Raw genomic sequence first — 94,814 nt, forward strand, 5'->3', positions numbered from 1 at the left:
CGAGACGATGGAGGAGCAGGCTTATCGCTTCTACGTCGAGGCGGCAAAGCAGACTTCGGATGCCTCGACGCGCCAGCTTCTCGGCGATCTCGCGCTCGCCGAACAGGGTCACGAAGACATTGCCAGGATGCTCGGCGACAAACATACGCCGGAGGGCGTAAAAGACGCCGAGGACGATACGGCGCGGCGGCAATTCGTGCTCACCTATGTGCAGCCCGGCCTTGCAGGCTTGATGGATGGTTCGGTCTCGACGCTGGCGCCGATCTTTGCCGCCGCCTTTGCGACGCAGGATACGTGGCAGACCTTCCTCGTCGGCCTCTCGGCCTCGGTAGGCGCGGGTATATCGATGGGCTTCACCGAAGCTGCGCATGACGACGGCAAGATTTCCGGGCGCGGTTCGCCAATCAAGCGTGGTCTCGCCTGCGGCATCATGACAACGCTCGGCGGTCTCGGCCACGCACTGCCCTATCTCATTCCGCAATTCTGGACCGCGACGATCACTGCTGTCGTCATCGTCTTTTTCGAGCTCTGGGCGATCGCGTTCATCCAGAACAGATATATGGAAACGCCATTTCTGCGCGCCGCCTTCCAGGTCGTGGTCGGCGGAGGCCTTGTGCTAGCTGCCGGCATCCTGATCGGCAATGGGTGAGGCGCCGGTCCGGCGCGCAGCCGAAGCAATCGACCCCAGTGACACGATTGCAGCGCCGAACGTCTTGAACTCAAGCGAAGGGCGGGAGACCATGCGGCAAACAAAGTCTCATAAAGCGGCCGACGGTCGCAGGCCTTAGTGCTGAAGGTTGAATTTCTTACTTCAGAGCGCCGACCAGGACGTCGCGGCCGTTTTCGATCGTTACCCAGCGGCCGGCATTGTAGCTCGACTGGCGCTTGACGAAGGAATAAGCCGTGTCGAACCAGGGCTTCACGCTCGAAGCGAGGTTGTCGAGAATGAAGTCGCCTTCTGCTGTGCGAAGCGTCAGCACGGCATGGCCTTCGCCATCCGGTTTACGCACCACCGTCATCAGAAGGTTTGCCGGCTCAAAGCCGCGCTGGATCAGGATGCGGCGCTTCAGGAGTGCAAAATCTTCACAGTCGCCCGCCGTTGTCGGATAAGCCCAGATTTCGTCCTTGCCGTAGATTTCCTTGTCCGTCATCGGGGTGATGGTGCTGTTGACGGTGGAATTGACCGAGCGGACAAGAGCCCACTTCTCGCCATTCATTTCCGCCGGCCCTGCGTTGCGGTCCGCACCGCATTCGATCCGGTGCAACTGGCAGAAATCATAATGGCCGATTGGCTGCGAGGTGGCGCCGCCGGTAACCATCGAGAGGTTTCTTGTGGGGGCCGGTAATGCGGCCGAAGACATCGCAAACATGGCCATCATGACCATCAAGTAACCCTTGATCCGCACGCCCGTTTCCCTGCATCGCCCTTGTATTTGTTAACAAAGAGTTAACGGAGAGGGCGTTGAGGAGTCAATCATTACTTCTCGAAGGGCTGCCCTAACAACCCGACATGGTTAAAATGCCACACAACCGGCGGTTTACAGCCGGGCCCGGTCTCGAACTCTGGTGGAGGCGGCAGGCGCCTGCTTCGACTAACGAATGAGGCCTTTAGCGGCAGATAGTATCCGCTCGATATCCTGCGGTCGTGAAAGCCGATGGTCGCCATCGCGAATGAAGGTCAACACGACATTGTCGGCGGGTAGGTGTTCAACCAGCTTCATGGCGTGACTGTAGGGAACGTCCGGATCTTTCATGCCCTGCAGGACATGCACCGGGCAGCCTGTGTTGATGATGCCGGTCAGAACCCGGTTTTGGCGGCCGTCTTCCAGAAGTGCACGGGTGTAAATGTTGGGCTCCGGGCTATAGTCGGACTTTTCTTCGAAAAAGCCGCGTTCGGCAAGCGAGGCGCGATCCTTTTTCCTCAGATGCGGCTCGATGAGGTCCGATGTGAAGTCGGGTGCCGGCGCGATCAGCACCATACCGTCGAGCTTTGGCGTCCCCTCCAACTTTGCAAGTTCCTGCGCCAGCCGCAACGCAATCCATCCGCCCATGGAGGAACCGACGATGATGACGCGTTCGGGTCTTGCATGGAGGAGGACGGCGAGCGCTTCTTCCAGCCAGCGGGAAATCGTTCCATCCTTAAACTCTCCACTGGAAAGTCCATGCCCCGAATAGTCGAGGCGGATGCAGGCAAGTCCGAGTTCGCCGGCCAGCCGATCGAGCTCTATCGCCTTTGTGCCGCTCATGTCCGACCGATAGCCGGAGAGCCAGACGAAGGTCGGGCCGCGATCGTTCGAGGCGGCTTGACGAATGATGAAAGCGATCTTTCGCTCCGCGTCGCCTTCGCCCACCGTCAGGAACTGCGGCTCGGATATGGCTGTTGCTTCGGACATAAGCACAAACTCCCATTGTTCGTGCCTATAAAACAGATTCTCGATAGGCTGACAGCAGGTGATTTTTCCGCTAAAGCGTGTTATTGACGACATCGCAGCGATAGCGAGACTTCGTTGCGCCCCAATGGAGCGCGAAGCTGCGATCTGAAACAACTCGAGGAGAGTACGACCATTCGCAGACCTTTTAAAACCGACGCGCCCGTGAAGGAAGGGCCGCGTTCGAACCGGGAAATCCGTATTCCTAAGGTTCAGTTGATTGATGCTGAAGGACAGAATTTGGGCGTGGTGCCCACCGATCAGGCCTTGAGAATGGCTGAAGAAGCCGGCCTCGACCTTGTGGAAATTTCTCCCAACGCCGAACCGCCTGTGTGCAAGATTCTCGATCTGGGCAAGCTGAAGTACGCCAACCAGAAGAAGGCCTCCGAGGCGCGCAAGAAGCAGAAGATTGTCGAAGTCAAAGAAATCAAGATGCGTCCGAACATCGACACCCATGATTATGAGGTGAAGATGAAGGCTATGGGCCGCTTCTTTGAGGAAGGCGACAAGGTGAAGGTGACGCTGAAGTTCCGTGGCCGCGAAATGGCCCACCAGGAACTCGGCATGAAGCTTCTGCAGCAGGTCAAGGCCGACACACTGGAATTTGCAAAGGTCGAAGCCGAACCGAAGCTTGAAGGCCGCCAGATGATGATGGTGCTCGCGCCGAAGTGAGCGGCCCTCATCAATGCATCAAAGCCGTCTGTAAGGGCGGCTTTTGTGTTTTTCAGCGCGCCTGAAGAATCCTCGTCTGCCCCGTTGCACTTTCGCGGCGCTGCGGGTATAAGCGCGCGTCCGAACTGACCGGCAGGGCATGCCGTGGCAGTTTCGAATGCTTGCGGGACGGTCTCGTCGCCATGCCGCAGATCAACAACAAACGCTCCCGCACCTTGTTGCGACGGCCGGAAGACCGGACATCGCAGGAGGGCTTTTTTGAAGAAGCGCGCAGGGAGGATAGAAACGGAGTAGCAAAATGCCCAAGATGAAGACGAAGTCCTCGGCCAAGAAGCGGTTCAAAATTACCGCGACCGGCAAGGTCAAGGCCGCTGCTGCTGGCAAGCGCCATGGCATGATCAAGCGTACCAACAAGTTCATTCGCGACGCACGTGGCACGATGGTTCTCGCAGAACCCGATGGCCGCAAGGTTGTGAAGAACTACCTGCCGAACGGTCTCTAAGACTATTCCGCGAACGCTTTAGATTAAGGAGATCATGAAATGGCACGTGTAAAAAGAGGCGTTACAGCCCATGCCAAGCACAAGAAAGTTCTGAAGGCAGCAAAGGGCTTCTACGGCCGCCGCAAGAACACCATCCGTACCGCCAAGGCTGCCGTCGATCGCGCCAAGCAGTACGCCTACCGCGACCGCAAGGTTAACAAGCGCAATTTCCGCGCGCTTTGGATCCAGCGCATCAACGCTGCCGTCCGCGAATTCGGCCTTACTTACGGCCGCTTCATCGACGGCCTGAACAAGGCTGGCATCGAGGTCGACCGCAAGGTCCTCTCCGACATGGCGATCCATGAGCCGGAAGCATTCGGCACGCTCGTCGCAGCCTCCAAGAAGGCCCTCGAGTACCTCAAGGATGCCGGTACGAAGAACGAGTTTGAAAGCGCGGTTCGTTAACCAGCGCTTCCCAAGCTTGACGCTTTTTGAATTTTGGGAAACCCGCGCTGGTTTGGGCTGGCGCGGGTTTTTCTTTCTCTCTATTGCTTGCCCGGCCGGTTCTAACCAGCCTCCGATTGCCCGCCTGATCCCGGACGGAAAGAATTGACGATGTCAGATATCGACCAGCTCAAATCATCGCTGCTTGCGGAAATTGTTGCCGCCAACGACGAACCGGCACTCGAAGCCGTGCGCCTTTCGGCCCTCGGGAAAAAGGGCTCCGTTTCCGAGCTCCTGAAGACGCTCGGCACGATGTCGCCTGAAGAGCGCCAGACCAAGGGCGTTGCAATCAACGTCCTCAAGAATGAGGTCGCAGATGCGCTTGCCGCTCGCAAGGCGACGCTCAAGGAAGCGGCGGTCAATGCCCGCCTGAAGGCCGAGACGGTCGACATCAGCCTGCCGGTCCGCTCCTCGCCCGCCGAGCGCGGCCGCATTCACCCGATCAGCCAGATCGTCGACGAAATCACCGCGATCTTCGGCGACATGGGCTTCTCGATCGCCGAAGGTCCGGATGTCGAGACCGACTATTACAATTTCACGGCGCTGAATTTCCCCGAAGGCCACCCAGCCCGCGAAATGCACGATACCTTCTTCTTCCAACCGGATGAGAACGGCGAGCGAAAAGTGCTGCGTACGCACACCTCGCCCGTACAGGTGCGCACCATGGAAGCGCAGAAGCCGCCGATCCGCATCATCATCCCTGGCAAGACCTATCGTCAGGATTCGGACGCGACCCATTCGCCGATGTTCCATCAGGTCGAGGGACTGGTGATCGACACCAAGGCGAATGTCGCCAATATGCGCTGGGTGCTCGAAGAGTTCTGCAAGGCCTTCTTCGAGGTCGACAGCGTGACGATGCGTTTCCGCCCGTCCTTCTTCCCGTTCACTGAGCCGTCCTTTGAAGTCGATATCCAATGCGACCGCTCAGGCCCGATCGTCAAATTCGGCGAGGGAACGGATTGGATGGAAATCCTCGGCTGTGGCATGGTCCATCCTAACGTGCTGCGCTATGGCGGTCTCGACCCGGACGAATATCAGGGCTTTGCCTGGGGCATGGGCCTCGACCGCATCGCTATGTTGAAATACGGCATGCCCGACCTGCGCGACTTCTTCAACGCCGATGTCCGCTGGATGACCCACTATGGCTTCCGCCCGCTCGACATGCCGACGCTGTTCGGCGGCTTGAGCGTGTAAGGGAGGATTGAGATCATGAAATTCACGCTCTCCTGGCTGAAGGATCATCTGGAAACGGATGCCACCCTCGATGAAATCTGCACGCGCCTGACGATGATCGGGCTGGAGGTCGAAGGTGTCGATGACAAGGCGGCCTTCAGGCCTTTCATCATCGCCAAGGTTCTCTCCGCTGAGAAACATCCACAGGCCGACCGCCTGAAGGTTCTCTCGGTCGATACCGGCAAGGGTGCGCCGATCCAGGTCGTCTGCGGGGCGCCGAATGCGCGGGCGGGCCTCGTCGGCGCATTTGCCGCATCGGGCACCTATGTTCCCGGCATCGATGTGACGCTTTCCGTCGGCAATATCCGCGGCGTCGAAAGCCATGGCATGATGTGCTCCGAAAAGGAACTCATGATTTCTGACAATCATGAGGGCATTATCGATTTGCCCGAAGACGCGCCAATTGGGACCAGCTATGCGGCTTATGCCCATCTCGACGATCCTGTCATCGAGATCAACCTCACCCCGAACCGTCCGGACTGCACGAGCATTTACGGCATCGCCCGCGATCTGGCCGCTTCGGGTCTCGGCACGCTGAAGACGCGGCCTGCGCCGTCCTTCGCCGTCGAAGGCGAGACACCTGTCAAGGTGAAGCTCGATCTTGACGACGAAAAGCTCTGCCCGGGTTTTGCGCTCCGCCTCGTGCGCGGCGTCAGGAACGGTCCGAGCCCGCGCTGGATGCAGCAGCGGCTGCTGGCGATCGGTCTGCGTCCAATTAATGCGCTGGTCGATATCACCAACTACATGACCTTTGATCAGGGCCGGCCGATGCACGTCTTTGACGCTGCCAAGGTAAGCGGCAATCTGACCGTCCGCCGTGCGAGGGAAGGCGAGACGGTGCTGGCGCTCGACCAGCGTGAATACAAGCTTGGCCCTAACAATGTCGTGATCGCCGATGCGGACGGCATCGAGTCGATCGGCGGCATCATGGGCGGCGAGCATTCCGGCTGCGACGAAAACACGACCGACGTGCTGATCGAATGCGCGCTCTGGGACCCGATGAACATCGCCAAGTCCGGCCGCGGTCTGGGCATCATCACCGATGCCCGCTATCGCTTCGAGCGCGGCGTCGATCCGGAATATATGGTTCCCGGTCTGGAGCGCACGACGGAACTCGTTCTTGAACTTTGCGGCGGCACGCCGGCGAAGGCGGATGTCGTCGGCTACAAGGGCTATCAGCCGAAGACCGTCGATTTTCCCTACTGGGAAGTCAGGCGCCTGACCGGCCTTGAAGTCTCGACTGAGGAGAGCAAGGATATCCTGACCCGCCTCGGCTTCGGGGTGTCGGGCTCGGGCGAAAGCGTCTCGGTCGCCGTTCCTTCCTGGCGTCCGGACGTCGGCGGTAAGGCCGACCTCGTTGAGGAAGTCATGCGCATCCACGGCGTCGACAACATCAAGCCGGCGCCGTTGGAAAGCCATGCAGCCGTGAACGGCAAGATTCTGACGACACTGCAGATCCGCACGCGTATGGCCAAGCGGGCGCTCGCCTCGCGCGGCATGCTGGAGGCCGTCACCTGGTCCTTCATTTCGGAAGAGCAGGCGAAGCTCTTCGGCGGCGGCTCGCTGGCACTCAAGCTTGCGAACCCGATCGCAGCCGAAATGTCCGACATGCGCCCGTCGCTCCTGCCGGGTTTGTTGATGGCTGCGCAGCGAAACGCCGACAAGGGCTACGGCGATGTGGCGATCTTCGAAGTTTCCGGAACCTACGAGAATGACAGGCCGGACGGCCAGCGCCGTGTTGCCGGTGGCATTCGCCGCGGCACGGCGTCGCTCACCGGCGCCGGCCGCATGTGGTCGAACAATTTGAAGGGCGGCGGCAAGCCGGTCGATGTCTTCGACGCCAAGGCCGATGCGCTGGCGGTGATCGAGGCCTGCGGCCTGCCGATGGGCAACATCCAGATAGAGCAGGGCGGACCGGAATGGTATCACCCCGGCCGTTCCGGCACCATCAAGATGGGTCCGAAGGTCGTCCTCGGCTATTTCGGCGAATTCCATCCTTCGACGCTCGAAGCGCTCGATGTGTCAGGCGCGCTCTGCGGCTTCGAGGTCTATATCGACGCTATGCCCGAGCCGAAGAAGAAGGCGACACGCACCAAGCCGGCGCTGGAGCTTTCGCCCCTCCAGGCCGTCAAGCGCGATTTCGCTTTCGTCGTCGACAAGGCGGTTGAAGCAGGCGCGATCATAAAGGCTGCGAGCGGTGCCGACCGCAAGCTGGTCACCGGCGTCAATGTCTTCGACATCTTCGAAGGCGGATCGCTTGGCGAAGGCAAGAAGTCGGTTGCGATCGAAGTGCAGATCCAGCCCGTCGAGCGGACGTTGACGGACGAGGATTTTGAGGCTTTGACGCAGAAGATCGTGGCGAGCGTGACGAAGTTCACCGGCGGTGTGCTGCGAAGCTGACGAAGCATACGATGGGCGGCACTCCGGCCGGTGGCTGCGCCGGCCTGAATCAGTGAAAGCTGCGCCGCCTAGGAATGCAGGTAGTAGAGCTTGTTGACGATGGTCCATCGACCGTCGATCTTCAGCATCGACAGATAGTCGGTAAAGCGCATCCCGGCGAATTCGTCAGTCACCTTCGCCATCGCGGCATCGCCTGCGACATCGATCATTGTTATATCCATATACGGTTGCGTTCCCGGCGGGGCGGCGCCTTCAGCGGTGATCGCAGCGATGAATTCGTCGCGCGTCAGCCATTCGACCGCATGTTCATAGTGACCGATGATTGTGCTTTGCGGATGGAAGGCCTTTCGCAATGCGGCTTCGTTGGCAAAGGTCATGCCTTCGACGTAGAGATGGACGACTGCTTCGATTGCCTGCTGTTCGGACATATCTTGCACCCTCCGTATCGGCGTCATGATAACGCTGAAGGATTTAGAGGCGGGCGGTTCTTTGGCAAGCCGTGCCAAGTCTGAAGCAGCCGGTAAGACCGGCTGCTTCAGAGGATTGTCGTCAAGCTGCGCGGGCCGCTTTCTGGTTTGCGGCGGTGACGGCGAGTTTCGTGAGCAACTTGTCAGTTGCCGCTTCTTCCTGCAGGGTCTGGTCCAACAGCACGACGGCGTCCTTGTAGCCGAGGTTCTGCGCCCAGGTCTTCAGTGTGCCGTAACGGGCGATCTCGTAGTGCTCCACGGCCTGCGCCGCAGAGATCAGGCCGGCGTCGACCGCGGCCGTCCCCTTGAATTCTTCCATGATCTCTTCGCCCTCAGCGATGATGCCCTGAATTGCTTCGCACGTCTTGCCTTGAGCACGTTTGCCGGCAATCTCGAACACCTGCTGCAGGCGTTCTACATGGACTTCGGTTTCTTCCTTGTGCTTTTCGAAACCGGTCTTCAGATCGGCGGACTGAGCAGCGCGGGCCATCTTCGGCAGGGCGCGCAGAATCTGCCGCTCGGCGAAGTAGATATCCTTCAGAGTGTCGTAGTAGAGATCCTCAAGTGTCTTTCCCTTGGCCATTTCTTCGATCCTTGTTCTCGTTTTTGGAGTCACGCAGTCGTGAACCCTTAGAGAAGCGACCTAGTTGGAAATTGTTCCGCTGGAGCCCGCAATTTCCGGGTGGCATGAGCCGGATGACGGGATAGGTTCGTGCCGGCGGATGGAGGAGAGACGCATGAAAAAGCCTGGGTCGATGAAATCGCTCGAGGATCTGGGCCGGGCGCGGCTTTCGAAAAATTTCTTCCTCCGCGATTTCCTGCATTCCGAGATCGCCGATTTCTATCGCATTCCAAATATTCCAGACGACCCGGATCTTGCAATTGAGGCAGGTAGGCGGCTTTGCAAGGAACTGCTCGAGCCGCTTCAGGCGACGTTCGGCAAGCTGCACATCCGCTCGGGCTACCGTTCTGCCGCCGTCAATGAATTTGGAAACAAAAACAAGCTCAATTGCTCGACCAATGCCTCGAGTGCGGCGGACCATATCTGGGACATGCGCGATTTCGATGGCTGCATGGGGGCGACGGCCTGTGTCGTCGTACCCTGGATGATCGATACTTATCGTGATGAGGAAGATTGGCAGAAGCTCGCGTGGTGGATCCACGATCATCTGCCCTATGCATCGCTCTGCTTTTTTCCAAAGCTATGGGCCTTTAATATCCAATGGCACGAGCGGCCAAAGCGTGCGATCCAGAGCTATGTGCGGCCGCGCGGAACTCTCACCAAGCCGGGCATGGCGAATTGGCAAGGCGATCATTCGAAATTCTACCAGGGATTTCCGCCGCTCAGAAACTGATGCGATAGCGGATGTGTCCGTCGCTTTCGACATAGCTGTCGTAGAGCGCACGTGCCGTCTTGTTCTGTTCGTTCGTGTGCCAGTAAAGCCGCGACCAGCCGTACTGCTTGCAGAGCAAAATCAGGTCATCCATAAGCGCCCGGCCGACCCCTTTGCCGCGGGCGCCTGGGTGGACGAACAGGTCTTCGAGATAGCAGTCCTTGCCGCGAATCCATGTGCCTTCATGCGTCAGTGAGAGGGTGAACCCCATCACCTCTCCGTCGACTTCCGCAACGCGCATGAAGATTGCCGACGCCGGATCGAAAACCCGGCGCCACGTTGAATCGGTAATGTCCCCATCGACCGTGACTTCATAAAAGGCGAGGTAATCCTTCCAGAGTTCGCGCCAGCGCGCTTCGTCTTCCGGTCTCGCATCGCGGATCGTCACGGTCATGTCATCCCCTCAGGCGCCTGCCCTGTCGAGCAGTCTCATTGCTTCATCAGAAAGCTCAAGCTCCGCCGCCTTCACCAGGCTATCGAGCTGTGAGGTGCTGGTAGCACTGGCGATCGGTGCCGTCACGCCTTTCTTGTTGAGCAGCCAGGCGAGCGAGATCTCGGCAGGTTTCGCGCTCGTTTCGGCGGAAATCTGATCGAGTGCGGCGAGAATGCGCATGCCCTTAGCATCGAGGTATTTCGCGACCCTATCTTTGCGGGCCCTGCCCTGCGTATCGGCCTTGCTGCGGTACTTACCGGAGAGAAAGCCGGCTGCGAGGCTGAAATAGGTGATGACACCGATATCTTCCTTCACGCAAAGATCGGCAAGCTGGCCTTCGAAGCTCGATCGCTCATAAAGATTATATTCGGGTTGCAGCACATCGTAGCGAGGAACGCCAGCCTTCTCGGCGGCATCGAAGGATGCCTGAAGCTGGCCGGCATCGAGATTGGAGCAGCCGATCGCTCGGATTTTTCCCTGCTGCTTCAGCTTGGCGAAGGCGCCGAGCGTTTCTTCATAGGGTGTATTTTCGTCGGGCCAGTGGGAGAGGTAGAGGTCGATGTAATCCGTCTGCAGGCGGCGGAGCGAATCCTCCACGGCCTTGAGGATATATTGCTCTTTCAGCGACTTGCCTTGGCCCATGTCGGAGCCGACCTTGGTGATGATGACCGCCCTGTCGCGGGAGACCTTTCCGTTCTTCAGCCACTTGCCGATGATCTCCTCTGAATCGCCGCCTTTGTTGCCGGGCACCCAGGATGAATAGACGTCGGCCGTGTCGATGGTATTGAGACCTGCGTAGAAGAATGCATCGAGAATATCAAAGGACGTTTTCTCGTCGGCCGTCCATGCGAAGACATTGCCGCCGAAGACGATGGGCGAGATTGAAAGACCTGTTTTTCCGAGCCGGCGCATTTCCATGGCGCTTTCCTAAATTGCTGATTTGATTGAAAGTACGGATGCGGCAGAGCGTCGCCGAAAGTAAACTAGCGCAGGTTCCGGCAGAGGAAAGCCAAACTTTCGTGATTTGCGCGCACGCCATTGCGTCACCCGCCACCCCTGAATAAGGTTGCACCCATTCAAGCTCTGGGAGGCTAAGCCATGCTCCGTTTCGGTATTATTTCGACGGCAAAGATCGGCCGTGAACTCGTCGTTCCGGCCATTCAGGACGCGGAAAACTGCGTCGTCACCGCGATTGCCAGCCGCGATCTGAAAAAGGCGCGCGAGATGGCCGACCGCTTTTCCGTGCCGCATGCCTTCGGCTCCTATGAGGAGATGCTCGCCTCCGACGTGATCGACGCCGTCTACATTCCGCTGCCGACGTCGCAGCATGTCGAATGGACCATCAAGGCGGCAGACGCCGGCAAGCACGTCCTTTGCGAAAAACCGATCGCGCTCAATGCCGGCGAGATCGACAGCCTCATCGCTGCGCGTGATCGCAGCAAGGTCCTGATTTCCGAAGCCTATATGGTGACCTACGCGCCGGTCTGGCGAAAGGTCCGCTCGCTGATCGCCGACGGCGCGATCGGCAAGCTTCGCCATGTCCAAGGTGCCTTTACCTATTTCAATCGCGATCCCGGCAACATGCGCAACATTCCCGAACTTGGCGGCGGCGGCCTGCCCGATATCGGCGTCTATCCGACGATCAGCACGCGCTTTTCGACGGGCAAGGAACCACTGCGCATCCAGGCCGTCACCGAACGTGACCCGGAATTCGGCACCGATATCTATTCGAGCGTGAAGGCCGACTTCGGCGATTTCGAGCTGAGCTTCTACATCTCCACCCAGATGGCAAACCGCCAGGTCATGGTGTTCCACGGCACGGAAGGCTATATCGAGGTGAAATCGCCTTTCAACGCCGACCGCTGGGGGCCGGAGGAACTGGAACTCGCCAACCGCAGCCACAACGAGTCGACCATCTTCCGCTTCCAGGACAGCCGCCAATACAAATGTGAAGCAGAAGCTTTCGCCCGCGCTGCCAAGGGCGAGAAGGAAGAGGTCGTCACGCTCGAAAGCTCGAAGCTGAACCAAAAGGTGATCGACGCGATCTACCGCGCCAGTGAGAAGGACGGCTGGGAGCCTGTTTGATTATTCGCGAAATGCGAAACGGATGTAGCCGAAAATTGCAAAACACAGGGTAGAGGCGGAGGCGAGAACCATTGCCGCCAACGGCTGCAGCGACGGCAATACCGTTATGAGCGTGGCGTAGAGACCATAATTCAAGATCGCCGCAATCAGCACGATGGCGACGATCCCTGCGCGGCCGACCGACAGCCGACCGCCCGTCGTGAAATCGATGCGTCGCAGCAAAGCGAGCATAATGCCAAGGATTGCAACAAGGCTCACTGCCCGCGTCAAAAGCGGGCCTTGCACCACCTTCAGCAGCAAATGGAAGAGTAGCGTTTCGGCCGCCAGTCCAAGCAGCGACAATGCGGCAAAGCGCAGAAGCGACCCGCTTCGATTGAGAGAGGCGTCAGCCATTGATCGCGAGCATGCCAGCAATGATGAAAGCCGCGCCAATGGCGTAGCGAACAGTGAGGGCTTCCCCAAGAAAGACCTGCGCCAGCAAAGGCACGAAACAGAAGGTCAATCCCATAAAGGAGTAAGCAATCGTCAGCGGGACGGCTTTCAGGACGTAAATCCAGATGATCGTTCCGAGACCGTAAAGGAGTAGCGCTGCAAGCAACACCGGATTGAGAAGCAGAGCAAGAATATTGCGGACACTGAGCTCGCCTGTAGCTGCGCTCGCCAGCTTGAACAGCACCTGGCCCGAGGCAATCAGCATTGGCGTGCCGATAAGCCCAATCCATGTTGCGGTCGAAAAAGTGGAAAGCATCGAACCGTCCTTCAATCCGCTGCACCTCTTTCTTCCGAATAGAAGATGTCGCGACCGATATCCTCGCAGACAAAGGCTGGAGGCACTGGGTGAACAGCTCTCAGGAAGGAGTGCGTGTAAGGGAAGAAGTTGAAGTGCGGATTGAACGTGTAGCGGTATTCGCGTTCCCTCGGCACAACGATGATCAGGCGGCGTTTTGCAATCCGGCGCAGTTCCGCAATCGCTTGCCGGTAGTCGAGAATATGCTCGATCACATGCGTGCAGATGACCGTGTCGAATTCCGCGTTTGCAAAGGGGAGGTTTTCGACCTTGGCCGCGACATATTCGATGCCAGGCAGCCGTGATGCGTCTTCAATTACGAAGTCGACGCCTGTAAGGCGGTTGAGCCCAGGATGCGTCGCCTGGATGCTGCGGAGCAGCGCACCCGTGCCGCAGCCGATATCGCAGACGCTCTTTCCCGCGATCGATCCGAGGATGCGGCTGATGCAGGCCGCAGAATTGTCCGTGCCTTCGTGAACACGGGGATGCTTGCGGTAAAGCTCGGCATATTCCTCTGCCGAAAGAAACGGTGCTCGCTCGCGAAATTTCGCCAAGTGCGTGATGTGGTCGCCCCAGACGCGCCGTGCAGCCCAGCGAAACGCACCGGAATCACGGACAAACGGCGGCAGGATATCTTCCAGCACGAAACGAATACGGTTTGTGGTTTCTCTGTTCATGGAAAGGGCGTCACCTTTGAGCGGAAGCAACTATGCGATACGCGTGGTCCTGCCACCTCGCGCGGTTTCAATGGACTTTTCCGGCGCTAAACCCTGGCTCGGCGCGGCGACGTTGAGGTAATGAATGCGAAGCTGCTCGGCACGCGAGCGTGCGACGGAATCAAGGATCAGACCCGCGGTAAAGACCATGAAGGAGATCATCATCAGCGCCATGGAGAGAACCCATGTCGGCATGCGGTTGACAAGCCCGGTTTCGAAGTATTCCGCCAGCACAGGCGCCATGAAAGCCATGCTCGACAGCATGAAGAACGCGCTGATGAGGCCGAAGAAGGCAAAGGGCCGCGTTTCCTTCATGAGCATGGCGAACATCCAGAGAATTTTGCCGCCGTCCTTCAAGGTCGAGAGTTTCGAGTGCGAACCTTCCGGGCGGCGGCCGTAATCGAGTTCCAGCTCGGCGACCGGCAGCTTGAGCCGAGAGGCGTGGACGGACATTTCGGTCTCGATCTCGAAACCGGCGGAAACGGCCGGGAAGCTCTTGACGAAACGGCGCGAGAAGGCCCGGTAGCCTGAGAAAATATCGGTGAAGTCCGGACCGAAGATCGTGCGGTAGAGAATGTTGAAGATGCGGTTGCCGAAAGCATGCCCGTTGCGCCCGGCGTCGGAATGAACGCCGCGCCGTGTTCCGACCACCATGTCGGCGCGTTCGGTCAGCAGCGTGCGGATCAGCTCTTCGCCGTCTTCCGGCGCATAAGTGCCGTCGCCATCCGCCATCAGATAGATGTCGGCGTCGATATCGGCGAACATGCGGCGCACGACATGGCCCTTACCCTGGCGCCGTTCGCGCACGACAGCGGCGCCGGCCAGCATCGCATGGAGCGCGGTGCCGTCTGTCGAATTGTTGTCGTAGACATGAATCTGCGCTTGCGGCAGTGCCGCTTTGAAGCCGCGGACGACTGCACCGATCGTGGCCGCTTCGTTGTAGCACGGAAGCAGCACAGCGATGTTTAGCGTTTTGGTCTGCGATCGTGTCATGATGCCACTCGCCATTCACAATTGGCGCGCAGTCTAAAACATGCAGCGTTAATAAGACCCTATAACGCGGGACGAATCGGCAGCCATCCGGACGCTTTACACTTTCTTGATCTGCAAAAGCTAAAGTTCGCGCAGCTTAGGACGGGACAACAGGAATGGCGAACGCCGCAGGAATGACCGGCAATTCAGCTTCTAAATCTTCGCCGCCCATCGTGTCGCTTGCCGCTGTCCGCATGCTTCTCACGCGTCTGTGGCCGTCCGTGTCGCTTTATAGCGCGGTGCTGATCGCGTGCATTTTGCCCGTGAAGCTGATCGGGACGAAAGACTATGTCGGTCCTGACAATGACGACGGCATGCGGCTCGTCGAAGTAAGGGATTTTCTCTCCGGGCAGAGCTGGTTCGATTTGACCCAATACCGGCTGGGCGTTGATGGCACGCTGATGCACTGGTCGCGGCTGATCGATTTGCCAATCGCAGGGCTCATCAAATTCTTCGGTTTGTTTCTGGCGGGCGAGCAGGCCGAGGCCGTGGCGCTCGCGATCTGGCCCGTCTCACTCGTTATCCCTCTCATGCTTGCGATGGCGATTGCGGGCCGCCGCATCGGCGGTGTGCCTGCCATGCATGTCTCTCTGGTGATGACCGCACTAGGCGTATGGACCAGCAACCGTTTCGTTCCGGGTGCGATCGATCATCACAACGTGCAGATCGGGCTTGTCGCGATGATGACGGCAATGCTTCTCGATGAGGAGCATCAGGCCTGGAGCTATATCGTTGCAGCCTCGATGGCGGCTCTCGCGATCGCCATTGGGGTCGAGACAACACCTTTCGTCGCAACGGTTTGCCTCGTTGTCGCTCTTCATTGGGCTTGGGTGGGGCAAGCCTTTCAGAAGGCTGCCAAAGCATTCGGGCTGACGCTCACGCTGGCCGTCAGTATTCTGTTCTTCTCGACCATGCCGCCCCGGCTTTATTCGACCGTGACCTGCGATAATTTTTCGCTTGGTTTTTACGGCCTCGCTGCGATCGGCGGTGGGATGCTTTCCGTTGCGGCTGTTTTCGCAAGCCGCGCGTCGAGAATAGGACGCTTCGCTGCACTCGGTGGTATCGGCATCGCTGTTGCAGTTTCGGCCATGGTGATCGCGCCCCAATGCCTGCATAATCCGCTTGACGATCTCGATCCAATGCTCGTTGAGCTGTGGCTGAACAATATTTCAGAAGCGCGCTCCATGCTCGACATGATCCGCGACGAGCCTTTCGGCGTCGGTGCCTTTTACGCAGCCGGTCTTTTGGGCATTGCTGTCAGCGCATTCCGAATCCTCTATCGCGACAGGGTGCGGATTCACGCCATCCTGCTTTTCCTGCTCGTCCTCTGCTGGGCCATCGGCCTCATGCAGGTGCGCGGGGCACCCTTTGCAAACCTGATCGCTACCCTGCCGCTCGCGCTGCTGATTGTCGATATCCGCCGTATATCGAACAGCGATCGCGAAAATGTCGCTGTCGCATTCTGTTACATCATGCTTGTGCTTGCCAGCGTACCTGCTGTTTGGGCCGTTGCTGGAGCCTTCGTTGAGCTGCAGAGGCAAACGGAGGAAGACAAGAACGAAGCGAAAGACAAGGAAAACAAGCCTTCGTGTATCTCAAGAGAGGCTCTTGCGCCGCTGAATGCGATGCCTGTCGGCATGGTGGCGGCCTCATCTGAACTCGGCGTGCCGATCCTCCGCTTTACGAGCCAGCATGTCCTGACCGCACCTTATCATCGCAATCCCCGGGGTATGCTGACCGAAATGCATATCGGCCTCTCGGAACCGAAGGATGCAGAGGCCTTCCTGAGGGGGGCGGACGTTCATGTTTTGGCTTTCTGTCCCGACGATTATCCGACGATGCAGTTCGCAAAACTGAAGCCGGAGGGTCTTTATTCTCAATTGGCGAAGGGCAATGTGCCGTCCTACCTCCAACCGCTTCCCAAGGCCGCGGGCGTTGGGGTGCAGTTCTTTCTCTTCAAGCCGGAAAATTGAGCGCTAACCCGATGCTCTACTGATCTTTCCCTCCGCTTTCGCTAGAAAGGAAGGATGAGCAATGTCTTCGACACCGATTCGCCCACCAACCTGACTGAATATTCGGTCTCCGAACTTTCGGGATCGATCAAGCGCACGGTCGAGACTGCTTTCGACCAGGTCCGGGTGCGTGGCGAAATTTCCGGCTATCGCGGCCCGCATTCATCGGGGCATGCCTATTTCTCGCTGAAGGACGATCGCGCGCGTATCGACGCCGTCATCTGGAAAGGCACGTTCTCGCGGCTAAGGTTCCGGCCGGAAGAAGGCATGGAGGTGATCGCCACCGGCAAGGTGACGACCTTTCCTGGCTCGTCGAAATACCAGATCGTCATTGAAACGCTGGAGCCCGCGGGTGCGGGCGCGCTGATGGCGTTGATCGAGGAGCGCAAGCGCAAGCTTGGTGCTGAGGGTCTTTTCGACGCGGCGCGCAAGAGGCGGCTGCCGTTCATGCCGAGGGTCGTCGGCGTCGTCACGTCGCCAACGGGCGCCGTCATTCGCGATATCCTGCACCGCATTTCCGATCGTTTTCCAGTCCATGTCATCGTCTGGCCTGTCAAGGTGCAGGGAGATGGTTCAGGCGAGGAGGTGGCCAATGCCATCCGCGGTTTCAACGGCTTCCAGCCGGGCGGCGAAATGCCGAGGCCTGATGTGCTGATCGTCGCGCGTGGTGGCGGCAGCCTGGAAGATCTCTGGAGCTTCAATGACGAGATTGTCGTGCGCGCCGCTGCTGAAAGTGAAGTTCCGCTTATCTCGGCGGTTGGCCACGAAACTGACTGGACGCTGATTGACTATGCGGCCGATGTGCGCGCGCCGACGCCGACGGGGGCTGCGGAAATGGCCGTTCCCGTCAAAGCCGAACTGGACGCCCAGGTTTCTGCGCTTTCGGCCCGCCTGCAAGGCTGCATGAGCCGGCAGATGGATCACAGGATGCAGTCCGTTCGGGCATTGATGCGAGCGCTGCCGTCCCTCGATCAGTTGCTGGCGCTGCCGCGCCGACGCTTTGATGAAGCGGCCGCAGGTCTTGGTCGCGGGCTGGAGCTCAACACCATCAATAAGCGCCGGAGCTTCGAGCGTACCGCATCGCATCTGAGGCCGGACGTTCTTTCGAACCGCATTGCCGAGCGCCGCCAGATGCTTGCCGAGCGGATGACGCGCGCCGAGCGCACGGTGGAGCGACTGATCGATCGCTCCAGGTCCCGTGTCGGGCGGGCCGATGCCGTCTTTGGGTCCTTGCCGGCGCGGCTGAAGACGCAGACGGCACGCATGCGCGACCATCTGGCAAACCTGTGCCGTCACGCCGATACCGCTGTCCGCCATCAGTTGACACGGGCAAGGGGCGAGCTTTCGGCACAGGACCGCGTATTGCAGTCGCTTTCCTACAAGAACGTTCTGAAGCGCGGTTATGCAGTCATCCGCGACGATGAGAACCGGCCGGTCTCGCAGGCCGCGGCTCTTTCGGCCGGCGTGGGCATTTCGATCGAGTTTGCCGACGGCCGCGTCGGCGCCGTGACAACCGAAGGCGGTGCGCCACCGAAGAAACGCTTGCCGAAGGCTGAAGAGCCCACCATGCCGCCGAAGCAGGGTAGCCTGTTCTAGGGGGACCGATGCGTATCCTGCTGGTGCTCGCCCATCCGCTTAACGAGAGTTTTGCTGCCGCTGTTGCAAAGACTGCGAGTGAAGCTCTGGCAGAAGCTGGTCATGCGGTTGATCTGCTCGATCTCTACGCCGAGGATTTCGACCCTCGCCTCACGAAGGCCGAGCGCGGCGGCTACTTCGACATCCCCTATGACACCTCCGGCGTCTCAAAGATTGTGGAGCGGTTGAAGGCGGCCGATGGATTGATCCTCGTCTTTCCGCAATGGTGGTTCAATTTTCCGGCGATCCTCAAGGGGTTCTTCGATCGGGTCTTCGCGCCCAGTGTTGCCTTCTCGCATGATACGGCCGGCGGGCGGATCGTTCCGCAGCTGACAAATATTAAGCTGCTTTGGGCTCTGACGACGACGGGCTCGCCATGGTGGCTGGTTCATCTCTACATGGGCGATCCGGTGCGCCGGCTACTGAAGCGCGGCATTGCGAATTTCTGCTCCAAGGGCCTCAATTTTCGAATGCTCAGCCTGCACGACATGGATCGCGCGACGGCCACCAAACGCCAAGCTCATCTTGATCGCGTGCGCAAGGCGTTGAGCGCGATCTGACTATTCGAATTTCGCGAGGAACTTGCGCAGCAGCGCATCGAGCGCTGCCTTGTCTTCATCGCTGAGGTTTTCGATAAGCCGCTGCTGATTGGCGACGTGGGCACCGACCGCGGTCTCGACGGCCGCAAAACCATTCTCCGTCAATGCAATCAGCACGCTTCGCCGGTCGTCGGGGTTGAGAACGCGTTCGACGAAACCTGCTTTCTCGAGCTGGTCGATGCGGTTGGTCATCGTACCGGAGCTCACCATCGTCATCGCCAGCAGATCGCCAGGCGAGAGGCGATAGGGTTTTCCGGAACGCCGCAGCGTTGCAAGCACGTCGAAGGCGGATGTCGAGAGCCCGTGCTGCAGCAGGACTTGCTCTATCTCGCGTCCGAGATGTGTCGTCAGCCGTTTCAGGCGCCCCAGGATACCCATGGCTTCGACATCGAGGTCCGGCCGCTCACATTGCCATTGGGACAGGATTTTATCGACGCGGTCCATTGCTTCTTCATTCCTTCGATAAACAAGCGATAGCACGATATATCTTGACGTCAAGATAAATGCTGTTATGTTGAATTTATCTTGAAATAGAGATTCTTGATATGAAGAAAAATAGCGCATATGCAGCCGATGTCCTGATGACGGCCATTGCGCCCGCCATCTGGGGCAGCACCTATTTCGTCACGACCGCCTTCCTGCCTGCCGGCTATCCGCTGACCGTTGCAATGCTGCGCGCTTTGCCTGCCGGTCTCCTCTTGCTCGCCACCATCCGTCGCTTGCCGTTTGGTATCTGGTGGGGGAGGGTCTTCATCCTCGGCGCGCTGAATTTCTCGTTCTTCTGGGCAATGCTTTTCGTTTCGGCTTACCGGCTTCCAGGCGGTGTCGCCGCGACGGTCGGGGCTATTCAGCCTCTGATCGTTATCGCGTTATCGCGCCTCTTTCTTGGCAAGCCGATTAAGCTTCTTGCCGTCGTTGCCGGTTTGGGCGGAATGGCTGGCGTCGCGCTGTTGGTGTTGACACCCAAGGCTGCGCTCGATCCGGTCGGCGTTGCCGCCGGTCTCGCGGGCGCCGTATCAATGGCTTTCGGCACGGTGCTGACGCGCCGTTGGACACCGCCGGTCTCGAACCTCGCCTTCACGGCATGGCAACTGACGGCTGGTGGGCTTTTGCTCGTGCCAGTCGCGCTGATGTTCGAGCCGGCTCTTCCGATGCCGACAACTGCAAATGTGCTGGGCATGGCCTATCTCGGACTGATTGGCGCGGCCTTCACCTATGTCCTATGGATCCGCGGCCTGTCGAAGATCGAGCCAGCGGCGGCCGCGTCGCTTGGCTTTTTGAGCCCGCTCGTGGCGACGTTTCTCGGTTGGCTGGCGCTTGGCCAGAGCTTGACGCCTGTGCAGCTCTTCGGTTTCCTGCTTGTGCTGGCGAGCGTCTGGATCAGCCAGAGAGCGATGGCGCCCGTCAGGCCCATTCTCCCTGCCGCATCACCGGAACCCGCGAGCCGTCCGGCTTGATGCCATCGATATCCACTTTGTCGGAACCGATCATCCAATCGATATGGATAAGGCTGGAATTTCCGCCCTGCGCCTTGATCTGGTCCTGGTTGAGCTTTGCGCCGTCGAGGAAGCACTTCGAGTAGCATTGTCCGAGCGCGATATGGCACGAGGCGTTTTCATCAAAAAGCGTATTGTAGTACAGGATACCGCTCGCCGAGATCGGTGATGAATGCGGCACGAGCGCCACTTCGCCGAGGCGGCGCGCGCCGTCGTCGGTATCGAGCACCTTGTTCAATACCTCCGCGCCACGCGAAGCCTTGGCCTCGACAATCCGGCCTTCTTCGAAACGAACCTGGATGTTGTCTATCAGCGTGCCCTGGTGCGAGAGCGGCTTGGTGCTTGAGACATGGCCCTCGACGCGCAGCGCGTGCGGGGTCGTGAAGACCTCTTCGGTCGGGATGTTCGGGTTGCAGGTAACGCCGTTCTTGGCGACGGAGGCGCCGCCATGCCACTCATGACCGTCGGCAAGGCCAACGGTCAGGTCGGTACCCGGTCCCTTGAAATGCAGTGCTGCGAAGCGCTGACCGTTCAGCCAGGATGAGCGGGTGGCAAGGTTCGTATTGTGCTCCCTCCAGGCTGAGACCGGATCGTCGAGATCGACGCGCGAGGCGGCAAAGATTGCCTTTGCCAGTTTCGCGACCGCAATCGGCTCTGGATCGTCGGCAAACACGACCTTCGCCCAGGAGGGATTCGGATAGGCAACGATGTTCCAGTTAATGTCGAAATTCGAGATCTTTTCGAGCGCTGGTTTGTAGGCAGTGGAATTCGCCCGGTTCGCGCGGCCGACCTTGCCGGGGTCCTGTTCGGAAAGCAGCATTGGATTGTCGCCGGCAATTGCAAGGCGTGCCGCACCGTTTTGATATGCCTTTGCCATACCTTCGTAGAGCCAGCCGGAGGCACGGTCGAAGCCTTCGTCGCTGCCGTATTGATAGCGGGCAAGCGTCGTTTCTTCGTCCGAGTAGAAAGTCGTAACAAGCCCCGCGCCGGCCATGTAGGCGTGGTTGGTGATCAAGCGAACCAGCGGCATTGCGACAATCGGCGCGGTCATTACCAGATCCTGACCCCTTTGAAGCTGCAGGCCTACCTGGACGGCGACCTCGGCGAGCTTTTCCAGCTTGATCGGATCGACGGAATTCTGGCTCTGGGGCATGAACGTCATGGCCGGCTACCTCCTGAAATCGACTCTCTGAAGATGCCAGACTTAGACCCCTTTACGGCGAAAATGAAGCTCGCCAGCGTGAAAATGCAGGGCCGCAAGAGACCACCCGATCTTAGGCAGCCGCCTGTTCAAGCAATGCCGACTGATGTTTCTCAAGGAACGCGATGAGCCGCTCGTGATAATCGGTAGCGGCGGCTTGCCTAACACTCGGCCGCTGCACAAGCGTGCTTCGCCAACCCTTCACCTTTTCCAGGCCATCAAAGATGTGGCTGTCGCTGATTGTGTCGAAGACATCGAAGTATCGGAAGATCGGTGCGAAGACGGCATCCACGAGGCTGAAGTTCTTCCCGACGAAAAGTGGTCCGCCGGAAAGCTCGGTTTCGATGATAAGGAATTTCGATGCAAGGACCGTTCGTTTGGTCTCCAGCACCCGCCGGTCGCTAGTCGTTTCGTACATCCAGAGATCGGCAAGGATCGACGAGCCGAACTCCATCCATCCGCGATGCCGGGCGCGTGTCAGGGCATCTTGGGGATGAAGCCTCGGCCCGGGTTGCGTTTCGTCGATGTATTCGCATATTGCCGCACTCTCGAAGAGGGCGACCTGCCGCCCGTCTTCCTCGATCAGCAGAAGCGGAACCTTGCCGAGCGGAGAAATCTTCAAAAACCAGTCCGGCTTGTCATCGAGATCGATGAAAACGCGCTCGAAGGCCGCACCCTTCTCACCAAGGGCAATCGCAGCCCGCTGCACATAAGGGCACAGGTGGTGCGAGATGAGGGTAAGCTTTTGCATGGCATATTCCCTTAAGAGGCTTTTGCAGGTGCAAGCGGTTGCGAAGGGCGAAGCGCGAAGGCGCCGTCTCCGAGCATGGCCTGGGCGATCGAAAGCACGATCAGATAGAGCGGATATTCCCAGCCGCCGCCGGGCGCAGTAAAGACCCAGCCGTTCGCGCCATGCGCCCAGATGATCGCGCCGGCAAGGGCCGGTACGAGCGCCAAGGCGGCGATGCGGCTCTGAATGCCGAGAACCAAGAGCGCCCCGCCGACCGCTTCGGCCGCAAAGGTGAGGTAGGCCAGCCAGCCCGGCAAGCCGATCGACGTAAAATATCCGGCGGTCCCCATCAGTCCGAATGTCATCAGTTTCAGGACGATGCTGTGGGCGAGGTACATCGTGCCGAGGCTGATCCGTAGCAGGGCAGTTGCATAGAGGATGGATTTATCTGTGTTCATGTTCGTCAGTTTCCCATGATAGATGTAAATGCATATAATTTATCTTGCTCCTTCGTCAAGGTAAATGTAATTGCATCTATATGGGCAAAAAACCGCGATCCGAGACAACTACGCAGGCGTGGATCGCCATCATGCGTGCTCAGCAGCGCCTGCTGCGGGAAATCGAGAGCGACCTCAAGAAAGCCGGCCTGCCGCCGCTTGGCTGGTATGATGTGCTCTGGGAGTTGGCGCGCGCGGAGGAAGGCAAACTGCGCCCCTTCGAAATCGAAGAGCGGACGCTGCTCGCGCAATACAATCTCTCGCGGTTGATCGACCGGCTCGAACGCGAGGAGCTCGTCAGCCGCGAGACGTTCGCCGAAGACGGGCGCGGCCGATGGGTTGTCATTACGCCGGCCGGCCGGGCGCTTCGCGAACGCATGTGGACCGTTTATTCCAAGGCGATCGAGGTCCATGTCGGCTCGAAGCTTGACGAACCAGCCGCCACGGCGCTCGTGAATCTGCTAGCGCGATTTTCCGCCTAAGCGATGAGCGAGGCAGCTTTGGCATTCAGCGTCGTGAGCGCCTCCTTCGGCGCAAGGCGCACCTGCAGTCCGCGTTGACCGCCGTTCATGTAAACCAGAGGCTCAGTGAGCGTGGCCTCCTCCAGCGCCGTCGGAACCAGCTTTTTCTGGCCGAACGGGCTGATGCCGCCGACATGATATCCGGTCAGCCGCTCGGCATCGGCAGGCTTCATCATGTTTGCCGTCTTGCCGCCGAAGGCGCTGGCAAGCTTCTTCATGCTGACGTCGCGATCGGAGGGCACGACGACACAGACTGGCTTGCCGTCCACTTCCGCCATCAGCGTCTTCAGCACGCGATGCGGCTTTTCGCCGAGCGCTTGGGCGGCCTGGAGGCCGACGCGTTCGGCATCCGGATCATAGTCGTAGCGATGCACCGTGAAACTGACACCGGCTTTGGCAAGAACCTGCGTGGCGCGCGTCGTCTTGGACATATTATTTTTCGAATTCCGCCCCGTAGCTCTCAGGCTTGAAGCCGACCAGCAGCTTGCCGCCTGCTTCCAGAACCGGCCGTTTGATCATCGACGGCTGGCCGAGCATCAGGGCGATCGCCTTCTCCCGCGTGAGGTTTTCGCGGGCGGCGTCCGGCAGTTTGCGGAAGGTCGTTCCGGCGCGGTTGAGCACGGTTTCCCATCCGGCTTTGTCGACCCATTGCTCCAGATGGGCGCGGTCGATACCCACGGCCTTGTAGTCGTGAAAATCATAGGCAACACCATGCTCTTCCAGCCAGGCGCGCGCCTTCTTCATCGTGTCGCAGTTCTTGATACCATAAATGATGGCAGTCATATTAATCCTCGAGGGTTCCGGCTTTGCGCACCACGCTGCTGGGCTGGCTGCAGGCGATCTTCATCAGGTCCGCGCGCCGGCGTACCAGGCGGTCGGAAACGCGGGTGACGACAAGGCCGGCTTGCGGCGCGCGAACTTGGATGCTGCCGTCCGCCATGCCGGGACGCGTGATGATCGTTGCCAGCAGGTCGCCTTCGGCAACCACTTCACCGATGCTGCGATGAAAGAGGACCGTGCCGGACTCCGGCGAGCGGATCATCTCGATATTGTCCAGCGGCACGGCTGGACCGGCGAACGTGCTTGGCAATACACTCTCGTCTCTGATGATCTCGCGTGCAGTGAGGAAGCGCCATAGCCCTTCTGCATCCGCTTTGGCCATATCCGGATAGACATCGCGTTTGCCGCGAAGTTCCAAGGTGACGGAAAGCTTGCCGGGCAGACGGGTGCGCTTCTCGCCAGGCACTGCATATTTCCAGGCAAAGCTGATTGCCTCCTCGAAGGCCGAGCTCTCGCCATCGGAAAGGAGCACCGCGTCCATCACCAAGGCCGCGGCAAGGTCGCTCGCCTCCGGCCAGAACGCCTCGTCGATGTAGGCATATTGCAGGGATTCGTCGTCGCAATGCAGATCGAGCACGAGATCGGCGCCAAGCGCCATATGCATCAGCTGCCGCTTTAGCCGGTCGATTGCCGGGTAACGATCGAGATCGTCGATCAGGTTGTCGCGGTCCCGCAGAGAAATCAGCGGGAAATCCCGGTTGAAATTGGTCCGCGAGCCGAGATCGAAACGGCCCTGAAGCTCGCCGAAATGCGACTGTGCTGCACCAATCGGATTGGCCTGGGGTACGATTGTGATGTCGCCCGCAATGCTGTCGGCACTTTCTGCATCACGCAGCGTCCCGCAGAGAAAATGCAGAAGTGCTGTGCCCGGGAGTTCGTCGGCATGGAGCGCCGCCTGGATATAAACCTTCGGTGCGGCCGGGTCGTTGCCCTTGAACCGAAAAACCGGCAGACGCCACTCGATGCCGGGTGTGTCGCCCGGAATGATGATTTCGGAAATATCCACGCTACGTCACTCCGCAAATTCTGCTTAACGGAGCTTTATGCGAGTCCGGCGGGCAAGTGCAAGGCGGCAGATGACGCACTTCGTTTGAAGCAAGAGGCATTTCGCTATTTTCCTGCTGTCCGATCAGTGGTCACGGGCCGATATGCTCATGTTCGCTCTCGCCGGCTGGCGGTCAGGCAAAATCGCACGAACAAAATTCTGATCTTGGCCAAGGCTGTGCGAAATGGCAAACTGTTGCAAGAAACGGGTGGAACTCGAGGTCCGGCCGTACGATTTTAGGGTTCAAGTGAAGCACGGAGGCGATTTCATGGCTGAGAAAGCGCACCAATATCTGATCTTCGAAACGGTTGGTGGTTTCTGCGGAATTGCCTGGAACGAGATCGGCATCACACGTTTCCAGCTGCCGACAAAAGCCGCTGACGCGACGGAGCGACTTCTGCTGCGCCGCCTTCCGGCAGCCGAATCGGGTACCCCGACGCCTGAGGTTGCCGAGGCGATCGCTGCGGTAAAGCGTTACTTCAACGGCAAAGAAACAGATTTTTCAGGCGTAAAGCTCGACCTTGAGGGGCAGGATGCGTTCTTCAAGGACATTTATGCTGCTGCGCGCCGCGTCGGCTGGGGCCGAACGACCACCTACGGCGCGTTGGCGAAGGAACTTGGCGCCGGCCCGGAAGCGGCGAAGGACGTGGGTCGGGCGATGGCAAAGAACCCGGTTGCCCTCATCATCCCGTGCCACCGGGTGCTTGCCGCAGGTGGCAAGATCGGCGGGTTTTCAGCGCCGGGCGGCTCGAATTCCAAGCTCAGGATGCTGGAACTGGAAGGCGTCCGACTTGCGCCGCCGCAGCCGGCGCAGCAATCCCTGGGATTGTAGTCAGTGGGGATAAAAATCATTCCCACTCCATTATTTGCAAGCACCGTAACCCATTGATTGTGCTTCTCAAAGAACTGTCTCCTACGTCGTATCGTCAAGCACCTCTTCCTGGGGTGTGGCCGTTCGAGGTGTTCAAGCTATTCTTAAGAGCCTGGCGTGGAGGTTTGTAGCATGGCGAAACTCATCTTTGGAATGAACCAGTCCCTGGACGGTTATGTCGACCACCTTAAAATGCGGGCAGGTCCCGCGCTCTTTCGTCACTGGATAGAGCACGTGCACGGCCTGACCGGCAGTGTGTACGGCCGCCGCATGTACGAGATCATGCGTTATTGGGACCAAGACCATCCTGAGTGGAGTGCGGAGCAACATGAGTTCGCGGCGGCGTGGCGGCGCCAACCGAAGTGGGTCGTGTCGCGCTCGTTGAAGTCGGTCGGCCCCAACGCCACACTTGTCGAGGATGGCATCGAGGGGGTGATACGTGGTCTGAAGGCTCGGCTAGTTGGGGAGATTGCGGTTTCCGGGCCAGACCTAGCACGAAGCCTGACCGACATTGGACTTATTGACGAGTATCGACTTTACTTCCATCCCGTCGTGCTTGGTCGCGGCACGCCATTCTTCGCCGGCCCGCGGCCGCCGCTCCGCCTTGTTTCCACCGATCCCGTTGGCGAGGATGTGATTAGGTTGACGTACGTTCCTGCTTAATCGCGGGCGGCTGGTTCGACGGACTGCGCCGACGCATCAGGTCCGCAATCGGGTCGATTCCGGAACGGCGGCTTTTGGTCAGGGCTTCGCGCTACCAGAGTTATTGAGCCATTGCTGATCCAGGCGACAGAATTTGTGCACGCGGCCTAGGCGACGCCGAGCTTCCCGTCACCGGGCGTCGAGAGCTCCTCGGGCGTCAGAAACGCGGCCAGATCCGCCGCCTCAGCGCCCATTTCAGGCTTGCGCACAGCACCTTGCCGGTAGCCATCTCGCCACTCATGGCAGGAAAGGTACGGCTAACCGCTTCGAGTTGACATTCTTCCTACTAGTTGGTAGGCATCAATCATGAGAAACCCACCGACCAAGGCTGATGAGATTCTTCGCTGTGCGCGCTCCCTAATTATCAGGGGCGGCTACAACAGTTTTAGCTACGCCGATATTTCCAGTGTGGTCGGCATTCGCAATGCGAGCATTCACCACCATTTTCCCAGCAAATCAGATCTGGTCCGCAAACTGGTTGCACAGTACCGGGAGGAGGCTGAAGCCGGGATCGCCGAACTGGAACGAAATGTCTCCGATCCGCTTGAACAACTTCGCGCTTATGTCGGCTATTGGGAGGGGTGTATCGCTGACGAGACTCACCCCTTCTGCGTCTGCGCGTTGCTCGCCAGCGAGATTCCGGTTCTTCCCGAAGCAGTCGTTCTTGAAGTGCGCGCGCATTTTCGAAGGCTCTCGGACTGGCTCACCTCCGTGCTGGAGCGTGGCGCCGCACAAGGCCGACTCGCGCTGACCGGGACCGCCAAGGCCAACGCTGAAATGTTCATGGCCATCGTGCATGGCGCGATGCTTTCAGCGCGCGCCTACGGCGATGCCACGACTTTTGGCGCAATAACCCATCCCTTGCTGAAGCGCATCGCCGCCTAAATATTGGAACTTTCCCAGGGAGGTGGACGCATGATCACGACCTACCGACTAATAGATAGACAACGCTACGCTCGCAGATTTTGTCAGCGGCAGTCTGCTTGCTCGACCAACCCCGTCCCTTTGGATGAGAAAGGCAATCTCTCATGTTCGGAATTTCTCCGCTCGGCTGGATCCATACACTCGGTAGCCTGCCAGCCATTCCTGTGGCCTTTTACATGTTTGCCCGTCATGGTCGAATCGTTCCCCGATCCACGCTGGGCGCCGCCTATTTTGTTTCCATGCTTATCGGCGCCGCAACGGTCTTCCTCGTGGCACATCAGCCGGTCAGCTACGGCATCGGCACCCTGACCATCCTGCTCCTGCTTGCAGGTTACGGAATCGAATGCATTCTGGGTTCAGCGCGCATAGCCAGATACATTGAAACCATCTGTCTGAGCCTGAGTGCGTTTCTTTTGATGGTGCCGACCGTTAGCGAGACCCTGCGCCGTGTTCCGGACGGCCACCCCTTGGTTACCAACTTGAAATCGCCGCTGCTTCTCGGCGCTCAAGGGGGGCTGTTGGCTATTCTCGTAGTCGGCTTGACAGCCCAAATCATCTACCTGGCAAGGCAGGGAAAGACTGCCGCGAACTAGTCGGAGCGCCATATCGCCCGCGGCAGCTGTTCTCTCTACCCACCTTGTGGCAACCGCCTTTTCTGGCTATATTACTGGAAATCGGCAGGAGGTCACCATGGGCAGCTCTCAGAAGCGTGCGATCCAGAACTATAGGTCTCGTCTAAGCGAGCGTGGACTCGCCCGTTTCGAGGTGCTTGGTCGCGATGCTGATCGTGATCTCATCCGGTCGTTGGCACGTCGCTTGGCCGAGGATGGTCCGGAGGCGTCAAGGCTCCGTGCTGCCGTTAATCAGACTATCACTGGAGAGCCACCCAAGAGAGGCGGAATTCTCGCGGCGCTCCGCCGCTCCCCTCTGGTCGGCGCTGACCTCGACCTGACTCGCCCGCGCGAAGAAGGCCGCAAGGTCGATCTTTAATGCGTTATCTGCTCGACACAAACATCCTCAGCAATGTCACCAAACCCGCGCCGTCAGAAGCCCTGCTGGCGTGGATGGCTGACCAAACCGATACAGACCTATTCATCTCCTCGCTAACCGTCGCCGAAATCCGTCGCGGCATCCTCGAGAAACCTGCTGGCAAGAAACGCGAACAGCTGGAGGTATGGTTCTCCGGCGCCGAAGGTCCACAGGCCCTTTTTGCCAGTCGTATCCTCCCTTTCGATGAGAAGGCTGGCTTAGTGTGGGCGCGACTGATGGCGGACGGAAAGACCAAAGGCCGCCCCCGGAGCGGCCTCGACACCATCATTGCAGCCATAGCCGAGGCCAATGAATGCGTGGTTGTCACTGACAATGAAAGGGATTTCGAGGGGATCGATATCGTTAACCCGCTGCGGGGGCGTGCTAGATGAGCATAGCCACGCTCGCGTGTTCATGTTGTGTTCTCATCGGCACCGACTCGCAATGCTCAGCTAGCTTGCCGCCCTCAACCCGAAAGAGATCGATCACCACCTGCGATTCGTCTGCCCAGCCGCGGATGCGGCCGTGGATGGCAACGAAATCGCCTTCAGCGACGATCAGGCCGGGCTCGTAGTAGACGGCCGGCGATAGGTCAGCGACGAGCGCTTGCAACGCGTCGCGACCCTGGGGAATGTTGGGATTGTGTTGGATGTAATCTGGAGCGTAGAGGCGTTCCACTGCCGACGCATCATACCGCTAGAACAGTGAGGTCATCGCCTCGAGCACCAGCGCCTTGTTGCGCTGGGGACGATCATCGAAAACTCGATCAGCAGGGCGAGTGACCGCAAATGTCCCGGTCATTCGCAGAAACTGTCGCCAGGAAGCGTTGCGTACGAGTAGATCAGGCCGCGATCATAGTCTTGAATATTCGTGACTGTCGCACGGTCCTTCTCCTACCAGCTTACAGCGAAGATGCTGTTGCCGAGTGGTAAGACTTTGAATATCGACGATCTCGGTCCGAGTAAATGGCCCTTCCTTGATCTCGAACCTCAATTGCGTAACTGATAGTAGCGTCAGACTGACTTGGAAGTTCGGATAGGAGACATCCATTTCCAATCCGGTGGCGAAACGATCCGCCGACATTTTTATGGTCCTTTCTCTGGGGCGATGGATTGCCCGGCTGAGCCGGCTGCAGTCGCGGGCAATGGCTAACGGAGTTCTGCACCATGCGCGTCCAGAGCCCACTGAATCCGACGCTGAAGCAATTCGCTAGGTCGGCCTAAGGCGCGTTTGGCCGCGGGCCTCCGCGTGACTCAAGCAGCGCGGCTCGTGGTCGTTGATCATGCCGACCGCGTGCATCCAGGCATGGACGGCCTTCCTATTGAGAGGGGGTGACGAGGTTCGATAAGCGATCCGCTTTTTCGCAACGCGTCGCTCGAAAACCTCTGCACCCCCGCCCAGATCAGCCCGCGGTGCTCGGCACCGGCGTGTTAAGCAACTGCTGCTCCCACAGGTACGCGATGCCGCTGCCAGCGGCGTGCTGCTTGAGCACTTCCGTCAGCTCGCCGGCGTGCTCGGTGCGCGCCCAGTCGCGCTGCCACTCCGATGCCAGCGCCAGCCAGGTCATCATGTTCGCGCCGGCCGCGATCATGCGCTGGATGGCGACCTCGTGCGCTTCGACCGACGTGCCGCCCGAGGCGTCAGTGATGACCGTGACATCCCAGCCTTCGCCCAGCGCCTGGATCACCGGCATCGCGACGCAGATCTCGGTCCACAGGCCGGCGATGATGAGCTGCTTGCGGCCGGTCGCCTTGACCGCGTCCACGACCTTCCTGTCTTCCCAGGTGTTGATGAACGTCCGGTCGATGACCTCCTGGCCGGGAAACACGTCGGTGATGTGAGGGAAGATGGGGCCGCCCCGTTCGGCGACGACGCTCGTCAGGATGGTGGGGACGCCGAACGCCTTGGCGGCCTTCGCCAGCGCCGTCGAGTTGTTGACCACCGCATGCGGGTCGTGGCTGTTGAGGTTGGCAAGCTGGTAGGGCTGGTGGTCGATGAGGACGAGTACCGAATCTTCGGGACGAAGAAGCGAAGCAAGGCCATTACGAAAGGTCATTGTTACATCCTTTGCTGCCGTGTGAGCGGCATTGGTTTTTCCGGGAGACATGCGCCAGGGGCGACGTTGCCTGGAAGCAGTCTTGCCGTTCCCGTGCATGATGCGGTAGTAGCCTTTTGTGGCAAGCTGTGTCGCGAAATGGGGAACGCTGAATTGGACATCGAAGAGCTGCAGACCTTCGTAGAAGTTGCTGATGCTGGGGGAGTTTCGCCTGCTGCGCTCCGGCTCGGCGTCTCCAAGTCAATCGTCAGTCGACGGCTCTTCCGGCTTGAAGCGGAACTTGGTGTCCAGCTTCTTGCACGGACCACCCGGGGCGCCGCTCTCACGGAAGCAGGGGCCACGTTCCGAGACTATGCAGCAAGAGTCTGCGCCGAGATCGACGTGGCCAGGGAAACGATCCTACCCGCCGGTGACCTTCGCGGCCGCTTGCGAGTTGCAGTGCCGCTTTCTTTCGGCCCGACTCACTTCGCTCCCATCCTCGCGGAAATGGCGCGACGCCACCCCCAGCTCCAAATCCACACCTGCTACAGTGATCGCTTCGTCGATCTCATCACAGAGGGTTATGATTGTGCGATACGGGTAGGCTATCTTCAGGACTCTAATTTGATCGCAAGACGTGTCGGCCCGATCTACGGGAAGCTCGTCGCGAGCCCGGACTACATCAAGGCGCATGGGTCGCCCGAGACGCCGGAGGAACTCGTCGCTCATGAGGCCCTCATGCAGGGCACCGAAGCCTGGCAACTCATGGATGGCGACAAGATCATCACGGTTCGTCCGCAGGGGCGCTTTAAAGCCGACAACGGCACTGCTCTAGTCGCCGCCGCGGCAGCAGGACTCGGGATCGCTTACCTGCCCGATTGCCTTACCCATGAATATATAGCCTCCGGTGCGCTTGTGCCGGTCATGACGCACTATCCACCACCCCCGGCAGGTGCATATGTCATCCGCCCGCCAGGTCAGGATCCCGCACGGAAGATACGGGTCCTCACCGAATTGCTGATTGAGTATTGCGAACCTGCTCCGCACCTCGCGGGACGTGCCCCTGTCTGGGATACTGGGCGACCCCGAAGCCACCGCTGTCCTTATCGACCATGTCGCCGCACTCGCGGCACAGCCAGAGGCCGTTCCCCCCGACCGACGTGCAGCCTCGCTTTGGTCAGGATCGTACCACGGGCCGCCGCACAGATGTGCGCGGCATGTCCGGTTCCGAGGCCGCGCTCACCGCCCGACCGCGGGCCTGCGGTCAATCTAAGGCGATGGGGGTTTGAGCAAAATTTCGCGGCCCGCATTGCGAGTTCACGCTTCACCAGCAGGCTGAACTCATGACGTGGTATCGGGTCTCCGTCGATCGTGGACGACGACCCATAGCCGCTCTGCTGCCCCACTTCGCCGAGTTTCGGCCTGATTTTGAAGGATGGTGCGGGTGGTCGGAATCGAACCGACACTCCTTGCGGAACCGGATTTTGAAGGGAGTCGCGTTTACAAAAAGCGGCGCCGTTGCCGTAGTCCGGTGCTTCATCAGATCCCGATTTCCGTGATCCACGCACCTGTGCGGCACCTAGTTCAATGACGACGTCACCGTCCTATGTGCACGCCATAGCCCTCTATTTCCCGATTGATCACCGTGAGGGCTTCCACCGTTCGCGATCTATTGTTTTCTATCTCCTCACTACGAGCCTCATTGCCCGTGACGGTACTTTTAAAAATGCGGCTAAGCAATATGCCCGAGGTCCGTCAGATGGACCGCCAGTGCCAAACTCCACCCACCGATAGCTGTCGATCGTTATCGACATGATTTATTTTTATTTTCAGTGGCTTACGTCGCACCATGGCGTAAATTAGGCGGGGTTCGGATAGGCCTGAATCATTCCCACTCGATCGTGCCGGGCGGCTTCGAAGTCACGTCGTAAACCACACGGTTGATGCCGCGCACTTCGTTGATAATGCGGGTTGCGGCGCGGCCGAGGAATTCCATGTCATAGTGATAGAAATCCGCCGTCATGCCGTCGACCGAGGTGACGGCGCGAAGCGCGCAGACGAATTCGTAGGTGCGCCCGTCGCCCATGACGCCGACGGTCTGGACCGGAAGCAGCACCGCGAAGGCCTGCCAGATCGCATCGTAGAGACCTGCTTTACGGATTTCGTCGAGATAGATGGCATCGGCTTCGCGCAGGATGTCGAGCTTCTCGCGAGTGATGCCGCCCGGGCAGCGAATTGCGAGCCCCGGGCCTGGGAAGGGATGGCGGCCGATGAAGCTATCGGGCAGGCCGAGCTCCTTGCCGAGTGCGCGCACTTCGTCCTTGAAGAGCTCACGCAGCGGCTCGACGAGCTGCATGTTCATGCGCTCCGGCAAACCGCCGACATTGTGGTGCGACTTGATAGTAACCGATGGGCCACCGGTGAAGGATACGCTTTCGATCACATCCGGATAGAGAGTGCCCTGGCCCAGGAAATCGGCGCCGCCGAGCTTCTTGGCTTCTTCCTCGAAGGTCTCGATGAACAAGCGCCCGATGATCTTTCGCTTGGTCTCCGGATCGCTGACGCCTTCGAGCTCGCCGATGAACCTGTCCGAGGCATCGACATGTAGCAAGTGTAGATTGTAATGCTCGCGGAACATCGCAACGACGCTCGCTGCCTCGTCTTTGCGCATCAGGCCATGATCGACCAGGATGCAGGTGAGTTGGTCGCCGACGGCTTCATGAATGAGGAGAGCTGCGACCGAGCTATCGACGCCGCCGGAAAGCGCGCAAATGACGCGCTTGTCGCCGACCTGCTGGCGGATTTGCTCGACCGCCTTCTGGCGATAGGCCGACATCGACCAGTCGCCCTTGATACCGGCGATGTTGTGAATGAAGTTGCCGATAAGCTTCGCGCCGTCCGGGGTATGCACGACTTCCGGATGGAACTGCACGCCGTAATATTTGCGCTTTTCGTCGGCGATGAAAGCATATGGCGCGTTGGAGGAGGTCGCGACGACCTCGAAGCCTTCCGGCAGCGCCGTGACGCGGTCGCCGTGACTCATCCAGACCTGATGGCGCGAACCCTTCGACCACAGCCCTTCGAACAGCGGGCAGTCCTTGTCGACGTCCAGGAAAGCGCGGCCGAATTCGCGGTGATGGCCGCTCTCGACCTTGCCGCCGAGCTGCATGCACATCGTCTGTTGGCCGTAGCAGATACCGAAGACCGGCAGGCCGCTGTCGAAGATGATCTGCGGTGCGCGGGGCGAACCTTCATCGACCGTCGAAGCCGGGCTGCCGGACAGGATTACGGCCCTCGGCTGAAGGCGCTTGAAGCCCTCTTCGGCGGACTGGAAGGGAACGATCTCGCAGTACACACCCGCCTCGCGCACGCGGCGTGCGATCAGCTGGGTCACCTGGCTGCCGAAATCGACGATGAGGACGCTGTCGGGATGTGCTGTCTGGGTCATGGCGAGCCTTTAATGAAAAGCACCCGTCCTGGCAATCCAGGAAATCGGCCGAGCCGGGATTTTATTGTCTTGATTGTCCCTGCTTTAGAGGGTTTCAGAACCAGAAAACACCATCCTCGAGCGCGGTGAATAGGCTATCGACGGCATAGGAGAGCTTGCGATCAATCACGTGCAGATACTCCGTCCAGCCGGAAATGTGCTGCAGTTCTTCAGCGCCGTCGGAGATTCCGCGAAGGCCGATCAGCGGCAGCTTATAGCCCTGGCAGGCGCGCAGAATCGCGAATGTTTCCATGTCCACCATGTCGGCAGCGATATTCCTGTAGGCCGACCCCGAAATGACGTTGCCACCGGTGGAAAGGCTGGCCTCAGGAATACCGGGAATGCGGAGCGGCAGATCGATGACCGCTGGAAGATCGAGGAAGGGTGTGTGGCCCTTCTCGAAACCAAGCGGCGACGCATCCATGTCGCGGTAGGAAACGGAAGAAACCTGATAGACTTCTGTCTGCTCAAGCGTCGCGGAACCTGCCGAGCCGAGAGAGACGACAAGCTGCGGCAGGTCGTCGGCCTGATCGAGCCGGGAAAGCGTCTTCGTCATCGCGACCGCCGCCTCGACCGGACCGACGCCTGTCATCAGCGGTTCGAAACGGGAGCGCAGGAAGGGGCCATATTCGGCTTCCGCCGCCATGACGAAGAGGATGGACTTGCCGGCGACCGGCTTCAGTTCAAATTTCATCCCGTGATTCCCTCTCTGCCGCGAACGACCATCATCGTTCCCGTCATGGAGGCGATCAGCTTGGCCGGTCCGTCGCCGATCGCATAGCCGCGCCCGTCGGCGACGATGATATTGGAGCCTGGTTTGGTGATCTCGCCGCGAAACAGGAAGCGCTCGCCGCGCCCAGGCGACATCAGGTTGACCTTGAATTCGATCGTCAGGATCGAGGCATCGGCGTCGATGACACTGTAGGCGGCAAAGCCGCAGGCGCTGTCGAGAGCTGCCGAAATGATGCCGGCATGAAGAATGCCATGCTGTTGCGTGAGCTTGACGTCGAAGGGAAGTTCGATCTCCACCACGCCGTGCTCGACGCGCGTCAGCTCGGCGCCGATCGTTTCCATTGCCGCCTGGCGGGTAAAATTCTGACGGATCCGTTCGCGGAAGTCGCCGTTGTTCCTAACGCTCATGCATTTGTCCCCTTGCGGCCGCGAAAGTGGCACGGCGCGTCGGTTTCGACAAGGATGAAAGGGAAGCAGTTCCGATATGCGATCGAGCCGAGTGCCGCAAAGACGGTCCGCAGCACAAGTACTGGCTGAAGATCAAGCGCGCTCGCGGGCAATCCTGACGATATGCTGATCCCATGCCACATTGCTGCGCGTCGCAAGGAACTCACCGTCATAGGAAGAGACAGCAAATCCATGCCGGGCGGGCGCGATGCCGGCAGCGTCGGGGATGATGTCTTCGGCCAAGACCTTGCCGGAGTTGGCGTCGATGATCGCCGATGCACCCTTCGGCGACGTCACGCCGACGAGGGCGTCCTTGCGGTTGACGGCAATGGCGCCGACATAGTTGCCGAGCTGGCGGGTCGTTTTCTCCGGCAGATCGACGAAGGTTAGTTCCTCGCCTTTGGCGAAGTGGCCGACGAGCGGCGGCAGGTCGTTACGGTGGCCCTCGTACTGGCATGCGAACCACACGCGGCCATTGGCGTCGATATCGACGTGACGGGTCGAGACCTGCGACCATTGCCGCGGCATCACATGTTTTTCGACGAGCGTGCCATTGGACGCATCGATCAGCGTCAGCGATGGCTGCATGTTGCCGAGGTTGAGCTTCGTGCGGCCGAAATCCGGATGGGTCTCGATGCCACCATTGGCGATGACAAGCCAGCGGCCGTCATCGGAGACGGTCATATCGTGCGGGCCGACCCCATAGGTCTGGAACTCGCCGATGCGGGCGAAGCGGTTTGTCACGTCGTAGAGACCGATCATGCCGCGATTGCCGTCAAAATCGTTCTCACTGGCATAAAGCAACCGGCCGTCCTGCGAAAAGGTACCGTGTCCGTAGAAGTGGCGGCCTTCGGCGGAGGTGATAACGACCGGCTCACCCCTGTTCCAGGGATCGAAGATCATTGCGTAGGTGCCGGGACGGCGAGCGAAGGCGACGGTCTTGCCGGTGGTTGGGCTGAAAGCCATGCCATGGGCACGTGCGGGCAGGGCGACCTGATCGACGATTTCGCCGCGTTCGGTCACGGTCGCGACCGCGAAGGAGCCGTCGGCGGCGCGGATGCCCGAGGCATAAAGCGCATCCGCGCGCTCAAGTGCCAGCAGCCCGCGCGGCTGCAATGCGGCGAGAAAGCTCAGGCCTGCTGCCTTGACGAAACTGCGTCGGTCGATCGCAGCGCTCCGCCACATCGGCTCAGTCCCCGTCGGAGAAGGAGAAGCCGGCCGAAAGGCCGATCGCGCCGCCATATTCGTCGCTGATGCGGGTGATCAATTCACGGCTCGTCGCCAGAAATGCGTCGAGCTTGGCTTTCTCCGCATCGCTGGTTGCCACGTCGATATCCGGATTGAGCTTCGGGACGGTATCAAGCAGGGTCTTGAAGTTCGCCTCGATTGCATCAGCAACGGGTTTCTTGTCGGCAGGCAGAAGTTCTGCCATTCCGGCCTTCTGCCAGAGCGTGCGCAGTCCCTCGAGGTTTGCCGTCATCGATTTCCAAGTGTTTTTCGAGCGCCAATAGATAGCCATGCGCGGGCGCGGTGCCGTGTCATCCCGGCCTTTGTAAAACAGCTCAAGCCGCTGATCGCGGACGGTTTCGACGCCGTGGACAAGAATGCCGAGAAGCGCGGTCACCGCTTCCTTGTTATCCATGAAATCTTCGCTTTGGGGACCGGGACGTTTCCAGCTTGCCTGCACGCCGTCCGGCTTTTCCCAAGCCGCAACGACTTCGCCTGCCTCGCGCTGGATATTGCCCGCAACAGCAGCGCCATATTGGCAGCGGAACCCGTTCTTTTGTTTGAGGAGATCGTCTGAGCCGTTGCCGTAAAGCACGTATTCAAGCGCCGTCAGACCCTGCAAGGCGACGCTCTTTTCCCCGATCGAGTCGACCGTTGCATCCTTCGGGTCGGCCTTGGCGAGCAGTGCCTGTACCTGTCTAAGGCCGACGCCCTTTCGGTCAGGGAAGAAGAGGATGTGTTCGAAGAGATTGTCGTGCATTACCGGGCCGGTTTGCACGATCTCGATGATCGACCAATAGCGGATCGTATCGTCGAAAGCAGATTTGGCCTTGTCCAAAGTCTGCTGTGTGCCACCGTCGCAGAGGTCCTTCATCGCCGTCGTCAAGCGTGCCGTAGACTGTTGCATGTTGCGGTAGCCGGGGCGGATCACCTCGTCGACGGCCCGCGCCATCACGCCAGGCACCGCTTCCTCGTTCAGCCCCGTCGGCGTCGACGCAGTCTGTGCAATTGCCGATGCCGCAAGCATGAATGAAAGCACGAGAGGTTGCCAAAGGCGCATTACAGGGACTCCAGGAATCGGATCAGGGCCTCTCTATCGTCTTTCGGCAGAGAGGAGAATGCATCGCGGGCTTTCTCGGCTTCGCCGCCGTGCCAGAGGATCGCTTCGGTGAGATTTCTGGCGCGGCCGTCGTGGAGGAAAAAGCTGTGTCCGCTGACAGTCCGGGTCAGTCCTATACCCCATAGCGGCGGCGTGCGCCATTCACGTCCGCTTGCGTGGCCAACTTGCTGGGCATCGGCAAGACCTTCGCCCATATCGTGCAGCAGGAAATCCGAATAAGGCCAGATAAGCTGAAAGGACTGAGCTTTTTCGGCGGCATCCCGACGTGTGACGAATTTGGGTACGTGGCAGGATATGCAGCCGGACTGATAGAAAAGTTCCTTACCCCTCAGCGTGTCGGGGAAGCTTGCCTTTCGCCGCGCCGGTACGGCTAGATTCGCGGAATAGAAGGTCACGAGATCGAGGACAGGCCCGGGCGCCTCTTCATTGCCCAGGCGCTTTTGAACACCGGTTGGCATTTTTTGGCATTTTATCTCGGCCTGCATGCAATCCCCATGTGCATCCGGCCGGTCGGGCGTCGATATGCCGATGTCGCTGGAGAAGGCGGCAGCGCTCTGGTCGCGCACAGTTGCATTCTGTGCCTTCCACCCGAAGCGGCCAAGGGCGACTGCGCCTGTGCGATGATCACGCACGATGGCAGCCTTGCCTGAAATGCGGTTACCATCTTTGTCGTCCGGGTCGGCATGCGCGAGGATGTCGGCTGCTGGAATGGCTTCGATGAGGCCGAGCCCGATCATCGCCGGGGCGACGCGCGGCGATATCGTTGTCGCCGGATCGAGCGGGCCGTAGGCAAGATCCTTCACTTCGTAGGTCGGCGTGCGCAATGAGACTGTTTCTCCGCCGGCAAGCGTAACGGTCTTTTCCGCATAGCGAATGGCCATCTTCCCTTCGGCGGCGAGACCGGGCACGGCAAGGTCCTGCAGCTGATGACCATAAGTAGGGTCCGGGAAATTGACGGCGCTAGCATTTGCGATCACCTCTCCTTCTTCCGATGTCGCCGCTGCTCGTCCAAGGCGAAAGAACATCGATGTGGCGCTGACGCCGCCTTCCGGTGGCCTGCCGCGTCCGTCGTTGACGTGGCAGCTCATGCAGGAGCGCGCATTGAAGAGCGGCCCGAGGCCATCCGACGCCTGTGTCGAGGATGGCGCGGAAACCCAGAGCTTCTTGAAGAGTGCGTTGCCGAGCTTGAAGTTCTGCTCTTCTTCGAAGGGGATGTTTGCCGAGATATGCGAAAAGGAATCCTGCGTTACCGGATCGACCGATGTGGCGGCACCCGCCTGCATCGCCTCGTATGGCTCGGCTTTGGAAAAATCACTCGCCGGGCGCGTCACGGCCTCGACGCGCTTCAAATCGGCATCGGAAAGATCGGTGCGTTTCGTCGGGAGATTAAAACCGGCGGCAAGAGCCACCGGAACGCCGGCAAGCGTGGCGCAGAAAGCAGCGCAGAGAAAAACGCGACGAGCCGGATTATGCGGCATTTCAGAGTTCGGGCCGCTTGGGTTTGGAAGCGGCCCGCCTTTTTGATTATTGGAAGACAGCGTCAGGCTTATCCAAGCTGTCGGAACCTTCAAGCTGAACCGTGCCAAGATCGAGTGCGGCAATGACACGCTGGATCGACTTCGTTTGGTCAACGAGACCGTCGACAGCGGCTTGAACGGCGGCGTTGCCGTCCTTGTTGCCTTCGGCAATCATCTGGTCGTACTTCTCGACCGTCTCGCCGCGTTTTGCCATGGCATGCATTGCATCAAGCGTCGTCTTCAGCTTGCCCGCGACTTCGGTATCGAGTGCCTTGTCTTTCGCGGCAACGAGATCGTGCAGCGACGGGCCGGTCAGCTTCGTTCCGTCGACGCGGGTATATTCCCCGCTGTAAGCGGCGGCGATGCCGATCGCATCGTTGAGGTGCGAGTTATAGGTGTTGTCGGAGAAGCAATCATGCTCCTCTTCCGGATCGTGCAGCAACAAGCCGAGCTTCATGCGCTCGCCGGCGAGTTCGCCGTAGGAGAGCGAGCCCATGCCGGTCAGGATCGCGACGAGACCCGCCTTCGGATCGGCTTCGACGTTCTTCGTCGCAGCACCGTCAGCCACCCAATTATCGGTCATTTCTTGCAGGTCGGAGACCAGAAGCGTGGATGCCGACTTCAGATATTCGGCGCGGCGATCGCAATTGCCATGCGTGCAATTCTTGAGGTCGTAATCGGTTGCCGGGCGGCTGCCCGCTCCCGGACCGGTGCCGTTCAGGTCCTGGCCCCAGAGGAGGAATTCGATGGCATGGTAGCCGGTAGCGACATTGGCTTCGACGCCGCCTGCTTCCTGCAGCGTGCCGGACAGGAACTCCGGCGTCAGCTTGGAAGCGTCGATATCCTTGCCGTCGATCTTGATCGTCTTGTTGGCGATGACGTTTGCAACATAGAGCGCGTTCTCGTCGCTTTCCGCGCCGTAGGAGGCATCGACATAATCGATCAGGCCTTCATCGAGCGGCCAAGCGTTGACCTTGCCTTCCCAGTCATCGACAATCGGATTGCCGAAGCGGTAGACTTCCGTCTGCTGATAAGGAACACGGGCCGCAAGCCACGCATCCTTGGCAGCCTTCAGCGTCTCGTCGTTCGGCGTCTTCAGGAAGGCGTCAATCGCCTTGTCGAGCGCCTTTGCGGTGATCAGCGAGTCCTCGTATTTTGCATGCGCCACTTCGGCATAATGCTTCACGACGGCCGCAGCATCGGTGTCCGCGAGAGCCGGGCTGGATAGGGGTGCTATCGCCAGCGCCAATGCTGCGCAGAAATTCTTGTTGAGCTTCATGGTCCTCTCCTATGACGGATATCCGTCTGAAATCGCCCGAATCTCTTCGCGCAAAAGAAAACCAGTGTCAAACACTCTAGTTTGGAAAGATTTTAAGAATGGAACTTGTTTAAAAAGCGCTTGTTCAGAAAGGACTTTACTTGGAAAAGGGCGGAAAATTGAACTATTAGCGTGCAATTGTTCAATTTATGATCTGGATCTCCCGCGCGTGCGCCATCACATCAGGCGCCTTAAGCTTTACGCTGCATCCGGCAGAAGAAGAAGCCGTCCGTATCAGTCGATGCCGGTGTCAGCGTAACCGTTTCACCATCCGACGAACGCGGGCGCGGGGCATTCTTGTCGAATAGCTCGTCCCAGGCAGCCAGGGCGCTTTCGATGGAGAATGCCGGATTTTCCGCGGCGAAGCGTCGGACCTGTTGTTCATTCTCCTGCGGGAGCATGGAACAGGTGACGTAGATCAGCTCGCCGCCGGGGCGCACGAAGGCGCTCGCCTGCTTCAAAGCATCCTGTTGCTGGCTCGTGCGCTCGTCGAGGTTCTTTGCCGTCAGCCGCCATTTGGTATCGGGGCGGCGGCGCCACGTGCCGGTACCCGTGCAGGGGGCATCGACTAGCACCTTGTCGCAGCGAGCGCGCAGGCTCGAAAGCGCCTTTGCATCGTCATGCACTTGAACATTGCGCGTACCGGCGCGCTTCAGGCGTTCGATGATCGGCGCAAGGCGTTTGCGGTCGGCGTCATAGGCATGGATCTGGCCTTTGTTGTGCATCGCTGCCGCCATGGCAAGCGTCTTGCCTCCGCCTCCGGCGCAATAGTCGAGCACCTGCTCTCCATCCTTCGGCAGCACCAGATCGGCAACGATCTGCGACCCCTCGTCCTGAACTTCGAACCAGCCTTTTTGAAAGGAAAGCTCGGCTGTGACGTTCGGAAGCCGTGAGGCGCCTTCGCCGGCGGGAATCCGGATGCCATATCGCGCGATCTTCGCTTCATGAGCACCGGCTCTTTCAAGCGCTTTGACCGCCTTTTCGCGGCTGGCCTTCAAAATGTTGGCGCGCAGGTCGAGCGTCGGGCGGGAGGCGAGCGCCTGTGCTTCGGCAAGCCAGCTGTCGCCGAATGCCGTCTCGAAGGAGCTTTGCACCCACTCGGGAATATCACCTTGGACGTGGACAGGCGCGGAGGAAAGAGCCCGGCTCTGGAAGGCTGTAAGCGCTGCATCGGGCAGCGAAGGCGGCGCGAACCTATCGTCGGAGAGTTCAGCGGCAAGCGCTTCCGGCGTGAAACCCCACTGGCGGAACATGACGGCATAGGCGATCGCCAGCGGGCTGTCGTCGTCCATCAGGAACCCGTGTGAAAGCCGCATGCGCAGCGCATCGTAAACGATGTTGCCGATTGCGGCGCGATCGCCGGAGCCGGCGAAACGATGCGCAAGGCCCCAATCCTTCAGCGCGTCGGCGACAGGTCTCTTGCGCTGATCGATATCAGCAAGAACCGAAATCGCCCCCTCGAGGCGGCCGCCCAAACGCATTCACGAAACTCCTGTTGCCACGGACGTGTGCACAATCCGCGGAAGCGTGACTGACGCTGCGGATAATTTCACAAGTCTCAACCGCGTGGTAGCCGCGATTGACGGCAAGAGCAAGCGCCGTCCGGCGCTGGTATCGGACGCCTTTAGCTGGCGGCGACGACTTCGTAGCAAACCTTGGCGGTACCCGAGCGGACCATGCCGATGTTCTGTGCGGCCGCGCGCGAAAGGTCGAGAACACGGCCGCGGATGAACGGGCCACGGTCATTGACGCGAACAATAACGCTGCGGCCATTGTTGCGGTTGGTGACTCTAAGCTTGGTGCCGAAGCGGAGCGAACGGTGAGCGGCAGTCAAAATGGCAGGGTTCATACGTTCGCCAGAAGCTGTTTTGGAATGCAGTGCGTACCACGAAGCACCACCACATCCGGCTGCAGCAAATCCTTCGGCGGGAAGCATGAAAGAACTAGCTGCAATAGCTACGGCAGTGATTATAGAACGGCTGATATTCTTCAAAACGGATTATCCCTCAACTATTGAACTTGCGCCTTTAGGGGCGGCGGGGCTTAAATCCGGCGAAAAGTGGCGAAAAAGTGCCGCGGATTATCACGGAATGTTACAGTGCGTAATATTTGTGAGTCTGGCGGAATTCGAGTTGAAGAAGTGCAGTTGTCGAGAAAGCGGAAAAAAGATAAGAAAATCAGGTAAAATTAGAACGATTTTTTCTGCCGCAGCGCACTGACTTGCTATGTTGCAAAAGTAACAAAAATAATTTTCCGATCTTGCCACAATTGATGCCTCATTTGCGCAAATTCAGAGGCCGTTAACCATAATACGGAGCGAAATTTAGATCGCGAGAATGCCAAAGTAGGAATTTTCTACTCATTTCGAATGTACCGGAATGGCCCGTTCGGGTTAACCGCGCCACCGTCCGCTCTGCCACAATTGCGCAAGCGACATCGGGTAATTCGGGAAGGAAAAGGTGTAGCCCGCGGCTTTCAATTTGGCGTTCGAAACACGCTTGTTCTCGCCGTAGAAGGAGCGTGCCATCGGCGTCAGCTCGGCGGTTTCGAAGGGCTGTTCCGGAGGCGGCTCAACACCCATCAGCCCCGCTGCTTCGACAATGACATCCTGCGGCGGGCCGGGCAGGTCATCCGTCACGTTATATATGCCGCCAAGGCACCGGTCTGAGAGGTAGCGCGCCGACGCGCCGATATCCTCAACGCGGATGCGATTGAAAACCTGATCCTTCTTGATCAGGCGGCGGGCCGTGCCCCGGTTTAGATTGACAAAAGCATTCCGGCCCGGGCCGTAGATGCCCGCCAGCCGCAGTACGGCGGCCGGAATACCGAGGTCCTTGCCGAGCGCCAGCCACGCATCCTCTGCCTCGAGCCTTTCCTTCGATCGCCCGGAGACAGGAACGCAGACGGTCTCTTCGCTAACCCACCCACCCTTGTGGTCGCCGTAAACGCCAACGGTGGAAAGATAGCCGATCCACTGAAGCGCCGGCATCATCTTGCCGAGCTGGCCGCCTGCGAGATTGATCAACGGGTCTCCGGCTTCCCGCGGCGCGATCGATTGGACGAGGTGTGTGACGCTTTCCATGGCGCCAAGCAAGGCGTCGCTGATTATCTCGCCATCGAAAATGAAGGCTTCGATCCCTTGGCTGCGGAGGAGCTCAGCCTTGTCGGCCGATCTGGTTGTGCCGGAAATGCGGGCGCTTCCGGCCGAGAAAGCCTTGGCAATCGCCGTGCCGGAATAACCGCAGCCGAAAATCATCACATGCATCACACCACTCCCGCCAATTGCCATTCCGCAAGTACGCCGGCATCGGACTCATCCGGCCTTTGTGCCGCAAAGACGGCAAATTCGCCAGGCTCCATCAATCGCGAAAGCGCCCAGATTGCCATGCCGCGAACTACCGGAGAAGCGTCAGTGGCCAGCCATCGGCATTGATCGGCGAGGCTATGATCACCGGAATTGCCGGCGGCGATCAATACATTGCGGATAAAGCGAGCTCTGCCGATGCGCTTGACCGGTGAGCCGCTAAAAAAAATCCGGAAAGCCGCGTCGTCCAGCGTCAGGAGAAAGGCGATCGACGGCTCTTTCAGGTCGTCGCGCGCCTGCAACTTCATTTCGGATGCCGAGACGGCAAACTTGTTCCACGGACAGGCGGCAAGGCAGTCGTCGCAACCATAGATCCGGTTGCCGATCAGCGGCCGGAATTCGAAATCGATCGGACCTTTGTGCTCGATCGTCAGGTACGAGATGCAGCGCCGTGCGTCGATCTGATAGGGCGCCGGGAATGCATTGGTCGGACAGGCATCGAGGCAGGCGCGGCAAGAGCCGCAGTGATCGATCTCAGCGTCGTCTATATTGAGATCGGCCGTCGTGAACATCGAGCCGAGGAAGAGCCAGGAGCCGTGGCTGCGGCTGACCAGATTGGTATGCTTGCCTTGCCAGCCGAGACCTGCTGCCGCGGCGAGCGGCTTTTCCATCACCGGTGCAGTGTCGACAAAGACTTTGACGTCGGCCCCGGCGCGTGCTGCAAAGCGGGTCGCGATCTCCTTGAGCCGTCCCTTGATGACGTCGTGATAGTCGCGATTGCGCGCATAGACGGAGATTGCCGCCTTGTCCGGCTTTTCAAGAATAGAGCGTGGGTCTTCCCCGGGGCCGTAGTTGAGACCGAAGACGACGATGGATTTCACATCGCTCCACAGCGTGCGAGGATCGCCGCGGCGATCGCGCGTTTCAGCCATCCATTCCATCGTGCCGTGACGTCCGGCATCGATGAACTCGCCAAGCCGTTCCTTCGCTTCGGGTATCGAATCGGGCCGCGTGATGCGACAGAGCTCAAAGCCGAGCGTTGCCGCCTCGGCGCGAACAAAGGCGGTCAAATTGTCGCGGCGCTTGCGTTCTTTATCGTCTGCTATCCGTTCGGGCATCGAAAGCCCTCGTCAGAAATCCAGGTCTGCGTAGTGAGAGACGGGTGTCAGTCCACGCACCCGCTCTGTCAGTAGCGGGCGGAAGGACGGCCGTGATTTCATGCGCTGATACCAATCCTTGGCGATCGGCGATTCCGTCCAGTCGATCTCGCCGAGATAGTCGAGGATCGATAGCGAAGCGGCCGCAGCGAGGTCGGCATAGCTCATGCGATCTCCTGCCAGCCATTGCCGCGAACCGGCAAGCCAGGTCAGGTATTTCATATGCTGGCGGATGTTGGCGCGCGCCGTGCGCAGGATCTTCGAATCCGGTGCTCCGCCGCCCTGATCTGCGCTCATCTGCAGTTTATACACGCGCTCGCGCGCCAGGGGCCGAGTTACATCCGTCTCCATCTTCTGCATGAACCACTCACCGAGGCGGCGGATTTCCGCGCGCTGGAAGGGATCTTCCGCGAGAAGACGCCGGTCGCGCTTCAGCACGCCATGCGTTTCATCGAGATATTCCGAAATGACAGTCGCGCCGCAAAGAGCGCGCATGCTGTCGTCCACGTAGACCGGCAAGGTACCGGCAGGATTGAGCGCCAGAAAGTCGCGCCGCTTTTCCCAGGTCTGCTCTTCAATGAGATCTGCCTGAAAGCCATACTCGCTCAAAATCAGCCGGACGAAGCGTGAAGCGGATGACATAGGATGATGATAAAGCGTCGGCATCGATACCCGAATTGTTGATTTCTCGCGGCATGCTCTGGTGCACTCATGTTCATAGCGCCCTAGTCATGACTCATTCGTTGCAGCTATAGGAGCTTGGCCCCTTCAATACAAGCAAATCGGGCCTGGCCCCGCCTCACAAGGGATAAAACATGGCTGATATCTTTAGTGCACTCATTCTAGGCCTTATTGAAGGCCTTACTGAATTCATACCGGTTTCCTCGACGGCCCATGTCCTGCTCGCAGGGCATTTCCTGGGCTTTCGGTCGCCGGGCAATACATTTGTCGTTCTCATCCAGCTCGGCGCGATCCTTGCGATTCTTCTCGTCTATTTCAAGCGGCTGCTGAGCCTGGCGCTTGCGTTGCCCCGCAGCGCGCGGGCGCGACATTTCGTCCTTGCCGTACTCTTTGGTTTTCTGCCTGCAGCCGTTATCGGCGCAATTGCGCATGACTTCATCAAGAACGTGCTCTTCGAAACGCCGATGCTGATCTGCGTCGTCCTCATCCTTGGCGGCCTCGTCCTCCTTGCCGTCGACAAGATCCAGTTCAAGCCGAAGTATCATGATGTGACGGAGTTTTCCTTGCCGATGGCGCTGAAGATAGGCTTCTTCCAGTGCCTGGCAATGATCCCGGGAACATCCCGCTCGGGCGCCACGATCGTGGGCGCGTTGCTGATGGGTGCCGACAAGCGCTCTGCAGCCGAATTCTCGTTCTTTCTCGCCATGCCGACGATGGTCGGCGCTTTTGCTTTGGATTTGTACGAGAACCGCAATCTGCTGAGCTTCGATGACGGAATGCTCATCGTCATCGGCTTCGTGGCGGCTTTCGTCTCGGCGCTCTTCGTTGTCCGCGCGCTGCTCGATTTCGTGTCGATCCGGGGCTATGCGCCCTTCGCCTGGTGGCGAATCTTCATTGGCGCGGCAGGCCTGATCGGCTTGACGTTGTTCGGCTGATTTTCAGATATTTGACATCCGGGGCGGCTCCAGAAAGAGCCGGCCTTTGCCTCAGTGGTTGAGAGAGGCTGTGGAGCAGGGATCGATGCCATAAGCCGGCGCGCAGCCGCCCTTCACCGCTGCGACCGAGCCGGGCGCAATGAAGGAACCTGCGAGGATAACCAGTGCCGCACACGCAAAAAGAAGCGCGATTGACTTGCCCATCGAATAAAGCCTTTCAAGTCGATTTAGCGCGCCGCAAATGGCGCTGAGTCCGTTTCAGGACGCGCGGGGTGTGTAGTCAGTGGAATGGCAAATAGCAATAAACGTTGCTGCTAAATGTGGCGTTAATTTCACTAAATTTTTAATGCGTCTTTTATGCAACGCCGTTCCGGCTCGGCGTTATATAAAGCACGCGAAACTTGCCCGGTTGCCTGAAAGAAGCAAAAAGAAAAACGCCGTCTGTGAGCAAACACAGCGGCGTTCAACCGATGCGATAATTTCTCAGGCTGATTTTCCCGAACCCGTGTACTGACCATGCGGGCGGTAATGCACCAGATACGACGGCAGTACGGAGGCCAGCATTGTCGGCGTGACGCCGAGGGCCTTCAACGTGAGGCCATCCGTTTCGGCCTTCGTTGAAACGACATTGTCGCGCTTCAGTAGGCGAACCTGGTCGGCCGTGATCGGGGGCTTAACGAAGGGAATGAGCGAAGCGACGCTGCCGATCAGCGAAGCGATGCTGAAGGGAATGGAAACCAGCCGGTTTTTGCGGGCGGTGATCTTCAGCATGACCTGAAGACATTCGCGGAAGGTGAGCACTTCCGGACCGCCGAGTTCATAGATCATCCCGCTCGCAGCCTTGCCCTCGACGGCGCGTGCCACGGCTTCTGCCACGTCCTCTACGTAGACCGGCTGCAGCTTCGTCTTGCCTCCACCGATAAGCGGAAGCACTGGCGAAAGGCGAGCCATCTCCGCAAATTTATTGAAGAAGCCGTCTTCCGGCCCGAAAACGATCGACGGACGGAAGATTATGGCGTCCTTCTTGGTCGAAAGGATTGCCGCCTCCGCGCGGCCCTTGGTGCGGGCATAGCTGGAATCCGAATTGGCGTCGGCGCCGATTGCCGAAATATGGATGAGCTTCGCGCCGGATGCCCGGGCGGCTTCCGCCACGGCGCGCGCACCGAATTCCTGCACCGCATCGAAGGTGTTGCGGCCGGCCTCAAAGAGCACGCCGACACAGTTGATGACGAAGTCGGCACCCTCGACGGCGCGATCGACCGAAGTGCGGTAGCGCAGGTTCGCTTGGACAAAAGAAATCTGCCCGACATTGCCGAGCGGCTGCAGAAAACCTGCCAGATCCGGCCGCCGCACCGCGACGCGGATGCGATAGCCGCGCTTTGCGAGGGCGCGCACGATATGCCTGCCGAGAAAGCCAGAACCTCCGAACACGGTCACGAGCGGCGGCAGGTTGGCAAGGGTCATGGCAGGCTCCTCGAAAGGCTTGGATGGACGCGTTGATCGGCACTCGTATTAGCCGAAACCCGGCGCGACGGAAAGGTCCATCTTGCCTCAGCTTCGCAGATGCAAAGAGTGCTCAGACGCCTTCAACAACCACCATTTCCGCGTCGGCGACTTCCTGGCGGATCTTGGCGGCAATCTGGTATTCCGGGGAGTTGTAGCAATCGACCGCAGCCTGCATGGACGGGAACTCGATGACGACGTTTCGGGCTCGCGATTTACCTTCAAGTTCGGTGATTGCACCGCCGCGGGCGAGGAAGTTTGCGCCGTATTTTTCAAAGGCCGGCTTAGCTGCCGCGACGTAATCCTTGTAGCGCTCGGGATCGCGAACATCGACGCGTGCAATCCAGTATCCTTTTGCCATGGTTTTCTCCTCCTGTTGACGGTTGCCCACGTCATCCAAATCGCTGATATGTTCAGTATCAGCCGCGTCCTTCGCCAAGCGTCAGAGCGCGGCTTCCATCTCGGCAAGAATGGCGCGTGCCGCTTCCTTCGGATCGGGCGCCTTGACGATCGGACGGGCGACGACGAGGTGGCTTGAGCCGGCCTTCAGCGCATCGGCGGGGGTCATGACACGCTTCTGATCACCCTTTTCACTACCTGCCGGGCGGATGCCGGGGGTGACGATTGCCATTCCGGGTCCGACGATTTTCCGAACGGCGGCGGATTCTTCTGCGGAGCAGACGACGCCGCCCATCCCGGCGAGCAGCGCCTGTTCGGCGCGGCGCAGCACCAGTGTATGCGGGTCGTATTCGTAACCTGCAGCGATCAGATCCTGCTCGTCCATCGAGGTAAGGACGGTCACGCCGAGCAGGCAGAGTTCGGAACCCTTTGCCGCTTCGACGGCAGCCTTCATCGCCTTGGGATAGGCATGCAGCGTCAGCATGGACATACCCATCTTCACGATGTTCTCGACGCCGGAAGCGACCGTGTTGTCGATATCGAGCAGCTTCATGTCGAGGAAGATCTTCTTGCCGCTCTGTGCGAGATCGCGTGCGAATTCCAGACCGCCGGCGAAGACGAGCTGATAGCCGATCTTGAAGAAGAGAACGTCGTCGCCGAGCGTCGAGACGATCTGTTCCGCCTCGCCAAGTGTCGGAACATCCAGCCCGACGATCAGCCGCTCGCGTGCGTTCATCTCACATCCGTCCCTGCCAGTTTTCCATGGGCGTCCAGTCGCATGATAAGCGCCGGTCTGCAAGGCTGAAACAATAGAGATTGCCGCCACCGGGCGGCTGATCGCGATCGCGCGCGATGACGCGGCTCTCAAGATGGCATTTCAACAGCGTGCCGACCCCGCCATGCCCGACAAAGGCGATCGGCTCGTTCGGATCGTGATCGGCGAGAACAGCTTCGAAGGCCGAAACGATGCGCTGCTGCGCATCGGCGGCACGCTCCCAGCCTCTGAAACTATCTTGCGGATGCGCGAAGAACCAGTCGGCAGCTTTCTCGAACTCCGGAGGTGGCAGGAAGCCCGTTGCGGACCGGTCGTTCTCATGCATACCATGTCGGATTTCGATGGCCACGCCTGCCGTCGCAGCCAGTATTTCCGCGGTCTCGACGGCCTTCGTCTCGTCGCTGGAAATAATACGGCGCAGTTTCCTCGCCCAGCTGCTTTCAGCCGCCTTGCGCGCGCGCGCCTCGCCGATCTCGGATAAACCCCATTTGGGCACCGCGACGTTCGGATCGATTTTCACTTGCGGGTGGGTGATGTACAGCCCGTACATATCAGCTGCGTCGGTAGATCCAGAGCTGGGCCGGCGGGATATTGCGGACGATGAAATCGAAATGCTGGATGTGGTAGCGCTCCGGCCGCGCGATGATCGGCGAGACCGGACCATAGGAAATCTGCACGACCGGCCGGCCTGCCGGAATACGGTCGAGCAGGCTTTCCAGAAGCGCAATTCGCGCCTGCATCGGGAAGTTCAGCAGCGGCACGGCCGAAACGACGGAATCGAACGTCTGATCCTTGAGGTCGCCGAGCGTCTTGTCGAGGTCGAAGGCGTCGCCATTGATGAAGCGGACACTGGGGTAAAGGCGGACGAGATGCTCGTAAAAATCCGTCGAATATTCGATGGCGACGAGATTTTCCGGCTTCACGCCGCGCCCGAGGATCGCCTTGGTGATCGCGCCCGTGCCGGGACCGAGTTCAAGAACCGGTAGGCCGGAATTCAGGTGGATGACGCTTGCCATCTTGCGGGCGGTGATGGAGGAGGTGGGAACGATGGAGCCGACAGTTTTCGGCCCCTGCATCATGCCCTTGAAGAAACGGATTTCTTCATCGAACTTCTTGCCGAGCCGTTCTTTCAGCCGCAACGCCATGCCGTCCTCCACGAATAATGTACCAAAACCGCTAGCTATCTATTTGCCATCCTCTGGCGCAAAAACAAGACCAAACGTCGCAATCGGCAAACTTTACCGCGGCAAATGCGACGTGCGTTTACACGCGCATCGGCATCAGAACGTAAAGTGCATCATCGCCGGCGGTATCGCGAATGAGCGTCGGCGAGCCTGCATCGGCAAGCAGAAAAATCGCCTGATCGCCGGAAAGCTGCGCCGTGATGTCGAGCAGATATTTGGCATTGAAACCGATTTCCATCGAATCCGTGTCGTAACCGACGGCGACTTCTTCCGTCGCGCTGCCAGAATCCGGATTGTTGACGGTAAGCAGAAGCTGGCCGTCTGATAGTGCGAGCTTCACGGCGCGACCGCGCTCGGAAGAAATCGTCGAAACGCGGTCGACAGCCTGGGCGAATGTCGTGCAATCGACGCGCATTTCCTTGTCGTTGCCGGTGGGGATCACACGCTGGTAATCCGGAAAGGTGCCATCGATGAGCTTGGAGGTCATGACGATCGAGTCGATGCCGAGGCGGATTTTGGCATCTGAGACTTCGACGGTGACCACCGCATCGGGATTGTCGACGAGCTTCTGGAGTTCACCGACCGTCTTGCGCGGAATGATGATGCCAGGCATGCCTTCGGAGCCGGAGGGCGCCTTCACGTCGGCACGTGCGAGGCGGTGGCCGTCGGTCGCTACCGCGCGCAGCTTCAAGTCGCCCTCGCTTTCGATCGTGTGGAAGAATATGCCGTTCAGATAGTAGCGCGTTTCTTCGGTCGAGATCGCAAACTGCGTGCGGTCGATCAGCATCTTGAGATCGGCTGCCTTCAGCTTGAAGGAATGCGTGAACGTGCCGGCGGTCAGATCCGGGAAATCGGATTCCGGCAGGCACTGCAGCGAGAATTTCGAGCGGCCGGACTGGACAGCCATCGAGCCGCCATCCGTCGAGGTTGCCAAAAGAACTTCCGAACCGTCCGGCAGTTTGCGCACAATGTCGTAAAGGAGATGCGCCGGAACCGTTGTGGCGCCGCCCTGCTCGACATTGGCGGGCGTGGCTTCGGTCACTTCGAGATCGAGGTCGGTCGCCTTCATGTCGAGCTTCTGGCCATCGGCGCGCAGCATGATATTGGACAGGATCGGGATCGTGTTGCGACGTTCGACCACGCGGTGAACGTGGTTCAGCGACTTCAAAAGGTTTGACCGCTCAATAGTTATACGCATGGGATGCTACCGCTTTCGACCGTTACTGCCCCAGCGCGCAAAACGCGCCGGAAGATGCTGTCCGGCTCCGGGCCGGAGGAGTGGACAGGCAAAATGGCAGAACTTTGCTGACGAATGCAAGGGGTGCGAGACGCAGCAGCGCTGCAATTGCCGTTTTCCGGGACAATGCTCACAGAAATCCGAACACTTGCTGCGGGCCAAACCCCCGCGCATAAAGGCAGAGAGCCAAAGGAGCCATCGAAATTGAATAATGAGGAAACAGCGGGCGAGGGCGGCAGGCAGCGCGGCTATCGCCTGCACAATGTCGCCATCCCGGCCCGCCCGCTGGAAGCGGCGCTTTATCTTGTCGCTACGCCGATCGGCAATCTGGGCGATATCACGTTGCGGGCACTGGAAACGCTGGCGGGTGCCGATGTGCTCGCCTGCGAGGATACGCGCGTGACCCGCGTTCTGCTCGACCGATACGGCATTCAGAACCGGCCCTTTGCCTATCATGAGCACAATGCCGATGAGGCGGGTCCGCGATTGCTGCAGGCTCTGGAGGCGGGCAGGTCTGTTGCACTTGTCTCAGATGCCGGGACGCCGCTTGTCTCTGACCCCGGCTATCGCCTTGCACAGTCGGCGATCGAAGCAGGTTACCGTGTCGTGCCCATTCCGGGAGCATCGGCGCCGCTTGCCGCGCTTGTCGGCTCGGGCCTGCCGAACGACGCCTTTTTGTTTGCGGGGTTCCTCCCAGCGAAGGACAAGGCGCGGCGCGACCGGCTGGCGGAATTTGTCGCCGCTCCAGCGACGCTCCTGTTCTTTGAATCGCCCCACCGGATCGGCGCGACGCTGGCTGCTGCCGCCGACGTGCTCGGGCCTACCCGTAGGGCGTCCGTTTGCCGCGAACTGACGAAAACATATGAGGAGTTCCGCCGCGGCACGCTCGCGGAGCTTGCCGCGCATTATGCTGAAATCCACAATGTGAAGGGCGAGATCGTGCTCGTCGTCGGCCCACCGGAAGAGCGGCCGGCTGACGAAGCGGATGTGGGGGCCATCCTTGCCGACCTTGCGACTTCCATGCCGACGGCAAAGGCAGCCGCCGAAGCCGCACGCGTCACCGGATTGCCGCGCAAGGAACTCTACCAGCGCTTGCTTGATATGAAGGCCAAGGATGGGCGATAGCTACGACCATTAGCCGGCGAAAGATAGGTCGGCCATGTCTTTCCGGCGCTGTGACGTCGGCATTCGTACCGAGGATCTGCGGCTGGCAGGTTCAAATGAATATGCGATGCCTGATTGTGGAATATGTCGAAGAACTCGGCTCGCAGCGGCTCGTGCATGGCCTTACGGGCGAACAGCCGCTGAGGGCGGTCGTCTCCCGGAAACGGCGCTGGCACCGGAACTGCGTTTCGTGATCACGCCGCAAAAGCTGCATTTCTTCGCGCATGATACCGGCAAGCGCATCGGTGCCGGTGCTGCGATCACTGCTCATCATCCGGCAGTCGCAGACGCCATATCGTAGAGGTTTGAATGGACTGCTAAAATTTTAGCGGCCGCTTGAACGCCTCCGTTACGACTCTCTGCTATTCCGCAATGATTGGGGTAGCAAATTTGGGGGGTTCCATGGCCGTGAAGCTCATGCTCGCAAGCGCAGTCGCAATGGCTGCGCGTTCGCTGCCGTACGCGGTCGCGCCAACACGCGGCAGGAATTTCGTCGCACACTCCAGCGACCACCTGCCGATGAAATCGACGCCGATCAATCCTGACTGGATCGTCGATGGCAACCCGCAGGCGCGCACGGCCGAACATTCCCGCGGTCATGACGACGCATCGCTCACGGCGATCTGGGATTGCACAGCCGGCGAGTTCCGCTGGTTCTTCGGCTGGGACGAGACGGTGATGATCCTCGAAGGCGAGGTGCACGTCACCGCCGAAGACGGAACGGAACGCACGCTGCGCGCCGGCGACGTTGCGTTCTTCGCGGGCGGCACATGGGCGAACTGGCGGGTGGACAACTACGTCCGGAAGGTCGCTTTTCTGCGCAAGCCCTTCCCCAGGCCTGTGGCAATCCTCTATCGGCTTCGCAACCTGTTGCGCAGCAGCGGCCAGCAGGGTCTCGCGGCCTGAAATCCTTGATGCCCGCACCTGGAAGTCCTTGATTGACCGTTGCGTTTGCTTTGCTTGCGACCTACATCTGTCCGGCACTCACTGAGGGACGGAAATGGCCAATATCAAGAACGTAGCGGTCCAGATGGACCATGTCGCAGGCATCAACATTGCAGGCGATTCTACCTTCGCCATGAGTCTTGAGGCCCAAGCCCGAGGCTACAAGCTTTTCCATTATACGCCTGAGCGGCTGAGCCTCCGCGACGGCAAGCTTTACGCTTCCGTCGAACCGATGCTGCTGCGTGACATGAAGGGCGATCATTTCGAGCTCGGTGCGCCCGAACGGGTCGATCTTTCGACCATGGATGTCGTGCTGCTCCGGCAGGATCCGCCCTTCGACATGGCCTACATCACCTCCACGCATCTCTTGGAACGCATTCACCCGAAGACGCTCGTTGTCAATGATCCGGCCTGGGTGCGCAATTCGCCGGAGAAGATCTTCGTCACCGAATTTGCCGATCTCATGCCGAAGACACTGATCACCAAGGATGCGGCCGAGGTCCGCCGCTTCCGCGACGAGATGGGCGATATCATCTTGAAGCCGCTTTACGGAAACGGCGGTGCCGGCGTCTTCCACTCGACGAGGGACGACCGCAACCTGTCCTCGCTGCTCGAAATGTTCGGCCAGCTCTTCCGCGAACCCTTTATCGCCCAGCAGTATCTTCCCGATGTCCGCAAGGGCGACAAGCGCATCATCCTGGTTGACGGCGAGCCGGCAGGGGCGATCAACCGGGTTCCTGCCGACCACGACAGCCGCTCCAACATGCATGTCGGCGGCCGCGCGGAAGCGACCGAGCTCACGGCGCGTGAAAAGGAAATCTGCCAACGCATCGGCCCGGCGCTCAGGGAACGCGGCTTTCTGCTCGTTGGCATCGATGTCATCGGCGACTACATGACCGAAATCAACGTCACGTCGCCGACCGGAATTCGCGAGGTCCGCAAGTTCGGCGGCGCTGATATCGCAAGCCTTCTCTGGGATGCGATTGAGCGCAAGCGCCCATAGGGTGTTCCGGCTTGTGTTCCCCTACAACCTGACTGCAGCAGAGACGTGAATTTGTTCCTTTATTGTGTTGCCGATCTCCCAAAGGAAGCTCGCACTTCGACCTGCCGATTGCTCTTGGCCTGATGGCGGCGCTCGGCGCCATGCCGGCGGATGCGCTTGCCGATTTGGTCGCGCTCGGCGAACTCAATCTCGACGGCACGATTGCACGCGTTGCCAGCGCGCCTCAGGCAGCATCGGCGCAAATGCGGGGGGAAGGACTTGATTTTCCCTGCCGATAGCGGCGCGGAAACGGCATTCATTGTGCTGAGGAGGTCGACACCTTTAAACACTTGTCGGGAGGCGCAAGTGTGGCGGGCAATGCAAAGAACCAAGCATCATTCGCAGATTTGAAGAACTTTATTGATCTTTTTCAAACGGTTATCTTGAATTGTAAGGCATATCGAAGCGTGCCGGGGGGGCGCCGCGCGTGCTGTATATCCGATGGGGTCTCGAGTATCTGCAACAAACACTGCGGGGTCCGCGTTTAGTGGAAATAAGGTAACCGAAGGCGAACCAATGCCCTACAAGCGGTACGGCTTAGAGGAGAACTCCGACGGCACTTGGCGTGTCATAGACTACCGCGAAGGAAAGGCTGCGGAAACGGACGGAGCGGTTCTCGATCGGTTACCCCACGATACCGCGAGCAACCTTGAATTTATCCTTAACGCCCAAGAGAAGGGAATCGAGACGCGGAAGGGGAAGAGGAAGGCCAAGGCCTCGCCACGCCCAAAGGAACACGTCATGGCAACCGCGCGGTATAGCCATCGCAAGAACTTAAACATCTACTGGACGGTAGTCGATGCAGTCACCGGACAGGCGGTCGTTATCGATGGGGTGGTCATGGATATGCTCACCGAAGAGGATGCCGAGGAGTTGGTCGAGCGGCTGAACCGTAAGGATGAGGAAGGGAAACCGTTCAGTCGTCCCTGAGGCGGCCCCTGAATAGCTGCTGTAACGGGTCGATCATGTTCCACTCAACGAAAAAAAGAGGAGTGGAACAATGAGATTTCCGATCAGCCCCGCCTTCACGCGGTTTTCGGGCCTGCGGCGATCACCGCGTACTCAAGGTGGCGCGGAAGCAATTCCTATCGTATTGCCGGCGAACGGCTGACGGCGGCGGCCTGACGGAGAAAGGGGCGCCGAAGCGCCCCGATTACCTCCGAAAATCAGTTTCCGAGACCCTCAAAGAGGGCAGTCGAAAGATAGCGCTCGGCGAAGGATGGGATGATGACGACGATGTTCTTGCCGTCATTTTCCTCGCGGCTGCCGATCTTGATTGCCGCTGCCAGTGCCGCGCCTGAGGAAATGCCGACCGGAACGCCTTCAAGCCTGGCGACCAAACGCGCCGTTTCCATCGCCTGCGCGCTGTTGATGGTGACGACTTCGTCATAAATCTTCGTATCGAGGATCGCCGGGGCAAAGCCGGCGCCGATGCCCTGGATCTTGTGCGGCCCGGGCTGACCGCCGGAAAGAACCGGAGATTCCTCGGGCTCCACGGCGATTACCCTGATGCCCGGCTTCTTCGACTTCAGAACCTGGCCGGCGCCGGTGATCGTGCCGCCGGTGCCGATGCCGGAAACGAGGATGTCGACGGCACCTTCCGTATCGTTCCAGATTTCCTCGGCCGTCGTCTTGCGGTGTATTTCCGGGTTTGCCGGATTCTCGAACTGTTGCGGGATGATGGCGTCGGGAAGCGTTGCGGCAAGTTCTTCCGCCTTGGCGATTGCGCCCTTCATCCCCCGCGGCCCCTCGGTCAATACGAGTTCGGCGCCGAGCAGCGCCAACATCTTGCGGCGCTCGACCGACATGGTTTCCGGCATGGTGAGAATCAGCTTGTAGCCCTTGGCGGCGGCGGCAAAAGCGAGCGCGATGCCGGTATTGCCGGAGGTCGGCTCGATGAGCGTCGTCCTGCCAGGGGAAATTTTGCCTTGCGCTTCGAGGCTCTCGATCATGGCGACGCCGATGCGGTCCTTGACGGAAGCAATCGGATTGAAGAATTCGAGCTTGGCGAGCAGATTGGCCTTCACGCCCTTTTCCTTGGCCAGCTTGTCGAGGCGGACGATCGGAGTATCTCCGATGGTTTCCGTGATCGACGAGTAGATGCGGCCGCGGCCCGGTTTTCTCGACATGGTGCGCTCCCTTAATGATTGTTGCGCGAGAGAATAGGGTCAAAGGCCGAAGCAGGCCAGAGGGGCTTGATCCACGGAAGCGTCGTCCGAGAGAAAAAATCGTTTGGAAACGGTGCTTTGCCGAATGATTTTTTCAGGCTGCGCGTGCAGCGATAAAGGCTGCGGTTCCGGCCAGGATGCTCGCCGCAACCCTATTGAGCGCTTGCAGCGCGCGCGGCTGTTTCAGCATCGTGCGGGCGCGCGACGCAAGCAGCATGTAAGGGATCAAAACCAAAAGCAGCACAACGAAGGTTGCGACTAAAAGTATGCCGTATTCTCGAGGGCCGATGTGGTTGATGTCGATTAGTGTCGGCACGAGGGCGACGTAAAAGAGCATCGTCTTCGGGTTGCCGAGCGTCACCAGAAGGCCGGACAGGAAGGATATGCCGATGCTGCTCGATCTGCGCGCGGTAATATCCTGCGGCAAAAGACCTGCCGTCCAGAGCTTGTAGGCAATGTAGCAGAGGTAAAGCACGCCGGCGAATTTGATGATGAGGAATATTCCGGTGAAGGTCTGCGCCACGAATGCAAGGCCGAGGATCACCGCCGTCAGGTACGTGATGTCGCCGAGAACAAGGCCGAGACCCATGAAGAAGGTCTCGCGAAAATTCGAGCCGAGCGCGCGGGCGACGATCGCGGTGATGCCGGGTCCGGGAATGATCGCAGCGATAAAAAGGGCGCCGCTATAGGCAAGCAGGCTGCAACGGTCATCTTTGCTCTCCTCAGGCAGCTTCTCTTACTGATGCTACGGCCTGCTTTCAAGATGAAGTCACACGCTCGAATCAGATAGAAGTGCGCCGAAAGGGAGAAAGCCGATGACAACCGGACTGCTGCTGATCGATGTTCAGAATGCCATCTTGAAAGGCCTCGCAAGCACCGCGCGCCAGCCTTTGATCGACAAGACGCTGGACGAAACGGTGGCGCGTCTTGCCGAAGTTCTCCAAAAGGCCCGCGCGGTGAATGCACCGGTCGTCATCGTCCAGCATGACGGACACGCATCCCACCGTCTTGCCGAAGGCAGCGAAGGCTGGCAGTTGCGCGACGAGATTGCGCCTCAAGATCGCGAGATCGTCGTTCACAAGCGCAGCTGCGACTCGTTCTTCGAAACCGATCTCCAAGCGCGCCTCAAGGAGAACGGTATCACCAGGCTGGTGGTCGGCGGCTGCATGACCCAGTTCTGCGTCGATACCACCGCGCGGCGCGCCGTTTCGCTCGGCTACGATGTAACGCTGATGTCTGATGGACATATGACGGCCGACATGGGCGAACTCCGCTTCGAACAGATCATTGCCCACCACAATGCCGTGCTCGACGAGTTCGATGCCGGCAGCCACGAAATCCGGCTTGCACAGGCAGCGGCGATCAATTTCGGATAGGCCGCAGCCAACGCCCAGGCGTCCAGCCGAGATTCATTCCCGCTGCCGCAACAAGGATGATTGCCGCACCGAGGATCTGCAATGGCTGCAGTGCGCGACCAAAAGCGAGGCCGTCCACTGCGATCGCGACGATCGGGTAAATGAAGGAAAGTGCGCCGGTGAGATGTGTCGGCAGCTTCTGGATTGCGCCGTAGAGCAGTACATACATCACGCCGGTATGGACGACGCCCATCGCCACCAGAATGCACCACGATCCGGCCGTTGTAGGCAGGTCCGAAAAGTCGGTCACCGGCGCCAGCATGAGAATGCCGGTCGAAACCTGAATGAGCGCGATCAGGTGCGGCGGCGTGCCCTTCAGCCACTTTGCAGCAAGTGCCGCCAGCGCATAGAAGAAGGCCGCCCCAAGTGCCAGCGCAATACCCAGCCCGTAGCTGCCTGAAATGCCGCCGGCCTCAGGTTTGGCTTCGATAATCGCCACCATGCCGGCAAAGGCGAGCGCCAGCCAAAAGAGTTTCGCCAAAGTGATCTTCTCGCCGAGGAATGCGGCGCCGAGCGCCAGCAGCATGAAAGGTTGGGTATTGTAGACGGTGGTCGCGATCGAGATCGATGCGTGCGAATACGAGGCGAAAAGCAGCAGCCAGTTCGCCACGATGGCGATCCCGCCGAGCACCGCGATGCCAAAGGTTCTCGGCGAGAGAATGCCGGGCTTCAAGAATCCGAGCGCGCCGCAGATGACAAGAAGGCTCGCAGCCCCAAACAGGCAACGCCAGAAAACAACTCCGCTCACAGGCTGGCCGGACATGACGACGAACCAGCCGATCGTCCCCGAAATTACCATTGCTGCCGTCATCTCAACCGTGCCTTTGCCTATATCGTTCTGCATCTCGATCTCCTTTGTGCCTTGGAGATTATTGTGTTTGGATGCCAATCTCTATAATCTGCAATGCGCGATAGTCGAATTTCTCCTAATAATGAAAGGTAAACTCGCTTTGACGGCTAACGAAGCATCTCGCCTGGACAGCATCGACCAGCGTCTCCTCGATGCGCTGGCGCAGAACGCGCGTATTTCGCTAAAAGAGCTGGCGCAGGTGGCCAACCTCTCGTCGCCAAGCGCGGCGGAACGGCTGCGAAGGCTGGAGGAGCGCGGCATCGTCACGGCCTTCACGATCGATATCGATCCGGCTGCCCTCGGCTATCCGCTACAGGCAATCGTCCGCGTCCGGCCGCTGCCGGGACAGTTGCATGTCGTCGAGCGCATCATCCAGGAGACGCCTGAATTCATCGAATGCGACAAGGTGACCGGCGACGATTGCTTTATCGCCCGCCTCGTCGTCCGCTCGATGGGAGAACTCGACGGTATTCTGGACAAGGTGGCCGAAAAGGCTGAGACCAACACCTCGATGATCAAGGCTTCACCCGTCAAACGCCGCCTGCCGCCGCTTTCGAGCCGCTGAATGGATGCCTCGCGAACCGTTCTGTCTAGAAGTCCGCCATCGGCGAGAGCATCGCCGGCGACGCAGGCGCGAGATCGGTCGTACTGCGGACCATGAAGGCCGTACCGCTGTCGAAGGCGAGAGCCTCTCCGCGCCAGTCAAGCTTGTCCGGCGAAAAGAAGACGTCGACCTGTTCAGGCCCTTCGCCGAGCCTGCCGAGGATGACGGCAAGCGGCGGAATTTCCGTAGCGACGACGTCGAGCAGGCCGAAGCGGCCAGCCTCTCCGGCTTTCCACGCGATGACGGCTTTCTCCGCGTCGAGCCAGCTCAAACGAACCTCGGGATCGAGTTGGGTATTTACGAGAAACATCGCCGCATTGCCCGAAACGGCCAGCACATCCGAAACCGGTGCCCGCGTCTTCAGCGCGTCCTTCAGCAAAGCGAGATCGGCCTTATTCCATGGATCGAGCTCTCGGGCAGGTTTTCCCGCGGAATGTGGTTTCGGTGCTGCCCCGCAGTAGCGGTGCATCGGCAGGCTGCGGAAGCCGTAAGGTTTGTAGAGCAAAGGCTTGTCGGTATAGAGCACGATAGCCTCGAACTGCCGACTCTCGCACCATTCAAGCGCCTTACACGTTACGTCGCGGTAAAGCCCGCGTCCGCGCCATGGCGGGCGAACGGCGCCGGATTGGAAGGCGGCCGCGTTGATCTGCCGGTCGTTGACGACGAGTGGCATGGCAAAGGCGGATAGATTGGCGGCTAGCGTGTCGTCGGCGGCAAACCAGCCGAAAGGCATGCTTGTCGGATCCGGGCCACCGAGCTGCTGCAGCGGCCCGATATCGATGCCGAATGTATCGTCGAGGAGAGAGACGAGCGCTGCCCATGCTGCCCGATCGTCGAAATAGTCCTGACGAAAGGTCAGCCCGGCACTATCGAACGACTTGCTCAAACGCCGGTCGATCCGAAGCCGCCGGCGCCGCGTGCCGTGGTGCTGCTTTCGGTGATCTCTGCAACGCGCACCTGAGTGACCGGCGCGATCACCATCTGCGCGATGCGCATGCCGCGCGTGATTTCGAATGGCTCATCGCCGAGATTGACGAGCAGCACCTTCACTTCGCCGCGGTAGTCGCTGTCGATCGTGCCGGGAGTGTTGAGGCAGGTGATGCCGTGCTTGAAAGCGAGGCCGGAACGGGGCCGAACTTGCGCTTCGTAGCCATCCGGAATTTCGAAGATGAAGCCGGTCGGCACCAGCGCGCGCTTGCCGGGCGCGAGCGTCATCGGCTCGTTATCGGCAACGGCCGCCCGAAGGTCCATGCCCGCAGCACCGCTCGTCTCATAGGAGGGCAGGTCAAGACCTTCGCCATTGGGCAAACGGACAAGGTTGAGCTGCGGACGGATGTCGTTGTGAATGGTCATGCGACATTACTTTGCGCCGGGAGGCCCAAGGTCAATTGCATTGGCGGGCTTTAATCGCTAGATACGCCGCAATTCCACAGGATTCACATCATGGCCGAAAGTCTCGCCGAGGCGGTTTCTCGCCGCCGCACATTCGCTATTATCGCGCACCCGGACGCGGGCAAAACCACGCTCACCGAAAAGCTGCTTCTTTTCGGCGGCGCAATTCAGCTCGCCGGTGAAGTCAAGGCGAAGAAGGATCGCATCCAGACCCGGTCGGACTGGATGAAGATCGAGCGCGAGCGCGGCATCTCTGTGGTGACCTCCGTCATGACCTTCGAATATGACGACAACGTCTTCAACATTCTCGACACGCCCGGCCACGAAGACTTCGCGGACGATACCTATCGCACGCTGACAGCTGTCGACGCCGCCGTCATGGTGATCGACGCCGCCAAAGGCATCGAGCCGCGTACGCTGAAGCTCTTCGAAGTCTGCCGCATGCGCGATATCCCGATCATCACCTTCATCAACAAGATGGACCGCGAAAGCCGCGATCCGTTCGAAATCCTGGATGAGGTGGAGGAGAAACTGGCGCTCGACACCGCGCCGATCACCTGGCCGATCGGCCGCTCCAAAACTTTCTGTGGCTCATATCACCTGGCCACGAACACTGTGCGCGGTTCAGATACGGAAGTGGAAGCAACGCCGGTCAACGGACCTCAGAGCGTCGCTGATCGGTTGCCGGAAAACGAGCGGGTTGCCTTCATCGACGAGACGGAACTGGCGATGGAGGCTTGCCGTCCCTTCGACCGCAAGGCTTTCCTCGAGGGTCACATGACGCCGGTCTTCTTCGGCTCGGCGCTCCGCAATTACGGTGTCCGCGATCTCATCAACGCGCTCGGTGAATTCGCCCCGCCGCCGCGCGACCAGATAGCCGATACCCGCAAGGTGCATGCAAGCGAAGACAAGATGACGGCCTTCGTCTTCAAGATCCAGGCCAATATGGACCCCAACCACCGCGACCGCATCGCCTTCGCTCGCATCTGCTCCGGCAAGCTGGAACGCGGCATGAAGGCACGCCTCGCGCGCACGGGCAAGCAACTGGGTCTCACAGCGCCGCAGTTCTTCTTTGCCTCGCAAAGACAGCTCGCCGATACCGCCTATGCGGGCGACGTCGTCGGTATTCCGAACCACGGCACGCTGCGCATCGGCGATACGCTGACGGAAGGCGAAGCGCTGGTGTTCCAGGGCGTGCCTAACTTCTCGCCGGAAATTCTCCGTCGTGTCCGTCTTGAAGACGCGATGAAGGCGAAGAAGCTGAAGGAGGCCCTGCAGCAGATGGCCGAAGAAGGGGTCGTCCAGCTCTTTTCCCCGGAAGATGGTTCGCCGGCGATCGTCGGCGTTGTCGGTGCCCTGCAGCTCGATGTGTTGAAGGAACGCCTGCAGGCGGAGTACGGCCTGCCGGTCTCCTTCGAAATGTCGCGCTTCTCAGTCTGCCGTTGGGTATCGGCCGAGCAGCCGGCGGAACTCGAAAAGTTCCTGACGGTCAAACGCGGGGATATCGCCCGCGATCTCGACGGCGACCCGGTGTTCTTGGCGCAGGACAGCTTCTCGCTGCGCTACGAGGCGGAGCGCTATCCGGCAATCAAGATGGTTGCAATCAAGGAGTATCACGTCGCCAAAGCGGCGTGATTTCCAATTACGCGGCGGCAATAATCTCGATTTCGACCAGCCAGTCCTCCCGCAGCGTTTCGACGACGATGGCTGTTGTGGGCACCCGACGCGCTCCGAGCGCCGCCACCCGCGCATTCTGGTTTGCCTCGGCAAAGGATGCATCGCGCAGGTAGCTGGTCAACCGCACGATGTTGTCTGCGGTCATTTGTGCCTCTGCCAGAATTCGCCTGAGGTTCGACCAGATCAGTTGGAGTTGGGAGTCTAGATCGACGCCGGCTGCACCAGCCTCATCAAGGCCCATCGTTCCGCTAACGAAGACAAGGCGGTCAGGCTGGCGCACCTCCATGGCATGCACGTAATCGGACGTGGCGGTGTAGATGCCGTCGTGCGGATTGCGAACGATCATTTCCATTTCTGCTCCTCTGGAATTTCATATGGCTTTGTCGCTATTTTGCCGAATAAAGTTCGGCTGGAAAATGCAGGAGTAGGAACGGATGGAAAATACAGACGGCATTCGGCAAAAGCGGCGGGAGAGGGCCTCCCTCGATCCGTTCGACCGAAAGATATTAGCAGCTCTCGCCGCCGATGCGGGTCAGAGCTACGCCGTGCTGGGAGAGAAGGTAGGGCTTTCTGCGCCGTCGGTGCACGAACGGGTCAAGCGGCTGAAGCGGTCCGGTGTCATCCGGGATGTGGTCGCCCGGCTTGATGGCACAGCAGTCGGCAAGCCGCTGTTGGCCTTCGTGCATGTGGAGGCGGCGGGTTGGGGCAAGAGCGAACGGCTGATGCAGATCAGCCGGTTTCCGGAGGTGGAGGAGATGCACTCGGTCGCCGGGGATGCCAGCATGATCCTCAAGGTGCGGTTGGAAAATCCGCAGGCGCTCGAATTTCTCCTCGGCCAGATTCATTCCGTGCCGGGCGTCAGCGGCACGCGCAGCTATGTCGCGCTTTCCACGTATCTCGAGCGGCCGGTACAGGCGCAAGTCACGGACGGGTGGCCCTCTGTGCCGTTGCCGCCGGAATAGTCAGTCGAATTTCACGGCCGCCGTGTTGGCGCCGCAGACCAAGACGCAGACGCGTTCGTTCCGTACCGGAACATATTTGCCGGAAAGCACGGCTGCGAATGCCGCCGCACCTCCGGGCTCGGCAACGACCCTCGCCCCTTCCCATAGGGTTTTCTGAGCAGCACGGATTTCATCGTCCGTTACCAGCACCGGCGGCTGCACGAATTGCTGCGCGAGAGGAAACATCAGTTCACCAACCCGTTTCGGGGCGAGCGAATCTGCCGCAATGCCACCTGCCGGAGCATCCACTGGTTTACCCGCCCTGAAGGCCTCGTAGAGGGTCGGCGCTCCATCGGATTCCACGGCGACGATCTTCACCCGGCCGCGAAACCAGGCGGCGATGCCGCCGACCAATCCGCCGCCGCCGACCGCGACCAGCAATGTGGTGATGTCCGGCATGTCCTCCTCGATCTCCTTGCCGAGCGTTCCCTGACCGAGCAGCGTCTCCGCCTGGTCATAGGCATGTATGGCAAGCGCGCCGCTTGCCCGCTCATGGGTCTCGCTCGCCGCGAGCGCATCGGCGTAACGCTCGCCGCCGATGACCAGATTGGCGCCGTAGGCGCGGATTTTCTCCGCCTTGGCCGGCGAGGTGACGCTCGGCACGAAGATGGTGGCCGGCACGCCAAGCCGCGATGCGGCATAGGCAACGGCCGCGCCGTGGTTGCCGCCGGAGGCTGCCACGATGCCGGCTGCGGGCACCTGCCGCGTAAGGAGGTGGGAAAAGGCGCCGCGTGCCTTGAAGGAGCCGGAATGCTGCAGACATTCGAGCTTGAGATCGACCTTGAGCGGCGCTCCGCCGAAATCCTGCATGTCGACGCACATCACGGGTGTGCGACGGATATGGGGGCGGATCAGCCCTTCGATTTCGGCAATGCGTTCGGCAGAAAGGGCGATCGGCATGCTGGCTCTCCATGGATTGACAATATTTCGTTACTTAGCAAAATGACGAAATGCAAGATGTTGATATTTTGAAAGCCCTCGCCAATGAACGACGCCTCGTCGTTCTCGAATGGTTGAAAGAGCCGCGGGAGCATTTCTTGCCTCAGGTGGATGGCGACCTAGAGGACGACGGTGTCTGCGCCGTGCTCATCGCCGAAAAGCTGGGCATAACACCGGCAACGCTTAGCGAACATATGCGTATATTGGTGCAGGCGGAGCTGGTACACGCAAAACGTATAAAGCAATGGATCTTCTATCGGCGCAATGAAGACCGCATCGCGGCGCTGAAGCAGGGGCTTTTCGCACACCTATGATCGGTCGGGTCATGGCTGACCCAGCCGCTCGCCTATGAACTCCACCACGGCGCGCACTGATGGCAGTTGGCCGCGCCGATGCGGGAGGAGCACCGTTGTCGTGATGTTGCCCGCCGTCCATTCTGGCAGGATACGGATCAATCGCCCTTGCTCTATTGCCTCTCGGCAGACGGAAGTCGGAAGAATGGTGATTCCCATTCCCGCCGCCGCGGCTCTCAGCAGGACGAAAGGTTCGTCGGCCGCCATCACCGGCGGTGGCTTGACCAGCGTTTCGTCCCCTGTGGCCGAGAAAAGCCGCCAGGCCGTCTCGGTGAGGCTGGGCATGACGGCAGCATGCGCCACGAGATCCTCCGGCCTTTGTGGAGCCCCGTGCCTGTCGACATAGGATGGCGCGGCGACCAGAAGAAATTCATGCTCTGCCAATTTGCGCTGCACGAGGCTTGAATCGGCAAGCGGCAGCTGATGGCTGCGTACTGCGATGTCGAAGCCCTCTTGTACGATATCGACGAAGCGATCGGTGACATGCAGAAAGACTTTAAGCTTCGGATATCGGAGCGCCAGGTCCGGCAGATGCTCGGCCAGCATGAACTGCGAAGTCGGCACCGAGGCCGTGATGCGCACGGTGCCGCTCGGCTCGCCGAGACGCGACCGGACAATGCTTTCCGCCATCTCCGCTTCGATGACGGATGCCTGCGCGTGCTCGAAGAAATCGCGTCCCAAATCCGTGAGTGAAAAGCTGCGCGAGGTGCGCTGGATCAGTCGCGCGCCCAGCTTAGCCTCCAGTTCCGCAACACGCTTGCTCACCGTCGATTTGGGAACGCCGAGGCGCCGTCCAGCGGCGGTGAAGCTGCCGCCTTCGACTGCGTGAACGAAAAGGTTGAGATCGTTGAGGTTAAAGGAGCTCAATTCAATCTTCCAGATTTATAGACTTTGATGTGCATTTTGAGCCGCTGTTCGGCAATCGTCCACAAAACGATATTCTGATCGTGAAATCAGTTCAATCCCGAAAGGAACGACGAATGTCTCCGATTTTGTTTTACGGAGTGCCGGAAGGCTGCTCTTTTGCCTCCATTGTCGCACTCGAATGGTCAGGCGAGCCCTATCGCCTGTGCCGCATCGAGATGCCGGAAGTCGTCTCGAGCAAAGACTATGGGCGGATCAACGCGATCGGCGAAACACCTTCGCTCATGCTTGGCGATGGCCGTGTCATCAGCGAGAGCATGGCAATCCTCAACCACATCGCTTCCGGCCACATCCGCAAGGGTCTCGGCTTTGCACAGGGCAGCGCCGAGTTCGATAGGCTGAACCAGATGCTCGCCTATCTCAATACCAGCTTTTTCAACGCCTTCAGCCCGCTCTGGTACACGATCGAGCATGAGCTGGAGCCGGATGCCAGGAAGGCGCTGACCGCTTATGGCGTTGCCAAGGTCGAGAAGGTCCATAGGGAACTCGAGCAACTTCTTGCCGGCCGCAAGTGGCTGCTTGGCAAAGGACCCAGCCTTGCCGACGCCTATTTCGCCGGCATCGCACGTTGGAACGACTTCCACAAGGTCGTGGACCGCAAGCAATTCCCGGCACTGAACAGCCTCTATGAGAGGCTGCAGGAAAATCAAGCAGTGCGCTTTGCCCTGGCGATCGAACACGAAGAACCGGCTGAAAGCACAGGTGGCTTTCGTGGCCATGTCACCCTCAAGGACGCGCTAGGCTATCTGAAGCACGCAGCCTGATGCCTTGCAAAATTATCCGCGCGGGTCATTCCCCGCGCGGATATCGCTGGTTCTCTTCCAGAACGTTAAGGTCCATGTGGTTGCGCATATAGCGCTCCGAGGCCTTCTGCAGCGGCTGGTAGTCCCAGGGATAATAGGCGCCATTGCGCAGCGCTGCATAAACGACCCAGCGGCGTGCCTGGCTTTCCCGCACGGATTGGTCGTATTGTGCGAGGTTCCAGCGTCTATTTGCCTGTTCGGTCAATGCCTTGAGCGTCGCGGTATGGGCCGGGTCCGTAGCGAGGTTCTTGAGCTCGTGCGGATCGGCATCGAGGTCGAAGAGCATCGGCGGGTCTTTTTCGCAGAGCGACAGCTTGTAGCGCCTGTCGCGCAGGCAGACGAGCGGCGCGATCGAGCCTTCCGCAGCATATTCCATCGGCACCGGGCCGCGACTGCCGGTGCCCGTGGCGAGGGGGGCCAGATCCTCGCCGTCGGTCCATTTCTTGAGCGAGCTTATGTCGAGACCGGCAAGTCCGGCCAGCGTTGGCGTTACGTCCAGCGTTGAAATCGGCTGATCGATTCGCGTTGCCTTCCAGCCGGGTGCGGCAATCATCAGCGGTACCCGCGCCGAACCGTCGAAGAAGCACATCTTGAACCACAGCCCGCGTTCGCCGAGCATGTCGCCGTGGTCGGAGACAAACAGGATGATGGTGTTTTCCGCCATCCGTCCGCGCTCGAGCACGTCGAGGATCTCGCCGATTTTCTCGTCCACATAAGAGATACTGGCGAAGTAGCCCCTTCGCGCGCGGCGGATGTGTTCGGGCGTAATGTCGAAAGCCTTGTAGTCGCAGGCTTCGAGCAGGCGCTGCGAATGCGGATCGAGCTCATCGAACGGGATTGGTCCGACCTTAGGGTCGAGCGCCGGGCAGTCTTCGTAGAGATCAAAGAATTTCCGCCGTGCCACGTAAGGGTCGTGCGGGTGCGTGAAGCTGACGGTCAGACACCATGGACGCTCGTCCTGCCGGCGCGAAAGATCGTAGAGTTTGCGGGTCGCGTGGTAGGCAACCTCGTCGTCATATTCCATCTGGTTGGTGATTTCGGCGGCGCCGGCGCCGGTGACCGAACCAAGGTTGTGATACCACCAGTCGATGCGCTCGCCGGGTTTCGTATAGTCGGGCGTCCAGCCGAAATCGGCGGGATAGATATCGGTCGTCAGCCGCTCTTCGAAGCCGTGAAGTTGATCTGGCCCGACGAAATGCATCTTGCCGGAAAGCGCTGTCTGATATCCGGCGGCCCGCAGATGGTGCGCGTAAGTCGGGATGTCGGAGGCAAATTCCGCGGCATTGTCATAGACGCGTGTCCGGCTGGGGAGCTGGCCCGACATGAAGGAGGCTCGCGCCGGAGCGCAGAGCGGGCTTGCCGTATAGGTGTTGGCGAAACGCACGGAACGCTCCGCCAATGCCTTCAGATGCGGCGCGTGAAGAAATTCGGCCGGTCCGTCCGGAAACAGCGTTCCGTTGAACTGGTCGACCATGAGGATGAGGATATTCGGGTGCGCCATCATTCGTTGGTCCTTGGATATTAGAGGCCGAGCGAGCTTTTCACCGTATCAGCAGCAGGCTTCCCGTCGAGCGTGGTGACGCCGGAGAGCCACGGATCGATGGCCTTTTGGATTTGCCTTTTGCCATGCAGGGGCAAGCGGCACCGGAGAGGAGGAAGAAGAGGGGCTGGCAGCGAACCGGTTCGTGGACGAATTCTTTCCATTGCAGTTCCCCTGTTATTCGAGCAATTTATTGAACATCAGGTTAGTTCCCCTTGTGAAGCTGGCTTTTTTCAATGGGTGATCAAAGGATTTCTTATGGCAGAGCGACCAATTGACCTTGGATGGGTTCGCGTATTTGCCGCGGTGGGGAAAATGGGCAGTCTCTCGTCTGCGGCCGGAACTCTCGGCCTGACCCAGCCTGCTGTCAGCTATCAGATCCGCCGCCTGGAAGAGCACATGGGCGTCAGCCTCCTTCAGCGGCAGCACCGCGGTGTCGAATTGACGTCGGAAGGCCGCAGGCTTTTCGACGTCACCTCTCGTACGGTTGACGATATCGACATGTTGGTGCGCAGTTTTCGCAGCCAATCCGAACGTCCGGCGATCAGGCTGAGGACGGATTACGCCTTCTCATCGCTCTGGCTGATCCCACGTATGCATACCTTCCGCCTGCATTATCCCGAAATGGACATCCAGATCGTCGCGACGCAGCGCATGGAGCACGGCCCGCCGGATGGCGACATTGCCGTCGTCTTCGGAACGCGGCAGGAATTCGGCAGCAACGCGACGCTACTTCTGCCGGAAAAGGTCGTCCCGATTTGCACCCAAGGCTTTCTGGATCGAAACGGCCCCTTCTTCGATCCGTTCGAGATTGCCAGCGCGCGTCTTCTGCATCTCGATACGCGCGCACCGTCGCCGTGGTTCGATTGGAAGAGCTACCTCGCCGAGCTCGGCATCAATCGTGATGCGGCCGTAGGGCAGGGCGAGCTCAGTTTCAACACATATTCGCTTGTCGTGCAGGCGGCGATCGGCGAGCAGGGGCTGGCGATCGGCTGGATGGGTCTGGTCGATTCGCTGCTAGCGTCACGTATGCTGGTTACAGCCGGACCGATGTTGGAGGCCACGGACCGTGGCTACTGGCTTGTGCCGCCCAAAGCGCAGAGCGCGGAGACTGATCGGCTTGCCGCCTGGCTGATCTCCGAGGCCGGCATAGACTCGCTCAAGGCGCAAGATCTTTGAGAAAATCCCGGCACCAGCGCGAAACATCGTGTTCGAGCAAATGGTCCATCATCATCTGCCAGCGCTCTTTCCGCTCTTCCAGCGGCATGCTGAGCGCCCTCGCCATCGCGTTTGCCGTACCCTCGATGTCGTAGGGGTTGACCAGCAGGGAGCCTTTCAGCTCGCGGGCAGCACCGGCGAAGCGCGAAAGCACGAGCACGCCCGGATCGTCCGGGTTTTGTGCGGCCACATATTCCTTCGCGACAAGGTTCATCCCGTCCCGGAGCGGCGTCACCAAGCCGACTTTGCCGAGCCGGTAGAGCCCCGCGAGAATGTGGCGTCCCACGGAGCGGTTGATATAGCGTATCGGCACCCAATCGACGGCGCTGAGAGCGCCGTTCACCCTGCCGGCCTGCTCGGCCACGGTGCGTTGCATGGCTTCGTATTCAGGCACTTCGGAGCGGGACTTCGGAGTGATCTGCAGATAGGTGACACGCCCCTGCTGTGCCGGGTTGGCCAGGATGAAGCGCTCGAAAGCGTCGATGCGCTGCGTGATGCCCTTGGAATAATCTAGGCGGTCGACGCCGATGATCAGGCTGCGGCCTTCGATGCTTAGACGCGCTTTTTTGACCATGCTGTTGGTCGCGGCCCTTTGGGCGAATTCGGCAAAGGCTGCAGTCTCGATGCTGATCGCATAGGCGCCGCCCTTGAAAGTCCGGCCGTGGGAGCTGTAGCGGCCTTCGCCGAGTTCGTCGCCGATGCCTTCCCGTCTGAGACAGCCGGCGAAATTCTCAAGGTCGTGATCCGTCTGAAAGCCGACAACATCATAGTGCGAGAGGCCGCGCATGATCTGCTCGTGAACCGGCATTGTGAAGAGCACGTCCGCAGGCGGCCATGGAATATGGAGGAAGAAACCGATGCGGTTCTTCAGGCCCATTTGACGCAGTTCCGCGGCGAGCGGGATCAGGTGGTAGTCGTGCACCCAGATGAGGTCATCGGGTTCGATCAGCGGCGCCAGCCGATGGGCGAAAAAACGGTTGACGCGGAAATAGCCGGCCATCTCCTTGCGGCCGTATTCCGCGAGATCCAGACGGTAGTGGCAGATCGGCCAGAGAACGCGGTTGGCAAAGCCGTGATAGTATTCTTCCACATCGGTATCGGTCAGATCCGTCAGTGCATAGGTGATGTTGCCTTGCTGCAGCCGTGCAAGCGGCTGCGGCTCATGCTCGCCGCTCGACTTTCCCGACCAGCCCATCCATATGCCGCCGCGCTCTTCAAGGGCTGCCTTTAGGGCGACCGCCAGCCCGCCGGCGGGCGCAATGCCGCCCTTGTCGGGAACGGGCACGCGATTGGAAACAATGACGAGACGGCTCATGCCAGTTCCTTTCATGCAATGAAATACGTCGGGCGCTCAAATCATCACGAGGCCAATGCCTCAATGATGCCGCGCAGAGCTTCGGCAGAAGGGATGGAGCCGCGCGCTTCGCTCGCAGGCGAAAGCGGCCCGACGCGGATCGAATGGCCGCCAAGCCGGTTGACCGTGCGAAACATCGCTTCGTCGGTCACGTCGTCCCCGATCGCAATGGCGCGTCTGCCGGCAAAGACCGGATGTGAGAGAAAGGCTTCGACCGCGTTGCCCTTGTCGGCGCTGGCCGGACGAATTTCGATCACCATCTTGCCGTGCTGGATCGTCCAGTTCGGTCCGGCTCGACTAAGCGCCTGTTCCATCAATGGTTCGAGTTCGAGCTCCCTGTCCGGTGCAAGCCGATAATGTGCGGCGACCGCCGCTCCCTTATCCTCGATCAGAACCCCCGCCCAACCTGCAGTCTCGGCGGTGAGATCCGCCTTCAGCCTCTCGAATTGCGCTGTGACTTCGGCTTTGCGCACGCTTCCGTCCGGGTCGCGCCGCTCGGCACCGTGAAGTCCGGCGATCGGAAAGTGGAACGGCGAAAAAAGCTGGTCGGCATAGTCGAGCCCCCGGCCGGTCACCAGGGCCAGCGCACCTCCGAGCCTTGTCGCCAAGGCGTCGAGATTTGCAGGCAGCGACGGTGGAACGACGATGTCGTCCGGCGTTTCGGCTAACTCGAGCAAGGTCCCGTCGATATCCATGAAGAGAGCCCATTTTTCCGGCTCGGCGGAGAGAACAGCGAGAATAGAGTCTTCCCCTGAAACCGCATCCGGTTTCGAGGCGCTGAGAGACTGCTTCTGGTATGACATGAGGCTCTATCTATGTCAGGCCCCGCTTCAGGCAACCCTAACTTTCCGTTTCGAAGCGCGGCAGGGCTTCGATATTGCCGGTCCAGGGCAGCGCAGAGCGGCACCAGATCTGCTTGCGCGGCGACAGCTCGGCCCGCTCATTGATCGTGCCGACGCGGATGCCGACGAAGGCGTTGTCCTCTCCCATGCGATAGAGATGCGAGCCGCAATCCGGACAGAAGAACTGCCGGCTGTATGCTCCGCTTTCGCCATGCTTGACATAGGTTTTCGGCGTACCGCGGAGAAGCCGGAAATCGTCCTGTCGCGCAACCGTGCTGACGCGATAGGCCGTCCCCGTCAGCCGCTGGCAATCCGTGCAATGACAGATGCTGACGCGCTCCGGATCGATCTCGGCCTCATAGGCAATCGCGCCGCAATGGCATCCCCCGGTAACGTGCATCTGCTCCTCATTCGGCTATCTGCGCCGCCGGATGCTGGCCATAGAAGGCCTTGGCATCAGCGGTAAAAGCGGTCCGCGCCTGCGCATTGGTGTAGAACATATGGCCGCCGCGATAGACGTCCAGGCTTACACGGCCTCGCGTCAGGCTTTCAGGCAGATGGTCCACGACATAGCGGCTGACCCCATAGGGCGTGACGATATCGCTGTAGCCATGTGCGATCAGCAAATGAAAGCCTGGATTGGAACCCAGTAGCTCGCGGATGTCGTCCGTTATGCTCGCCTGCAGCCGTGATCCGCTGCCGTGTCCACCGCCCCATTCCCACTGACGGCTGACGTCGCTTTCGAGCAGCGTATAGGTCATCTCGGTCCTGAAGCCGAGTTCGTTGCGTGCGTAATCGGCAAAAGCGCCGCCATAAGCGCGGGTAAATCCGTCGAGGACCGCATCATCGCCACGATCGGAGTCTGAACCCGGATAAGGGTCGGGCGTTGCGAATGAGGCATCGTAGGGGCTCATCACCTCGCCCTGCTGCTTGGCGGAATTCTTGGCAAAGGCATTGCCCAGGAAGCCGCGGTTTCGGGTGACGACGTCTTCGGGAATGCCGGTCATCGTCGAGACCTTGCCATAGAATGCCTTCGCAGCCTCCCCCGCCGGTGCTGGTCCGGCCAAGGTCGTCAGATACTCGCCGAGCGCGAACTTCTCCGCGTCTCTTTGCGCTTCTTCGTCAAAGGTCTTGCGGCGCTCGGCTTCAGCGGCGGCGAGGGACGGGAACTCCAGAGCAGCTCCAAGCGCAAACCGGTCTGCATTGAACATCAGCTGGCCCTCAAGCAACGGCGAGAGCATGACCGCGCCGGCGATGATGATGCCTTGGCTTTGCCGAAGGGCAGCGGCGACCTTCGCGGCACGGAAACCGCCATAGCTTTCGCCGAGAAGATATTTTGGTGAGCCAGAGCGATTGTTGTGCGCGACATAAAGCGCGATCGCCTTTGCAATGCTCTGCGCATCGGCGTTGACGTTGTAATAGTTCGAAGCGTCGTCGGCCTTCGCCGTGCGGCTCCATCCTGTGCCGATCGGATCGATCAGCACGAGATCGGTGAAATCGAGCCAGCTCTGCGGATTGTCGACGAGCTTCGCATTTGCGCCGTCCCGGGCCTGGGGACCGAAATCCAATATGCGCGGCCCGACGAGCCCAAGGTGCAAAAATGCGGAAGCCGCGCCCGGACCGCCGTTGAAAGCGAAGGTAATCGGCCGGTTGGCCGCACCCTCCTTGGCGATATAGGCGGTGTAGAATATCGCGCCGGTGCGAGCGCCGTTCTGCCCGAAGAGATCGAGCGTGCCCGCCGTCGCCGTATAGGTCAGCCTGCGCCCGCCGATGTTCTGTTCATGCTGGGTCACGGAATCGGACGGCAACAGCTTCAAGACGCCGGGCCGCTCCTGGGCATTCGAGACAGCAGGTGCAGCGAGAGCCAGCAGCGCGAACAGGATGGCGGCAGATCGGAACGACACTCTTTCCTCCTGGGCGATGGAACGCGATCATAGATAGCGTAACATCTGCCATCTCGCAGAGGTATCAAGAGATGGTGATGCGCAGGTGAGGAGAGGCGCTTACGTCTTCTGGGTCGTGCGCGCATTGACGTGCAGCGCTCGTCCTGCATTCCAGCCATTGATCGCGGCTCCAAATCCGAGCAGAACGAAGAGTACTGCGGACCAGGCAAAGCTTCCGGTCGTGCCGCGAATGAGCCCGACGATCAGCGGACCGACAGCGGCCAGCAGATAGCCGACGCATTGCGCCATGCCGGACAGGTGAGCGGCGACATGCGGATCGCGCGAGCGCAGCACGATCGTTGTCATTGCCACTGCAATCAGGCCGCCTTGTCCCGTTCCCTGCAGCACTGCCCAAAGCCAGACCGTCGAAAGCGGCGCGAAGAGCAGGCCAAGCAGGGCCACCACGGCAATGACGCACAGCGCAGCGTTGATCAGCCGCTGGTCTTTGCCGCGTACGGCAATCTGCGGTGCCACGAGGCAGGCGGCGGCCTGTACCATGACTGATACCGAAACGATGGCGCCGGCAGTCACACCGTCGAGGCCGCGCTCGCGCAAGATCGGCACGAGCCAGCCGAAGACGCAATAGGCGAGCGCTGATTGAAGGCCCATGAAAAGGGTGACCTGCCAGGCAAGCCGGTCCCGCCAGAGGCCCTCGACCCTGAAGCCGCTTCGCCGCGTCTGCGCCGGTATCCTCAGAACCTGCGGAAGCCAGATCAAGGCGACGACGAAGGCGGGCAATGCCCAGGCGGCAAGAGCGCCCTCCAGCGATCCGTCGAGCGCGTGCTCGATCGGCAGCGTGAAACCGGCAGCGCTCGCTGCGCCGGCGCAGAGCGCCATCGTATAACATCCGGTCATCAGCGCTGTGCGGTCGGCGAAGTCGCGCTTGACCAGGCCAGGAAGCAGGACGTTTCCGACGGCGATACAAGCGCCAGCAAGCGCGGTTCCGAGAAAGAGAAGCGGAACCGAAGATAGCCCGCGCATGGCCGTGCCGAGTGCCAGCAGCACGAGCACGCCGAGGAGCGTTCGCTCGGCACCCAATCGCTGTGCCAGCTTTGGCGCGAGCGGCGAAAAAGCGCCCAGGCAAACGACGGGAAGCGTGGTCAGCAGGCTCGCGCCGAGGGCCGAAAGGCCAAGCCCAGCGCGAATTTCCGGCAGCAGCGCGGATGCGCTGGAGAACACGGGGCGAAGGTTGAAGGCGATGAGTACGAGGCTGACACCGAGAATGATACGGCTTGCCACTGTCGACTGTGCCGGAGCTTCGGGTGCAGGAATACTGTCCGCCTCGGCATCGATCAACTGCTCGTCGATGGCCTCGAGTGCCTCGGCTGCATCAGAAATGGAGGAGGTCACGAGAGAATCATCCGTTCAAGGGCGGCAATCACCGGCTTCATGAAGCGGCGCACGGCGGCATCCGCCTTCGCGGGGAGACCGGTCTCGATGGCATCGATGATATCGGCGTGCGCTTTCGTGTCGGGCTCGGGAATATCCTGCCCGAGCGTTGCCTCGATGGTTTCGGCAATCGAGGCCGAGAAGAAGTCATAGATCTCGATCATCGCCCGGTTGCCGGAGGCAGCGATGATCGCTTTGTGAAAGGCAAGATCGCGCTCGACGAAGGCCGCCTTGTCGCCCCCTTCGTATTTGCCGCGCTTGGCCAGGAGGTCGCGCAGCAGAGTTATGATTTCCGGCGTCTGCCGCAGCGAGGCGAGGCGGGCTGCCTCGACGTCCAGGGCGCAGCGCGCTTCGAACTGGTCGCGCAGACTTGCCCGCCGGGCCATCGTCAGGGGTCGACTGGCATCCCTCGTCGAAAGGACGTAGGTTCCGGAGCCTTGTCGCGTTTCGAGCAGGCCCTGAGAGACAAGCACGCGCACGGCCTCGCGGACCGTGCCCCGGCTGACTGCCAGCGCGGCGGAAAGCGCGGCTTCGTTCGGCAGCTTGTCGCCGATACTCCATCGCTTGGCGAGGATTTCGCCGCGGATCGCTTCAATCGCGGTCTCGGCCAGATTTGTCTTGTAGAGCGGTTGCATGGCATATTCATAAAGTCATCAGATGACTTTATGAATATGCCATGGCTCGGTTGCGGTCAAAGAAATTCTGCAAAATAAAAAAGGGCCGCCTCAGCGACCCTTTCCATGAGTTTGGCCTGTAGCTGGCCTGGACCGTCAAGGCGGCCCCAGGAAGGCGGGGATTAGAGCGAGGGCTGCCTCGCTTTCGTCACCTCTCCCATGCCCGTTACGAGGTCCGAAATCTCATTAGACATTGGATCACCTTCCTTTCGTTCTGTTGCTGATGCTTAAAAGGTAAGGAAAAATTTCGATGATGCAAGAGAAATCCTTGCGATGACCGCTGTGACACAGCCAAGAGGCAATGTTCACAAATGAAGATGCGTGCTCAACGAATGTGATCGCGTGAAGTGTTTCCAACCCGCATGTCGCCTTGCAAAATTTGCAATCGTTAAGTTTTTATTCACCATCGCGCTCGACAATCGATCGGGCATTTCCAACCAGTCCCGTCGCCAGGACGGCGGGTTACGGAGTCAGAAAAGCATGTGTCGCTGGGCAGCCTATCGTGGAGACCCCCTCTATCTCGAGGAGCTGGTTTCCTCGCCCGCCCACTCGCTCATCGAACAATCCCATTGCGCCACCCGCGCCAAGACCGCAACGAACGGCGATGGCTTCGGGATTGCCTGGTACGGCGACCGGCCGGAGCCCGGCCGCTACCGCGATATCCTTCCCGCATGGTCCGACTGCAATCTGAAGAGCCTGGCGCGCCAAATCCGCTCGCCACTTTTCCTGGCCCATGTGCGCGCAGCCACCGGCGGCGGCACACGGCGCGACAATTGCCATCCGTTCACGCATGGGAATTGGTCTTTCATGCACAACGGCCAGATCGGCGGCTTCGAGCGCCTGCGCCGTTCCATGGAGGCGATGCTCGATGACGAGCTCTTCAATGTCCGCAGTGGCACGACCGATTCCGAGCTGATGTTCCTGCTCGCCCTGCAATTCGGTTTGTGCCGGGCGCCGCTTGCCGCGATGGCGGAGATGGTGAGCTTCGTCGAAGGGCTTGCGGAAAACATCCTGGGCCACGCCCATGTGCGTTTCACCGCCGCGTTTTCCGACGGCCGGTCGCTCTACGGCATTCGTTATGCGACAGATCGAAAGGCGCCGACACTTTATGCCTCACCGATGCGCCAGGGACATTGCCTTGTTTCCGAGCCGTTGAATGACGACATCGATGCCTGGGCCGAGATACCGGACGGCAGCGCCGTCACGATTGGCGAGAACGGCATCGAGGTCGTGGCCTTCAAGCCGGAAAAGCGTATCAGCGCAGCGGCGGGTATCGCTATCCCTGCCTGAAGCGTTCGGCAATCAGCGCCGCCAGCTTTTCAGCAACCTCTTCCTTGCCGAGATCGGGCCACTGCTCGACGCCGCTTCGGCTGATCAGCTTCACGCTGTTGCGCGTGCCGCCCATGACGCCCGTCGCCGGCGAGACGTCGTTCGCAACGATCAGGTCGGCACCCTTGCGCTCGAGCTTCGCCTTGGCGTTGTTTTCGACATCCTGCGTCTCGGCCGCAAAGCCGATCACCAGCGTCGGCCGCATCGTGTGGTGGCCGACCGCCTTCAGGATGTCCGGGTTTTCGGTCAGCGCCAGCGTCGGGATGGATTCGCCCGGATGCTTCTTGATCTTCTGATCGGCGGCAGAGGCCACGCGCCAGTCGGCTACGGCTGCCACCATGACGGCAATATCGGCCGGCAGCGCAGCGAGGACCGCATCGCGCATTTCTTCGGCGCGCTCGACATGGATCGTCCTGACGCCGACGGGATCGGCAATTGCCACCGGTCCGGAGATGAGTGCGACATCTGCACCGAGCTTCGCAAGTGCTGCGGCAATCGCATGCCCCTGCCTGCCGGAAGAACGATTGGCGATGTAGCGGACGGGGTCGATTGGTTCGTGGGTCGGTCCCGAGGTGACGATCGCCTTGCGTCCGGCAAGCGGCTTCGGCCCGTCGTCAAGTAACGCTTCGGCGGCGGCAACGATCTCCAGCGGTTCAGCCATGCGGCCGATGCCGGCCTCCTTGCTCTCCGCCATCTCGCCTGCCATCGGGCCGACGAAACGGATGCCGTCACCTTTCAGGATGTCGAAATTCCGTTTCGTCGCCGCGTGCGACCACATCTTCGGGTTCATCGCCGGCGCGGCAAGAACCGGCCGGTCCGTCGCGAGCAAAAGGGTCGAGGCCAGGTCATCTGCGAAACCGTTTGCCATCTTGGCCATCAGGTCGGCCGTTGCTGGCGCAATCAGAATGAGGTCGCAGTCGCGAGCAAGCCGGATATGGCCCACATCCTGTTCGTCCTGCCGCGAAAAGAGATCGGTGAAGACGTGGTCTGCGGCAAGAGCGCCGACAGCAAGCGGCGTCACGAATTCCTGCGCGCCCTTCGTCATCACCGGACGCACCGAAGCACCGCACTCGCGCAGGCGCCGGATCAGGTCGAGGCTCTTATAGGCGGCGATGCCGCCGGAAATGATGAGCAGGATGCGTTTGCCGCTGAGAGCCATGGCCTTCTATCCGTCGCCTTGTTGACCACTACCGACCCTAAGCCTTTGGCGGATAACATGCAATCACCACGGCGCTCCTAAGCTCTTCGACCATTCGGAGTGAGATCGCGATCGCGCCCGACGCCGCCGAGTTGGACAATGGAACCGCCTGCTTCTCCATATGATGGAACTCGAATTCAAAAATGCCGAACGATGATCAAGATCGAAGGGATAGCGGCTTTCGTCGCAGTGGTGGAATCAGGTTCCGTGAGCCAGGCTGCGGGGCGCCTCCGCATGTCGAAATCCGTTGTCAGCGAAAGACTGGCGGATCTGGAAAAGACACTCGGCGGCATGCTGCTTCACCGCACGACACGCAAGCTGACGCTGACGCAGGACGGCACCGCCTTTATGGAGCGTGCGCTTCGGATCGTGCATGAGATAGAAGAGGCCGCAGCCGATATGGCCGAGCGCCGCGGTACGCTTGCCGGTCCCTTGCGTATTGCAGCACCTGTCACCTTCGGTCGCATGCATCTTGGTCCGGCCCTCTATCCGTTTTTTTGGCAGCGCACCCCGAAATCGCGCTGACGCTCGACATCGATGACCGCCGTGTGGACGCTTCGTCGGAAGGTTACGACGCCATTATCCGCCATGGGCCGATCGCCGATTCCCGGCTGGTGGCCTGGAAGCTCTCGCGCAGCCGCCATCTGCTGACGGCTTCGCCAGCCTATCTCGACCGCCACGGGACGCCGGCGACATTATCCGATCTCGATGATCATCGAGGCCTGTTCTACACCAATCGCGGCATCGCGGACTGGCGCTTCCAGACCCCGACGGGTGCAATCGTCGTGCGTGCGAAGCTGGCGATGGGTATCAACAATGGCGACATGCTTCGCGATGCGGCAATTGCAGGTCTCGGGATCGCGCTGCTGCCGAGCTTCATTGCAGGTCCGGCAATCCGCGAAGGCATGCTCGTCGAGATTGATGTCGGCTACAGGCCCGAAGCGGAGTCCGTCTACATGGCACATCCGCAAGGCCGCCACCCTTTCGCCAAACTCCGCGCCATAGCCGATCACCTGAAAAAAGCCTTCGGCGATCCGCCTTATTGGGATCCTGCAGGCTAAGTCAAAGCAGGCTCATCAGATTTTCCGTCACCGGCGAGCGCTGCGTCTTCAGCACCGCGAGGGCCAGCCGCGCGACCGCAGGCGGCCCGTCGATCGGCCGGTAGGCGACGCCATCGAGCCTGATCTGTGCGATCGATGCCGGAACGATCGACACGCCGAGCTCTGCCGCAACCAGATTGACGACAGAGGAAATCTGCGGTGCTTCCTGTGCCACCGTCAGTTCGAAACCCGCCTTCCTGCAGGCGAGCACGACATCGTCGAAGAGGCTGAGGCCAACCAGCCGCGGGAAGAGAATGAACGGCTCATTTGACAGCAGTGCCAGGGACAGGCGTTCGTGCTTCGCCAGTGGATGGTTTGCGGGCAGGGCGACCACCATCGGCTCGTCATCGAGACGTTTCAGGCGCACGCCCGGCGGATCGTCGAGGCTCGGGCGCATGAAGGTCGCATCCAACTCGCCGCGATTGAGTTTCTCCATCAGTGCCAACGTATTCATCTCCGTCAGAGACAGCCGTACTTCCGGCCACTGCGCTCGAAACCGCCTGATCGTCGCGCTGACAACCGGATTGAACGCGGAGGAGGCCGTAAAGCCGAGCGCCAGCTTGCCCGTCTCGCCGCGATTGGCACGCTGGGCGGCAAGTTTCGCCTTCTCGGCAGAAGCAAGTGACGCCTTGGCTTCGCCGAGAAACGCCTCGCCCGCCGCCGTCAATTCCGCGCCATGCGGCACGCGGTGAAACAAGGCCGCGCCGATTTCCGCTTCGAGATCGCGGATCTGCTGGCTGAGCGGGGGCTGGCCGATGCCGAGTTTCACCGCGGCCCGCGTAAAATTGCCTTCCTCCGCGACCGCCAGAAAATAGCGGATATGCCGAAGCTCCATGCGGTATCTCCAAAACCTATCGGAAACATCAGTTCCATATATTGGACAGCTTATGCCCTTCTGACTAGATGAATGGAGAAAGGCTTGAGCCATGCACAAGACCGCAGCCAGAATGAGCGACATTTCCCCGATCGAAACACCGGCGGCGTCCCCGGCGAAAGAATACCTGCAGCGTGGCACGGCTTCCTACCGACGCGCCAGTCTTGCACTCTTCCTTTCAGGCTTTTCCACCTTCTCGCTGCTTTATTGTGTCCAGCCGCTGTTGCCGATCTTTGCGGACGAATTCTCCGTCAGCCCCGCGGAAAGCTCGCTTTCGCTTTCGCTGTCGACCGGCTTCCTCGCCATTGCCATTATATGCGCAGCCGCCATCTCGGAAGGTCTTGGGCGTCGTAGCCTGATGTCAATCTCGCTCGTCGGTGCGGCGGCACTGACGATTGCAGCGGCCTTTGTGCCGGACTGGCACCTGCTGCTTGTCATCCGTGCCTTCCAGGGCTTTGTCCTTGGCGGCGTTCCGGCCGTTGCGATGGCCTACCTCGCCGAAGAAATCGACCCGCGCGGCCTTGGCGCTACAATGGGACTTTATGTCGGCGGCACTGCCTTCGGCGGCATGTCCGGCCGGGTGCTGACCGGTATCTTCGCGGAATACCTGACCTGGCGGCCGGCGATGTTTCTGATCGGCGCGATCGGCTTGGCTGCGGCAGCCGGCTTCATTGCGCTGCTGCCCGCCTCGCGCAATTTTATCCGCCGCCCGGGCTTCGATCCGAAGTTTCATCTGAAAGCCTGGCTCGCGCATATGCGCAATCCGGCGCTGCCGTTCATTTTCGCCATTGCCTTTCTGGCGATGGGCTCCTTCGTCACCATCTACAACTATGCCGGCTTCCGGCTGGTCGCAGCACCCTATGACCTGACGCAGACCGAACTCGGCTTGATCTTCACCGTCTATCTTTTCGGCATCGGCGCCTCTTCGGTCGGTGGCATACTGGGTGATCGCTTCGGCCACTTCGCTGTCCTGCTGACGGGAATTGCAATTACCGCCGTTGGCAGCGCCCTGACGCTTTCCGCCTTCCTTCCGGTCATCATTTTCGGCATTATCGTGCTCACCAGCGGCTTCTTCATGAGCCATTCGATCGCAAGCGGCCTCGTCGGCAAGCTTGCCAGAGGCACGAAGGGACACGCCTCGTCGCTCTATATGCTCGGTTATTACGTCGGTTCGAGCGTCATGGGCTCGGCTGGCGGCTGGTTCTTCGCCATCGAAGGCTGGACGGCGGTCGTCTTCTTCACGCTCGGCATGCTGGCCCTCGCCTTTGCGGCGGCCTGCGCCGCACGCAGCCTTTCTAGGAGAAAATTTTGATCCGCATCAGCCACCTCGATCACCTTGTCCTGACCGTCGCCGATATCGAGGCGACGTGTGAGTTCTACCGCCGGACCCTCGGCATGTCCGTGGAAACATTCGCCCAAGGCCGCAAGGCGCTGAAATTCGGCAATCAGAAGATCAACCTTCACCAGGCCGGGCGCGAATTCGATCCCAAAGCCAACCAACCGGTACCGGGTTCGGCGGATCTCTGCTTTATCGCCGAAACAGCACTCGCCGAGGTCCTCGCGCATCTGGAAGCAGCAGATGTTGCAATCGAGGAAGGACCCGTCGAACGCGCCGGCGCCAACGGCACTATCCGCTCCATCTATTTCCGCGATCCGGACGGCAATCTCATCGAGGTATCCAATCCCATCTGAGGGATCCCTAGGCAAAGGCGCTCGGTCTTACGTGCTAACTCAATCGGATATACGGCACATCCTTGTTTTGCACTTCGTCCAGCGCCTCCTCGTATCCGGCATCCGCATAGCGCATGATGCCGAGCGCCGTGTCGTTGGTAAGCGCATGATCGAGCCGCTCGTCGCCGGCCTCGGTGCCGTCGGCAACGACAGTCACGCCGCAGCTGGTCATGTAGCCGGCATAGCCGCCTCCGCCGGAATGGACGACGACGAGGTCAGCCATCGAGGAGCAGAGCATCATCGCATCGATCAGCGGCCAGTCGGCAATCGCATCGGAGCCATCCTTCATCCGCTCGGTCATGATGTTTGGATGCGCCATGGCGCCGGCATCGAGATGGTCGCGGGAGAAGGCGACAGGACCGTTCAGCTCTCCGCTTGCAACCAATTCGTTGACGCGACGGGCAAGCGCGGTGCGCTCGCCATGGCCCAGCCAGGCAATCCGCGCCGGCAGGCCCTCGAAGGGCACATGCTCGCGGGCAAGCCGGATCCAGTTGGTGATGATCTTGTTATCCGGGAACATTTCGAGCAGCAGATCGTCGATCCTTGCAATGTCGCTTGCTTCTCCGGACAGCGCCATCCAGCGGAAGGGACCGATAGCGCGCGCAAAGAGAGGGCGCAAATAGGCTTCGGTGAAGATCGGAATGTCGAAGGCATTGGCAACGCCGCCTTCTCTCGCTTGTGTGCGGATCAGGTTGCCGTTGTCGAAGACCTCGGAGCCCTTCTTCTGGAACTCCAGCATCGCCGTCACATGCTGGACGATCGAGGCGCGGCTTGCCGCCATCAACTGGCCCTGGCCGTCGTCGCGAAGTGCCTTGACTTGGGCAAGGCTCATACCCTTCGGAACATAGCCGTAGACGAGATCGTGTGCCGAGGTCTGGTCCGTCACGATATCCGGCACGATGCCGCGCCGGGCGATCTCTGGGTAAATCTCGGCCGCATTGCCGACGAGGCCGACGGATAGTGCGCGCTTTTCCTTCATGGCCGTGTCGATCATTTGTAGCGCGGCATCGAGATCAGGTGCAATCTCCTGCAGATAGCCGATTTGCTGACGCTTCTTTGCCCGCTCCGGATCGATATCGACGCAGAGGATTGCAGCGCCCGCCATGCGGCCAGCAAGCGGTTGAGCCCCTCCCATGCCGCCAAGACCGGCGGTGAGCACGAAGCGGCCGAAGAGGTCGCCGCCGAAACGCCGCTCGGCAATGCGCATGAAGATTTCGTACGTTCCCTGGATGACGCCCTGGCTGCCGATATACTGCCAGGCGCCTGCCGTCAGCCCGCCCCAGCAGATCAGCCCCTTGCGCTGCAATTCGTAGAAGACTTCGGCCCTCGCCCACTGTCCGACGATATTGCAGTTCGCCATGATGACGAGCGGTGCCTTGGCGTGAGTCTTTACCAGGCCGATCGGCTTGCCGGACTGGATCAGCAGCGTCTGGTCCTCCTCCATCTCGGTCAGCGCCTTGACGATGCCCTTGTGCGCCGCCCAGTTGCGCGCCGCCTTGCCGAGCGCAGCATAAACCACGAGATTGTCCGGGTCTTCGCCGACGGCAAGCACGTTTTCGAGGAGGCGCAGCAGCGCCTCTTGCCGCCACCCCTTGGCCCGCAACTCCGGCCCGCCAGGAATCGGAAATTTCGGATGACGTGGATTGGGCTTCGGCATGGGATGTCCTTCCTCAAGTCCTGTCTTGTTATTTCACCTGCAGCGTTTGCACATAGCTGAGTGCGGCATCGAGCAGACGCTTGCGCAGCGCATTCTCGCCATAGACACGGGCGTCCGCGCGAACCCAGCCCTGCATCGCCCGTCCGCCCGAGATCATCTGGACGACGCCTGGCAGCTCCAGCGCCCAGCCGTCATTGCTTTTGCCGAGCCGGACGAGCATGCCATCTTCTCGCGCACCACAAAGAATGTTGCCGTTCAACAGAAAGGCAAAGCCGCCGAACATCGCCTTTTCGCTGAGACCGGGCAGGCCGCCGAGCTCTTCCCTCATCAGTTCCTCAAGGCCAGCATCTCGCGCCATGGCGTCAGGCCCTTGCCGCCAGGGCGTAGCGTGCAATCTCGATACCCATCGCTTTTTCCACGGGCGGATAAACGGTCGGATCGAGCACGCCTGCAGAAAGCGGTATGATCTCCATCGGCACATGCAGGATGAAGACATGCATACCCTCCTTGAGCTGGCCGACGCTGAGCGGCTCACCGTCCGGCGAAAGCGTCGTGATGACCGAGGGAAAAGTTGCCATGCGCGCTCCATCGGCGTCGTCGACAGCCATGTACTCGTTCATCACATGCATCGTCACGGCTTTGGCGCCGGAGCCGACGACGATCGTGCCGATATCGAAGGCTTCTTTGGTGTAGACGACGTCCTTCTTGGCAATCACGCCTTCTGCGAGGATGCTGCCGCCGGTTGTCTTGCAGATCGCATCGATGACGGCCGGTCCGCCCTTCTTTTCCGCCGCAATGATCGCTTCGCCGAGGGCAAGCGCCATCGAGATGCCGCCGAGTGCTGCATGCTTGCGCACATAGGATGCCCGCACCGGATTGCGGCAGCTGGCAATGAAGCCGCCCGATTGGTCGGAGGCAGCGCGGAGGATCGGCGAAATCTTCGCGGTCGCACCCTTCACCACAAGCTCGAGGTAGCGGTTGTCCGCGCGGTTTCCGCCGACCGCCGTCTGGATCATCTGCTCCGGTGAGCCCGCCATGCCGATCGAACCCATGTCGCCGGTCGGATGTGCTCGGATATCACCGACAGCATCGACAACCTTGGTGCCGAGAATTGCCGAGGGCAGCCAGCCGTTCAGCGTCGAGGATTTGCCGTTCTGCCCGATGATAAGTCCGGAAAGCCGTTCGCCAAGCTCGTCCTGCAATAGCTGCACGGCCTTCACATAGTCGATGCCTTGCATTTCCCAGGGTGTCGTGGAAGCCGGCGCGCCGATTGCCGCTGCTGTCGCGATCCAGTCGTCGTCCTTCAATTCATCGACGGAAACGAGCTCCGGCTTGCCGATGCTGACCGCAGCATACCCCAGCATCCTGCCGTGATCGGCCCAGCCGCCGCCGCCCGCTGCATAGACCGAGCCGCCCTTGACCGCCGCCTCGACGTCTTTCTCAACGAGTATGCGCCCCATCCTCAGCCTCCCTTTCCAGCGTCCTGTCCATCTCGCGCACAGCCTCGAAAAGCACGGCAGCGCCGAGTGCGATGTCGTCATTCTCTGCCCATTCGTCGGCCGAGTGGCTGCGTCCTTCCTTGCATGGCACGAAGATCATCGCGGCCGGCGCGACCTTGGCGATCCATGCCGTATCGTGCCCTGCACCGGACGCCATGCGTCGATGTTCGGCACCGACGGTTTCACAGGCGTTTTCCAACGTCCTCAGCAGGCTAGGATCACCGGGCGTCGGATAGTTGTCGGATACGCGACTGGGTGAATTGATCATGACGCCGTGGGCGATCGCAAGGGTGATGACATGCGCATCGAGCCACTCGCAGAAGGCTTCCATGTCGCTGCGAATTTCCGCGCGTCCGTCGATGAGCAGAACCACCTTGGAAGGCACGACGTTGGCCGCATTCGGCTCGATCCGGAATTCGCCGACGGTCGCAGCGAAATGACCCGGCGTCTTCGCCCGCTCCGCGGCCGCATTGCGGATATCGAGTACCAGTTGCGAGGCCGCCACCAGCGCATCCGCGCGGGCATCCATCGGCGTCGTACCGGCATGGTCCGCCCGGCCCTCGACGGTGACTTCAATCCGGGTGATGCCCGCAATCGCCGTCACGATGCCGATATCCTTCTTCTCGTTCTCAAGCACTGGCCCTTGCTCGATATGCAGCTCGAAAAAGCCTTTGAGGTCCGGACGCCGCTGCGCAAGAAGCGTCGCCGGATCGCCGCCGACACCGGAGATGCCTTGTGCCAGATCGCGGTCGCCGCTCTTGCGCGAAAGCCAGGCTTCGGGAAGTTGCCCAGTCATGCCGCGGCTGCCGACGCATGAAACGCCGAAGATGCTGACCTCTTCTGCGAGGAAGTCGACGATTTCCAGGTCATGTTCCAGTGTGATCCCCTGGTCCTTGAGCGCGCGCGCGACTTCCAGCGCCGAGATCACACCGGCGATACCATCAAAGCGTCCGCCGTCCGGCACCGTATCGGAATGCGAGCCGACCATAATCGTGCCAAGACCTGGTTTCGTCCCTGCACTGCGTCCGATCAGATTGCCGGCGGCATCGATCCGCGTCTCCAGCCCGGCCGCCTTCATGCGCGCTTCGATATAGGCGCGGCCTTCAAGAAAGAGCGGCGCGAAAGCCCGGCGTGTCCATGGATGATCGGGTTCGGTGATCTTCGCCAGCGCATCGATATCCTCGGCGATGCGATCGGCGTTGACGGGCAGGTTGCGGTTCATGCAGCTTCTCCGGAAATGATCTGGCGCGGCCAAGGGCGGACGAATTTTCCCGTGCCGGGCTCTGCAAGCACCTTCGTGCCATCGGTTATCTGGCTGCCGCGCAGATATACCGCCGAAATCGTCCATGGCAGACGGATGCCGTCATAGGGGCTCCAGCCGACGACATTGTTGCCGTTCGCGGCAGCATCATAGACGGTTTCGCGCGGTTCAAGCACGACGATGTCGGCATCCTTGCCGGGCGTCAGCGCGCCCTTGATGTGGTCGAGGCGGAAATGTTTCGCCGGATTTTCCGCCATCAGCTTCGCAGCCCATGTGAGCGGGATGCCTCGTTCGAGCGCTCCCTTGACGAACAACGGCACCATGACCTCGAGCCCGGGCACCCCGGATGCATTTGCCAGCATATCCGGATTGGTCTTGCGATTTTCCGACCAGCTCACATGATCGGTCGAAACCAGCCAGACGTTGCCTTCCGCCACTTTCCGCCACAGCGTTTCCACCTCGGCGCGCGGCCGGATGGGCGGATTGATCTTTGCTTTGCCGCCGAGGCGCCGCACATCGTTTTCCTCGTCAAGCGTCAGGTAGTGAATGCAGCATTCGACCGTCGCCTCGAACCCGTCGCGGCGATAGGCGCGCGCGATGTCGTAGCCGCGGCCGAGCGAGCAATGAACAACATGCGCCGGGCAGCCTGTATGGGCCCCGGTCTCGAAGATCGTGTGCATGGCAAGCAGCTCTGTGATCGGCGGACGCGAGAGAGCGTGCGCGCGCCAGTCCGTCACGCCGCTTGCCTTGACCTTCTCCATGTAGGTGCGCACTGCCTCGTCGTCTTCGTTGTGGACACCGGCCGTCAGCCCGGTCGGGGTGATTGCCGCAAAGCATTCGTCGAGAAGGGCGGGCGGGATGCGCGGGAAACGCTTCGGATCGGTCCCGAAGGTCGAGAATTTGAAGGCGGCAACGCCGGCATCCGCCATTTCGCGGATTCGGGCCGCACCTTCTTGCGGATTGACCGTGCCGTAGAGCGCGAAATCGACGCGCGCCTGAGGGCTCGCGTGATCGATCTTCTTCTTTACCGCTTCGGCCGAGCAGACGAGATTGCCTTCGTCATAGGGCATGTCGACGATCGTCGTTACGCCGCCAGCCGCCGCAGAACGCGTCGACCAGATGAAGTCCTCCTGATCCTTCTGGGAGAGCGAATGCACTTGCGCATCGATCGCACCCGGCAGGACCAGCGCCTTGCCGAGCAGATGCCGCTCCCTGGCCGCAGGCGGCACGCCGATGCCGACCTCGGCGATCTTGCCGTTGCGGGCTGCAACATAACCCTCTTGGAGGATGCGCTCCGGCAGCACGACGGTACCCTGCAAAACGAGGTCGAAATCAGCCATGCTGTTCCTCCGTATCCGTTCAAAAGCTCAGATGACGAGAGCGTCCTGCGTCAGTCTCCGTTCGATGCGCTCGAGCGAGCCGAGCGCGAAGAAGTCGTCGAATGCGGCGATCGGCACCTGCTCGATCAGCTTCGAAGCGAATTCGTCGGATCCGAGTTCTTCCTCAATCGCTTCAACCTCGGCCGAAAGCGGCCGGTCTACGGTGTAGAAATCGGCGTGCTTGCGCACGACATCGTAGATCATGCCCGCAACGCCCTCCGGCCGGTCGCCGAGAATGTCGGCCGCCTGTGCTGCCAGCAGAGCCTCGAGTGCAGCAAGACGCTTCAGCGCCTGCATCTGCCGCTCGAAGCGCTCTATGACCAGCGGCAGGAAAGCCGCTTCGTCCTCAAGCCCCGCCGCAACCACCAGCGACTGGGCGGATACCGGGTTGGACATGGAAAGCACGCGTGAAAAGATCTCGCCGGCAAGCTTGATGATCGGGCCGAAACCAGTTGCGATTCGGCCTGGTGGCACGAGGTTCACCGGTAGGTCGCGCCGCTGTCCGTTGCCGAGCAAGACACAGCGGTTGAACGCGTTGCGCGCCGCATGCGCCATGCACAGTGCCGCCGATTCCAGCAGGATCGTCACATCGAGGGGCAGCGAACCGCCGGACGTCATCACCCGGCCCTCGACCACAACCGGGTTGTCGTCAGAGCGGCCGGTGGCAGCAAGGATCTTGTGACCGGTCGAGAGCAGGTTCTCGATCACGGCGCCGAAGACCTGCGCGATCATGCGAAGGCTGAGCGGATCCTGCACGTGGGTCGCGACCGGCCATTCCCAGGCGTCCGAGGCATTGCATAGCCACGAGCCGATCAGGGCTTCCCGCGGGGTACCGACATGGCGCACTGCCCGCCAGGGGTCGCGGGAAGCGCCAAGCGCGCCGGCCGCCATCATACCGGTTGCGAGCAGAACGCGGATAGAAGCCGCCGCATTGCGCGTTGCCTCGGCGGCGGCTGCAAAGCTCACGGCATTGATGCTGAGCGAAGCGAGGCTGTCGCGGGGCGCCATGGTGACCGGTTCCAGCCCCGCTGCCCTGAAGGCATCGGCCGCTTGCATGCGCTTGCCGCGATAGACGGCTTCGCCGACGCCGGTCAGAACCGCACCGATCTGTCCCATAAGGCCGATATCGGCGCAACCGATCGAGCCCGTGCGCCGCACGAGCGGGATGAGGTCGGCCCTGAGCAGCCGCAGATAGGTTTCTATGAGTTCCGGCGTACACCCGACCTGGCCCGTCAGCGCAGTATTGACGCGGATGGCCATGGCATTTCGCACGACAGCGCTGGAAAATGGTGTGCCGGTGCCGAAGTGATGGGCCCGCACGAGGCCGAGGTTGAAGGTGTCGAGTTCCTCCGCCGACCATTCGACATCCTTCATCGCGCCGACTCCGGTAGTGGAACCGTAAACGGGAATGCCAGCCTGGATCGCTTCTTCGACGACGGAACGTGCGATCTCCACGCGTGCCATGCCTGTCGCCGAAGCAGAAAGCGCCACCCTGCCGGAGCCTATCCTCACCATCTCGGCAAAGCCGAATGGTTGGCCGGAAAGTTCGATGCCGGGGCGTTCATGCTTCATCTGCAGGTCTCCTTGAATGCGAGACTAAGCGAGCACTGCGCATTATGAGATATCCCAAATGCCGAACACAGCATGTAATTGTTTGTGTCTGAGCCTCAGCTCAGCATCCAGGCTATATAGAGAAGCGTCAACGCGATAATCGAGAGCGCCAGGCGGCCGGACCGGCTGTAGCGGGCCTCGGATTTGCCGATCGCGTCTGCCGTTTCGGCGTCAAAGCGCAGTCCATGCTCGCTCATATGCAGCAGCTGATGATGGAATTTCTCGGTCTGGGCAGCGATTTCCGGAACGGCTTCCGCAAGCTTCACGGCAGCCTTCAGTCCATCTTTGAGGTCGGTGACGACCCGCTTCGGACCGAGATTGTTGCGGATCCAGTCGCCGACGACGGGCTCCGATGCCTTCCACATGTTGAAACGCGGGTTCAGCATGCGCGATACGCCTTCGACGACCACCATGGTCTTCTGCAGCATGACCAGTTCGGGCCGGGTCTGCATGTCGAAAAGTTCCGTCACCTCGAAGAGCAGCGTCAACAGCTTGCCCATCGAGATCGTTTCAGCAGGCTGGCCGTGGATCGGCTCGCCGATCGCCCGGATTGCCTGCGCGAAACTTTCAACATTGTGATGGCCTGGCACATAGCCCGCCTCGAAATGGACCTCGGCAACACGCACGTAGTCGCGCGTAATGAAGCCATAGAGGATCTCGGCGAGGAAGCGTCGTTCCTTCTTTCCGAGTCGGCCGACGATGCCCATGTCGACGGCGACGATCATGCCGCCTGAATCGACGAAGAGATTGCCGGGATGCATGTCGGCATGGAAGAAGCCGTCGCGCAGCGTGTGGCGCAGGAACGATTGGATGAGGACATCGGCAAGCGTGTTGAGATTGTGCCCGGCAGCGCGCAGCCCTTCGACATCGGACATCTTGACGCCGTCGATCCACTCCATGGTGATGACGTCGCGGCCGGTGCGTTCCCAATCCACCTTCGGAACGCGAAAGCCTGGATCCTGTTCCGTGTTTTCGGCGATCTCCGAAAGTGCAGCCGCCTCAAGCCGGAGGTCCATCTCGACTTTGGTCGACTGCTCGAGCGTTTTCGTTACTTCGACCGGCCTCAGCCGCCGGCTCGAGGGCATGAAGCGCTCCTGCATACCGGCGACGAGATACATTGCCTCGATGTCATGGGCGAAACGCTGCCGTACGCCGGGGCGCACCACCTTGACGGCGACCTTCCTGCGGCCATTGGGGGTATTCACCTCTGCAGGATGCACCTGCGCAATAGAGGCTGCGGCAATCGGATCGTCGAAAGTCGCATAAAGCTCTTCGATCGGGCGACCGAGCGAGCCTTCGATACTCGCCTTTGCCGCCGCAATCGGGAAGAAGGCCATCCGGTCCTGAAGCTGCGAGAGGTCGTCGGCGAATTCGACGCCGACGACGTCCGGCCTGGTCGCCAGAAACTGACCGATCTTCACATAGGAAGGTCCGAGCCGCTCGACTGCCTGGGCCAGCCGATCGCTGCGTTTCTTGGCTTTTGCGCGGCTGCGCGCAAACAGGCCGACAAAGGATTTGGCAAGGCTCACGGAAGGCGGCAAGCCTTCCGAAGGCAGCGCCGAAACAACGCCCTCGCGCACCAGAATCCAGCCGACCCGCACGAGCCGAAGATATGCTCCGAAAGCACTCATTTAGATCAAAGCTTCCAGCCCGAGTGCAGGGCCGCGATGCCGCCGGTGTAGCTGGTGTAGGTCACGCGCGAAAAGCCGGCCTTACGGATCATTTCCGAAAAATTTTCCTGGTTCGGGAACTTGCGGATGGATTCGACAAGATACTGATAGGGCTCGGCGTCGCCGGTTATCGCCTTGCCGAACCTCGGAATGGCATTGAAAGACCAGGCCTCGTAAACCTTGTCCAGAAGCGGCATGTCCACTTCCGAAAATTCCAACACGAGCAGCCGGCCGCCGCGCTTGAGCACGCGATAAGCTTGCGAGAGCGCCACGTCGATGTGCGGCACATTGCGGATGCCGAAGGCGATCGTGTAGGCATCGAAGGTGCCGGCCTCAAAGGGCAGGACCTCGGCATTGGCCTCGATGAAGGTGAGATTGTCGGAGAGTCTCTTCTTGTCCGCCCGTTCGGCGCCGACGCCGAGCATGGAGCCGTTGATGTCGAGCACGGTCGCATGCGCCATGCGGTTCGATGCTTCGACGATACGGAAGGCAATATCGCCGGTGCCCCCCGCAACATCCAGCACCTTGTAGCCCGGTTCCTTGCGGGGATTAAGCGCCGCGACCATCGCATCCTTCCAGGCGCGGTGCATGCCCATCGACATCACATCGTTCATGATATCGTAGCGTCTGGCGACCTTATGGAAGACGTCGTTGACGAGACCCTGCTTCTCGCCACTCGGCACCTCGCGGAAGCCGTAGGATGTTTCCATGCCGCCATTGGCGGAAGTACGGCTTTGTGACATCGGACTACTCCGTTACTCGAAATCGGTACGGCGACCATAGCGAAAGGCCGCTTGAGACGCTATCTGTGGAGGCGGGTAATACCCGCGGCTTACTGGCGCTATAACCCACATCGTCCGCAGTTGAAACACGTTTAAATACAGATGGGTTAAGATGCCGGAATTGCCAGAAGTCGAAACGGTGAAGCGTGGTCTTTCGCCCGCCATGGAGGGCGCGCGCATCGAGCGGCTGGAGCTTCGCCGCGGCGATCTGCGCTTTCCCTTTCCGGAAAATTTCGAAGACCAGGTTTCGGGCCGCACCATTATCGGGCTTGGCCGCCGCGCCAAATACCTGCTGATCGACCTCGACAGCGGCAAGACCATCATCTCCCATCTCGGCATGTCTGGCTCCTTCCGCATCGAGCAGGGGCCAGTCAGCCAAACGCCAGGCGATTTTCGCTGCGAGCGGTCGAAGGACGAGAAGCATGACCATGCGATTTTCCATCTGGAAGGCAAGGGTGGTGAGCGCCGCGTGATATATAATGATCCGCGCCGCTTCGGATTCATGGATATCGCCGATCGCTCAGAGCTTCAGAACAATCCCTTCCTTTTCGGCCTCGGGCCGGAGCCGACCGGCAACGAACTGAGTGCCACCCATCTGGCAGAACGCTTTGCGGGAAAGGCACAGCCCCTGAAGGGCGCTCTTCTCGACCAGAAAAACGTTGCTGGTCTCGGCAATATATATGTGTGCGAGGCGCTCTGGCGCGCGCACCTGATGCCGGCACGCGCTGCGGGAACCCTGGTCACTAAAACCGGAAAGCCGAAGGAGCAGCTTAGTCTTCTCGTCGCGTCTATCCGCAGCGTCATCGCCGATGCGATCAAGGCCGGTGGCTCGTCACTTCGCGACCATATCCAGACCGACGGCTCGCTCGGCTATTTCCAGCATTCCTTCTCGGTCTATGACCGCGAAAGTCTGCCTTGCCGCACACCCGGTTGCGGCGGTACGGTCTCGCGCATCGTGCAGGCAGGGCGTTCCACCTTTTATTGCCCGGACTGCCAGAAATAGGGAGACAAACATGGCCTATGAAACGCTGATCGTCGAAACCCGCGGCAATGTCGGTCTGATTACGCTGAACCGGCCGCAGGCACTGAACGCGCTGAATTCCACGGTACTGAAGGAATTGAAGCAGGCCTTTGCAGATTTCCACGACAACGAGGCGATCGGTGCAATCGTTCTGACCGGGTCCGAACGCGCTTTTGCAGCCGGCGCCGATATCAAGGAAATGCAGCCGCTGCAGTTTGCCGATATGTACAAGGCCGAATTCATCAGTGGCTGGGACGAGATTGCCAAGGCCCGCAAGCCGGTGATCGCTGCCGTCAGCGGCTTCGCACTCGGGGGCGGCTGCGAATTGGCCATGATGTGCGACTTTATCATAGCGTCGGACACTGCAAAATTCGGTCAGCCTGAAATCACGCTCGGCGTCATCCCCGGCATGGGCGGCTCGCAGCGCTTGACGCGCATGGTAGGCAAGTCGAAGGCTATGGATATGGTGCTGACCGGCCGGATGATGGATGCGGCGGAAGCCGAGCGTGCTGGGCTCGTTTCGCGCGTGGTCGCGCCCGAGCGGCTGCTCGACGAAGCGCTGGCGGCGGCCGACAAGATTGCGTCGCTGTCGCAGCCTTCGGTGCTGATGGCCAAGGAGGCGGTCAATCGCGCGCTGGAAACCACGCTGGAGGAGGGCCTGCGTTTCGAGCGTCGTCTGTTCCACAGCCTTTTCGCAACGGAAGATCAGAAGGAAGGCATGGCGGCCTTCATCGAGAAACGCAAACCGGCCTTTAAACACCGCTGATCTTCATTCCACGGACAAAGGCGGCGTTTCCTTGAAAATGCGCGTTGACGCGGGCCGGCTTTAGAGTTATATGCCCGCCCACGGTTCGGGAAGCCGATCAGGTTTTCCGTTTATGCTCCCGCATTGCTGAAAGTTGTGGCCGCAGGGCCCGCGGTGATGGCGGAGTTTGTTCGAATTCTTGAGAGAGGCATCCATGGCCAATACAACTTCGGCGAAAAAAGCGACCCGCAAGATCGCCCGCCGTACCGACGTCAACAAGGCTCGTCGCTCGCGCGTTCGCACTTTCGTTCGCCAGGTCGAAGAGGCACTTGCAGCTGGTGATGCTGCCAAGGCAAAGGAAGCCTTCCTCGCAGCGCAGCCGGAACTCGCGCGCGCTGCAAGCAAGGGCGTCGTCCACGCCAACACGGCATCCCGCAAGGTCTCGCGGCTCGCTGCCCGTGTGAAGGCTCTGTCGGCGACTGCGACCGCATAATCTTTCGTTAACAAATTGATCGTTATGATTAGCCCGGTAATCAAGCCGGGCTTTTTCGATTCCGACGATCATCTCCGGATTGGTTAATTTGGCGACTGTTTCGTGTCACTGGGGTGACATGAAAAAGTGTTTAAAATCAAATAGTTGCGCAAGGATGTTTCAAGCTTGGGCGACTCTTCTGCGTTCCGGCAGGCTTAGTTGTGAGTCAAGCGGATTTTTATTTTTTTTCTTTCAATGCGTGTCCAAAATACCCACTTCGGGAATCTCCTTGATTCTCCTGCGATTCTTTTTTGACATTGGCGTGACGCCCAAAAACGGGCTCCGGAGTCAATGGTCGCTTCTTAATTTTGCGTAAAATTCATCATTGATCTCGGCAACCGATCCTGCCTAAATGACTTCCAGCAAAGGGCGCGGACATCACCTGCAAAGGCTCA

101 protein-coding genes and 5 pseudogenes (1 of these 106 only partly in view) are annotated in these 94,814 nt (G+C 60.0%); 42 read left to right on the forward strand and 64 right to left on the reverse strand.

All coding sequences use genetic code 11. From position 1 onward, the window contains the following. On the forward strand, nt 1–649 hold the 3' portion of the coding sequence (gene mbfA / locus ISN39_RS20470) for an iron exporter MbfA (protein WP_194728684.1). It extends 335 nt beyond the left edge of the window; only the last 649 of its 984 coding nucleotides appear in the window; the start codon falls outside the window, past its left edge; the stop codon is at nt 647–649. A 157-nt stretch (nt 650–806) separates the two neighbouring features. Here the strand turns inward: mbfA and ISN39_RS20475 are convergent, their stop codons facing one another. Both ISN39_RS20475 and ISN39_RS20480 read right to left on the reverse strand, forming a co-directional pair. Continuing rightward, nucleotides 807–1,406, reverse strand: a complete 600-nt coding sequence (locus ISN39_RS20475) for a transglutaminase-like cysteine peptidase (RefSeq protein ID WP_194728685.1) — start codon at nt 1,404–1,406, stop codon at nt 807–809. 186 nt (nt 1,407–1,592) lie between these two features. Continuing rightward, a complete protein-coding gene (locus ISN39_RS20480; protein WP_194728686.1) occupies nt 1,593–2,393 on the reverse strand; it encodes an alpha/beta hydrolase in 801 nt (266 codons plus the stop codon). 171 nt (nt 2,394–2,564) lie between these two features. Between ISN39_RS20480 and infC the strand changes: the two genes are divergently transcribed. The 5 genes from infC (at nt 2,565) to pheT (ending at nt 7,719) form a co-directional block, all read left to right on the forward strand. Beyond that, nucleotides 2,565–3,101: a translation initiation factor IF-3 gene (gene infC / locus ISN39_RS20485; RefSeq protein ID WP_074063010.1), complete on the forward strand. Its 537-nt coding sequence runs from the start codon at nt 2,565–2,567 to the stop codon at nt 3,099–3,101. A 298-nt stretch (nt 3,102–3,399) separates the two neighbouring features. Next, nucleotides 3,400–3,603 carry a 50S ribosomal protein L35 gene (gene rpmI, locus ISN39_RS20490; protein WP_004108077.1) on the forward strand — a complete coding sequence of 68 codons (204 nt, stop codon included), beginning with the start codon at nt 3,400–3,402 and terminating at the stop codon, nt 3,601–3,603. Between the two features lie 39 nt (nt 3,604–3,642). Beyond that, nucleotides 3,643–4,047 carry a 50S ribosomal protein L20 gene (gene rplT / locus ISN39_RS20495; RefSeq protein ID WP_074066305.1) on the forward strand — a complete coding sequence of 135 codons (405 nt, stop codon included), beginning with the start codon at nt 3,643–3,645 and terminating at the stop codon, nt 4,045–4,047. A gap of 150 nt (nt 4,048–4,197) precedes the next feature. Beyond that, nucleotides 4,198–5,280, forward strand: coding sequence for a phenylalanine--tRNA ligase subunit alpha (pheS, locus tag ISN39_RS20500; RefSeq protein ID WP_074066306.1), 1,083 nt, complete (start codon nt 4,198–4,200; stop codon nt 5,278–5,280). Nucleotides 5,281–5,295: 15 nt separating this feature from the next. After that, a complete protein-coding gene (gene pheT / locus ISN39_RS20505) occupies nt 5,296–7,719 on the forward strand; it encodes a phenylalanine--tRNA ligase subunit beta (protein WP_194728687.1) in 2,424 nt (807 codons plus the stop codon). Nucleotides 7,720–7,787: 68 nt separating this feature from the next. On the opposite strand, the gene ISN39_RS20510 is transcribed toward pheT, so the two are convergent. Further along, on the reverse strand, nt 7,788–8,147 hold the full coding sequence (locus ISN39_RS20510) for a nuclear transport factor 2 family protein (RefSeq protein ID WP_039843611.1): 360 nt from the start codon (nt 8,145–8,147) through the stop codon (nt 7,788–7,790). Between the two features lie 121 nt (nt 8,148–8,268). Next, nucleotides 8,269–8,769: a ferritin-like domain-containing protein gene (locus ISN39_RS20515; protein WP_074070119.1), complete on the reverse strand. Its 501-nt coding sequence runs from the start codon at nt 8,767–8,769 to the stop codon at nt 8,269–8,271. A gap of 154 nt (nt 8,770–8,923) precedes the next feature. Here ISN39_RS20515 and ISN39_RS20520 point away from each other — a divergent pair, with 154 nt between their 5' ends. After that, nucleotides 8,924–9,541, forward strand: a complete 618-nt coding sequence (locus ISN39_RS20520) for a hypothetical protein (protein WP_194728688.1) — start codon at nt 8,924–8,926, stop codon at nt 9,539–9,541. On the opposite strand, the gene ISN39_RS20525 is transcribed toward ISN39_RS20520, so the two are convergent. Both ISN39_RS20525 and ISN39_RS20530 read right to left on the reverse strand, forming a co-directional pair. Further along, nucleotides 9,531–9,974 carry a GNAT family N-acetyltransferase gene (locus tag ISN39_RS20525; RefSeq protein WP_194728689.1) on the reverse strand — a complete coding sequence of 148 codons (444 nt, stop codon included), beginning with the start codon at nt 9,972–9,974 and terminating at the stop codon, nt 9,531–9,533. The two genes, ISN39_RS20520 and ISN39_RS20525, sit on opposite strands and share 11 nt — an antisense overlap. A gap of 9 nt (nt 9,975–9,983) precedes the next feature. Next, on the reverse strand, nt 9,984–10,931 hold the full coding sequence (locus ISN39_RS20530) for an aldo/keto reductase (RefSeq protein ID WP_194728690.1): 948 nt from the start codon (nt 10,929–10,931) through the stop codon (nt 9,984–9,986). 180 nt (nt 10,932–11,111) lie between these two features. On the opposite strand from ISN39_RS20530, the gene ISN39_RS20535 reads away from it, so the two are divergent. Beyond that, entirely contained in the window at nt 11,112–12,098 is a 987-nt protein-coding gene (locus ISN39_RS20535; RefSeq protein WP_194728691.1) for a Gfo/Idh/MocA family oxidoreductase, read from the forward strand. Here the strand turns inward: ISN39_RS20535 and ISN39_RS20540 are convergent, their stop codons facing one another. The 4 genes from ISN39_RS20540 to ISN39_RS20555 are packed head-to-tail and all read right to left on the reverse strand — an operon-like array spanning nt 12,099 to nt 14,594. Continuing rightward, on the reverse strand, nt 12,099–12,491 hold the full coding sequence (locus ISN39_RS20540) for a GtrA family protein (RefSeq protein ID WP_194728692.1): 393 nt from the start codon (nt 12,489–12,491) through the stop codon (nt 12,099–12,101). It abuts the gene before it with no gap. After that, nucleotides 12,484–12,846 carry a transporter gene (locus tag ISN39_RS20545; protein ID WP_194728693.1) on the reverse strand — a complete coding sequence of 121 codons (363 nt, stop codon included), beginning with the start codon at nt 12,844–12,846 and terminating at the stop codon, nt 12,484–12,486. The genes ISN39_RS20540 and ISN39_RS20545 overlap by 8 nt, the downstream gene beginning before the upstream one ends. A gap of 11 nt (nt 12,847–12,857) precedes the next feature. Then, nucleotides 12,858–13,562, reverse strand: a complete 705-nt coding sequence (locus tag ISN39_RS20550; protein WP_194728694.1) for a class I SAM-dependent methyltransferase — start codon at nt 13,560–13,562, stop codon at nt 12,858–12,860. 30 nt (nt 13,563–13,592) lie between these two features. After that, entirely contained in the window at nt 13,593–14,594 is a 1,002-nt protein-coding gene (locus tag ISN39_RS20555) for a glycosyltransferase (protein WP_348651961.1), read from the reverse strand. Nucleotides 14,595–14,767: 173 nt separating this feature from the next. Between ISN39_RS20555 and ISN39_RS20560 the strand changes: the two genes are divergently transcribed. From ISN39_RS20560 to ISN39_RS20570, 3 genes are read left to right on the forward strand one after another with little or no spacing between them, the layout of a single operon-like run. Further along, nucleotides 14,768–16,606, forward strand: a complete 1,839-nt coding sequence (locus tag ISN39_RS20560; protein WP_194730269.1) for a hypothetical protein — start codon at nt 14,768–14,770, stop codon at nt 16,604–16,606. A 54-nt stretch (nt 16,607–16,660) separates the two neighbouring features. Then, nucleotides 16,661–18,241, forward strand: coding sequence for an exodeoxyribonuclease VII large subunit (gene xseA, locus ISN39_RS20565; RefSeq protein WP_194728695.1), 1,581 nt, complete (start codon nt 16,661–16,663; stop codon nt 18,239–18,241). A gap of 8 nt (nt 18,242–18,249) precedes the next feature. After that, nucleotides 18,250–18,840, forward strand: coding sequence for an NAD(P)H-dependent oxidoreductase (locus tag ISN39_RS20570; RefSeq protein WP_194728696.1), 591 nt, complete (start codon nt 18,250–18,252; stop codon nt 18,838–18,840). On the opposite strand, the gene ISN39_RS20575 is transcribed toward ISN39_RS20570, so the two are convergent. Further along, nucleotides 18,841–19,323, reverse strand: coding sequence for a MarR family transcriptional regulator (locus ISN39_RS20575; RefSeq protein ID WP_074066318.1), 483 nt, complete (start codon nt 19,321–19,323; stop codon nt 18,841–18,843). Between the two features lie 101 nt (nt 19,324–19,424). On the opposite strand from ISN39_RS20575, the gene ISN39_RS20580 reads away from it, so the two are divergent. Next, nucleotides 19,425–20,336 (forward strand): EamA family transporter, encoded by a 912-nt coding sequence (locus ISN39_RS20580; protein ID WP_194728697.1) that lies wholly within the window; start codon nt 19,425–19,427, stop codon nt 20,334–20,336. Here the strand turns inward: ISN39_RS20580 and ISN39_RS20585 are convergent. The 3 genes from ISN39_RS20585 to ISN39_RS20595 form a co-directional block, all read right to left on the reverse strand. Beyond that, nucleotides 20,284–21,537, reverse strand: a complete 1,254-nt coding sequence (locus ISN39_RS20585; RefSeq protein ID WP_194728698.1) for an aminopeptidase — start codon at nt 21,535–21,537, stop codon at nt 20,284–20,286. The genes ISN39_RS20580 and ISN39_RS20585 overlap by 53 nt on opposite strands. A 112-nt stretch (nt 21,538–21,649) precedes the next feature. Continuing rightward, nucleotides 21,650–22,327: a glutathione S-transferase family protein gene (locus ISN39_RS20590; protein WP_074066321.1), complete on the reverse strand. Its 678-nt coding sequence runs from the start codon at nt 22,325–22,327 to the stop codon at nt 21,650–21,652. A gap of 11 nt (nt 22,328–22,338) precedes the next feature. Then, nucleotides 22,339–22,764, reverse strand: a complete 426-nt coding sequence (locus ISN39_RS20595; RefSeq protein ID WP_194728699.1) for a DoxX family protein — start codon at nt 22,762–22,764, stop codon at nt 22,339–22,341. An 80-nt stretch (nt 22,765–22,844) separates the two neighbouring features. On the opposite strand from ISN39_RS20595, the gene ISN39_RS20600 reads away from it, so the two are divergent. Next, nucleotides 22,845–23,285 carry a MarR family winged helix-turn-helix transcriptional regulator gene (locus ISN39_RS20600; protein WP_194728700.1) on the forward strand — a complete coding sequence of 147 codons (441 nt, stop codon included), beginning with the start codon at nt 22,845–22,847 and terminating at the stop codon, nt 23,283–23,285. Here the strand turns inward: ISN39_RS20600 and ybaK are convergent. Genes ybaK through ISN39_RS20615 form a run of 3 tightly spaced genes read right to left on the reverse strand, consistent with a single transcriptional unit; the run spans nt 23,282 to nt 25,170 of the window. Beyond that, the gene (gene ybaK / locus ISN39_RS20605) at nt 23,282–23,755 is read right to left on the reverse strand and encodes a Cys-tRNA(Pro) deacylase (RefSeq protein ID WP_194728701.1); all 474 of its coding nucleotides are present in this window, start codon (nt 23,753–23,755) and stop codon (nt 23,282–23,284) included. The genes ISN39_RS20600 and ybaK overlap by 4 nt on opposite strands. Nucleotide 23,756: 1 nt before the next feature. Beyond that, nucleotides 23,757–24,107 carry an ArsC family reductase gene (locus ISN39_RS20610; protein ID WP_194728702.1) on the reverse strand — a complete coding sequence of 117 codons (351 nt, stop codon included), beginning with the start codon at nt 24,105–24,107 and terminating at the stop codon, nt 23,757–23,759. Between the two features lies 1 nt (nt 24,108). Then, a complete protein-coding gene (locus tag ISN39_RS20615) occupies nt 24,109–25,170 on the reverse strand; it encodes a succinylglutamate desuccinylase/aspartoacylase family protein (protein ID WP_194728703.1) in 1,062 nt (353 codons plus the stop codon). Nucleotides 25,171–25,477: 307 nt separating this feature from the next. Here ISN39_RS20615 and ISN39_RS20620 point away from each other — a divergent pair, with 307 nt between their 5' ends. The 6 genes from ISN39_RS20620 to ISN39_RS20645 all read left to right on the forward strand — a co-directional run bounded on the left by ISN39_RS20620 (nt 25,478) and on the right by ISN39_RS20645 (nt 29,127). Beyond that, on the forward strand, nt 25,478–26,041 hold the full coding sequence (locus tag ISN39_RS20620) for a methylated-DNA--[protein]-cysteine S-methyltransferase (protein WP_194728704.1): 564 nt from the start codon (nt 25,478–25,480) through the stop codon (nt 26,039–26,041). 171 nt (nt 26,042–26,212) lie between these two features. Continuing rightward, on the forward strand, nt 26,213–26,743 hold the full coding sequence (locus ISN39_RS20625; RefSeq protein WP_194728705.1) for a dihydrofolate reductase family protein: 531 nt from the start codon (nt 26,213–26,215) through the stop codon (nt 26,741–26,743). A gap of 345 nt (nt 26,744–27,088) precedes the next feature. Next, the gene (locus tag ISN39_RS20630; protein WP_194728706.1) at nt 27,089–27,667 is read left to right on the forward strand and encodes a TetR/AcrR family transcriptional regulator; all 579 of its coding nucleotides are present in this window, start codon (nt 27,089–27,091) and stop codon (nt 27,665–27,667) included. Between the two features lie 143 nt (nt 27,668–27,810). Further along, the gene (locus ISN39_RS20635) at nt 27,811–28,299 is read left to right on the forward strand and encodes a hypothetical protein (protein ID WP_194728707.1); all 489 of its coding nucleotides are present in this window, start codon (nt 27,811–27,813) and stop codon (nt 28,297–28,299) included. 97 nt (nt 28,300–28,396) lie between these two features. Further along, entirely contained in the window at nt 28,397–28,696 is a 300-nt protein-coding gene (locus ISN39_RS20640) for a hypothetical protein (RefSeq protein ID WP_194728708.1), read from the forward strand. Then, nucleotides 28,696–29,127: a type II toxin-antitoxin system VapC family toxin gene (locus tag ISN39_RS20645; RefSeq protein WP_194728709.1), complete on the forward strand. Its 432-nt coding sequence runs from the start codon at nt 28,696–28,698 to the stop codon at nt 29,125–29,127. Before ISN39_RS20640 ends, ISN39_RS20645 begins: the two co-directional genes overlap by 1 nt. Here the strand turns inward: ISN39_RS20645 and ISN39_RS20650 are convergent. Both ISN39_RS20650 and ISN39_RS20655 read right to left on the reverse strand, forming a co-directional pair. Further along, nucleotides 29,120–29,416, reverse strand: a pseudogene (locus ISN39_RS20650) (nuclear transport factor 2 family protein); the annotation flags it as partial. The gene ISN39_RS20645 and the pseudogene ISN39_RS20650 sit on opposite strands and share 8 nt — an antisense overlap. A gap of 721 nt (nt 29,417–30,137) precedes the next feature. Further along, nucleotides 30,138–30,791, reverse strand: a complete 654-nt coding sequence (locus ISN39_RS20655) for a hydrolase (RefSeq protein WP_194728711.1) — start codon at nt 30,789–30,791, stop codon at nt 30,138–30,140. 153 nt (nt 30,792–30,944) lie between these two features. On the opposite strand from ISN39_RS20655, the pseudogene ISN39_RS20660 reads away from it, so the two are divergent. Then, nucleotides 30,945–31,814, forward strand: a pseudogene (locus ISN39_RS20660) (LysR family transcriptional regulator); the annotation flags it as partial. A gap of 841 nt (nt 31,815–32,655) precedes the next feature. On the opposite strand, the gene guaA reads toward ISN39_RS20660, so the two are convergent. The 9 genes from guaA to ISN39_RS20705 form a co-directional block, all read right to left on the reverse strand. Next, nucleotides 32,656–34,218, reverse strand: coding sequence for a glutamine-hydrolyzing GMP synthase (guaA, locus tag ISN39_RS20665; protein WP_074066356.1), 1,563 nt, complete (start codon nt 34,216–34,218; stop codon nt 32,656–32,658). 94 nt (nt 34,219–34,312) lie between these two features. Continuing rightward, nucleotides 34,313–34,951, reverse strand: a complete 639-nt coding sequence (locus ISN39_RS20670) for a 5'-methylthioadenosine/S-adenosylhomocysteine nucleosidase (protein WP_194728712.1) — start codon at nt 34,949–34,951, stop codon at nt 34,313–34,315. After that, nucleotides 34,948–35,397, reverse strand: coding sequence for a PaaI family thioesterase (locus ISN39_RS20675; protein ID WP_074066358.1), 450 nt, complete (start codon nt 35,395–35,397; stop codon nt 34,948–34,950). Before ISN39_RS20675 ends, ISN39_RS20670 begins: the two co-directional genes overlap by 4 nt. A 132-nt stretch (nt 35,398–35,529) precedes the next feature. After that, nucleotides 35,530–36,621: a DUF1513 domain-containing protein gene (locus tag ISN39_RS20680; RefSeq protein WP_194728713.1), complete on the reverse strand. Its 1,092-nt coding sequence runs from the start codon at nt 36,619–36,621 to the stop codon at nt 35,530–35,532. A gap of 4 nt (nt 36,622–36,625) precedes the next feature. Further along, nucleotides 36,626–37,723, reverse strand: a complete 1,098-nt coding sequence (locus tag ISN39_RS20685) for an imelysin family protein (RefSeq protein WP_194728714.1) — start codon at nt 37,721–37,723, stop codon at nt 36,626–36,628. After that, nucleotides 37,723–39,261, reverse strand: a complete 1,539-nt coding sequence (locus ISN39_RS20690; protein ID WP_194728715.1) for a di-heme oxidoredictase family protein — start codon at nt 39,259–39,261, stop codon at nt 37,723–37,725. The genes ISN39_RS20685 and ISN39_RS20690 overlap by 1 nt, the downstream gene beginning before the upstream one ends. 46 nt (nt 39,262–39,307) lie before the next feature. Further along, entirely contained in the window at nt 39,308–40,579 is a 1,272-nt protein-coding gene (locus ISN39_RS20695) for an imelysin family protein (protein WP_194728716.1), read from the reverse strand. Between the two features lie 230 nt (nt 40,580–40,809). Beyond that, nucleotides 40,810–42,099 (reverse strand): RsmB/NOP family class I SAM-dependent RNA methyltransferase, encoded by a 1,290-nt coding sequence (locus ISN39_RS20700; protein ID WP_194728717.1) that lies wholly within the window; start codon nt 42,097–42,099, stop codon nt 40,810–40,812. A gap of 143 nt (nt 42,100–42,242) precedes the next feature. Next, nucleotides 42,243–42,611: a septal ring lytic transglycosylase RlpA family protein gene (locus ISN39_RS20705; protein WP_074066364.1), complete on the reverse strand. Its 369-nt coding sequence runs from the start codon at nt 42,609–42,611 to the stop codon at nt 42,243–42,245. Between ISN39_RS20705 and ISN39_RS20710 the strand changes: the two genes are divergently transcribed. Then, nucleotides 42,553–42,837, forward strand: a complete 285-nt coding sequence (locus ISN39_RS20710; protein ID WP_194730279.1) for a hypothetical protein — start codon at nt 42,553–42,555, stop codon at nt 42,835–42,837. The genes ISN39_RS20705 and ISN39_RS20710 overlap by 59 nt on opposite strands. 173 nt (nt 42,838–43,010) lie before the next feature. Here the strand turns inward: ISN39_RS20710 and ISN39_RS20715 are convergent, their stop codons facing one another. The 3 genes from ISN39_RS20715 to ISN39_RS20725 are packed head-to-tail and all read right to left on the reverse strand — an operon-like array spanning nt 43,011 to nt 45,745. Beyond that, nucleotides 43,011–43,883, reverse strand: coding sequence for an SDR family oxidoreductase (locus tag ISN39_RS20715; RefSeq protein WP_194728718.1), 873 nt, complete (start codon nt 43,881–43,883; stop codon nt 43,011–43,013). Further along, nucleotides 43,883–45,040 (reverse strand): tRNA epoxyqueuosine(34) reductase QueG, encoded by a 1,158-nt coding sequence (gene queG / locus ISN39_RS20720; protein WP_194728719.1) that lies wholly within the window; start codon nt 45,038–45,040, stop codon nt 43,883–43,885. Before queG ends, ISN39_RS20715 begins: the two co-directional genes overlap by 1 nt. A 12-nt stretch (nt 45,041–45,052) precedes the next feature. Then, a complete protein-coding gene (locus ISN39_RS20725; protein ID WP_022713395.1) occupies nt 45,053–45,745 on the reverse strand; it encodes a glutathione S-transferase family protein in 693 nt (230 codons plus the stop codon). A gap of 149 nt (nt 45,746–45,894) precedes the next feature. Between ISN39_RS20725 and ISN39_RS20730 the strand changes: the two genes are divergently transcribed. Beyond that, nucleotides 45,895–46,695, forward strand: a complete 801-nt coding sequence (locus tag ISN39_RS20730) for an undecaprenyl-diphosphate phosphatase (RefSeq protein WP_194728720.1) — start codon at nt 45,895–45,897, stop codon at nt 46,693–46,695. Between the two features lie 51 nt (nt 46,696–46,746). On the opposite strand, the gene ISN39_RS20735 is transcribed toward ISN39_RS20730, so the two are convergent. The 7 genes from ISN39_RS20735 to dnaN form a co-directional block, all read right to left on the reverse strand. Next, nucleotides 46,747–46,899 carry a hypothetical protein gene (locus ISN39_RS20735; RefSeq protein ID WP_027510599.1) on the reverse strand — a complete coding sequence of 51 codons (153 nt, stop codon included), beginning with the start codon at nt 46,897–46,899 and terminating at the stop codon, nt 46,747–46,749. Between the two features lie 279 nt (nt 46,900–47,178). Further along, nucleotides 47,179–48,159 (reverse strand): complex I NDUFA9 subunit family protein, encoded by a 981-nt coding sequence (locus ISN39_RS20740; protein WP_074066368.1) that lies wholly within the window; start codon nt 48,157–48,159, stop codon nt 47,179–47,181. Between the two features lie 112 nt (nt 48,160–48,271). After that, complete coding sequence (locus tag ISN39_RS20745) at nt 48,272–48,559, reverse strand: DUF1330 domain-containing protein (protein ID WP_074066369.1); 288 nt, start codon at nt 48,557–48,559, stop codon at nt 48,272–48,274. 81 nt (nt 48,560–48,640) lie between these two features. Beyond that, the gene (gene pyrF, locus ISN39_RS20750) at nt 48,641–49,333 is read right to left on the reverse strand and encodes an orotidine-5'-phosphate decarboxylase (protein ID WP_194728721.1); all 693 of its coding nucleotides are present in this window, start codon (nt 49,331–49,333) and stop codon (nt 48,641–48,643) included. Between the two features lies 1 nt (nt 49,334). Further along, a complete protein-coding gene (locus ISN39_RS20755; protein ID WP_194728722.1) occupies nt 49,335–49,922 on the reverse strand; it encodes a histidine phosphatase family protein in 588 nt (195 codons plus the stop codon). 1 nt (nt 49,923) lies between these two features. Next, on the reverse strand, nt 49,924–50,517 hold the full coding sequence (gene pmtA / locus ISN39_RS20760) for a phospholipid N-methyltransferase PmtA (RefSeq protein ID WP_194728723.1): 594 nt from the start codon (nt 50,515–50,517) through the stop codon (nt 49,924–49,926). A 118-nt stretch (nt 50,518–50,635) separates the two neighbouring features. Then, on the reverse strand, nt 50,636–51,754 hold the full coding sequence (dnaN, locus tag ISN39_RS20765) for a DNA polymerase III subunit beta (RefSeq protein WP_074066373.1): 1,119 nt from the start codon (nt 51,752–51,754) through the stop codon (nt 50,636–50,638). A 243-nt stretch (nt 51,755–51,997) separates the two neighbouring features. On the opposite strand from dnaN, the gene rsmI reads away from it, so the two are divergent. The 6 genes and pseudogenes from rsmI to ISN39_RS37925 all read left to right on the forward strand — a co-directional run bounded on the left by rsmI (nt 51,998) and on the right by ISN39_RS37925 (nt 55,874). After that, the gene (rsmI, locus tag ISN39_RS20770; protein WP_246763257.1) at nt 51,998–52,918 is read left to right on the forward strand and encodes a 16S rRNA (cytidine(1402)-2'-O)-methyltransferase; all 921 of its coding nucleotides are present in this window, start codon (nt 51,998–52,000) and stop codon (nt 52,916–52,918) included. Nucleotides 52,919–52,952: 34 nt separating this feature from the next. Continuing rightward, nucleotides 52,953–53,258 carry a hypothetical protein gene (locus ISN39_RS20775; protein WP_194728725.1) on the forward strand — a complete coding sequence of 102 codons (306 nt, stop codon included), beginning with the start codon at nt 52,953–52,955 and terminating at the stop codon, nt 53,256–53,258. A 101-nt stretch (nt 53,259–53,359) separates the two neighbouring features. Then, entirely contained in the window at nt 53,360–53,863 is a 504-nt protein-coding gene (locus tag ISN39_RS20780) for a cupin domain-containing protein (protein WP_074066375.1), read from the forward strand. A gap of 94 nt (nt 53,864–53,957) precedes the next feature. Continuing rightward, nucleotides 53,958–54,905, forward strand: coding sequence for a glutathione synthase (gene gshB, locus ISN39_RS20785; RefSeq protein ID WP_074066376.1), 948 nt, complete (start codon nt 53,958–53,960; stop codon nt 54,903–54,905). A 77-nt stretch (nt 54,906–54,982) separates the two neighbouring features. Further along, nucleotides 54,983–55,165, forward strand: a pseudogene (locus ISN39_RS20790) (magnesium chelatase domain-containing protein); the annotation flags it as partial. 295 nt (nt 55,166–55,460) lie between these two features. Further along, nucleotides 55,461–55,874 (forward strand): hypothetical protein, encoded by a 414-nt coding sequence (locus ISN39_RS37925; RefSeq protein WP_338112275.1) that lies wholly within the window; start codon nt 55,461–55,463, stop codon nt 55,872–55,874. Nucleotides 55,875–56,110: 236 nt separating this feature from the next. Here ISN39_RS37925 and cysK read toward each other — a convergent pair whose 3' ends face one another. Beyond that, entirely contained in the window at nt 56,111–57,073 is a 963-nt protein-coding gene (gene cysK, locus ISN39_RS20800; protein WP_039843657.1) for a cysteine synthase A, read from the reverse strand. Nucleotides 57,074–57,206: 133 nt separating this feature from the next. Beyond that, nucleotides 57,207–57,842: a LysE family translocator gene (locus ISN39_RS20805; RefSeq protein ID WP_194730272.1), complete on the reverse strand. Its 636-nt coding sequence runs from the start codon at nt 57,840–57,842 to the stop codon at nt 57,207–57,209. Between the two features lie 85 nt (nt 57,843–57,927). Here ISN39_RS20805 and ISN39_RS20810 point away from each other — a divergent pair, with 85 nt between their 5' ends. After that, entirely contained in the window at nt 57,928–58,488 is a 561-nt protein-coding gene (locus ISN39_RS20810) for a cysteine hydrolase family protein (RefSeq protein WP_194728726.1), read from the forward strand. Here ISN39_RS20810 and ISN39_RS20815 read toward each other — a convergent pair. Further along, complete coding sequence (locus tag ISN39_RS20815) at nt 58,475–59,371, reverse strand: DMT family transporter (protein ID WP_194728727.1); 897 nt, start codon at nt 59,369–59,371, stop codon at nt 58,475–58,477. The genes ISN39_RS20810 and ISN39_RS20815 overlap by 14 nt on opposite strands. Nucleotides 59,372–59,459: 88 nt before the next feature. Between ISN39_RS20815 and ISN39_RS20820 the strand changes: the two genes are divergently transcribed. Continuing rightward, nucleotides 59,460–59,942, forward strand: coding sequence for an Lrp/AsnC family transcriptional regulator (locus tag ISN39_RS20820; RefSeq protein ID WP_074070133.1), 483 nt, complete (start codon nt 59,460–59,462; stop codon nt 59,940–59,942). Nucleotides 59,943–59,967: 25 nt separating this feature from the next. Here ISN39_RS20820 and ISN39_RS20825 read toward each other — a convergent pair whose 3' ends face one another. Together ISN39_RS20825 and dut are read right to left on the reverse strand one after the other, a co-directional pair. After that, complete coding sequence (locus ISN39_RS20825; protein WP_194728728.1) at nt 59,968–60,867, reverse strand: GNAT family N-acetyltransferase; 900 nt, start codon at nt 60,865–60,867, stop codon at nt 59,968–59,970. After that, a complete protein-coding gene (gene dut, locus ISN39_RS20830) occupies nt 60,864–61,334 on the reverse strand; it encodes a dUTP diphosphatase (RefSeq protein ID WP_074066381.1) in 471 nt (156 codons plus the stop codon). Before dut ends, ISN39_RS20825 begins: the two co-directional genes overlap by 4 nt. Before the next feature lie 90 nt (nt 61,335–61,424). Here dut and ISN39_RS20835 point away from each other — a divergent pair, with 90 nt between their 5' ends. Next, nucleotides 61,425–63,008: a peptide chain release factor 3 gene (locus ISN39_RS20835; RefSeq protein ID WP_194728729.1), complete on the forward strand. Its 1,584-nt coding sequence runs from the start codon at nt 61,425–61,427 to the stop codon at nt 63,006–63,008. 7 nt (nt 63,009–63,015) lie between these two features. Here ISN39_RS20835 and ISN39_RS20840 read toward each other — a convergent pair whose 3' ends face one another. After that, a complete protein-coding gene (locus ISN39_RS20840) occupies nt 63,016–63,402 on the reverse strand; it encodes a RidA family protein (protein WP_074066383.1) in 387 nt (128 codons plus the stop codon). 82 nt (nt 63,403–63,484) lie between these two features. Between ISN39_RS20840 and ISN39_RS20845 the strand changes: the two genes are divergently transcribed. Beyond that, nucleotides 63,485–64,012, forward strand: a complete 528-nt coding sequence (locus ISN39_RS20845; protein ID WP_194728730.1) for an Lrp/AsnC family transcriptional regulator — start codon at nt 63,485–63,487, stop codon at nt 64,010–64,012. On the opposite strand, the gene ISN39_RS20850 is transcribed toward ISN39_RS20845, so the two are convergent. Beyond that, nucleotides 64,013–64,951 carry a threonine/serine dehydratase gene (locus ISN39_RS20850; protein ID WP_074066385.1) on the reverse strand — a complete coding sequence of 313 codons (939 nt, stop codon included), beginning with the start codon at nt 64,949–64,951 and terminating at the stop codon, nt 64,013–64,015. 50 nt (nt 64,952–65,001) lie between these two features. Here ISN39_RS20850 and ISN39_RS20855 point away from each other — a divergent pair, with 50 nt between their 5' ends. After that, nucleotides 65,002–65,304 (forward strand): helix-turn-helix domain-containing protein, encoded by a 303-nt coding sequence (locus ISN39_RS20855; protein WP_074066386.1) that lies wholly within the window; start codon nt 65,002–65,004, stop codon nt 65,302–65,304. A 9-nt stretch (nt 65,305–65,313) separates the two neighbouring features. Here ISN39_RS20855 and ISN39_RS20860 read toward each other — a convergent pair whose 3' ends face one another. Then, a complete protein-coding gene (locus tag ISN39_RS20860; RefSeq protein WP_194728731.1) occupies nt 65,314–66,210 on the reverse strand; it encodes a LysR substrate-binding domain-containing protein in 897 nt (298 codons plus the stop codon). Nucleotides 66,211–66,323: 113 nt separating this feature from the next. Here ISN39_RS20860 and ISN39_RS20865 point away from each other — a divergent pair, with 113 nt between their 5' ends. Beyond that, entirely contained in the window at nt 66,324–67,031 is a 708-nt protein-coding gene (locus ISN39_RS20865; protein ID WP_194728732.1) for a glutathione S-transferase family protein, read from the forward strand. Between the two features lie 25 nt (nt 67,032–67,056). Here ISN39_RS20865 and betC read toward each other — a convergent pair whose 3' ends face one another. Then, nucleotides 67,057–68,571, reverse strand: coding sequence for a choline-sulfatase (betC, locus tag ISN39_RS20870; protein WP_194730273.1), 1,515 nt, complete (start codon nt 68,569–68,571; stop codon nt 67,057–67,059). 20 nt (nt 68,572–68,591) lie between these two features. After that, nucleotides 68,592–68,706: pseudogene (locus ISN39_RS37930) on the reverse strand (glycine/betaine ABC transporter substrate-binding protein); the annotation flags it as partial. Between the two features lie 162 nt (nt 68,707–68,868). Here ISN39_RS37930 and ISN39_RS20875 point away from each other — a divergent pair. Further along, nucleotides 68,869–69,789: a LysR family transcriptional regulator gene (locus tag ISN39_RS20875; RefSeq protein WP_194728733.1), complete on the forward strand. Its 921-nt coding sequence runs from the start codon at nt 68,869–68,871 to the stop codon at nt 69,787–69,789. On the opposite strand, the gene otsA is transcribed toward ISN39_RS20875, so the two are convergent. The 6 genes from otsA to ISN39_RS20905 all read right to left on the reverse strand — a co-directional run bounded on the left by otsA (nt 69,770) and on the right by ISN39_RS20905 (nt 75,991). After that, complete coding sequence (gene otsA / locus ISN39_RS20880; protein WP_194728734.1) at nt 69,770–71,143, reverse strand: alpha,alpha-trehalose-phosphate synthase (UDP-forming); 1,374 nt, start codon at nt 71,141–71,143, stop codon at nt 69,770–69,772. The genes ISN39_RS20875 and otsA overlap by 20 nt on opposite strands. 44 nt (nt 71,144–71,187) lie before the next feature. After that, nucleotides 71,188–71,985 (reverse strand): trehalose-phosphatase, encoded by a 798-nt coding sequence (gene otsB / locus ISN39_RS20885; RefSeq protein WP_194728735.1) that lies wholly within the window; start codon nt 71,983–71,985, stop codon nt 71,188–71,190. 37 nt (nt 71,986–72,022) lie between these two features. Further along, nucleotides 72,023–72,424 carry a GFA family protein gene (locus ISN39_RS20890; RefSeq protein WP_022713426.1) on the reverse strand — a complete coding sequence of 134 codons (402 nt, stop codon included), beginning with the start codon at nt 72,422–72,424 and terminating at the stop codon, nt 72,023–72,025. Between the two features lie 7 nt (nt 72,425–72,431). Further along, nucleotides 72,432–73,928 (reverse strand): carboxypeptidase, encoded by a 1,497-nt coding sequence (locus ISN39_RS20895; protein WP_194728736.1) that lies wholly within the window; start codon nt 73,926–73,928, stop codon nt 72,432–72,434. A 99-nt stretch (nt 73,929–74,027) separates the two neighbouring features. After that, nucleotides 74,028–75,317, reverse strand: coding sequence for an MFS transporter (locus tag ISN39_RS20900; RefSeq protein WP_194728737.1), 1,290 nt, complete (start codon nt 75,315–75,317; stop codon nt 74,028–74,030). Continuing rightward, the gene (locus ISN39_RS20905) at nt 75,314–75,991 is read right to left on the reverse strand and encodes an FCD domain-containing protein (protein WP_194728738.1); all 678 of its coding nucleotides are present in this window, start codon (nt 75,989–75,991) and stop codon (nt 75,314–75,316) included. Before ISN39_RS20905 ends, ISN39_RS20900 begins: the two co-directional genes overlap by 4 nt. 519 nt (nt 75,992–76,510) lie before the next feature. Here ISN39_RS20905 and ISN39_RS20910 point away from each other — a divergent pair. Continuing rightward, the gene (locus ISN39_RS20910) at nt 76,511–77,320 is read left to right on the forward strand and encodes a class II glutamine amidotransferase (RefSeq protein ID WP_194728739.1); all 810 of its coding nucleotides are present in this window, start codon (nt 76,511–76,513) and stop codon (nt 77,318–77,320) included. Here ISN39_RS20910 and coaBC read toward each other — a convergent pair. Further along, nucleotides 77,307–78,518 carry a bifunctional phosphopantothenoylcysteine decarboxylase/phosphopantothenate--cysteine ligase CoaBC gene (coaBC, locus tag ISN39_RS20915; protein ID WP_194728740.1) on the reverse strand — a complete coding sequence of 404 codons (1,212 nt, stop codon included), beginning with the start codon at nt 78,516–78,518 and terminating at the stop codon, nt 77,307–77,309. The two genes, ISN39_RS20910 and coaBC, sit on opposite strands and share 14 nt — an antisense overlap. Nucleotides 78,519–78,710: 192 nt before the next feature. Between coaBC and ISN39_RS20920 the strand changes: the two are divergent. Next, nucleotides 78,711–79,618 (forward strand): annotated as a pseudogene (locus ISN39_RS20920) (LysR family transcriptional regulator). Between the two features lies 1 nt (nt 79,619). On the opposite strand, the gene ISN39_RS20925 reads toward ISN39_RS20920, so the two are convergent. After that, entirely contained in the window at nt 79,620–80,492 is an 873-nt protein-coding gene (locus ISN39_RS20925; protein WP_074066396.1) for a LysR family transcriptional regulator, read from the reverse strand. Between the two features lie 112 nt (nt 80,493–80,604). Between ISN39_RS20925 and ISN39_RS20930 the strand changes: the two genes are divergently transcribed. Next, nucleotides 80,605–81,843 (forward strand): MFS transporter, encoded by a 1,239-nt coding sequence (locus ISN39_RS20930; protein WP_194728741.1) that lies wholly within the window; start codon nt 80,605–80,607, stop codon nt 81,841–81,843. Continuing rightward, on the forward strand, nt 81,840–82,223 hold the full coding sequence (locus tag ISN39_RS20935) for a VOC family protein (RefSeq protein ID WP_074066397.1): 384 nt from the start codon (nt 81,840–81,842) through the stop codon (nt 82,221–82,223). The genes ISN39_RS20930 and ISN39_RS20935 overlap by 4 nt, the downstream gene beginning before the upstream one ends. 34 nt (nt 82,224–82,257) lie before the next feature. On the opposite strand, the gene ISN39_RS20940 is transcribed toward ISN39_RS20935, so the two are convergent. The 8 genes from ISN39_RS20940 to ubiE form a co-directional block, all read right to left on the reverse strand. After that, a complete protein-coding gene (locus ISN39_RS20940) occupies nt 82,258–83,919 on the reverse strand; it encodes a urocanate hydratase (RefSeq protein WP_194728742.1) in 1,662 nt (553 codons plus the stop codon). Between the two features lie 28 nt (nt 83,920–83,947). Beyond that, the gene (locus ISN39_RS20945) at nt 83,948–84,277 is read right to left on the reverse strand and encodes a TfoX/Sxy family protein (RefSeq protein WP_194728743.1); all 330 of its coding nucleotides are present in this window, start codon (nt 84,275–84,277) and stop codon (nt 83,948–83,950) included. A gap of 4 nt (nt 84,278–84,281) precedes the next feature. Next, nucleotides 84,282–85,379, reverse strand: a complete 1,098-nt coding sequence (locus ISN39_RS20950; protein ID WP_194728744.1) for a DUF917 family protein — start codon at nt 85,377–85,379, stop codon at nt 84,282–84,284. Further along, nucleotides 85,360–86,640 (reverse strand): Zn-dependent hydrolase, encoded by a 1,281-nt coding sequence (locus ISN39_RS20955; RefSeq protein WP_194728745.1) that lies wholly within the window; start codon nt 86,638–86,640, stop codon nt 85,360–85,362. The genes ISN39_RS20950 and ISN39_RS20955 overlap by 20 nt, the downstream gene beginning before the upstream one ends. After that, on the reverse strand, nt 86,637–88,019 hold the full coding sequence (locus ISN39_RS20960) for an amidohydrolase family protein (RefSeq protein WP_194728746.1): 1,383 nt from the start codon (nt 88,017–88,019) through the stop codon (nt 86,637–86,639). The genes ISN39_RS20955 and ISN39_RS20960 overlap by 4 nt, the downstream gene beginning before the upstream one ends. A 27-nt stretch (nt 88,020–88,046) precedes the next feature. Then, nucleotides 88,047–89,630, reverse strand: a complete 1,584-nt coding sequence (locus tag ISN39_RS20965; RefSeq protein WP_039843691.1) for an aromatic amino acid lyase — start codon at nt 89,628–89,630, stop codon at nt 88,047–88,049. A gap of 95 nt (nt 89,631–89,725) precedes the next feature. Further along, nucleotides 89,726–91,300 (reverse strand): 2-polyprenylphenol 6-hydroxylase, encoded by a 1,575-nt coding sequence (ubiB, locus tag ISN39_RS20970; protein ID WP_194728747.1) that lies wholly within the window; start codon nt 91,298–91,300, stop codon nt 89,726–89,728. A 5-nt stretch (nt 91,301–91,305) separates the two neighbouring features. Next, the gene (gene ubiE, locus ISN39_RS20975) at nt 91,306–92,082 is read right to left on the reverse strand and encodes a bifunctional demethylmenaquinone methyltransferase/2-methoxy-6-polyprenyl-1,4-benzoquinol methylase UbiE (protein ID WP_194728748.1); all 777 of its coding nucleotides are present in this window, start codon (nt 92,080–92,082) and stop codon (nt 91,306–91,308) included. 151 nt (nt 92,083–92,233) lie between these two features. Here ubiE and mutM point away from each other — a divergent pair, with 151 nt between their 5' ends. The 3 genes from mutM to rpsT all read left to right on the forward strand — a co-directional run bounded on the left by mutM (nt 92,234) and on the right by rpsT (nt 94,380). Then, on the forward strand, nt 92,234–93,124 hold the full coding sequence (gene mutM / locus ISN39_RS20980) for a bifunctional DNA-formamidopyrimidine glycosylase/DNA-(apurinic or apyrimidinic site) lyase (RefSeq protein ID WP_194728749.1): 891 nt from the start codon (nt 92,234–92,236) through the stop codon (nt 93,122–93,124). A gap of 10 nt (nt 93,125–93,134) precedes the next feature. After that, on the forward strand, nt 93,135–93,908 hold the full coding sequence (locus ISN39_RS20985) for an enoyl-CoA hydratase (RefSeq protein WP_133937221.1): 774 nt from the start codon (nt 93,135–93,137) through the stop codon (nt 93,906–93,908). Nucleotides 93,909–94,101: 193 nt separating this feature from the next. Next, on the forward strand, nt 94,102–94,380 hold the full coding sequence (rpsT, locus tag ISN39_RS20990) for a 30S ribosomal protein S20 (protein ID WP_022713448.1): 279 nt from the start codon (nt 94,102–94,104) through the stop codon (nt 94,378–94,380). The last annotated feature ends 434 nt before the right edge of the window (nt 94,381–94,814 follow it).

The organism is Rhizobium sp. 007 (assembly GCF_015353075.1).
Lineage (GTDB): Bacteria > Pseudomonadota > Alphaproteobacteria > Rhizobiales > Rhizobiaceae > Rhizobium.

Bases quoted from the DNA above. Each gene is read 5' to 3' on its own strand.
- ISN39_RS20535 (WP_194728691.1), top strand. From the start codon at position 11,112: ATGCTCCGTTTCGGTATTATTTCGACGGCAAAGATCGGCCGTGAACTC.
- ISN39_RS20560 (WP_194730269.1), top strand. From the start codon at position 14,768: ATGACCGGCAATTCAGCTTCTAAATCTTCGCCGCCCATCGTGTCGCTT.
- ISN39_RS20715 (WP_194728718.1), bottom strand. From the start codon at position 43,883: ATGCATGTGATGATTTTCGGCTGCGGTTATTCCGGCACGGCGATTGCC.
- ISN39_RS20910 (WP_194728739.1), top strand. From the start codon at position 76,511: ATGTGTCGCTGGGCAGCCTATCGTGGAGACCCCCTCTATCTCGAGGAG.
- ISN39_RS20700 (WP_194728717.1), bottom strand. From the start codon at position 42,099: ATGCGTTTGGGCGGCCGCCTCGAGGGGGCGATTTCGGTTCTTGCTGAT.
- ISN39_RS20625 (WP_194728705.1), top strand. From the start codon at position 26,213: ATGGCGAAACTCATCTTTGGAATGAACCAGTCCCTGGACGGTTATGTC.
- ISN39_RS20570 (WP_194728696.1), top strand. From the start codon at position 18,250: ATGCGTATCCTGCTGGTGCTCGCCCATCCGCTTAACGAGAGTTTTGCT.
- ISN39_RS20675 (WP_074066358.1), bottom strand. From the start codon at position 35,397: ATGAGCGTTAGGAACAACGGCGACTTCCGCGAACGGATCCGTCAGAAT.
- ISN39_RS37925 (WP_338112275.1), top strand. From the start codon at position 55,461: ATGCCCTACAAGCGGTACGGCTTAGAGGAGAACTCCGACGGCACTTGG.
- gshB (WP_074066376.1), top strand. From the start codon at position 53,958: ATGGCCAATATCAAGAACGTAGCGGTCCAGATGGACCATGTCGCAGGC.
- ISN39_RS20685 (WP_194728714.1), bottom strand. From the start codon at position 37,723: ATGCGCCTTTGGCAACCTCTCGTGCTTTCATTCATGCTTGCGGCATCG.
- ISN39_RS20985 (WP_133937221.1), top strand. From the start codon at position 93,135: ATGGCCTATGAAACGCTGATCGTCGAAACCCGCGGCAATGTCGGTCTG.
- ubiB (WP_194728747.1), bottom strand. From the start codon at position 91,300: ATGAGTGCTTTCGGAGCATATCTTCGGCTCGTGCGGGTCGGCTGGATT.
- pmtA (WP_194728723.1), bottom strand. From the start codon at position 50,517: ATGGCGTTGCGGCTGAAAGAACGGCTCGGCAAGAAGTTCGATGAAGAA.
- ISN39_RS20845 (WP_194728730.1), top strand. From the start codon at position 63,485: ATGGAAAATACAGACGGCATTCGGCAAAAGCGGCGGGAGAGGGCCTCC.
- ISN39_RS20930 (WP_194728741.1), top strand. From the start codon at position 80,605: ATGAGCGACATTTCCCCGATCGAAACACCGGCGGCGTCCCCGGCGAAA.
- ISN39_RS20725 (WP_022713395.1), bottom strand. From the start codon at position 45,745: ATGCCGACGCTTTATCATCATCCTATGTCATCCGCTTCACGCTTCGTC.
- ISN39_RS20525 (WP_194728689.1), bottom strand. From the start codon at position 9,974: ATGACCGTGACGATCCGCGATGCGAGACCGGAAGACGAAGCGCGCTGG.
- ISN39_RS20875 (WP_194728733.1), top strand. From the start codon at position 68,869: ATGGCAGAGCGACCAATTGACCTTGGATGGGTTCGCGTATTTGCCGCG.
- ISN39_RS20850 (WP_074066385.1), bottom strand. From the start codon at position 64,951: ATGCCGATCGCCCTTTCTGCCGAACGCATTGCCGAAATCGAAGGGCTG.
- ISN39_RS20510 (WP_039843611.1), bottom strand. From the start codon at position 8,147: ATGTCCGAACAGCAGGCAATCGAAGCAGTCGTCCATCTCTACGTCGAA.
- ISN39_RS20950 (WP_194728744.1), bottom strand. From the start codon at position 85,379: ATGGGGCGCATACTCGTTGAGAAAGACGTCGAGGCGGCGGTCAAGGGC.
- pheT (WP_194728687.1), top strand. From the start codon at position 5,296: ATGAAATTCACGCTCTCCTGGCTGAAGGATCATCTGGAAACGGATGCC.
- dnaN (WP_074066373.1), bottom strand. From the start codon at position 51,754: ATGCGTATAACTATTGAGCGGTCAAACCTTTTGAAGTCGCTGAACCAC.
- mutM (WP_194728749.1), top strand. From the start codon at position 92,234: ATGCCGGAATTGCCAGAAGTCGAAACGGTGAAGCGTGGTCTTTCGCCC.
- ISN39_RS20555 (WP_348651961.1), bottom strand. From the start codon at position 14,594: ATGACACGATCGCAGACCAAAACGCTAAACATCGCTGTGCTGCTTCCG.
- ybaK (WP_194728701.1), bottom strand. From the start codon at position 23,755: ATGTCCAAGACGACGCGCGCCACGCAGGTTCTTGCCAAAGCCGGTGTC.
- ISN39_RS20620 (WP_194728704.1), top strand. From the start codon at position 25,478: ATGGCTGAGAAAGCGCACCAATATCTGATCTTCGAAACGGTTGGTGGT.
- xseA (WP_194728695.1), top strand. From the start codon at position 16,661: ATGAGCAATGTCTTCGACACCGATTCGCCCACCAACCTGACTGAATAT.
- ISN39_RS20905 (WP_194728738.1), bottom strand. From the start codon at position 75,991: ATGCAACCGCTCTACAAGACAAATCTGGCCGAGACCGCGATTGAAGCG.
- ISN39_RS20645 (WP_194728709.1), top strand. From the start codon at position 28,696: ATGCGTTATCTGCTCGACACAAACATCCTCAGCAATGTCACCAAACCC.
- queG (WP_194728719.1), bottom strand. From the start codon at position 45,040: ATGCCCGAACGGATAGCAGACGATAAAGAACGCAAGCGCCGCGACAAT.
- pyrF (WP_194728721.1), bottom strand. From the start codon at position 49,333: ATGAACGCACGCGAGCGGCTGATCGTCGGGCTGGATGTTCCGACACTT.
- ISN39_RS20610 (WP_194728702.1), bottom strand. From the start codon at position 24,107: ATGACTGCCATCATTTATGGTATCAAGAACTGCGACACGATGAAGAAG.
- ISN39_RS20955 (WP_194728745.1), bottom strand. From the start codon at position 86,640: ATGAACCGCAACCTGCCCGTCAACGCCGATCGCATCGCCGAGGATATC.
- ISN39_RS20730 (WP_194728720.1), top strand. From the start codon at position 45,895: ATGGCTGATATCTTTAGTGCACTCATTCTAGGCCTTATTGAAGGCCTT.
- ISN39_RS20695 (WP_194728716.1), bottom strand. From the start codon at position 40,579: ATGAAGCTCAACAAGAATTTCTGCGCAGCATTGGCGCTGGCGATAGCA.
- ISN39_RS20670 (WP_194728712.1), bottom strand. From the start codon at position 34,951: ATGAAATTTGAACTGAAGCCGGTCGCCGGCAAGTCCATCCTCTTCGTC.
- ISN39_RS20965 (WP_039843691.1), bottom strand. From the start codon at position 89,630: ATGAAGCATGAACGCCCCGGCATCGAACTTTCCGGCCAACCATTCGGC.
- otsB (WP_194728735.1), bottom strand. From the start codon at position 71,985: ATGTCATACCAGAAGCAGTCTCTCAGCGCCTCGAAACCGGATGCGGTT.
- ISN39_RS20655 (WP_194728711.1), bottom strand. From the start codon at position 30,791: ATGACCTTTCGTAATGGCCTTGCTTCGCTTCTTCGTCCCGAAGATTCG.
- ISN39_RS20575 (WP_074066318.1), bottom strand. From the start codon at position 19,323: ATGGACCGCGTCGATAAAATCCTGTCCCAATGGCAATGTGAGCGGCCG.
- rpmI (WP_004108077.1), top strand. From the start codon at position 3,400: ATGCCCAAGATGAAGACGAAGTCCTCGGCCAAGAAGCGGTTCAAAATT.
- ISN39_RS20480 (WP_194728686.1), bottom strand. From the start codon at position 2,393: ATGTCCGAAGCAACAGCCATATCCGAGCCGCAGTTCCTGACGGTGGGC.
- ISN39_RS20745 (WP_074066369.1), bottom strand. From the start codon at position 48,559: ATGGCAAAAGGATACTGGATTGCACGCGTCGATGTTCGCGATCCCGAG.
- ISN39_RS20585 (WP_194728698.1), bottom strand. From the start codon at position 21,537: ATGACGTTCATGCCCCAGAGCCAGAATTCCGTCGATCCGATCAAGCTG.
- ISN39_RS20550 (WP_194728694.1), bottom strand. From the start codon at position 13,562: ATGAACAGAGAAACCACAAACCGTATTCGTTTCGTGCTGGAAGATATC.
- ISN39_RS20595 (WP_194728699.1), bottom strand. From the start codon at position 22,764: ATGAACACAGATAAATCCATCCTCTATGCAACTGCCCTGCTACGGATC.
- guaA (WP_074066356.1), bottom strand. From the start codon at position 34,218: ATGACCCAGACAGCACATCCCGACAGCGTCCTCATCGTCGATTTCGGC.
- dut (WP_074066381.1), bottom strand. From the start codon at position 61,334: ATGACCATTCACAACGACATCCGTCCGCAGCTCAACCTTGTCCGTTTG.
- ISN39_RS20940 (WP_194728742.1), bottom strand. From the start codon at position 83,919: ATGCCGAAGCCCAATCCACGTCATCCGAAATTTCCGATTCCTGGCGGG.
- ISN39_RS20740 (WP_074066368.1), bottom strand. From the start codon at position 48,159: ATGACCCTTGCCAACCTGCCGCCGCTCGTGACCGTGTTCGGAGGTTCT.
- ISN39_RS20925 (WP_074066396.1), bottom strand. From the start codon at position 80,492: ATGGAGCTTCGGCATATCCGCTATTTTCTGGCGGTCGCGGAGGAAGGC.
- ISN39_RS20710 (WP_194730279.1), top strand. From the start codon at position 42,553: ATGAAAGAACTAGCTGCAATAGCTACGGCAGTGATTATAGAACGGCTG.
- ISN39_RS20545 (WP_194728693.1), bottom strand. From the start codon at position 12,846: ATGCTTTCCACTTTTTCGACCGCAACATGGATTGGGCTTATCGGCACG.
- ISN39_RS20680 (WP_194728713.1), bottom strand. From the start codon at position 36,621: ATGTGGCGGAGCGCTGCGATCGACCGACGCAGTTTCGTCAAGGCAGCA.
- ISN39_RS20580 (WP_194728697.1), top strand. From the start codon at position 19,425: ATGAAGAAAAATAGCGCATATGCAGCCGATGTCCTGATGACGGCCATT.
- ISN39_RS20810 (WP_194728726.1), top strand. From the start codon at position 57,928: ATGACAACCGGACTGCTGCTGATCGATGTTCAGAATGCCATCTTGAAA.
- ISN39_RS20640 (WP_194728708.1), top strand. From the start codon at position 28,397: ATGGGCAGCTCTCAGAAGCGTGCGATCCAGAACTATAGGTCTCGTCTA.
- ISN39_RS20530 (WP_194728690.1), bottom strand. From the start codon at position 10,931: ATGGAAATGCGCCGGCTCGGAAAAACAGGTCTTTCAATCTCGCCCATC.
- ISN39_RS20840 (WP_074066383.1), bottom strand. From the start codon at position 63,402: ATGGAAATGATCGTTCGCAATCCGCACGACGGCATCTACACCGCCACG.
- betC (WP_194730273.1), bottom strand. From the start codon at position 68,571: ATGGCGCACCCGAATATCCTCATCCTCATGGTCGACCAGTTCAACGGA.
- ISN39_RS20540 (WP_194728692.1), bottom strand. From the start codon at position 12,491: ATGGCTGACGCCTCTCTCAATCGAAGCGGGTCGCTTCTGCGCTTTGCC.
- ISN39_RS20815 (WP_194728727.1), bottom strand. From the start codon at position 59,371: ATGCAGAACGATATAGGCAAAGGCACGGTTGAGATGACGGCAGCAATG.
- ISN39_RS20520 (WP_194728688.1), top strand. From the start codon at position 8,924: ATGAAAAAGCCTGGGTCGATGAAATCGCTCGAGGATCTGGGCCGGGCG.
- ISN39_RS20635 (WP_194728707.1), top strand. From the start codon at position 27,811: ATGTTCGGAATTTCTCCGCTCGGCTGGATCCATACACTCGGTAGCCTG.
- ISN39_RS20735 (WP_027510599.1), bottom strand. From the start codon at position 46,899: ATGGGCAAGTCAATCGCGCTTCTTTTTGCGTGTGCGGCACTGGTTATC.
- ISN39_RS20515 (WP_074070119.1), bottom strand. From the start codon at position 8,769: ATGGCCAAGGGAAAGACACTTGAGGATCTCTACTACGACACTCTGAAG.
- ISN39_RS20630 (WP_194728706.1), top strand. From the start codon at position 27,089: ATGAGAAACCCACCGACCAAGGCTGATGAGATTCTTCGCTGTGCGCGC.
- ISN39_RS20780 (WP_074066375.1), top strand. From the start codon at position 53,360: ATGGCCGTGAAGCTCATGCTCGCAAGCGCAGTCGCAATGGCTGCGCGT.
- pheS (WP_074066306.1), top strand. From the start codon at position 4,198: ATGTCAGATATCGACCAGCTCAAATCATCGCTGCTTGCGGAAATTGTT.
- rplT (WP_074066305.1), top strand. From the start codon at position 3,643: ATGGCACGTGTAAAAAGAGGCGTTACAGCCCATGCCAAGCACAAGAAA.
- otsA (WP_194728734.1), bottom strand. From the start codon at position 71,143: ATGAGCCGTCTCGTCATTGTTTCCAATCGCGTGCCCGTTCCCGACAAG.
- ISN39_RS20820 (WP_074070133.1), top strand. From the start codon at position 59,460: ATGAAAGGTAAACTCGCTTTGACGGCTAACGAAGCATCTCGCCTGGAC.
- ISN39_RS20775 (WP_194728725.1), top strand. From the start codon at position 52,953: ATGTCTTTCCGGCGCTGTGACGTCGGCATTCGTACCGAGGATCTGCGG.
- ISN39_RS20865 (WP_194728732.1), top strand. From the start codon at position 66,324: ATGTCTCCGATTTTGTTTTACGGAGTGCCGGAAGGCTGCTCTTTTGCC.
- ISN39_RS20855 (WP_074066386.1), top strand. From the start codon at position 65,002: ATGCAAGATGTTGATATTTTGAAAGCCCTCGCCAATGAACGACGCCTC.
- ISN39_RS20690 (WP_194728715.1), bottom strand. From the start codon at position 39,261: ATGCCGCATAATCCGGCTCGTCGCGTTTTTCTCTGCGCTGCTTTCTGC.
- coaBC (WP_194728740.1), bottom strand. From the start codon at position 78,518: ATGGCTCTCAGCGGCAAACGCATCCTGCTCATCATTTCCGGCGGCATC.
- ISN39_RS20890 (WP_022713426.1), bottom strand. From the start codon at position 72,424: ATGCACGTTACCGGGGGATGCCATTGCGGCGCGATTGCCTATGAGGCC.
- ISN39_RS20960 (WP_194728746.1), bottom strand. From the start codon at position 88,019: ATGGCTGATTTCGACCTCGTTTTGCAGGGTACCGTCGTGCTGCCGGAG.
- ISN39_RS20755 (WP_194728722.1), bottom strand. From the start codon at position 49,922: ATGTACGGGCTGTACATCACCCACCCGCAAGTGAAAATCGATCCGAAC.
- cysK (WP_039843657.1), bottom strand. From the start codon at position 57,073: ATGTCGAGAAAACCGGGCCGCGGCCGCATCTACTCGTCGATCACGGAA.
- ISN39_RS20590 (WP_074066321.1), bottom strand. From the start codon at position 22,327: ATGCAAAAGCTTACCCTCATCTCGCACCACCTGTGCCCTTATGTGCAG.
- ISN39_RS20600 (WP_194728700.1), top strand. From the start codon at position 22,845: ATGGGCAAAAAACCGCGATCCGAGACAACTACGCAGGCGTGGATCGCC.
- ISN39_RS20945 (WP_194728743.1), bottom strand. From the start codon at position 84,277: ATGGCGCGAGATGCTGGCCTTGAGGAACTGATGAGGGAAGAGCTCGGC.
- rpsT (WP_022713448.1), top strand. From the start codon at position 94,102: ATGGCCAATACAACTTCGGCGAAAAAAGCGACCCGCAAGATCGCCCGC.
- ubiE (WP_194728748.1), bottom strand. From the start codon at position 92,082: ATGTCACAAAGCCGTACTTCCGCCAATGGCGGCATGGAAACATCCTAC.
- ISN39_RS20835 (WP_194728729.1), top strand. From the start codon at position 61,425: ATGGCCGAAAGTCTCGCCGAGGCGGTTTCTCGCCGCCGCACATTCGCT.